Below are 114,320 nucleotides of genomic sequence, written 5' to 3'. Positions count from 1 at the left end.
GTTGGCGCAAAATTTCGTTCAATATTATGAGCCTTAGACTGAGTTGCATAGCGAAACTTTCCGGTTTATCCCATCTTCTGCTGCCTATCTTTAACGCACCAGCTTGACCGCAGATTTGGCGCTGCAGCGATTGGCTCTGAACCAGAGCTTACGAGTGATTAATTCTGCCTTGTCAGATTCTCGGTAGTGCTCGTCATTTCGGCAGGGATAGCCGAAATCCGGACCCCACGGACGGATCGAAGCGGATGCCCGCATCCCGGCGGGAATGACGGCGTTGCTTAAATCTGACAAAGTAGAATTAATGGCCGGGCTTTTTAAATCTGTTTCTATCGAGCCGTTGCGGACTATGGCTCGATCTGATTCAATGGCAACAGTCTGGCCGTTACCGGTCATTATTTCTACGCCGGATGATATACAGAAAGGAAGATCACATGCAGATCAATAAATTATCGTGCCAAAGATCATTTTTCGGTAGATATACGGAAACTATCTAATTCTTTGTTGGACGTCATGACACAGTTCATCGAGGCAACTCAGACATACAGCTATCCGCCTCTCGGCGAGTGCATGTATTGCGGCGCCAAAGAGAAGCTCAGCGATGAGCACATCATCCCGTACGCCATGTCTGGGACACTCGTTCTTCCTCAATCCAGCTGCGAACGTTGCGCAGCCATTACATCCAGAATCGAGAGGAAGGTTCTGAGGGGCTTCATGTTTGACGCGCGTGTCGTCGGAAACTTCCCTCGCGACGGAAAAGAGACAGGCCGACGAAGCTGACAGCAAAACTCCTTGCGGCGGATGACTCTGTTGTCGAGAAGGAAGTGGGCGTTTCGGAGATGCCTGCGTTTCTTACTCTGCCAACGTTTTCTCCAGCCGCAGTACTGAACGGCAAGCCGCCTACACGCGGCGTGAATCTCGTCGGCACCGAGACGTTGCACTTTGGGAAGAACGTAGAGGAATTCGTAAAAGATCATGACGCCTCCGGGCTACAGTTCGGCGGAACTGTAGAGGCCTCGCAGCTTGCCCAGTTGCTCGCAAAAATTGCGTACGGATATCTTGTTGCAACGATGGGGCTGTTCCCCCGAGAGGAAACCCCATTGCTCCGGCTGATTAGGGGAGAGGCAGATGACGCAAGCACTTGGATAGGCTCGTCGGATTACCAGCTGCAGATCGAGGCTAAAAAGCCGCGCCATGCAATGGGCATTGTTCCGATCAGCAATCAGGAAGGCCAACAAGGATTTGTCGTCAGAGTAAAGCTCTTCGCAGATTCGGGCTGCACCGGCTATGAGATAGCTGCAAGAGTTCCGGGGTGGCAGCGCTATGCCGTCCAACAAGGCGCTCAAGCCGACGGGTCCGCCTCCGGCGGACCCGTCGGCTTATCTGGTGCATTCGGTGTCACAGCCGCAGGGCCACAACTTCTCGCTACCGGAGGGAGCAAACATGAATGACGAAGTCCAGTCTAAGGAAGTCGTTTCCAGCCGTGCCTGGGGATCGAGGGCGCCCTGGCCGTTCGTACTACTCTTCATACTGACGTTTTCGTTCTTTGGCGGTGGATTGCTTCTAGATACGTTTGCCGGGCAGGTGTCGACGGAGCAGATTCGGTCTCTGTTCCCAACGTCTGAGAAGACAATTGACAAGAAGACAGGGGAAGAGAAGGAAGTGGTCCGCGACATGCTCATCAAACCCGAAGATAGGGCTTCTCTTATCCAGTTCGAGAAGGAAAAGGCTGACCGATTGGCGAACTCTGCGCGACTCCTGTACGACATGGCGAAAATTTCTCTAGGAGCCTTGCTCACCTGCCTCACCCAGATGATCAATGCTGTAGTTGTGCAGCGAGCAGGGCCTCGACCAGAATCCACCACGTCGTCCGAAGGGTGAACGGTCGGGGTGATGGGTGAGGCCTACATGTCGTTCAACCGGACGCCCTACGGCAGCCGCCCATGCCCGCGCTACGCCTTTGTCCATGATACTCCGCGCGGGCATGGCCGCCTGCCTGCGCGTGCCGGTTAACTCTACGTTAGGCTATGCATGGAGGGTATCTTGAAAATCAAGGTTGGACTGATCCTTTCGGTTCTTGCCGCCACATCAGGCGCCGTTGCTACAGGAGATGCGTCGGAGTTTTCTAAATATTCATCATGTCCTAGGCCACCTGTTGGAAGCGTTGCAGGCGCTTGCGAAGTAAGAAACAAACGTGCGGCGAAAGTTTTGATCGACGATACACAATCGCCGTACGTCATCCATAAATGGTGGTCGTGTCTTCAATCCGCTCAACATCTACCGTGCGGGTGCAGTGCAGATGCGCAATTCATTCGAGCATTCATATTCGAATGGAAGCAAGAAATAGACGCGAACCTCGCATCTTTGCGGAAGTTGCTGTCGCCGCGAAACCGCGCCGCTCTGGATGAGGAACAGAACGCTTGGGAGCGTGCAGTAGTGCGCGGGCAGAAGTCGCGAGATTCCTCTCCCTACCTTTTGGTTCCATGTATCTCATCTACTCCGTGATCGCTGATGAGGCACCATACAGTGAACGAGCAATCGAGTTGGCGTGCCGGGTAGAGAAGTTTTCCGTGCCGCATATAGCGGAGCCTAGCCAGTAAAGCGAAACATACTAGCGATTCCATCGAATGAGGAGCGTGTAGGTTGGGTTAGCGAAGCGTAACCCAACACGTCGGCTGGAATAGCCCGGTAGGGTTCGCAAAGCGTATCTTTGATCATCGGCACGATTGCTGGAAAGCGTTGGTCTGGTGTGATTACCTATCGGGATGGAAACATTAGAATTATTTCCGTGCGTCGATCGCGGCGAGAAGAGGTGGATTTATATGAAAGCTAAAGAGCTTGACCAAAAATTTGATAACGGGGAAGACATCCTGGAAGCCTTGGATTTATCCAAGGCCAAAAGAGTTATGCAGGATCAAAAAAGGGTTAATGTTGATTTTCCTGCCTGGATGCTTGAATCTTTGGACAAAGAAGCCAGCCGCGTCGGGGTAACACGCCAATCCATCATAAAAGTCTGGTTGGCGGAGCGCCTTGAACAACTGGCCGCTAACAAGGCGTTACAGCGTACAAGCCGCTGAATGCAACGTTGGACCCAAGAGTGCGTAGGTTGGGTTAGCGCAGCGTAACCCAACATGTCGGCGTTCAATGGACCGGCAACCGCGAACTTTCGCTCCTGAAACGATCCCTGGTTTTCGCCTTATGAGCCGTCAGGCGGCTATCGAATCCGTTTTTTAGGTAAGGCATTGTTTTATCCCCCTCACCCTGCCCTCTCCCGCGAGGAGAGGGTTCTGTTTCGACTTTTACGACACCCTCCGAAGCGAGGCGGTTCGATTTCGACGGATTCTCGCTCGATAACAAGCGATTGATCTTCCGACATCGGCGGGCTGCCCGGCGCTTAACAGCGCATACGGAGGCCAACGGGTTTTGGCCGTGTATCCGCCGGGAGAGTTCGCCCTTGCGGCGCCGAATATCCGCCCAAAACTCGCGGCGTCCGCGCCGCCATTTCCGCCGACCGCACGTAAAACTCATTCCACCGTACAGACTATCGTCCCGACCGCGTTCCATCGAGATTCGACCGCACCTTCGTAACCGCCGAGCGGACGGCCGAGAGTGTCGAAGGTACGTTCGGATGTCGCGGCGGTACGTTCGAAGCGTTGGAGCGTGCCTTCCGGTGATTTTTATGCGCGGTCGGCGTCTTTTAAAACGCGGCCGCGGCCGTTGGAAACGCGAGCGAAGCCGGCGGCAGGCTGAAAAAAGCCTGAGGCCATGCGGTCGGGGCGTTTTAATATCTAAAATTTGCCGGCCGGCGCGTACCGGCCGGGCGATGGCCTGAATTTGCTGTGAACGTCGGTGGGTGAGGTCTGACGCCACGGACGGGTTTAAGCCTACCATCCATGGCACTGGATGCCCGCTTCCCGACGGACATGACGGTTTTGAACAACGCTGACAAATATGAACTAGCGGAGCGAATCCAGACTCAGCAGCCGGATTTAAGCCTACCTTCCATGGCACAGGATGCTCGCTTCCCGGCGGGCATGGCGGTTTTGAACAACGCTGACAACTAAGAATTATCAGCGGATTTCAAGCGCGGCGGATTTAAGGTGTTCGAATCAGACCGATGATCTATGATTAGGGACTCTTACAACCAATCAGAGGGGGCCGGGATGTCGACCACGCCGCATCCGGAAAATGCCGCGCCTTTCCAAGCGGCCGTGTTGGCGGCACTGGCCAAACAATATTGCGTATTGGATGCCGACGGCAAGGTCGTGCACGTCAGCGAAGCTTGGCTGGCGTTCGACCAAGCGCACGCCAACGCCAAGCCGGCTCTGCGACTCGGCCAACACTATCCGGACCTGCTCGCCGCCGGCCTGACCAACGACAGAGGCGGCCAGGCGTTTTACGACGGCATCTTGGCGGTGTTGAACGGTTCGCGGCCGGAATTTTCGTTGGAGTACGCGTTTCGTACCGCCACCGGCCAACTGTGGTTTACCGGAAGAGTCGCGCGCTTCGCCGAGCCGGCCTTGGGCGCGGTTATCGTCATCCACGAAAACATTTCCGAATACCAACACCTGGAGAACCGGTTTCGGCAGGCGGTGGAAGCGGCGCCGAACGCGATCGTGATGGTTAACGAATCCGGTTGCATCGTCATGGTCAACGCCCAGACCGAGCTGTCGTTCGGTTACACCCGCGCCGAACTGATAGGCCGGGCCGTGGAAATGTTGGTGCCCGAGCGGTTTCGCGGCGGCCATGCCGACTTCCGTCGCGCCTACTTCGCCGATCCGGTGTCGCGGCCGATGGGCGCCGGCCGCGATTTATACGGGAGGCGCAAGGATGGCAGCGAATTTCCGGTCGAGATCGGCTTGGGCCTGATCGACAGTCATGACGAAACCTTGGTGTTGAGTTCCATCGTCGATATCACCGCCCGCAAACGCCTGGAACATCGATTTCGGCAGGCGGTCGAATCCGCGCCCAATGCCATCGTCATGGTCAACGAGTCCGGCACGATTTTGATGGTCAACGCGCAAACCGAGACTTCGTTCGGTTACTCGCGCACCGAGTTGCTGGGGCAGCCGGTCGAGGTATTGGTTCCGGAACGCTTTCGCGGCGGACACGTCGCCGCTCGCCAGGCTTATCTGGCCGATCCGGTGTCCCGGCCGATGGGCGAGGGCCGGGATTTGTTCGGCTTGCGCAAGGACGGCAGCGAATTTCCGGTCGAAATCGGCCTGGGGCTGATCGATGACGAGAACGGCACCATCGTCCTCAGCTCCATCGTCGATATTACCGAGCGCAAAAACGCCCACGACCGCTTGCGCCAAGCGCTGACCGAAAAAGAGGTGTTGTTGAAGGAAGTCTACCACCGGGTCAAGAACAACCTGCAGGTGGTTTCCAGCCTGATCAATCTGCAAGCCGCCAGCGTGACCAACGCGGAAACCGCCGATCTGCTCCAGCAAAGCGCCGACCGGATCAAGGCCATGGCGCTACTGCACGAGAAGCTGTACCAATCGAAGGACTTGGCGAAAATCGATTTCAACGAATACATTCGCAGTTTGGTCGATCACTTGTTATTCGGTTACGGCGCGCATGCGGGCAACATCGCGATCGAAATGGCCATCGACAATGTATTTCTCGGCGTGGATACCGCGATTCCCTGCGGCCTGATCATCAACGAATTGCTGTCCAACGCACTCAAGCACGCGTTTCCCGGCCATCGCGCCGGCCAAGTTCGCATCGCTTTCAGCCTGCGGCTGGGCGAATACTGCCTGACGATCGCCGACGACGGCGTCGGTCTTCCCGAGGCGCTGGACTTTAAAAACACCGGCTCGCTGGGCTTGCAATTGGTGGATACCTTGACCCATCAATTGCTCGGCGGGATGGACTTGAACCGGACCGCGGGCACGGCGTTCACGCTGCGTTTTCCGGAAAATCCGCAATAACCCGATAACGAGGGGGCGACGATGCAAGCCAGCAAAATCCTGATTGTCGAAGACGAAGGCATCATCGCGATGGATATCCGCAGACAGTTGGAAGGTTTCGGTTACCAAGTGGTGGCGACGGCGTTTTCCGGCGGCCAGGCGATCACGTTGGCCAACCAGCATAAGCCGGACTTGGTAATGATGGACATCGTGTTGAAGGGCGAGATGGATGGCATTAGCGCCGCGCAAGCTATTGTCGAATCGTTGCGGATTCCGGTGATTTTTCTGACGGCTTACAGCGATTCCACGACATTGGCGCGGGCGAAAGCCACCGGCGCCTACGGCTATTTGATCAAGCCGTTCCGGCCGGACGAACTGCATGCTTCCATCGAAGTGGCTTTGTACAAGCACCAATTGGAACGCAAACTTAAGGAGAGCGAGCAGTGGTTCGGTAAAACCCTACGCTGCATTAGCGATGCCGTCATCGCCACCGATACCGACAGTAGGGTCCGGTTTATGAACCCGGTGGCAGAGGACGCGACCGGCCAAAGTTTGGAGCAGGCCAAAGGGCGCCGAATCGAGGAGCTGATGACACTGGTTTCCGAAGCGGACCGGGGCGTGCTTGAAAATCCGATTATCAGCACCCTGAAAAGTCTGGAGGTCACAGCGCTGGAGCGTGCCACGATACTGGTCAATCCGCAGGGAACCGAGTTTCCGGTGGACGACGGCGCCGCGCCCATCATCGACGACGACGGCACCTTGTTCGGCGCGGTCATGGTGTTTCGCGACATCACCGCCCGCCGGGAAATGGAAAATTTACTGCGGGAAAGCGAAGAGCGCTTTCACAGCTCGTTCGAGATGGCCGCGATCGGCATGGCCTTGGTGGCGTTGGACGGCGCTTTTCTGCAAGTCAACAACGCGTTGTGCGACACCTTCGGTTACGGCCGGGCGGAGTTGTTGAGCGGCAGTCTGCGGATGTTGCTGCCGGAAGGCGAGCATCCCTTGCTCGATCAATGCTTGCATCAATTGTTGGCCGACGAACGGCCCACTTTTCAAATCGAATTGCAATGCTTGCACAAAACCGCCGGCAAGCGGGTTTGGACGCTGTTGAGCGCTTCGCTGGTGCGCGGTCCGGACGGCGTGCCGCAATATTTCATCGTGCAGGTCCAGAATATCAGCAACCGCAAATACGCCGAACAGCAACTGATTTACTTGGCCAATCACGATCCGCTGACCGGGCTGCTCAATCGCGATCAATTTCATGCCCGGCTCACTCAAGCGCTGTCGGCCGCGCGCCGGCACGGCAGCAAGCTGGCTTTGATGTTTCTGGATTTGGATCGCTTCAAATTGATTAACGACACCTTGGGCCACCGCTTGGGCGACTTGTTGCTGCAAGCGACCAGCGATCGCTTGAAAAGTACCGTGCGCGGCAACGACGTACTGGCCCGCTTGGGCGGCGACGAATTTATCGTATTGCTGAACGACATCACTCACAGCGACGACGTGGCGCGCATCGCCCAGAAGACCATCGATATCCTCACTCAACCGTTTACGTTGGAAGGCAACGATCTGGTGGTCACCGCCAGCGTCGGCATCAGCGTGTTTCCCGACGACGGTAAAGACAGCCACACCCTGCTGATGAACGCCGACACCGCGATGTATCTGGCCAAGGAGCGCGGCAAGAACAACTATCAATTTTATACGCTGGCGATGACGGAGCGCTCGCTGGAACGGATGACCGTCGAACGCGGCTTGCGGCGCGCGCTGGCCGAGCGGGAATTGCGCCTGCACTTTCAAGTGCAGATAGACAGCGTCAGCGGTCTGGCGACCGGTGCGGAAGCCTTGGTACGCTGGCAGCACCCGGAATGGGGACTGGTTTATCCGGACCGCTTTATTACCGTCGCCGAGGAAACCGGGCTGATCGTGCAAGTCGGGGCTTGGGTATTGCGCGAAGCCTGTTTGCAGGCCAAGGCTTGGATCGAAAACGGCGGACCGTTCGCCAGCGTGGCGGTCAATGTCTCGGCGCGCCAGTTTTTGGAAGCGAATTTGTTTCAAACGGTGAGGGATATTCTGAGCGAAACCGGGTTGAATCCTAACGCGCTGGAATTGGAAATCACCGAGTCGGCGGTGATGCAAAACCCGGAAAGCACGTTACAGGTACTGCGCCAGTTCCAGGCCTTGGGCGTGCGGCTGAGCATAGACGATTTCGGTACCGGTTATTCCAATCTGACCTATCTGTACCGGTTTCCGGTGCAGAGCGTCAAAATCGATCGCTCCTTCGTCATCGGTCTGGCCGACGACGGTAGCAGCAAAACCCTGGTCAGGGCGATCGTCGCGCTGGCCCACGAGCTAAGGCTGTCGGTGGTGGTCGAGGGTGTGGAGACCGCCGAGCAACTGGCCTTTTTAACGGCGCAAGGCTGCGATTCGCTACAAGGTTATCTGTTCAGCCGGCCGGTCAGCGCCGAACAATTCTCGCTGGCCTTCGTCGGCGCCGGGCTCAGGAGCCACTTGCCTTAAGCCGTAATGTCGTTAGGTTAAGGTTTGACCGTTCGCCCTGAGCCTGTCGAAGGGCGAATGGTTAAGCCGTTCATGGTTCGACAGGGCTCTCCTGAGCGCAGTCGTAGGGCTCACCACGAACGACTCGACTTAACCTAAAAAGAGCAGTTTGGCGATGAAAAATCCCGTTCGTCCTGAGCTTGTCGAAGGGCGCGCGGGACTTTTCATTCACCCGTTTGGTGAGTGTATTGCGAGCCGTCCATGCTTCGACATTGCTCAGCACGAACGGCCCGCAATACACGCCAACTGCCCTTTTTAGGCTTAACGATCATGAAACCGCTGCATCGCCCAGCAAATGAAAGGTAGTGGCGTAGGGGTGGCTTTAGCCGCGATTGAAGGCGCTCTGCCACCGAATTGGGTGGCGGCGTCCGGCGACTTTCAGAGTAACGGCATTGCCGTGAGCCGGGATAGGCGGTCGCCGTGTCCGATCCAGCCCACGACATCGATAGGCAAAGTCGAATCGATACGACAAGATTTTCCGAGCGGAAGGCGGTGTGTTAACGTGGCCGTTTTTACCGGAAACCATCACTCGTTATGACATCATCCTTAAAGCTTGCTCTCGCCGCTCTCCTGCTGCCCGCCGCCGCGCTTGCCGCGACGCCGGCCGGGCAGGACCGCTTGCATATTTTTAACGACATGCCGACCAAGGCCGGCGATGCGCTGTTTTCGTATACGGCGGAATGGCGTATCGACGACGGTGAACTTTATCGCGCCACCGGACTGAGCTTTTTGAATCCGGCCAAGTTCGAAGGCGCGGCGCCGACCGCGGTGACCAAAAAGCTGCTGACCGCGATCAAGGACGGCATGATACAGCTCGACCCCAATTGGCGCGGGATGACCGTCAACCAGCCTGAGGGTCAGCCTGAATTGGCGATTGCCAATCGAGCCGGCTACGCGCTGACCAATATCATCGTCAGGGATTACACCAACCAAAAAATGCGTTATGCCTTGGGTGACCGGGCGTTCGGCGCCGCCGGCGTCCGGGTGGCGGTCGATTTGGTATATGCGGCCGACGTTGAGTATTTGGAGGGTTTTACCTCCAAGAAGAACCAAAGCGGTTCGCACGGCGAAATCGAAATCGTAATCGACGGCCAGCGGCCGGTGACGCTCAAGACCGACGGTAAGACCACGGCCGAATTGGAACAAGAACTGGCCCGGCAATTGGCTGGCAGTCAGCTCGGAGTTACGCCGCTGTTTCCGCACATCGTCAACAAGGATACTCGCAACAACAAGCCTTTCGACGGCAGCGAGGTGCAATGGACCAATCTCGGCGCCAAGGCGATTGCGATCAACATCACCGATCCGCAACTCGGCGTGCTGGTCAAATTCAAATACCCGAACGATACCGCCGGCGGCGCGGTGGCCGATTCCGGTCTGATCCTGCCTTTGCTCGGCGCGGCGGCGGTTGGGGTGGTTGGATTTTTGGCGTACCGCCGTCGCCGCCCCGCGTGATTCGGCGGCGGATTCAGTCGGCAAACTTTAATCCGGTTTTCACCGTTTTTTAATTCTCTCTCCAGAAGGTCTTCATGCGGATTGCGTATTCTGTTTCACGTGCGTTACCGGGCCAGGCTGCGTCGCCGGCGGCTTGGGTTGGTAACGCACAAGACAGGATGTGGGTCGCACAAGGACGTGATTTTAATTTTTGGAGACAGTATGGTCAGATTCGGGACCGTTGTTTTAATCGGCTGGCTACTGGCCACCGATACCCCCCAGGCCAATAACCGGCTACCGACCGACCAAATTCATCATTTTCAGATTTCGGATAGGCTGTTCGATCAGTACGATTTCGAGCGGAGGAGTTTGTTAGCCGAAAGCGGTGCCGCCTTGCAACGGCCGGCTACTCCCAGCGCGGTTGGCGCGCGGCGCTTGGAGCTTGCCCATCCGAGCGGCGTTTCGTCCGGAGTCTATCGGTTTCGGGGCGAACGTTTGACGAATGCCGATCTTGGCGGCGAAAGCGCCGCGCAAATCTGGCTGGATAATGTGTTTTTGTTGGCGCTAACCGACGGGCCTCGCCGTAAAGTGCCGGCGGCGAATGTCGCGCCTATTCCGGATCTTGGCGGCGTTTCGGTGCCGTTGCCGGCGGCGGCGTGGACGATGTGTTCCGCCGTGATGGGGCTGCTGTACGCCGGACGGCGCAAGCCGGTTTAACGCTTTTCTTCTCTTCCGTCCCCGCTCCGGGCGGACGGCCGCGAGTCGTCCCATGCGCCCGCGTCCCCGGTTCGGTGCTTGCTTGGCAAGCACCGGCTTCGGGTGCTATTCGGTCAAACGCTGGCTGATGCGCTGATACGCCGCTTTCAATTCCTCTCCGACCACTTGTGCCTTGGCGATGTAATCTTCGGATGTTTCTATCGACTCGTCGGCGATTTCGGAGGCCTTGGACTTGAACTGCTGCCAAAGTTGTTCGGCTTCGGCGAATTCGTCCTTGGCATCCATCGACGCCAGATGCAGTTTAAGTTGTAAGCTCTCCCGTTCCGTATTGAGTTTTTCCAGCAAATGATCGAAATCTTGGCTTAATGACATGGTCTATCTCCCGTTTTGGTTGAGACCGTGCGACCGCCAATTAGCGGGAAAGTTTAACCGTTAAGCCGATTCGCTGGCTTGGAACGCACGCGCGGCCGGTAGGGCTCGGCTTGATCGAGATCAAACCGTCCGGCCCGACGTTGGGGTTCAATGTACGCGGACGGTTCACCAATGCGGCCGGCCGAGTCGTCGTCGATTCGTCCGGGTCTGGCAAGCGGCGCGCCGGTTCCGTAATCCTGGGAGACCGGGGAGGACAAATGGACAACGACCTGCTGATCGATCAAGCCCGCCGTCTGTATGCCCGATTGGCGGTATCGCAAGTTTGGCTACCTTACCCGCAAACCGGCGGCGCGTTGCGGCGTTTCGAGCAGGCGACGGAGCGCGCCTACGGGCGCTATCTGCGTCGCTTGAACCGTTGCGCCTGCTGCCATCGGCAGCGCGGCTACGAGTGCATCCGCCTCGCCGGTCACAAACGCATACCCTGTTTGCGTCGGCCTGCGGTCGCAAAGTCTCGGGCCGAGCAGAGCTGGCGGGATTACCGTTTAGCCGGCTGAGCCCGAATCCGCCGGTTATCAGGCGGGGAGCTTCACTCTAGCGTCTCCTCTGCACGGCATCCGGGCTATCCTAAAATCGCCCACACCCTGGCGGCCGTCCCGCGCTAAAATCCCCGCCCAGGTTTGGCATGGGGCCAGGCCGACTGCTATCGCCACCATCATGCTCAATTTCAAAAACATCGCGATCCGCCGCGGCAACCGCTTGTTGTTCAGCGGCGCGTCCTTCACGATACACAAGGGCCAAAAGATCGGCCTGACTGGCGCCAACGGCGCCGGCAAATCCAGCTTGTTCGCGCTGTTACGCAACGAACTTCACGCCGACGAGGGCGAATTTTCGATGCCGCCGAATCTGGAGATTGCCCACGTGGCTCAGGAGACTCCGGCGCTGTCCAGTTCGGCGATCGATTACGTGTTGGACGGCGACCGCGAACTGCGTGCCTTGCAGCAACAATTGGCGGCGGCCGAGGCCGATCACGACGGCATCAAGTTGGCCGAATTGCACGTCGCGCTGGACCACGTCGGCGGCTACACCGCCCAGGCCCGCGCCTCGCGCTTGCTGAACGGTCTGGGATTCAGCACCGAACAGGAAAGCCGGCCGGTCAGTTCGTTCTCCGGCGGTTGGCGGATGCGCTTGAATCTGGCTCAAGCCTTGATGTGCCGGTCCGACGTATTGCTGCTCGACGAACCGACCAACCACCTGGATTTGGACGCGGTGATGTATTTGCAGGACTGGCTGGTCAAATATCCCGGCACCTTGCTGTTGATTTCGCACGACCGCGATTTTCTCGACACCATTACCGACCACATCGTCCATATCGAACAAAACCAGGCTGAGATCTACACCGGCAACTATTCGGCGTTCGAACGCATGCGCGCCGAAAAGCTGGCCCAGCAGCAATCGGCCTACGAAAAACAGCAGCGCGAAATCGCGCACATGCAAAGCTTCGTCGATCGCTTCAAGGCCCAGGCGACCAAGGCCCGTCAGGCGCAGAGCCGGATCAAGGCCCTGGAACGCATGGAATTGATCGCCCAGGCCCACGTCGATTCGCCGTTCGGTTTCAGCTTTCCGCCGCCGAAAAAAATGCCCAATCCGCTGCTGCAACTGGAACACGCGGACATCGGCTACGGCGACAAAGTCATCGTCAAAAACGCCAGCCTGACCATCACGCCCGGCGATCGCATTGGCTTGCTGGGACCCAACGGCGCCGGCAAGTCCAGTCTGATCAAGGTGCTATCCGGACAAATGCCGGCCTTGAGCGGCAAGTTGCGGAACGCTCAGGACTTGAATATCGGCTACTTCGCCCAGCATCAACTGGAGTTGCTGCGGCTGGAGGAAAGCCCGCTGTGGCATCTGCAACAGCTCGACAAGCAAGCCACCGAGAAGGATTTGCGCAATTTTCTGGGCGGTTTCGATTTTCGCGGCGACAAGGTCAACGATCCGGTCGAGCCGTTTTCCGGCGGCGAAAAAGCCCGGCTGGTGTTGGCGATGCTGGTTTATCAAAACCCGAATTTGCTGTTGCTCGACGAGCCGACCAACCATCTGGATTTGGAGATGCGTCATGCCTTGAGCGTGGCCTTGCAGGAATACCAAGGCGCGTTGCTGGTGGTATCGCACGACCGGCATTTGCTGCGCTCGGTCACCGACACCTTGCTGCTGGTGGCCGGAGGGCAAGTCCAACCCTTCGACGGCGATCTGGACGATTACAAGCAATGGTTGGCCGAACAAAAAAAGGCCGGCGACGAACCGGCCGGGGTGGTGGAAGCGGCGAGCGGCGTGTCCCGTAAGGATCAACGCAAACAGGATGCCGAACGCCGGCAGCGTTTGAAACCGTTGCTGGACGCGGTCAAGAAAGCCGAGGCGGCGGTCGAGAAGTTTCACCAGCAGCAGCGCGAGCTGGAGGAACAACTGGCCGATCCGGCTATCTACAGCGACGACAACAAGGAAAGGCTCAAGCAGTTGTTGGCTCAAAAGGCGAACGTCGATAGCGCGCTGGAACAGGCCGAACTGGATTGGCTGACCGCCGAGGAAACTCTGGCGCAGGCCGAATAATCGGGGTTGGCCGATCCGGACGCGGCCGCCCACGTCCGGGCGGCGATTTGACAGACCGCCGATGTCCCGGCAGTTTAGCTTGCCAAGCCGGCGCGAGCCGGCACCTACTCATTTCAGCGGAGCCATCATGTACCAACTAGTGCTGTTGTTTTTCGAGATCTGCATGCTACGCAAGGGGCCGCAAGACGTGCCGGCGTCGCGCTGGCTAACCCGGCTGGCCTTCCTGCCTTACGCGCTGATCAATCTGTTGATTTTGCTGATCGGTAGCAGCTTCGCCGGCGCCCTGCTGCAGTTATTGCTGCAAACCGCGTTGATCGTTGGGTTTACCTATCCGTTGCTGTATTTTTCCGGCAATCCGAACCGCTTTCCACAAACCCTGACGGCGTTGCTGGGCTGCGATGCAATGATCACCTTCTTCGCGATTCCGGCGATGGCCAGTTTGGAAACCCAGGCCAACCAACTCGCCTATATCGCGATGTTGTTGCTGATGGCCTGGCACTGGCTGATCAACGGCAACATCTATCGCCACGCGCTGGACAAGCCGTTGCCGTTCGGGTTGGCGTTGGCGCTTTTGTATATACTGATTTCGTCGCAAGCGATGTCCTTGCTGTTTCCCGAACTTCCCACCGCAGAATAAGAGAGAGCCATGGCCATTTACCAACACATATTACTGGCAGTCGATTTTTTCGAGGCCAACGACCAAGTCGTTCACAAGGCTAGCCAAATTGCCGAGCAGAACAATGCCAAGCTCAGCTTGGTGCACGTCGTCGACAATTTGCCGATTTCCGATCCGGCCGCCGACGCCATCATCCCGTTCGATGTCGAATTGACCCAAGAGCTGATGGAAGCCTGCAAACAGCGCTTGATTAAACTTGGCGAGGAGCTGCGGGTGCCGGTCGAACGCCAATACCTGGAAATGGGTAGCCCGAAAATGGAAATCGTCCGGATTGCCGAGGAAAACCAGGCCGACTTGATCGTGGTCGGCTCGCATGGCCGGCACGGTTTGGCCTTGCTGCTCGGCTCTACCGCCAACGGCGTGTTGCACCACGCCAAATGCGACGTACTGGCGGTCAGGCTGGCGGATGATTGAATTGGTGCTGGGCGGGGCGCGTTCAGGCAAGAGTCGCTATGCCGAAACGCGGGCCGCCGAATCGGGCTTGCCGGTGGTCTACGTGGCTACCGCCGAAGCCGGCGACGCCGAGATGCGCGAGCGCATCGCCCGCCATCGTCTAGATCGTCCCGCCGGCTGGGTGACCGTCGAGGAGCCGCTGGATCTGGCCGGTACGCTACGGGCCGCCGCCGCCGATCGCTGCATTCTGGTCGATTGCCTGACGCTGTGGCTCAGCAATGCCTTGTTCGATAGTCGCGGCAATTTGCGGGCCGATCACTATTACCGCCACCGCGACGCGCTATGCGAAACCTTAAGCTCGGTGCGGCGACGGGTGGTGATGGTCAGCAACGAAGTCGGTTACGGCGTGGTCGCCGCCGATCCCGCCACCCGCCGTTTCGTGGACGAGGCCGGTTTTTTGCATCAACGTCTGGCCCAAATCTGCGACCGGGTGACGCTGGTGGCGGCCGGTTTGCCGCTGGTTCTGAAATCGGCGTGAGCATGGATTGGATATTTCAAGCGCCGGCCCAGCCTGACCGGCGGCTGTTCGAGATCGCCGCCGCCCGGCAAGCGCAATTGACCAAACCGCCCGGATCGCTGGGTGTGCTGGAGGAAAGCGCCGTGCGCTTGGCGGCTTTGCAGCGCCGGGAGCGGCCGAGCGTCGAACGGGTCTGGATCAGTGTGTTCGCCGCCGATCACGGCATCGCCGAGGCGGGCGTGTCGGCCTTTCCGCAAGTGGTCACCCAGGAAATGGTCAAGAATTTCGCGGCCGGCGGCGCCGCAGTCAACGTATTGGCTCGCGCCCTCGGCGCGGACTTCGAAGTCGTCGATGTCGGTCTGGTGGCGCCGGTGGACGTGCCGGGCGTCATCGATTGCCGCGCAGGCCCCGGTACGGCCAGCTTTTTGACGGCGCCGGCAATGAATGCCGAACAACTTGCTGTCGCGTTGTCCGCAGGCCGGGACGCGGTGGCGCGAGCGCTGGCTGCCGGCGCCGAATTGTTCGTCGGCGGCGAAATGGGTATCGCCAATACCGCCAGTGCCAGCGCATTGGCCGCCGCCCGGCTGGGTTTGCCGGCCGCCGATTTAACCGGCGCCGGTACCGGTCTGAGCCCTGGGCAGATCGACAGGAAGGCGGCGGTCATCGAGCAGGCCTTGGCCTTGCACCGCGAGGCCTTGAACTCGCCGCTAGCGATGTTGCAAATCCTGGGCGGTTTCGAAATCGCCGCGCTGACCGGTGCCTATTTGGCCGCCGCCCAGCTGGGTCTGCCGGTTGTCGTCGATGGCTTCATTTGCAGTGTTGCGGCCTTGCTGGCCGCCGCGGTTTGTCCGGGCTGCGCCGATTGGTTGTTCTTCGGCCACCGTTCGGCCGAAAAAGGTCACGTTCTGGTGTTGGAAGCGCTACACGCCAGGCCCTTGCTGGCGTTGGATTTGCGGCTGGGCGAAGCCAGCGGGGCGTTGATGGCGATACCGGTGTTGCAAATGGCTTGCCGCTTGCACAACGAGATGGCGACCTTCGCCCAGGCCGGAGTCAGTACCGCTTGATGGCGGCGGAACGCCAGCCGTGGCGGCCGGGCGGCGTTTCCCGTATCATGAGCGGCCGAAAACGCCAGGGCTGATCCGGCGTTTTCGGCTACCGGGTCGGACTCCGACCTGCTTCATAAGAATAAACCCGCCCGAGAGCCCGATGCGGCGTATTCGAGGCGGCGAGAACCGGGTTAACGACATGCTAGGACATATAGAGAGTTACGACGCCGATTGCCAAACCGGCGTTATCAAAGCCAAAGACCAATTTTACGAGTTTCATATCGAGCAATGGCAATCCGACGCGCCGCCCAAGTCCGGCGACGACGTGGATTTCGATTTCGAGGACGACAAAGTCACCGAAGTCAGTCTGGTCGGTGCCTATCTGATGGAATCCCAACCGGTGAAAAGCCGGATAGTGGCCGGTTTGTTGGGTATCTCGCTGGGCGCGGTCGGCTTGCACCGCATCTATTTGGGCTTTTACACGATAGGCATCGTACAGATTCTGGTGACCTTGGCAACCGGCGGTTACGGCGTGATGTGGGGCTTCATCGAGGGCGTGCTGATCCTGACCGGACACATTTTCAAAGACGCCAAGGGCAGACACCTGAAATAACCGTGCGAGCGTTCTGGCTGGCCTGGCAATTTCTGACCCGGTTTCCGGTCCCGGCGGTTGGGTTCGACGGACCGACGGCCGGCCGATCCTTGCTTTGCTATCCGTTGGTCGGTTTGCTGCTGGGCGGCTTGCTGAGCGGGTTGGCGGCCTGGTTGACCGGAACGCCGACTTACTTGCTGGCGGGCATCTTGTTGACGGCGTGGGTACTGGCGACTGGCGCGCTGCATTTGGACGGTTTGGCCGATTGCGCGGATGCCTGGGTCGGCGGCCACGGCGACCGCGAACGCAGTTTGCGCATTATGAAAGATCCGGCCGCCGGGCCGGTGGCGGTCTGTTTGCTGGTGTTAATCCTGTTGCTGAAATGGGCGGCGCTGACGGCGCTGTTGGAACGGCATGATCCGTCACCGCTATGGACCGCGCCGTTGCTGGGGCGCACGGCGATTTTGCTGCTCATGTTGACCGCCGACTACGTCAGCCCAGCCGGGTTGGCGGCGACCTGGCTGGCGCATGCCGATTTCCGGGCGATGCGCTGGACCGTCGGCGCGGCGCTGTTGTTGGCGTTGGGCCTGTCGGGCTGGCTGCCGCTGCTCGCGGCCGGTCTGGTGCTGTGGTGGCTGCGGCGCGCGGCGCTGGCCCGTTTGGGCGGCGTGACCGGCGACGTGTACGGCGCCGCCGTCGAATTGGTCGAAACGACGGTATTGCTGGCGGTGGCCTTGTGAATCGGCCCGTGCCGATTAGTGAATCCGGCGAAACCGGCGCGGCTTCGGCTTTCAGTGCGGCCGAAATTGCCGGCGTTTATCGGGTGATCGCCGAGCGTCGCGATATGCGCCATTTTCTGTCCGATCCGGTCGATCCGGCCTTACTGGCCCGCTTGCTGCAAGCCGCGCATCAAGCCGGCAGCGTCGGTCTGATGCAACCCTGGCGCTTTATTCGCATCACCGATTCCACATTGCGGAAGCGTCTTCACGACCTGGTCGAACAAGAACGCGTCGCCACCGCCGAGGCGTTGGCCGAACGCCGCGATGAATTCATGCGTTTGAAGGTGGAGGGTATCCTCGATTGCGGCGAATTGCTGGTGGTGGCCTTGCCGGATCGGCGCGAGGGGCATATCTTCGGCCGGCGCACCCTGCCGGAAATGGATGTGGCGTCGGCGGCCTGCGCGATACAAAACCTGTGGTTGGCGGCCCGCGCCGAAGGCCTCGGCATGGGCTGGGTGTCGCTGTTCGATCCGGCGGCGTTGGCGGCCTTGCTGAATATGCCGGCCGGCGCCAAGCCGATCGCGATTTTGTGTTTGGGCCACGTCGCCGAGTTTTACCCCAAGCCGATGTTGGAACTGGAAAACTGGGCGACGCCGCAAGCCTTGTCGGCGTTGGTCTGGGAAAACGCTTGGCAAGATGATCCCTAAAGCCTTGATGGTGCAAGGCACCACTTCCGATGCCGGTAAGAGCACGCTGGTGACGGCGCTGTGCCGTTACTACCGGCGCCAGGGCGTGGCGGTGGCGCCGTTCAAGCCGCAAAATATGGCCTTGAACAGCGCGGTGACGGTGGACGGCGGCGAAATCGGCCGCGCCCAGGCGGTGCAGGCCGCCGCGTGCGGCTTGCCGCCGCATAGCGACATGAATCCGGTGCTGCTGAAGCCCCATTCCGATACCGGCGCTCAGGTCATCATTCACGGCCGGGTACTGGCCAACCAGTCCGCCGCGCAATATCACGATTACAAGACGGTGGTGATGCAGGCGGTGTTGGCCTCCTGGCGGCGTTTGACCGGACAATATCAAGCGGTGATCGTCGAAGGTGCCGGCAGTCCGGCCGAAATCAATTTGCGGGCCGGCGATATCGCCAATATGGGTTTCGCCGAAGCGGTCGACTGTCCGGTCATCTTGATCGCCGACATCGATCGCGGCGGGGTGTTCGCCCACATTGTCGGTACTTTGGCGCTGTTGAGCGAAAGCGAGCGGCGGCGAGTCATCGGCTTCGTGATCAACCGGTTTCGCGGCGACATCGGGCTGCTGCAACCCGGCTTGGACTGGCTGGAAGCCGAAACCGGCAAGCCGGTACTGGCGGTGTTGCCGTATTTGTCCGATCTGTTCCTGGAGGCCGAGGACGCCTTGTCCAGCCGGCATGGCCGCAGCGACGGCGCACGACCGTTCGACATCGTCGTGCCGCATCTGCCCAGCTTCAGCAACCATACCGACTTCGATCCGTTACAACTGCATCCCGGCGTGCGGGTGCGTTTCGCCAAATCGCCCGAGCGGATCGGCGGCGCCGATTTGGTGGTGTTGCCGGGCAGTAAGGTGGTGCGCCGCGATTTGGCGCGTTTGCGGGCGATGGGCTGGGATACCTTCATCCAACGCCATTTGCGCTATGGCGGCAAACTGCTGGGTATTTGCGGCGGTTTTCAAATGCTGGGCCGGGCAATACACGACCCGCGCGGCATTGAGGGCGAGCCGGGTAGCGTGGCCGGTCTGGGCCTGTTGGACATCGAGACCGAGCTGGCGCCGGACAAATGCCTGCGCCAAACCGGCGGCCGACTGGCCGGCACAGAAACAGCCGTGGCGGGCTATGAAATTCATATGGGCGTCAGTCGCGGACCGGGCTTGGCGCGGCCGCTGTTGGAATTGGCGGCCGGCCCGGACGGTGCCGTGTCGGTCGACGGCCAGGTGGCCGGTACTTATTTGCACGGCTTGTTCGATTTGCCGGCGGCGGCCGATGCCTTACTCGCCTGGGCCGGTTACGCCGACGCCGGCGCGGTGGATTTGGCGGCCTTGCGCGAGGCGGGTATCGACAGCCTGGCCAATTGTCTGGCCGAGCATTTCGATTTCGCCAAACTGGCCGAGGGCTTGCGCGAGTTCGGCTGAGTCCGCTTAGATGTAAAGCTCCAGTTGTTCCAAGAGCTGGATGATATCCAGATTGGCGCTTAGCAAGCGCTGGTAGGTCTCGCCGGTCAGCGCGGGCCGTCCCTGTTGGTGTTCCCGCAACACTTGTTCGGCCAGCAAGGTTTGACGGGCTTGGGCTTGCGCCAGTTTGCCCAGCAAACGGCGGTCGGCGCTGGTTTCCAGTTCCAAGCGTTCCAGCCATTTGTTCATGTGCGATTTTTTCTGGATCAAGGTCGGCCAATAGCCGCCGTTGTCGGCCGGCGCGCGCAGATAGGCTTCCAGACGGCGCAACCAATATTGTTGCTGCAATTTCAGCAGCGACAACTGGACGCGGCCGGGATGCAACGGGTTCCGCGCGCTGGCGGTCCAGGCCGGGTAGTTGCGGTAATCGCGGATCCAGTCGGCCAGTGCCGCAGCCGGCATGGGGCGGGCGATGCCGAAGCCTTGGGCCAAATGGCAGCCTAGATGGATCAGAAACACGCCGTGTTCAATGTCTTCGACGCCCTCGGCGACTACGTCGCGCTTGAAGGCTCTGGCCAAGGCGATCACGCTTTCGACGATCGATAAGTCGTCCGGGTCGTCGATCATGCCGCGCACAAAGCTTTGGTCGATCTTGACCGCGCTAATGGTTAAGTGCCGCAAATGGGTCAGCGATGAATAGCCGGTGCCGAAGTCGTCCAGCACGCAGGGTATGCCCAGGTCGTGATAGCACTGCTTCAAGACTTCGCCGACCGAGATCAGGTCGTCGAGCACGCTGCTTTCCAACACTTCCAGTTCCAATTGCCGCGACGAAATACCCGGATGGGCCGCCAGCAATTGCTCCAACTCCGGCACGAATCGCGGCCATTGCAAATGGCGTGGCGAGACGTTGACACTGATCTGCAGTTTGAGACCGGTATCTTGCCAGCGCTGCAATTCGGCGAAGGCGCTTCTTATTACCCAGTTGCTGATGTCGATTTCCAACGGATGACCTTCGACGATGGGCAGGAATTCAGCCGGTGCCAGCAAGCCCCGCTCCGGATGTTGCCAGCGGATTAGCGCTTCGGCGCCGACCACTTCGCCGCTAGCCAGATTGACTTTGGGTTGGTAATACAGGCGGAACTGACCTTGTTCGAGCGCGGCGCCGATTTCCCGCAACGCCAGTTCCAGCCGGTTCGGCGGCGCCGACTTCCGCTCCGGCAACTCGGCAAGTTCGTCGTAGAGGCGGTAGCAGTTGCGGCCGGCCAGTTTAGCCTGATACATCGCGTGATCGGCGTGGCGCAGCAGAAGGTCGGGTTCTTCGCGGTCGAGCGGATAGATCGTTACGCCGCTGCTGGCGGCGATCCGGACCGGACCGGCCGCCAGCTCGAAGGGTTCGGCCACGGCTTGATGGATGCGTTTTAACGTGTCTTCGCATTGCGATACCGATTGCAGGTTTTCGAACAGCAGCGCGAATTCGTCGCCGCCCAATCGGCACACGGTGTCGCCCTCGCGCAGATTTTGACGGATGCGCTTGGCGACTTGTACCAGCAATTGGTCGCCGGCCTCGTGGCCGTAGCCGTCGTTGACCTGTTTGAAGCCGTCCAGATCCAGGTAACAGACCGCCAGCAAGCATTCCGAGCGCTTGCTGTGGGCGATGGCCTGAGCAAAGCGATCGCCGAACAGCGCCCGGTTGGGCAGCTGGGTCAGAACGTCGTAGTGAGCCAATACTTCCAATGCTTGTTGTTGGCGCTTGGTATCGGTAATGTCGGAAAACAGGCCGATGTAATGGACGATCTTGCCGGCGTCGTCGCGCAACGCCGAAATCGTCAGTAGCTCGGCGTAGCAGTCGCCGTTTTTGCGCCGGTTCCAGATTTCGCCCTGCCAATGGCCGCTGTCGGTCAACGCCTGCCACATCTCGGTGAAAAACTCGTCGGGCTGCTTGTCCGACTTCAGCAGGCGTGGGTTCAGGCCGAGCACTTCGGCGCGGTCGTAGCCGGTGATGGCGGTGAAGGCGGCGTTGACATCGATAATATTGGCTTCGGTATCGGTGATGACGATACCTTCGTGCGCGTCGGAAAACACCCGTGCCCACAGGCGCTGCTTTTCCTCGGCCGCCTTGCGTTCGCTGATGTCGTGGACGATGCCGCGCATCCGTAGCGGTTTGCCCTCGCTGTCGCGTTCGGCCTGGCCGACCGAGCGCATCCAGCGTTTTTGACCGTCGGCGTCCACGATCCGGTACTCGACATCGTATTTCGCGCCGGTTTCCAGGTGGGCGCGAGTCGCGGCCAGCACCGCCGGCCGGTCCTCGACATGCACCGCCGCCAAAAAATCGCCCCAACTGTGTTGCGCGGTTTTCGGAAAGCCCAGGCTGCCGGTGACGATCTCGGACCAAAACTGCCGGCCGGTCAGCAACTCCGCTTCCCAGATGCCGATGCCGCCGTAGATCTGGCTCATCCGGAAACGTTCCTCGCTCTGCGTCAGCGCCAGTTCGGTTTGTTTGCGCTCGGTGATGTCCTGGACCAGTACCACGAAACGGTCGGTGTCGGCCTTGTAGCTGTCGATCGCGTACCAGCGGCCGATTTCCTCGACGCGGTTTTCGAAATGACGTGGTTCGCCGCTGGTTTCCAGGTCGTCGAAGCTGGCGATCCACGGGCAGTGGGTGTCCGGCAGCAGTTGCCGGACGGTTTTGTTCAGCCATTCTTGCCGGGCGATGCCGGTCATGCGTTCGAAGGCCGGGTTGATGTCGAGATAGCGGTAATCGACGATCTTGCCGGCGGCATCGCGGATCACTTGGTGCAGCGCGAATCCGAGCGACATGTTGGTGTAGAGCAGCGCCAATTCGGCTTCGCTGCGCTTGCGAGCCTTGACCTCGCGGTTCAGCCGATACAGCCAATAACCGACCAGGGCAAAGGTCAGGATGGCCGGCAAGCCCCATTTGAACAGAGTTTCCGGGCGGATGCCTTGCTCGATTTTCAGGCCCAGCCAGCGGTTGACGATGGCGTCGTGTTCGGCGTGGCTGATGGTGGTCAAGGCTTTTTCCAGAGCCGACAGCAATTCCGGGTTGGTCTTGCTTACCGCCATTCGGCTTTCGCTCAGGTAGCCGGCTTGGCCGGCGATGCGCAAATTCAGCAGGCCGGCGCGGCCGAGAGCGTGGCTGGCCGAGGCGGCGTCGCCGATATACACGTCGGCCTTGCCTTCCGTGACCAGGTTCAGCGCTTCGCCGACCGACGCGGCTTCCAGTTGCTGCAGCGTCGGGTGGTCGCGACGCAGCAATTCCTGGACGAAATAGCCTTTTTCGACGGCGACGCGTTGGCCCGCCAGCATTTGTAACGACCCAATGTAGCCGCTGCTTTCCGGCGCGATGATGACGGTCGGCGTCGAAATATAGGCTTGGGTAAAACTCAGGTAGTGCTCGCGTTCGGGGGTTTTGACCGCGGCGGCGATCATGTCCAATTCGCCGCGTTGCGCCATTTCCAGGGTTTCGTGCCAGGTTTTGTCGCGAACCGGTACGAATTCGACATTCAGCAGGCGGCTCACCAGACGAAGGAAATCCGGCGCGATGCCGATGTATTGGCCTTGGGCGTCTATCGACTCGTAAGGGGCAAAGTTAGGGTCTATCCCCAGCCGGATCTGGCGATGGGTCTGCAACCATTGACGTTCTTCGGCGGAAAGTTGCGGCCCGCTGGATTGGTTGCCGCCGCCGTATACAAAACCGTCCAATTGGGCGTCGTTTAGCGGCTTGGCCAGATTCAGGCTGGCGTAGATTTCGGCGACGCGCCGCAGCCGGCCGGTTTCGATCTGGCCGAGCGGGATCTTGTCCGGTAGGATCAACTTGCGGGTTTCGGTGGCTTCGAAGCGCAACTGCGCTTCGCTCAAGTCGTTGCGGTATTTCGAGCGGATCAGTCGGATGATTTCGTCCGGATGATCCAAGGCGTATTGCCAACCTTTCAGGCTGGCGCGGCGAAAGCGTTCGGCACGACCGGGGTGGCGAGCCAATTCGGTTTGGCTGGTGAACAGTAGGTCGCCGTAGAAATCGACGCCGTAGTTTTGCGGATTGATGATGTTGAAGCTGATGCCGGCTTTCTGCAGGGTGTAAGGGCGATCGGTGATATAGCCGGACATCACGTCGACCCGGTCCTGGATCAAATCCGCGTCGTCGAAGCTTTCCGGGACTTTGACGTAATGGCTCTCGTTGAGATTGGCTTCCGACAGCAGCGCCCGCACCGGCGCGTTGTTTTCGCCGACCACGTCGTACATGATGCGCTTGCCGGCCATCTCGTAAGGACTGATGATGCCGGACGCTTGTTTGCTGAACAGCACCAGCGCGTCGTGCTGAAAGATGGCGGCCAGGGCGACGATGGGCTTGCCGTTGGCATAGTCGGCGACGATGCCGGAGTCGCCGATACCGTAATCGGCCGCGCCGTCGGCGACTTGCCGAATGTAATCCTGGTTTGGCGAGCGCTCGCGAACTTCGACCTGCAAGCCTTCCTCGGCGTAATAGCCTTGTTCCACCGCCGCGTAATAGCCGGCGAATTGGAACTGGTGGAACCATTTGAGTTGCAGAACGACGTTTTCCGGTGACGGGTCGGCGGCAGCGACCAAGTAAGGAAGCAGTAGAACGAAGACTGCCGCCAGCCGGGAACGGGTGATTATCATGATTGCCGCTACGCGCTTCTGAAAAACTTAGCCCATTCTACATGCTCAGGCTTTGCTTTCAGCCGGATTTAGCGGGTTTGGTTGTTGGCGTCCGCAAACAGCGACTGGTATTTGGTTTTGCCGCCGGCTTGCCGGCCTTGCTCGGCTTGGGTCAGGGCCGATTTGGCGGCGTCGCGCAAGCGCAGGTCCGCCAACGAGGGCTGCTTGCGCAGTGGTGCCTGAATCGCCTTTTGCAGAAAGCTTACTGCTTCGGCGGTACGGTCTTGGTCGAGCAGGTAATCGGCGTAAAAATAGTTGGCATCAATGCCGTTAGGGTTGATGCTCAGGCTGGTTTTCAACATTTGCTCGGCTTTCTGGTTGTCGCCGAACGATACCGGCCAGCCGGGTACCATGTAATACAAGGTGCCGAGCGTGACGTAAGCGGCGCCGTCCAGCGCGTTGGGGTTCATGCGAATCGCTTCTTCGAGTAACGCCTTCGCCGAATCCAGCGTGGACAGCGCTGTCAGCGAGGATTGAAAGGCCGCGTTGGTGACCATGATCGTGGCTTGCCAAATCTTGGGTTCGGCGGCATTCGGATAGCGCGCCGCCAATTCGGCGGCTTGCGCTAGCAACAGCGGATATTCCAGTTTCTGACGGTCTTCGTCGTGCTGGTAATACGCGTTGGCCCAATTGCTTTCCAGGGTGGCGATCACGCTGGAAAGCTCCGAAGCGGACGCGGCGGAGGAAAAAAGTATCAAAAAAACAACAACAGTAGCTTTAACCATACATTGACTATAGTGCATTTCAAACACCATTTCAATGTGTTGGTTAAATTATTGTTATTTATCCCAATCCTTGAACGGTTTTTGCGACAAATTGTTGTTGTAATAGCGCAAATCATCGGTGACTTCCTGGCCTAGCCACGCCGGTTTTTCGAAGGATTCGCCAATTTGCGACAACTCGATTTCGGCGACGATCAGCCCGTGGTTGTCGCCGATGAATTCGTCGATTTCCCACAGGTGCGGATTACGGCGCACGAAATGGCGGGTTTTCTCGACTAACGGTTTGTGGCACAACTCATCCAATAGCGTGTTGGCGTCGGCCAGCGGAATTTCGTATTCGAATTCGTGGCGATGGGTGCCTATCGTCGCGCTTTTGATGTTTAGCCAGGCTTGAGTGTCCGAGACGCGTACCCGCACCGAACTGAGCGGACTGCCGCTCAAATAGCCTTGCCGGTAGGACACCGAATGCTCGACTTCGGCTCGCCAATCGTCGTTCGCCAACAAAAATTTATGCTCAATCTCAAGCGCCATGCCTATTCCCCTGCGATTAGATGGTGATCTGTGATAATTCTTTATTATAATGCTGGGTAATTAGGCGAAGGTACTTCCGGAGCCTAATAAGTTGCTGCTGTTCAATCACTCTGGAGAAAGAAGATGGCTTTTGAATTACCTGCATTACCGTACGCAAAAGACGCTTTGGCGCCGCATATTTCCGTGGAAACCATCGAGTATCACTACGGCAAACATCACCAAACCTACGTGACCAATCTGAACAATCTGGTACCCGGTACCGAGTTCGAAGGTCTGACGCTGGAAGAAATCGTCAAAAAATCCTCCGGCGGCATCTTCAACAATGCGGCCCAAATTTGGAATCACACCTTCTATTGGAACAGCCTGTCGCCGAACGGCGGCGGCGCGCCGACCGGCGGTTTGGCCAACGCGATCGACCGCACCTTCGGCTCGTTCGACAAATTCAAGGAAGAGTTCACCAAATGCGCGGTGACCACCTTCGGTTCCGGCTGGGCTTGGTTGGTGAAAAACGCCAACGGTAGTTTGGAGCTGGTCAGCACCAGTAACGCCGGTTGCCCGTTGACCGCCGGTCAAACTCCCATTCTGACCTGCGACGTTTGGGAACACGCCTATTACATCGACTTCCGCAACCTGCGTCCTAAATACCTGGAAGCGTTCTGGGCCTTGGTCAACTGGGAATTCGCCAGCGCCAACTACGACGCATAATCGCTAAACGCGGGGCGGGCGGTGTCCTCACAGGCCGGCTCGCTCCGCTCCTTTTTTGCCCTCCGCCGCTATTGCCGCAAATAAGCCGTCGGTTCTATCCGCCACCGGCCCGGCATTTCAAAACTTAATATCCGCCGGTTACAACTCGGCTTCGCCAAATCGTAGTCGCGCGGTTTGATAAAACGCCGTTGTCTGGCATCGAATATGGTCCTGACCTTGGGATGCAGCAAGTCTTCGCGATGTTGCTCGACTACCACGGCCAACTCGTCGCTCTCCAATTTGACCAGGGTGCCCACCGGGTAGATGCCGACCGTGCGGATGAACTGGTGCACCAAACGGGTATTGAAATGGCTGCCGCCGCCCTCCAGCAAGGTTTTCAGCACGGCGGTCGGTTCGGTGCCGTTGTGGTAGACCCGGTTCGAAGTCAAAGCGTCGTATACGTCGACGATGGCCGCCATCTGACCGAAGCGGCTGATTTGCTCGCCGATCAAGCCCAGCGGGTAGCCGCTGCCGTCGTAACGCTCGTGGTGTTCGGCCGCGACGCTGATCGATATCGGCGAGATGCCGAAAGTATTTTCCAATAGACCGCGGCCGGCTTCGACATGGCCCTTGACGATTTCGAATTCGGCGCTCGTCAATTTGCCGGCTTTGTTCAGCAGCTCCTGTGGAATCCGCATCTTGCCGATGTCGTGTAACAGTCCGCCCATGCCTGCCAATTCGATTTCGGCCCGCTCGATGTTCAGCGCCCGGCAAAAACTGATGAGCAATGTGCCGACCGCGACCGAATGTTGGAACGTGTATTGATCGGCGCGCTTCAAGCGCAACAAGCTGATCAAGGCATCCGGATTGCGGAAAATCGACTCGGTAATCGCCGTGACCACTGGGCGGGCTTGTTCCAGCGCCACCTGCTTGCCCAATCGGCAATCCTGTAACATGTCGCGCACTATGGAATGGGCTTCGTGGTAGACGTGGCGGGCTTGGCGCAGTTCTTCGGCGATCGGCACCGCCGCCACGATAGGCTCGATAGCGGCGCTGCGATGGATTTCGCTGGTCTGAGCCGGCGTGAATTGGTTCAAGTCGCCACTTGGCGCCAAGTCGTCGCCTTTGTCGGTGTCGATGTAGACGTAACGCAAGCCCAAATCGGCGATTTTTTCGACATCTTGCGCCGACGCCAGCTTAAACCGGTTGCGCAAGAACGGATGCTCGGACCAGTCGCGGTTCAAATCGTGGACGTACATGCCAGGCCGCAGATCGCCGACCTCGATTTTCTTAATCACTGGGCTTAAGCTCCTGTCCGATGGGCGAAGGCCCAATCCAGGCGCCCGCGCGATCGCCTAGTTTGCGGCGTATTCGGCTTGGCCGTCAACCTGGAAAACCGGCCGAAGTGTCCGGGGACGACGGCGGGCGCCGCGTCTGCTCGCCGTCCCTTTCGGCGCTATAAAACCGTACGTTCCAACAACCAGTAAGCGCCCATCATGCACACCGCCGCCGAACAGCTTTTCAAAAATCTGTCGGCGATCGCGATTTGATTATTCAACCACCAGATGATCGGTAACACGATCGCGGCGACCGCGATCTGGCCGGTCTCGATGCCTAGGTTGAACGACAGCAGCGGCAACAAGATGCCGGTATCGCTGCTGGAAATCTCCATTTCCCGCAACACGCTGGCAAAACCGAAGCCGTGAACGAGGCCGAAGCCGAAAGTGAGCCACTCGCGGCCCTTGGGATGGTCGCCGCGTATCAGATTCTCGGCGCTGACATAAATAATCGTCGCGGCGATGAAGGGTTCGACGAAGCTGCTCGGCAGCTCGACCAAGTTCAAGCCGGCCAGCGCTAACGTGATCGAATGGGCGATCGTGAAGAAGGTGATGATTTTCAGCGCCGGCCAGAAATTGTGGGTGACCGCCAGCAATGCAAACAAAAACAGCAAGTGATCGTAACCGGTCAGAATGTGTTCGACGCCCAGCTTAAAAAAGTCGGTGAAGGCCGTCAGCCAAGCGCCACCGCCGGCTTGCGCCGCGCCGGCCGTCAACTCGACGCTCAGGCTGGCGTCGTTTTTACCCAACATTTTTTCCGCCAAGGTTTTGCCGTTGCCGTCCTTGACCGTCAGGTATTGCTGATGACCGTCCGGCAGCGAAGCCAGAAACGCGGATTGCAGCGTCAGTCGGCCCGAGCTTAGCGGTCCGAAATGGAACTCGACGTGGGCGTTGTTTTGCTCGTCGTAATCGACCCGGCCCGGTTCGCTGGGCGCCAGCACGGCATTGCCGTCCAGAAGTCGAAATTGATCGGCCAATAATTTGGCGACGGCGGGTTTGGCCGCCTCGCGCTCGGCGTCGCTGACTTCGGCGTCCAGATCGCTGTCCATCGGCGAGAAGGCCTCGATGTCTTGTAGCGCGAACGTCACCTTGGCGATGACGCCGTCGGGTTTGACCACGACGTCGACCGAACTTAAACCCGGCGGGTGGGCGGCAACCCAGGCGGATTGCGTCAACAGCCAGCAGACTAGTAGGGTGCGAACCAGCCATGCCGGCTGAAAACATAGGTTTAGCTGACGCATCGCGTTAATTCTCCTGGCCTTCGGATGGCGGGCTCGGTTTGCGCTTGCGTAGAAAAACCACACGCCAAATCCGGCCAACAATAATCCGCCAACGCTCCCGCCGATCAGCACCAGCGGCGGTTGGGCGCCGGCCGGTGCCACGCCGACTTCCAGCGGCACCCGAAATTTGTCGTCTTCCTCGATCGCATCGCCGATTAAAAAGTACAGCACGTAGTCGCCGGTTTTATCGACATCGGCCTGTGCCTCGACGGCGCCGCGCGGATAGAGTTTGGCCGGAAACTCGGCGACGGTACGGATCTCGCGGATATCGTTCGGCGGCTGTTGGCCGGTCTTTTCGACTTCAACCAGTTTCACGCCGATCGGGGTAGCGCGGATGTCGCGGTCGATCAAATCGGCGGTGAAAAACATCTTGCCGGCGCGGGGGATTTGCTGACAAAACGGCACGAAGGCGGCTTTGGCGTCGGCGGCGTTATCGGTTTTTTCCGGCTGGATGTAAGCACTGAAATGCACCGCGTAAAAGTCGTTGGCGATGATGCAATCCAGATCGGGGCGGTTGCCCAAGGCGTTGGATTGTTTGGCGCCGAAGCCGAGTTTGTCGCAGCCGCTCAATAGCGGCAGCGCGGCCAGCAGCGCGGCTGTCAAGGAAAAGGAAAAACGGGTCATGGGCTTGCCTGGGAATTAAGGTTTCACGGTGAAATCGAATTTGCCGGTGACGATGTGCGTATCTTCCGACACCACCCGATAGCGCACGGTGTACTTGCCCGGCGCCAAGTTGGCGACCGTGGCGTGAATATGGGAGCCGTCGGTCAGGCTTTGTTCGACGTCGTGATTATCGACGCGCTTGCCGGCGGCGTCGATGACCGCCAAGGCTTTGTATTCGCTACGGACCGGATCGTTGAACCACAAATCCACTTGTTTCGGCGCTTCCTTGACTTCCTCGTCCTTGGCCGGTTGCGACTTCACCAGGATGGCGTGCGCGAGCGCCGACAACGGGCTCAACAGTGCCGTCGCCACCAGGCCGGCCTTTATTATTGTTGTAATGTGCGACTTGGGCATGACTACCTCTCGAATGACAAAAATCTAATGAATCAACGCGGCCCGCCATTGTTTGGCGGAACCCGGTTGTTGCTCGTACCACAATGCCAGCCAGCCCTGGCCGGTTGCGACGATCCGCGGAAAACCGGCCGAGGCGGCCGGCGCCGACAGCAAGCTGCCCTGCGTCCAACTCGCGCCGTGGTCGGCGGACTCGGCCAGATACACTTTCGAGCCCGCCGGTCCCAGCGCGTCCCAAACCGCGAGCAAGCGCTCCGCGCCGACGGCCAGATCGGCGTGGAACGGACTCATGCCGTCGCCCAGCCGATGCGGTGCGCTCCAACTCGTGCCGCCGTCGGTCGATTGCAAATGATACAGGCCGACTTGTTGGTCCGCGCCGGTCCACACCAGCGCGTGCCGGCTGGCGTCGTCGGCGTAGGCCAGGCTGCCGCCGTTGTGCGGGCAACCGTCGAATTTCCAGCCGAAGCCGCCGACCGCGGCACTGCGTTGCCAGCTGATGCCGGCATCGGTGGATTGCGCCAGCGCCATGTCGCGCGGCTCCATGTCGCGGTACAGAATGTCGATCTTACCGTCCGGCGCCGCCGCGATCCGGTTCCAGCAACACGAACAACTGCTGTCGTCCACGCTTTGCGCGGCTTGCCAATGCAAGCCGGCGTCGTCGGAGCGGGCGTAGCGCAGGCCCTGATAACCGTTTTCGTCGCGGTCGTCCAGCCAGACCAGATGAAAACGACCGGCCGCGTCGGTCGCCAGATCGTGGTGGGATTGGTCGATGTCGCTGCCGGTCGGGTTGGCGCCGGCTTGCCAGCTTTGGCCGCCGTCGGCCGAACGTGCCACGAACAGCGGGCCCATGCCTGGAATCTCGCCGCTGACTTGCCAAACCAGAACTACATTGTCGCCGCTGGCGGCCACTTGAATATCGTTGCCGGTTTTCGATTCCACCGGCTGCTGAAATTGCCCGGCCAGCGCCACCGGCGCAGACCAATGCCGGCCGCCGTCTTCCGAATGCAGATAACCGATGTAGGGCTGGCGCGGATCGCCGCCGTCGGCGATAAACGCCGCATGCACTTTAGCGCCGTTGGCCTGCACGTCGAAACTTCGCAGCCCCTGCAAGCCTAATGCCGCGAAATCGACGATTTGCACCGGTTCCGGCGCCGCGCCTATCACGTTCGCGGCACCGCCGGCATCGCGCTCGGACGCGTTGTCGCAGGCCGTCAAGACGGCGGCGCTCAACAGGGCGGCGGTGCGGAACAATCGGCCGAGCGGCATCGGTGGTACTTCCGGAAATTGAATGGGGCGCTGATTAGACCACATTGGCGGGCAAAGCTGAATATCCGAAGAGCGGGGATGGGGTCGGGCGGCGCTTTTGCGGGTTTCGACCGAGACAATGTCCACCGAGGAAGGGATAGCCGCCCAATCGTCTTTTAGACTGTACAACCGGGGAAGTTTTCGCATGACTTCGCTGCAGCACTAGCGGGATAGATGAGGCAGGTCTGACGATGATTCGGTTTGCCGCGAAATCCAGATGCAGCAGCATATCGCGCTTCCAAGCCGCTCGACGCGGGGCAGGCTGGTCATTTTAAAAACGATCCGACCGCATGGCCGCTCACTTTTTTGAAATTTCCGACTTCCCCGCCCGCGCTTCTACTAAGGTAGAAACTATTGCCTAGGAGCCTGTCGGACTTAAAAGCCAATAGTCCATTCGGTAACTTGGTTAGATAAAATAGGTGGTATAGAAAGAACCAGCAACCGGGAGAGCCCTTGATGAGTCGATTCATTCCTGTTAACCGCCATCAAGTCTATCTATTACCCCCTCGGTGGACGAATGGTTGCCGGAGGATCACTTGGCGCGTTTTGTCGTCGAAGTCATCGAGCAGTTGGATTTAAGCCGGTTGACGAGCCGCTATCAAGGTCGGGGTTCGGCGGCGCACCATCCGGCGATATTATTGGCACTGCTGGTCTATGGGTACGCCACCGGCGTGTTTTCCAGCCGGAAGATCGAACGGGCCACCTACGATTCGGTGGCGTTTCGTTTCTTGTCTGGTGATACCCATCCCGATCACGATACCCTGGCTCACTTCCGCAAGACGTTCCTGGTCGAGTTGGAAGACCTGTTCGTCCAAGTGCTGAGTCTGGCGCAAGCGATGAAGTTGGTGAAGCTGGGGCAAATCGCGTTGGACGGCACCAAGCTCAAAGCGAATGCCTCCAAGCACAAGGCCTTGTCCCACAGCCATATCGAAAAGCTCGAAGCACAGCTACGAGACGAAGTTCAGGCCTTACTGCAAAAGGCCGACGAAACCGACGCGGTGGACGACCGGGACGGCCTTGATCTGCCGGACGAATTGGCGCGGCGGGAAGACCGGCTGAAAGCCTTGCGTGAAGCGAAAGCCAAGATCGCCGAGCGGGCCAAACCGCGCGACGCGCAAGCCGAACAGGCATACGAGGACAAGGTGTCCCGCCGGGAAGCCCAGCGGCAAGCTGGCCAAAAGCCGCGAGGCCCGGAACCCAAGGCGCCGGTAGCCGGCCCCAAGCCCGACGATCAAATCAACCTGACCGACGAGGAATCGCGCATCCTGCCGAGTCACGAAGGCTTTGTGCAAGGCTACAACAGTCAGGCCGCCGTCGATGTCGATACGATGCTGATCGTGGCCACCACGGTCACGCAGCAGACCAACGACAAACAACAAGTTGAGCCGATGCTGGCCGAACTGAAAAAACTGCCCGACGCCTTGGGCCAAGCCGAAGCCCTACTGGCGGACACCGGCTACTTCAGTGCCGCCAACGTCCAGGCTTGCGAACGAAACCGGATCGAACCTTTAATCGCCATGGGCCGTGACAGTCATCATCGGCCGTTGGCGGAACGTTTAGCCCCGGATGCGCCGGAACCGACTGGCGACGATCCGCTGGAAAAGATGGCTTGGTACTTGAAAACCCGCGAAGGCAAAGCCCGTTATGCCAAGCGCAAATGCACGGTGGAACCCGTGTTCGGGATCATCAAACAGGTACTCGGCTTTCGCCAATTCTCCTTACGCGGTCTGGATGCGGTCACCGGTGAGTGGAAACTGGTGGCCATGGCCTTCAACTTGAAACGGATGCATATCTTGGCGAGGGTCGTCTAATGGTCGAAACGATTGGCCAGCAAAAGGCTCGATTGGCGTTATCGGAATCCAACGCCAAAACGCTCGCCTAACCAGTGGCAAATCCTTCCTTCGACCGCCGTCTTCGCTGAGCTGGATGACAACAGAAGTGCTGGTAAGTTAAGTCCGACAGGCTCCTAGAATCACGCCTACCGATCTCGCCGTTTCGGTAAGCGACATCCATACAAAACGAATCGCGATATGCGGTGTCGACAATTTGTTAGAAATGTTTTAATAACCTAATTTTTAGAAGAAAAAATAGGCCTATGACCACCGCCAACATCAACACGACCATGCTGACCTGGGCGCGCGAGCGCTCCGGCATTGCCGTGCCTGAATTTGCGCGGAAATGCGGTGTCAGCCCAGACAGGCTCAGCGAATGGGAATCCGGCCATCGGCCTTTGACTTTCAAGCAGGCTATGACTTACGCTGAAAAAGCACATATCCCGTTCGGCTATTTGTTTCTGGTCCAACCGCCAATCGACGAATTGCCGATTCCCGATTTAAGAACCGTCGAAGGCCAAGCAAACCGCAAATTCAGCGCCGAATTGCTCGACCTTATCAAGCTGATGCAACAGCGCCAGGAATGGTACAAAGATTACCTGCAACAACATTTTGTCGGTCCAAATCCTATCGTTGGCCGCTTTGCCGTCAAAGATGGGGTAACCACCATCGTCCACGACATGCGCACCGCACTTGGTGTCGGCATTCATCCGCAACGCGGCAGTTGGGAAGACTATTACCGCGATTTGGTTAACCGTATCGAGTCTGTTGGGGTTTTAGTGATGCGCCAAAGCGATGTAGGCCACTACACGCGGCCGTTACGTGTCGAAGAGTTTCGCGGTTTTGCAATCGCTGACGGCTATGCGCCGATCATATTCGTCAACCAAGCCGATGCCTTGGGTGCACGGCTGTTTACCCTGGTCCACGAACTGTGCCATATCTGGATCGGCCAGTCCGGCATTTCCGACGCTAGCACGCAAACCCACCGAGAAGAAGAGGTTCTTTGTAACGCCGTCGCCGCCGAGTTTTTAGTCCCGGCTACTGAATTTCAACCCCTATGGCAGCAGGGTCAGAAAAATTGGCAGTCTAATTTACCGACTTTGGAAACGCATTTTCACGTCAGCACCTGGGCATTGGCGCGTCGCGCGCTGACGCTAAATTTCATCACGCCGGACGAATACCAGCGTTACATCAACGCTCAGCAAGCGGCGTATCAAGATCGGAACGACGAAGGTGGTGGCCCCGGTTATTACCGCACCAAAAAAGCCCAAATTAGCCAGCGTTTTTCCCGTGCGGTCGTTAGCGAGGCTCTCAGCGGCCAATTGTTACTCCGTGAAGCCAGCCAGTTGTTGGGCGGCATCAAACCCGACAAAATCGCCACTTTTGCCAAGGAGTTGGGCGTTTGAAATATCTTCTGGACTCAAACACCTACATTCAAGCCAAGAATTTCTATTACGGCATGGACATCTGCCCGGCTTATTGGGATTGGTTGGATCATAAGTTTCAATTGGGTTTGGTCGCCAGTGTTCAGATGATAGGCAAGGAACTCAAAGACGGTGACGACGAACTGGCTGCTTGGGCCAAGGCCCGCCCAGAACATTTCATCGACAACGACGACACCGAAACCCAGGCGGTGTTTTCCGAAATTGTCCAAAGTGTCGCAGCCGGCGACTATAATTCGGGTAACCGCGACAACTTCTTAGCCAAAGCCGATCCCTGGCTCATCGCTAAAGCCAAAACCCTCGGCGCGACAGTAGTCACCCACGAAGCGTTGCTGGCACCCAATACCAAGAAAGTCAAAGTTCCCAACATTTGCCGCCAATTCGGTGTGCCGTGCCTGGACACGTTTCAGTTTCTGCGGGAACTGAATGCTCGGTTCGTTTTGGAACGCTAAATTCCAGCCAAGGGTACGCACCGCGTACCTTTTTGGCTCAAACGATAGCCATTAACGATCACTCCCCGTCAATCACCACTATCGCTACAAACCGGAAAGCACGGCGATTGCCGGTTAGTCGTTCGCGGTGTTCGATCCGGCCCGCCCAGGATTGAGGTCAACGAATAGCCTAGTTGTCCGGAATACCTTAAACGATCCGATTCAGTATTAACCGCGCCTGCAAGCCGCCCAGCGGCGAGCGGCCGAAGTCGATGTCGGCGCTGTGCAGCGCGACGATGCGTTGGGCGATGGACAGGCCCAGGCCGCTGCCTTCGGCGGATTGGGCGGTTTCGACGCAGCGGTAGAAACGCTGGGTCAGGCGCGCCAGTTCGGCGTCGGCGACGCCGGGGCCGGTGTCGTCGACGCAGACCGCGACTCGGCCGGCTTCGAGCCGGCAGGACGCCAGCACCGCGCCGCCGGCCGGGGTGTATTTGATGGCGTTGTCCAGCAGATTGCGCAGCAGGATTTGCAACAATTGCGGATTGGCCGCGACCGCCAATTTGGCGTCGCCGCGCAATTCCAGATCGATTTGCTTGGCGCGGGCCAACGGTTCCAGATCGGCCAGCGTGTCGGCCAGCACTTGATGAATGTCCACGCTTTGCAAATCGATCCCGGCGTTATGGTGTTGCACCCGCGCCAGCGTCAACAATTGCTGAACCAAATGCGTCATCCGCAGCACGGCCTGTTGCGCCTTGGCGATGGCTTGGTCGCGCATGGCCGGATCGACAGCTTTTTGCGCCACTTGCAGTTGGGTTTGCAGGCCGGCCAACGGCGTGCGCAGTTCGTGCGAAGCATCGGAGGTGAAATTGCGTTCGTTGACGAAGGCCTGTTCCAGCATCGCCAGCAAGGCGTTGAGCTGATTGACCACCGGCAGCATTTCCTCGGGCAAGGCGTCCAAGGCCAGCGGTTGCAGGAAGTCGGCCTCGCGGCTGGCCAGTTCGTCCTTCAGCCGGTTGATCGGCCGCAAGGTGCGGCTGACGATCAGCCAAATCACCAAGCCCAGTACCGGCAGAGCAATCAGCACGCCGATGATTTGCTGGCCGGCGATGCTTTCGACCAGTTGCCGGCGGATGTCGTCGCGCTGGCCGACGTGGATCACGTAATCGCCGTTCTCGCTGCTCAAACTGAACACGTGCCAGAGCTGGCCGTCCAGTACCGTTTCGCTGTAGCCGTTGCGGGTCAGCGACAGCGCGAATTCCGGCGCGCTTTCCGAGCGCAATACCAGACCGTCCTTGATCGAACGCAGTTGGAAGGCAATCTTGCGTTCGTATTTGTGGCCGAGGATAGGGGTGTCGAACAATTCCGGGGTTTTCTCGCGCTCCCACAGTTTGGTCAACGCGCGCAGCCGCAGCATGTTGTCGACAAAGGCCTGCACCACCCGCGCCGATTGCGCCAGCTCGGCGTTGAACAATTCGGCGATTTCGTCGCGGGTGCGTTGGTAATTCAGATAGGCGCTGACGCTCCAACCCAGCAACAGGGCCGACAGCAGCGAGAACAGCAGTTGCTTTTTCAGCGAGCGCGGCGCCAGCCGCCAGGGTTTGGTCATCAGTCGTGATCGACGATGTAACCGACGCCGCGTATCGTGCGGATCAGGCCAGCGTCCAGCTTTTTACGCAGATGGTGAATGTGAACTTCGACCGCGTTGCTCTCGACTTCCGAGCCCCAGGCGTACAGCGCTTCTTCCAGGCGGGCGCGGGAAATCACCTGGCCGAGATGACCGAGTAAATAGCTGAGCACTTCGAATTCCTTTTGCGACAAGTCCACCGGCTTGTCCAGGTAATACACCTGATGGGCGGCCGGGTCTATCGTCACGCCCTTGTGCTCGATCAGCGGTTGGGCGTGGCCTTCGTGGCGGCGGGCGAGGGCGCGCAACCGGGCGCAGATTTCGGCCAGATCGAAGGGCTTGGCGACGTAGTCGTCCGCGCCGTTGTCCAGTCCGGCCACCCGCTCGGCCACGCCGTCGCGGGCGGTCAACAGCAGCACCGGCGTGCTGTCCTTGCGCCGGCGCAGATTCTTCAGCACGGTCATGCCGTCCATACGCGGCAGGTTCAGGTCGAGGACCACCAAGTCGTAGCGGTTCAATTTCAAGGCTTCGTCGGCCTGGGCACCGTCGGTCAGCCAATCGACGGCGTAGCCTTCCAGCGTCAGCCCGGCTTTGATACCGTCGCCCAAAATTGCATCGTCTTCCACCAATAATAAGCGCATGATGTTCCCAACCGGTTGCACAATTCGGCCGGCATTGTAGCAAGGAATTGCAACGGCGGATTTGCCGGTCTCAAGCTTGGATTTGCCGTTAGACCGAATCGTTGCTACATTTCGAACGTTTAGATCAATTCCGGCCGGAGGCTAATATGCGGCACATTTCTAGGTTCAAAGGCCGGCGCCGCTGGGGGACGCCATGGCTAGCGCTGGCGTTTGCCGCCGCCGCGCAAGCCACGCCCAGCGACGATTCCGACATTCTGGCCCGGCGCGGCCAGCAACGGCCCTTGCCGACCGATGCCAGCCAGCCGCCGACGCTGACGTTGAGCCAACCGGCCGGCGGTTGGACCAGCGGCTTGCAGATTAAGGTGGAAGGCACTTGTTCCGATCCGGCCGCCGACCCGGTGGTGGTCAACATCAACGGCGTGCGCTACTACGTGCGCAACGTCAACGGCGGTTTCGCCCGTGCCTTCCCGGCCGCCAAGGGCAAGAACACCGTGATCGCCGAATGCGCCAACGCCGCCGGCGTTGCTAAAGCCTCGACGACGGTGGACGCGGTGATCGCGCCGATTCCGTTGAAAGTGGTGCTGACCAGCGACAGCGACGGCGTTTACACCGATTTGCATATTTACGAGCCCGACAATACCCACGTTTACTGGGCTGATACCAACTCGACCAGTGGCGGCATCTTCTTTCTGAATCAAAACGGCGACAATTTCGACCAGGCCGGTTACGGGCCTTATCTGTATGTGCATCCGGCCCCGCCGGTCGGGGTGTTCCGCATCGACACCAATTACTGGCCGGGCGGTGCGGTGCAGCATACCCTGGCGAATTTGGACATTATTCTCGACGAAGGCCTGCCCAGCGAAAGCCGGCGCCGGGTGCAAAAACCGCTGGCCCGGCCCGGCGAAACCCAAACCCTGGCCTACGTGGTGATTCAGGGCAATCGCCGGCCGGCGAAAATCTACGTGCCCGGCCAGGATGCCGAACGCGACATGCCCGCCGAGGTGCGCGACTACATCAAGCATGACCCCAAACGCGAAGGCGAGGACAGTGGCGGCGCGGAGCTGGGTTTCCTGCCGCCGCAAGACGAACAGGCGCTGCGCCAGGTCGTTACCGACGTGGCCCTGCTGCAAGCCCGCAAACTCAGTCCGCTGTGGGAAACCAAGCAACGCGATTGCGCCGGCCTGGTGCGCTTTGCCTACCGCACCGCGCTGGAACCGCGCGACGCCGCTCGCACCGCCAAATTGGGCGTGCCGGCCAAGCTGAATTTACCGCCGGTATCGGAGCAGGCCAGGCAGGCGCTGCCGGCTTATCCGCAAATCTGGCAAACCGGCATCGGGAACGGTTTGCCGCGCTACGGCCATTTCGCCGACGCCGAGACGTTGATCGGCTACAACTTCCGGCTGAAATCCCGCGACCTGGCGGCGGCGCGAAACGGCGATTTACTGGTCTATCAAAAGCCCTTGATTAACGACGAGCCCTATCATTTGATGCTGTTTGCCGCCGGCCGCGCCGAGAATCTGGCCGTCTACCATAACGGTGCCCTGGGTGCCGACGGGCAGGTGCGGGTGGTCAGAATCGCCGAATTGTTGGAATCGCCCGATCCGGTCTGGATACCCCGGCCGGAGAATCCGTATTTTCTAGGAGTGTACGAATGGAACCGCTTACGCCCGCAAAACGCCTGACCGCGATGGCCGCCGCCGCGCCCTGGTCGTGACGGCCGGCGTCGTCGCTTATCGGCAGTTGACCGAGAAACCGCTGGGGCAATTGACCAGGGCCGGACTGCCGATGCTGGATTTGGCCGTGCAATTGACCGACGCCGAAGGCAACGTGTTGGCGGCCGAGGGCTCGCGGGTGGCCAACGGCGAGCCGGCGCCGGAAGGCGACGAACGCTGTCCGGCCTTGAGCGGCGGCGATATCGCCTCGGCGACCGCCGTCGATGCCAGCGTGCCGCGCGCCGGCGATTGTCCGCGTCGGGCCGCTTGGTACGTCAAGAAACATCCGGTGGCGCTAAGCCTGCATTTCAACAACGGCGCGGCCTTCTTGAATTGGTGGGACCGCCAGCCGCGACTGCAAGCCTTGGCCGACGACCGCTTCGTGCACGGCTTGTTTTTCGGATTGCTGCAAAGCTTGAAGGTGCGGGCCGAGCAACTCAATCTGGATGGCTTGCAAGGCGAGTTTCTGCAACAACTGCTACGCGACGCGCTCGGCGCCGACGCCGAATTGCATTACGACATGGCTCACGCCAGCCAGGGCTGGGTGCTGAGTTATCGGCGTAGCGCCAGCCGTTACAGCGACCGGGCCATGCCGGCGCTGGCCGGCTTGTTGGCGGCCAGCGGCTATCGGGTCGGCAAGTTGCCCCAGCCTATCTTGGAAACCCGGATTGGCCCACAAAAGCTGTTTTTTACCGAATATCAGGGCAGGGTGTATCTCGCGCAAGGCTTGGAAGCTCTTCTGAACGTGATCGATAGCGTCGCGCCGCAAACCCAAGCCGGCGCCGCGCCGTTGAGCCTAACCCTGCGCGCCGAAGCCTTCGTCGGGCATTTGCTGCCGGTGTTCGTCGGCGCGGCCGAATATCCGTTGCGTTGGGATTTCGCGCTGACCGAAGGCGAACTCGGCGTGCTGCAATTGCCGCCGGCGCTTTGGCAAACCCGCTTGCACGGCCAATTGTTCGAAGGCGTGCTGGCCAGCATGCCGCACGACGCTTTTGCTGGTGTCGCCGCCAGCTTGGCGCTGCCGCCGACCTGGACGCTGGACGACTGGCGCGGCTTGGCGACCGACGGGCCGGCAACGGCGCCGCCAAGTCCCGAGCCGGCCGGCATCGCGCTGATCTGGGACTTCAATGCCGATAGTCCGGCCGGCGCGGTCGGCGTGATTGTCGCCAATCCGGGCCAACCGCAAGCCAGCGCCGCCTACGTCCAATATCTGAAAAATCCCGATCTCGGCGCCGAATGCGCCGGCGGTAGTCTGTTTTTGGCCGCCAGCTCGGAAAGCCTGTTGACGCGGATGAAGGACGCTTGCGCCCGGCAATCGCTCAGTCCGTTGGATTGGCAGCGCGGCGCCGAAAAGTCGCGCTGGCAAGCCGCGCAACTGGCGGCCTTCGTCAATCCCGGCGCCGGCCTTCGCGAACTGTTTCTGGCCGGCGGTGCCGGCGAGACCGCCCAGGACAGCAACGAATTCGCGCCGCGCTGGCAGCAGGATTACACCAACGCCAAGGCCGCGATGCGCCGCGACGGCGAAAAACTGTTCGCCGGGTTGCCCATTTTCAGCTACGCCGGGCGCGCCGATACCACCGGCGCCCGCCTGGCCGGGCGTTTGCTGGCCCAATGAGCCGCCAGCTCGGCTGATCGGTCTCGGCGCTGGGCAAATAGCTGGTGCCGAGGTAGGCTAGACGGCTATTTCCCAGCGGTTCTTAAACATGAAATACAAAATTCCGATCGCCGCGACCTTGCTGGCCGTGGCTGGCGCGATTTGGCTGGCCAACCGCAAGCCGGCGCCGATCGATGTCGAAGTCTATACATTGGCCGAGGGCGAGGTGCGCGCCACGGTCGCCAACACTCGGGTCGGCACGGTCAAGGCCTGCCGGCGCGCCTATCTGGCGCCGGCCACCGGCGGTCAGGTCGCCAAGCTGCACGTGCGGGAAGGCGATAAGGTTCGGCAAGGCCAGGTATTGCTGGAAGTCTGGAACCAGGATTTGCACGCCCAGGCCGCGTTGCAGCAGGCCCAAATCGCTGCCAACCTTGCCGCCGCCGAGCAAGCCTGCCAACTGGCCGGCGGCGCCGAGCGCGAAGCGGCCCGGATCAGCCGCTTGGGGCGGCGCGACCAAATTGTTTCCGAGGAACAAGTCGACAAATCGGTGACCGGCGGCAAAGCCCAGCGGGCCGGCTGCAAGGCCGCGCAACGGGCGGTCGATGTGGCGCAAGCCCAGCTCGGCGTCGCCGAGGCCGCCATCCAACGCACCTTGGTCAAAGCGCCGTTCGACGGCACCGTCGCCGAAGTCAACGCCGAACTCGGCGAGTTCGTCACGCCGTCGCCGCCGGGCATTCCAACCTTGCCGCCGATCGATTTGCTGGACTTGAGTTGTTTGATCGTGTCGGCGCCGATCGACGAGGTCGATGCCGCCGCGCTGAAGACCGGCATGACCGCCTGCGTGTCGTTGGACGCTTTTCCGGACAAGCGCTGCTCGGGCGTGGTCAGCCGCATCGCGCCCTATGTGTTGGAAAAGGAAAAGCAGGCCCGCACCGTCGAAGTCGAAGTCACCATGAAAGACCCGAAAGATCTGGCCGAACTGATGCCCGGTTACAGCGCCGATATCGAGGTGTTGCTGAACCGTAAGGAAAGCGCGCTACGCCTGCCGGCCGAAGCCATTCTGGAAAATAACCGGGTGTTGACGATAGATGCCGACGGCATCTTGCGCGAGCGCGGCTTCAAACCCGGTTTGTCCAACTGGAGCTATACCGAAGTGCTGGATGGCCTGCAAGCCGGCGAGCGAGTAGTCGTGTCGCTCGGCAAGGAAGGCGTTAAGGCCGGCGCGCGGGTCAAGGTCGTCGAGTGATACGGCTGAGCGGCATTGGCCGGCAATTTCAGGTCGGCGAACAAACCGTGCAAGCCTTGCGCGGCATCGATTTGCACGTGGCGCGCGGCGATTACTTGTCGGTGATGGGGCCGTCCGGCTCTGGCAAATCGACCTTGCTGAACATTATTGCCCTGCTGGATCAGCCCAGCGCCGGCCGCTACTGGCTGAACGGCCGGGATGTCACCCAACTCAGCGATGACGAACTGGCGCGAACCCGGCGCGATAACATCGGCTTCGTATTTCAGTTTTTTCATCTGATCCCGCGCCTGACCGCCGCCGAAAATGTCGAAATGCCGATGATCCTGGCAGGCATTCCGGCCAAGCAGCGCCGGGAACGGGTCGGCGAGGCGCTGGCCTCGGTGAGCTTGGCCGACCGCGCCGAACATCGCCCCAACCAACTGTCCGGCGGCCAGTTGCAGCGCATCGCCATCGCCAGGGCCATGATCATGCGCCCGGCCATCCTGTTGGCCGACGAGCCGACCGGCAACCTGGACAGCCAGTCCGGCCTGGAAATAGTCGAACTGCTGGAAAACCTGAACCGGCAGGGTGTCACGCTGGTCGTCATCACCCACGATCCCAATCTGGGCGCGCGGGCCGGAAGGCAAGTCAGGATAGTGGATGGGGCGTTGGTTTGAGTTCGATGGCGCGTGGCAAATTTCCAATACATCAGGCCTTGTCCGGACTGGCGGCACTTCCGGTTCACCGCCGGATGAATCAGGCTGCTAACAGTGTTCTAATGCATTGACAACGTTCCGATTTCTCGTTTAAAAGTCGTCTAACAATAATCACAACGTTTTACAGGGGGGGCAGGCGCATGCAAATCAGCGTGAATTCATTAGAGATCAGGGCAATCCTATTCGTGTGCGTGCTGTTCCACCAACCCACCTCGTTGGCCGACGCCGACCTTGGCTACCAAAAGCGCGGCCACTATGCCGAAGGTCGGCGCGACAAACCGGTGACCAGTGTCGGCATCGAGCTGATTTCAGTGCTAGGAGCCTGTCGGACTTAAAAGCCAATAGTCCATTCGGTAACTTGGTTAGATAAAATAGGTGGTATAGAAAGAACCAGCAACCGGGAGAGCCCTTGATGAGTCGATTCATTCCTGTCAACCGCCATCAAATCTATCTATTACCCCCTCGGTGGACGAATGGTTGCCGGAGGATCACTTGGCGCGTTTTGTCGTCGAAGTCATCGAGCAGTTGGATTTAAGCCGGTTGACGAGCCGCTATCAAGGTCGGGGTTCGGCGGCGCACCATCCGGCGATATTATTGGCACTGCTGGTCTATGGGTACGCCACCGGCGTGTTTTCCAGCCGGAAGATCGAACGAGCCACCTACGATTCGGTGGCGTTTCGTTTCTTGTCTGGTGATACCCATCCCGATCACGATACCCTGGCTCACTTCCGCAAGACGTTCCTGGTCGAGTTGGAAGACCTGTTCGTCCAAGTGCTGAGTCTGGCGCAAGCGATGAAGTTGGTGAAGCTGGGGCAAATCGCGTTGGACGGCACCAAGCTCAAAGCGAATGCCTCCAAGCACAAGGCCTTGTCCCACAGCCATATCGAAAAGCTCGAAGCACAGCTACGAGACGAAGTTCAGGCCTTACTGCAAAAGGCCGACGAAACCGACGCGGTGGACGACCGGGACGGCCTTGATCTGCCGGACGAATTGGCGCGGCGGGAAGACCGGCTGAAAGCCTTGCGTGAAGCGAAAGCCAAGATCGCCGAGCGGGCCAAACCGCGCGACGCGCAAGCCGAACAGGCATACGAGGACAAGGTGTCCCGCCGGGAAGCCCAGCGGCAAGCTGGCCAAAAGCCGCGAGGCCCGGAACCCAAGGCGCCGGTAGCCGGCCCCAAGCCCGACGATCAAATCAACCTGACCGACGAGGAATCGCGCATCCTGCCGAGTCACGAAGGCTTTGTGCAAGGCTACAACAGTCAGGCCGCCGTCGATGTCGATACGATGCTGATCGTGGCCACCACGGTCACGCAGCAGACCAACGACAAACAACAAGTTGAGCCGATGCTGGCCGAACTGAAAAAACTGCCCGACGCCTTGGGCCAAGCCGAAGCCCTACTGGCGGACACCGGCTACTTCAGTGCCGCCAACGTCCAGGCTTGCGAACGAAACCGGATCGAACCTTTAATCGCCATGGGCCGTGACAGTCATCATCGGCCGTTGGCGGAACGTTTAGCCCCGGATGCGCCGGAACCGACTGGCGACGATCCGCTGGAAAAGATGGCTTGGTACTTGAAAACCCGCGAAGGCAAAGCCCGTTATGCCAAGCGCAAATGCACGGTGGAACCCGTGTTCGGGATCATCAAACAGGTACTCGGCTTTCGCCAATTCTCCTTACGCGGTCTGGATGCGGTCACCGGTGAGTGGAAACTGGTGGCCATGGCCTTCAACTTGAAACGGATGCATATCTTGGCGAGGGTCGTCTAATGGTCGAAACGATTGGCCAGCAAAAGGCTCGATTGGCGTTATCGGAATCCAACGCCAAAACGCTCGCCTAACCAGTGGCAAATCCTTCCTTCGACCGCCGTCTTCGCTGAGCTGGATGACAACAGAAGTGCCGGTAAGTTAAGTCCGACAGGCTCCTAGCCGATTACCAAGAACCCGCCGGCAGCCTTGCCGACCACATGCAGGCGCGCTTTTATTTGCAGGAAAATACCCCGGTCTGTTTGGTCGCCAGGGAAAAGGACAACCGCAAGTTTTATTGGCTGGACCAAGTTCAACAATCCTGGCAACCCGGTGAATTCAATACCTTCTCCTGGCCGACCGCGACTGTCATCAAACCCTTGCAACTCAAAGTAACCGATTTAGGTGTGTTGGTGCGGCTGCAAGACTGCCCAAGCGTCGATAGTGCGGCGCCGGACCGCATTGCCCCGGCGATTTTGTATCAAAATCAGCCGCCAAACGAATTGTCCGCTTACGTTTTTACCTACAAATTACGCGCCAATGCCAAAGTCAAGCTAAAGGTCAAGTCGCTGGCTGACGGCCAAACGGTATTCCCCAAGGAACTGGGTAATAAAACCGGCGTTTTCGAGGTGGTGGTGCCTGCCAATAAACTGGCCTCGGGCGATTATCAAGTTGAATTGACCGGTTACGACCTTGCCAGTAATTCTCCCGTCTATCAGTCGGTTAGGTTTTTCCACCCAGCCAAACCACTCTGATCGCCGATGCCTAAAAACGCTTTGGTCGGCTGGCTTTCCAGGAAAAACCGGATTGTCTTAGCCTGGATTGTAGTACCCAGTGTTGTCTTTGGCTCAATCGCGTTGGTCTTGGCATTTTGGCCCATTTCCACTCAGGTAGCGATTCAGGCGCAAGCTCAGTCAGTCCAGTTCAGCCCGGCAGCCGACGCGACGAGTATGTTATGGAATGGCGCGTTAAAGTTTGCCGCGTTAGATATTCAGGGCTTGCAGAAACTGGGTGTGCCGGGTGATTGGTCGCTTAGCGAAAACAGTCAGCCAGTTAGCGCCACCAGTGAAATGCGGAATTGGCTGGGAGCCGAATCGCCACTCGCCGAACTGCATATCACCACGGCCGGATGGCTTAGTGAAGTTAAACTAGCCCCAGAAACCGAACTACGCTTGGAAGCCATCGGGAATCGGCAATTTACGCTACGCTGGCTGGATAAGCCGCAAACCCTGTTGATCGTGCCAATCGGCCAAAGCCAAATCCAAGGACACCATCTGCACCGAACTGCCCTGGATAAACCCCGGCTGGACGACTTGAATTTACAACTCAACTCGCCTCCCAGCCAGCCTTTCGAGCTGGGCGTTAAAGCCGGCGGAACCCTAACCGTTCGTGCGGAAACGGTCTTATTGCTGCCGCACGCATTGCCGGTCGGTCAGTTGGCTTTTAAAGAACAAACTCGCGACGGCGCGGCCGTGTGTAGCTTGCGCGGCGAGCTGAAACTGCGTTATCCGGATTTTCCGGAACGTAAGGAACTAACCTTACCCGCACCCAGTAACTGTGAAATACAATCAGACCGTGACAATCCGCTGCAACTGAGCGGACTGCATTTGAACGAAAAAGGCGATGGCTGGATGCTGACGATCACGGGCAGCGCCGCCGAACTAAAGCTAGGCCGGGACGATTATCGCATCAACGCTTTGGAAGCCTTATGGGCCAACGATTTGGCGAAGATTATTTTCGCCATCGTAGTCTGGGTAGCCAGCCTGGCGCTGGGTGCCTACAAATTACACAAAGAGGAGAGTAAATCGTGATGCGCTGGGTTTGGCTGGTGTGGGTCGGTTGGTTAATCGCAGGTTCAGCGTGGGCGGAAAACTACGATGCCTTAAGGGCCGGCATCGTTAAAGTGACCACCACGGACGGCCGGATTGGTACCGGATTTGTCGTGCAAATCGACGGTAACAACGCTTACGTCGTGACGGCCTCCCATGTAGTGGAAGGCGAACAAAATCCTGCCTTGACTTTATATCAACGCCAAAACGATCCGCTGCGAGGGCAAGTGATCCACTTGGAAGGCGGCGACCCACGCGGCTTGGCCTTGGTCAAAATCAACGGGAACCTGCCTTCCGGACTGGTTGCGCTGCCGTTAGCAGCCGATAACGTCCGCCCCGACGAGTCTATTGTGTTGATCGGTTTTCCGCTGGGCGGCGGCGCTTGGATGCCGGTAGTAGGTCAAGTCGGCACGCCTAATAACAAGGATATGACAATGTCGGCGATTATCGAGGAGGGCAACTCCGGCGGTCCAGTGCTGTATAACCGCCAAGTGGCAGGCGTCGTGATGAAACAGTCCGGTGAAAAGACTTTCGGCAAAGCCGTGCCGATCAGCATCGTCAAAACCACTTTGGAAAATTGGGGTGTCGTCGTTGGCAGTAGTGCGCATTTGCCAGTTACTATGCCGGCCACCAGCCCCGAACCCTGCCGCCTCTGCCCCGATATGGTCAATATCCCGGCCGGGGATTTCTGGATGGGCTCCGCCGACAACGAGCCGAATGCTGATAAAGACGAAAAACCTAGACACAAGGTTCATGTTGACGCTTTCCGATTGGCGAAATACGAAGTCAGCCGGGCTGAGTTCGAGGCGTTTGTCGAGGCGACGGGCCATGTAAGCGGCGAGTGCGGTATCTGGGACGGCAAGCAATTGGTGATTAAAGCCGGCAGCAGTTGGCGCAATCCTCCGAGTTTCGAGCAAAGCGGCGATCATCCGGTGGTGTGCGTCAGCCATGACGACGCTCAGGCTTACATCCGCTGGTTAAATCAGCAAACCGGATTCACTTACCGTTTGCCGACCGAGGCCGAGTGGGAATATGCGGCGCGTGCCGGCGCCAGCACGACTTATCCGTGGGGCAACGCCGTGGACGATGCCTGCCGGTTTGGCAACGTGGCCGACCAGGCCGCGCGGCAGACTTTTAAAGATTGGACGATAGCCAACTGTCGAGATGGTTATGTCTACACCGCACCGCGCGGCCAATTTCTCCCCAACGGTTTCGGGCTATACGACATCAGTGGCAACGTCTGGGAATGGACTTGCAGCGCCTACAACACCAAGAACGGCTATGATGGCAGCGAGAAACGTTGCTCCAGCGCAGGCCTGCGGGCGATCCGCGGCGGTTCCTGGGATAACGGACCGGTGGACCTCCGCTCGGCCTACCGCGGCGGGTACAATCCGGTCAACCGGGACTTCAACCTCGGCTTCCGTCTTGCCCAGGACTAACCCTTGGCCCTTTGTGCTTTTACCCTTTGCTCTCGCGCGATTTTTTCCGGCGTCCTTATCCCAGAAAATCCTCAATCGACCGGGCAATCCCCGGAAACGCCTGCAGTACTTTGCGGTCGGCGGTAATCAGCGGAATATGCCGCAATTTGGCCAGCGCCACGAATTCGCAATCGTAAGCCGAGCAATCGCTGCCGGCCACTAATTGCAAAACCTGGGCGGATGAGACTTCGTATTCGTTTTGCTGCAGCAAGGTTTCAGCCTGGCGAACGATGCGCAAGGCGTCGTCCAAGGTCAGCAGGTTTTTGCGCAGATACAGGGCCAGGACGTTGCGAAATTCGCTTTTCCACAGAGTGGGCGCCAGCCAATGCGGTTCGTGCTGTAACAGGCGTTCGGCTTGCGCGGATTTTTCACTGTTCAGATACAGGTAGGCAATCGTGTTGGTATCGACAACGATCATGGCCGGCCGGCGGATTTAGCCTGATCGATGTCCTGGTCGGTTAACAGGTAGTGTGTGGTTTTCTCTCGCAATTGCCGGGCTTGAGCGAGATGCTGATCGACACTGAGCCGATGCGGATCGATGACTCGCTCCACGCAGTAAATGACTTCGCTGTTAATGCTGCGATGGTGCAATTTGGCGGCGGTTTTGAGCTGTTCGTATAAATCGTCGGGGATGTTTTTTAGGGTCAAGGTTGCCATGATGCTCACCTGGAAAATCAAATGGGTTCCATTATGGAACCTCATCAACACCTGTCAAGCACCCGGTCAATAAAACACCCTGAACAACCTCTGTATCTGTTCGAATTCGAACAAATACGGTTGGGCTACGTCGCGGTTGGCGGCGACCACCAGCAGGTCGTGGGAGAACACCGAGGTGTTGTACCAGTTGAAGCTGCCGTCGATGACGATGTAGTCGTCGATGACGCAGTATTTGCTGTGTATCGGCGAGTAGGGCACCGGTAGATCGTCCTGGCCGTACACCAAGCCGACCCGGATGCCGGCGTCCTTCAGGCGTTGCACGGCCGGCAACAGCGGGCGGGCCAGTTCGTCGCGCATTGGCCGCTCGACGCCGATCTTGCCTTGGCGGGCCAGATGACCGTTCAGCAACAGTTGCACGTCCACGCCGCGATCGCGGGCCTGGATCAGCGCCGACACCACGCTGTCGTGGTGGTCGCCGAGCAGGTCGCCGATCAGAAACAGACAGACTTTGATCGAGCGGCGGGCGCGGTGGATTTCGGCGAGTATCGCGTGATGCGGCCGGTAGACCTTGCCGTTGGCCATGGTTTGCCGGCCGAAGGTGTACAGCAGATTGAACGGGCTGAGCGGGTCGATGCCGTATTTTTGGATGACGCCGCCGCGCTGGCTTTGGAAGATGTTGTCCAGCAGCCGGCACACGCCCTGCGAATGAAAGCTCATCCCCGATTCCCAGTTGGCCCACCAGCGGTCGAAGGTGATGTTGAACGAGCCAAGGATGCAGTCCTCGTCGTTGAAGATCACGAACTTGGTGTGCATGTCCGGCTCGACTTCGATCAGATGATGCTTGGGGGTGCAGAACACCCCGACCAATTCGATGCCGGCCCGTTTCAGGCGCGCGTAGTTGTCGCTGTTGGTCAGCGTCATCTTGCGCCAATCGACGACGCATTGCACCAGCACGCCCTGGCGGCTGGCGTGGATCAGGTGATTGATGAAGTCGTGGTCGTCGATGCAATCGACGCTGACCTTGATCGTGCAAAGCCGCCGCGGCTGATGATGCTTGGCGGCGATGGTCTTGTCGATGTGGTCGTGGATGTAGCGCTTGGGATGGTAGGGGTGGTGCTGTTGCCCCTTGGTGAATTTCGGCGTCAGATTGAGTGTGTCGAAACGTTGGGCGTACCAGTCGGCGTCGCTTTGTAACTGTTTGGGATCGAGTTCGTGGGCACGATAATGGTTGGGCGTCGCCCAATGGTCGCCGATGTGGCGATGCTGCGGTTCGGGATCGCTGGGTTGCTGGCCGTCCATGAAGATGTATTCCTGGCGGGAGGCGATTGAATGTTCGCCGAGATGGACGATGAACGCAAACTTGATGCAGTGAATCTTGCCGAACTGGCGCGAGTAGGGCAGCACGTAGAAGTCGCGGGTGCTGCGTTTATGGCGGTTCCATTCGATGTCGTAGGCGTCGGTATCGACGATATAAGTCTCGCAAATCTCGGCCCGGTACACGCGCAAAATCACTTTCAAATTGGCCGCGACGCCGTGATTCATCTCGAAATCGAGCTTGCCCCAGCGGATGTCGAAGCTTTCCCGAAAATCGTTGCCGCGCGGAAAGTAACCGCCCAGTTTGCCGAACACCGGCCTAGCGTAATGTTCTGCTGCTTGCATCTGTGATTGCCTACCTCGAACTAGCGATGAAACGGGTTAACGGGGCTCGAACTCGAAAAGATAACCGCAATGATCGGAAACCCTGCCGTAGTCCTGTTCGGTAAAGACCGCCCTGGCGGCGACGGCCTTAAGCGCGCCGCTCTTGTTCATGAAAATGTAATCGATTCGATAGTCTTCCGCCAAGTAGTTATGCCAGTGCGGATCGTTGACCCGGTAGATTTGTTGGTACAAATTGGGCGCGCTGGCCGCCAAATATTGATCGCGGTATTGGTTGCCTTCGACGATCAAGCGGTAGCCGATCGAGCCGGCCGCGACGTTGAAGTCGCCGCACAGCAGAGTGCCGCAGACCTCGCTGTCGCGGCGGGCGTCGGCCCAGGCCGCCAAACGGCGGAATTGGCTTTCGAACCCGTCTTCCCACCAGCTCAGATGCGCCGAGAATACGTCGATGCGGCCGAAGCGCGGCAGCGTGACGTTGGCGGCGACTACTTTGCGAGAGTGTATGCTGTAGACATCGCTGCTGTCGGACACGTAGCGCGATTCCTGGCGTTCCAGCGGATAGCGGCTGAGGATGGCGACCCCTTCCCGGTAGCGGTCGAAACCCAGATGCGACCAATCGCAATGCAAGTGAAACGGTCGCGATAGCCGCGCGTTAATGATGTTGGCGGCGTTGGACGGCCAGTCGCCGTAGCCGTTGTTCCAATGCTCGGCGACTTCCTGCAAGCACACCAAATCGGCCCGCCAGTCGTCGATGGCGCGGGCGATTTGGCTGAATTTGCGGTCCTGATCGTCTTCCTGATAACAATGCAGATTCAACACCAGCACCCGTAGCGGCGGCCGGCTGAGCCGGTAGTTTTGGCCGGCGCGATTGTCCCAGTAGCTGCGGGACCGGGTGTGGGCGGCGATGCAATATTCGATGCGAAAGGCTTCGCCGATCCGCAAGCGCGTGTGCCAAAGCCGGGCCGGCTTCAGGCCGGTCGCGGGTCCCGCCGCCGGTTTGCGGCGGCGGCCGGCCGCCTTGCACGGCGCTTGCCGGGTGCGCCGCCAACCGTCGCCGCTCCAATGCACGCTGACATGATCGATGTCCAGCGTCGCGTCGGTCGCGACCACGACAGGCCATTCGACGGTTTCCAGATCCAAGGCCGTCGGCAAGGTCAAGGTTTGCAAGACCAAATCGTCGGCCAGATGATGGCCGCTGCCGGCGCGGGTTTGATAGTCGCGGCCTAGATTATTATCCCAGGCTTCGCCGTCCGGCCAACGGTAGTGCAGCGCGAACCGGATCCCGCCCGGTAAGGCCGGTCCGGTCTCGGCGCCGAACTCCGCCACCGCTTGCCAAACTTCGCCGCCTTCCGGCGTCTTGGCCAGGTAGCTCGCGGGCAGGCGTTGCCAGACGCCGTCGCGGCCGCACCAGACCACATCGACGGTTTTGCGGTAGTCCAGATCGGCGACCAGGATCAGGAAGGTTAAGGTTTGACGGCGCGCGCCGGCCCGGCCGCCTGCGGTATTGCTGGTGTAAAGCAAGCGTATCGGGTCCATGCCGGGCTCCTGGTGCGATGGGCTGGCGAAATCCGGCGCGGCGGTCCGGGACGCGATGCCGGCTTAGCCGGCGTAATCGCGAAAGTCTATGTCGGGGAAAATATCGTCCATGATCTCCAGTGCTGTCAAATATCGCTCGTCGATGCGATTCTTGCGGATCGCGTCGTGCAAATAATTGAAGCGGGCCAGATGGTCGGCGATCCGCTTTCTGGCGTAATCGACGGTGGTGCCGGCCTTCATGATGAAGGGCCAGTCCGAGGCCTGCGCCAGCAGCAACGAGCGGGCGGCCTGATTCAGCGCGCGTTCTTGCGCCGGCGTGATCTTGAGGCCGTTCAGATCGTTGGCGAGCTTTTCCATTTCGGCGGCGGCCCGGTGCAGCAGCGGATAAATCCAGTCGTTGCTTTCGTTCAGCCAATAGCTCGAATAGCCGTGTTCGCCCCAGCTCGACGCGGCCGGTCGGCCGATACCGTGGCGCAGCGGTTGCTGAAGGTAGTCGGAGCAGGCGGCCGTCGTCAAGCCGCTATCCGATTCGGCCGCCAACCGTAACACCTGTTCCAGCCAAAGCGGACCCTCGTACCACCAATGGCCGAACAGCTCGGCGTCGTAGGGGGCGACAATGATGGGCGCTTGCGACAGTTCGCCATCCAGAGCGGCGATTTGCTCGCGGCGGCGGCGCACGAAGTCGGCGGCGTGCTGTCTGGCCTTGGCTTGGGCCTGAGCGGGTTGATAGGCTTGCTTGGGTTGGTTCTGTCCGGTGATCCGGTAATACTTGATACCGGTGTTGACGCGGGTTTCGCGGTCCAGGATGTAGGGCGCGACGTACTCCAGCGGCAGGTCGAAGCCGATGTCCCGGTAATACTCGCGGTAATCCGGGTCGCCGGGATAACCCTGCTCCGCGCTCCACACTTGGCGCGACGAGGCCGGATCGCGACCGAAGGCGGCGACGCCGTTTCCGCAATCCAGCGGCGCGTAGACGCCCAGGCCCGCCGTATTGGCGGCGGTCATCAGCGCATGGCTGTCGACGAAGAAATGGTCGATGCCGGCGGCGGCCAATTCGTCTTCCAGGCCCGGATAATAGCCGCATTCCGGCAGCCAGAAGCCGCGCGGCCGAAAGCCGAAGCGCGACTCGAAACAGCGCAGGCCGACGCCGATTTGATTGCGGACAGCGGTCGGACTGACGTTGAGCAAGGGCAGAAAGCCGTGAGTGGCGGCCGTGGTCGTCAATTCCAGATTGCCGGTGGCGTGATGAAACTGAAATGCCGGCAACAATTCGCAACGATAGCGTTCGCGGTAGCGGTACAAAGCGTCTTGATATTGCCGCAGATAAAACTCGGCCAAGGCCTGAAACTGGGGCAGGCCGCGGGTGCGGGCCACCTCGCGCTCGGCCAGTTCCACCCGGTCTTGCAAATAGTGCAAGTAGCGGTTTTGCAGCAAGGCGTCGCCCAGCATCGTGATCAAGGTCGGCGATAGCGACAGGGTCAAGCGGTAGGCGATCCGGTCGTAATGCAGCCGCTCCAATACCCCCAGCAAGGGCAGATAGCATTCGGTGATTGCCTCGAACAGCCAGTTTTCCTCGAAGAAACTGGCGTGTTCGGGGTGATGCACATAGGGCAGATGGGCGTGCAAAACGATGGCGAGATAGCCTTTAGTCATCGGCGTCTGAAGTCGGAGCCGCGGATCGGCGGCCAGGGTTGAGGAAGCCGCGAGCTGCAGCGGCAACATGAATTGCGCGACGCTCGGCGTCAGATCGTGATTGCCGTCGGGTAACGCGGCGGTCGCGGCATCGTTGGAAATCGCCAGCGGACTGAATTGCCGGTCGCCGGTCAAGCGGCCGAGTACGGCCCGGTAGTGGGCGGCGGCGGCGCCGAGGTATTCGGGCAGGACGATGCGTTGCCGCGAGGCGTCGGCGGCTACCGGCACGTCGAACCAGACCGGCGCGCTGGCCGGGGGGACGGCGAGTCGGCGGCCGGGTTTGTTGCTGGGGCTTGCCGGAAGATGCGCAGCGTCAGCGGGCTGGATTCCGGCTGGTTCGGCAAAGTCGCGGGCGGAGGAGCGTCCAATTGCCAAAATGCGTGCAGGTGGCGGGGGTCTATCGGCAACAGCAGCAGACTGGCTTGACTGCCGCGCGCGCGCGGCGCGTATTCGCGGCTGATTTGTTGACTGATTTCCAGCAATTCGCTGGGCGAGAATCCGCCGGTCGGCGCGCGCCGAACCCCGGATTCGTAGCGGCGCGGCGCGAATTGGCGGCTGATGGATAGACTGATTTCGCGTAATTCTTCGGCCGATAGCGGGGCGCGACTAGGAGTTGGTGACTGCGAAAAAGCCATCGGCGACGATAAGGAATCGGATTGTTGATTTCGACACGCTGTCAACTGCGTGAATTGTGCGGTATTTGGCAAAATCGGCAAATTGCGAAGACTCTACTCGTTGTCGCCTATTTACGCAAGGCATAGGCCGGATCGCCCGAATTGCAGTAGAATCGGGGCTTTCGGACTTTTTCGGTCAAGGAAATGCATAAACAATACCACTTGAAGTCGGGTAGTCCTTATCCCCACGGCGCCAAAGTCGGCGAGGGGGGCGTCAATTTTTCGATTTCCAGCCGTCATGCCACTTACGTGGAGCTGTTGCTGTTCGCTCAGTCGGACAGCGAAAAGCCGTTCCAAATTATTCCGTTAACCACCGATAAGCACCACACCTTTTTTCCTGGCACGTGTTCGTCGTCGAATTACCGGTCGGCACCTGGTACGCCTGGCGCTTGGACGGCCCGTCGCAAACGCGGGAAACGGGATTGCGCTTCGACCGCGACAAGTTGTTGCTCGATCCCTGGGCGCGAGCGGTCAGCGACAAGTTGTGGGTGCGCGGCGCGGCCTGCGTGCCCGGCGACAATAGCTATCACGCGATGCGCGGTGTCGTCGTCGACGACCATTACGATTGGGAAGGGGATACGCCGCTGTCGATACGCAGCGAGAAAGTCATCGTCTACGAATTGCACGTCGGCGGTTTTACCCGGCATCCGTCGGCCAAGGTTAAGCATCCGGGGACCTTTCTGGGGCTGATCGAAAAAATTCCCTACCTGAAAAAACTGGGCATCACCCATGTCGAATTGTTACCGGCGATGGCCTTCGACGAACAGGACGTGCCGCCGCATACCGCCGAGCGCGGTTTGACCAACTATTGGGGTTACAGTACCCACAGCTTTTTCAGCCCGCATCCGGGCTATTGCGTGACGCCGGAACAGGGTACTCACATTAGGGAGTTTCGCGATCTGGTCAGGGCGCTGCACAAAGCCGGTATCGGCGTGATCATGGACGTGGTGTTCAACCATACCTCTGAGGCCGGCAGCGATGGGCCGGTCATCAATTTCAAGGGGATTACCGGCAACAGCTTTTATCTGACCGACAAATACGACAAAAGGCTATTTCTGGATTACACCGGTTGCGGCAATACCGTCAACGCCAACCATCCGTTGGTGACTAACTTCATCATCACTTGCCTGGAATATTGGGTGCGGGAGATGCACGTCGACGGTTTCCGCTTCGATTTGGCTAGCGCCTTGGCGCGCGGCGAGGACGGCAGCGTGTTGCAGGACCCGCCGTTGGTGTGGGGCATCGAGCTGTCCCAGCAGTTGGCCAAGACCAAACTGATTGCCGAGGCTTGGGACGCGGCGGGTCTGTATCAAGTCGGCAATTTCCCCGGCTACCGTTGGGCCGAGTGGAACGGCCGCTACCGCGACGCGATACGCCGCTTCGTGCGCGGCGACGGCGGCATGATCAACGAAGTGGCCACCCGCATCTGCGGCAGCAGCGATCTCTACGAGCATCAGCATCGCTTGCCGATCAGTGGCATCAACTTCGTGACCTGTCATGACGGCTTTACGCTGCACGATCTGTTTAGTTACAACGACAAACACAACGAAGCCAATGGCGAGGAAAACCGCGACGGCTGCAACAACAATCTCAGTTACAACTGCGGCGTCGAAGGGCCGACCGACGATCCCGAGATTTTGGCCGTGCGGCGGCGGCGCGCCAAGAACGCGTTGGCGATTCTGCTGCTCAGCCACGGTGTGCCGATGTTGCTGGCCGGCGACGAATTTTTGAATAGCCAGGGCGGCAACAACAACGGCTATTGCCAGGATAACGAGCTGAGCTGGTTGAACTGGGAGGATGCCAAGAAGAATGCCGACGTGCTGCGCTTCGTGCAGACTCTGATTAAACTGCGCAAGCGCCACACCGCGCTGATGCGCCGCCGCTTCCTGACCGGAAGGCCGCTGGAAGGTAAGACGCTGCCGGATATTCACTGGTACGATGTCGATCAGATGCATCCGCCGGCCTGGACCGATCCCGAGGCGCGCTTTTTGTCGTACACGCTGTCCGCGTTGGCCAAGGAGGAACCGGATTTGCACGTGGTGATGAATATGTCGAGCGAGGATGTGCTGATCGATTTGCCCAAAATCGAAGGCAAGGCTTGGTGTTTGTCTATCGATACCGCGCTGAGTTCGCCGGCCGACGCCGTCGAACTCGCCAATCAGTCGCCGCTGTCGCTACAGCAATACCGGGTGCGCGGCAATTCGGTGGTGGTATTGGAGAATACCCGTTTTTCCAACGAAGGCGGCGGCGAGTCCGTGTCGCATAAAGCATCCGCCTTTCTGACCAAATTGACCGGCATCCGTTTGATCGATTAGGCCCATGCCTCGGGGCTCGTTCTCGAGCCCCGGTTTCGGCGGCGAACGCCCCAAATTAGAGCGCTGGTTCGAGTTTCGGTATCATGCGGTTTTGCCGTCGATACAGGAAACCGCCCATGCCCATTTTTGCCGCGTTGTCCCGCCATGCCGCTCCGCTGCCCGAGGATTTGCAATCCGTCGCCGCCGGTTTTTGCGAGCGGTTGGCGGCGGTTCTGGACGCCGAACAGGCGGCGGTGCTGGAGCACGAGGCGATCGCGGCGAGTGCCTTAAAGGTTTGCGTTTGCAGTCAATTCGTCGCCGACAGCCGGCTGCGCGAACCGGGCTTGATTGCGGAATTGGCGGCCGCCGGCGATTTGTTCGCGCCGACGCGCCGGGATCAATACGCCGCCGCGTTACGGACGGCCGTTGCCGAGATCGACGGCGAACCGGCGCTGGCCAAGGTCTTGCGCCGGTTTCGGCGTCGGGAAATGGTGCGTATCGCCTGGCGCGATTTGGCCGGCTGGGCCGATTTGGACGAAACGCTGGCCGATCTGACCGCGTTAGCGGAAGCCTGCATAGCCGCCGCGTTGGATTATTTGTACGCTCGGGCCTGCGATCGCTGGGGAACGCCGACGCTGGCCGACGGTAGGCCCTTCAATATCGTGGTGCTGGGCATGGGCAAGCTCGGCGCCTGGGAATTGAATTATTCGTCCGATATCGACTTGATTTTCGCGTTTGCCGAAGACGGCATGTTGACCGGCAAAAAAGAAATCAGTTACGGGGAGTTTTTTACCCGCTTGTGCCGGTCCTTGGTCAAGATGTTGGACGAAATCACCGTCGATGGCTTTGTGTTTCGTACCGACGTCAGGTTGCGGCCGTTCGGCGACAGCGGCCCGTTGATCATGGATTTCGACGGCATGGAAAAGTACTACCTGACCCAGGCGCGGGAATGGGAACGCTACGCGATGATCAAGGCCCGCCAGGTGGCCGGCGACTTCGAAACCGGCCGGCAATTGGCCGCGCTGATCAAGCCCTTCGTCTACCGCCGCTATCTGGATTACGGCGCCTTCGAGGAGTTGCGCTCGTTGAAGTTTCAGATCGCTCAGGAGCTGAAGCGCCGCGACCGCTTGGACAACGTCAAACTCGGTCCGGGCGGCATCCGCGAGGTCGAGTTCATCGGCCAGGCCTTCCAGTTGATTCGCGGCGGCCAGGAGCCGGTGCTGCAGCAGCGCGAGATTCAAGTCATCCTCGCCGCGCTGGCCGACCTGAAGCTGATGAGCGGCGATGACGTGGCGGCGCTGAAGTTCGCGTACCGCTTCCTGCGCCGCACCGAAAATCACATCCAGGAATACCAGGACAAACAAACCCACGATTTGCCGACCCAGCCGGTGGTCCGGCAAATTTTGGCTTACTCGCTGGATTTCGAGGATTGGGAAAGCTTCAAGCGCGAGCTGGACGCGGTGCGCGAGCGGGTGCAGGATACCTTCGAGCAAGTGTTTTCGCTGAGCGAACAGGACACCAAGCAACGCAGTGCCCGGTTGATCTGGACTTGCGCCGCCGACGACGATTTAGCGTTGGAAGCGCTGGCGGACTACGGGTTCTCCGAACCGCGCAATGTGCTGCAAGCCATCGTCGATTTCAAGCACAGCCACGCGGTCAAGCGCATGACCGCTAAGGGCGCGACCATACTGGAGCGCTTGGTGCCGCAGACAATAGAACGCGTTGCCGAGACCGAACACCCCGAAACCACGTTGCCGCGGGTGTTGAAGCTGTTCGAGGCGGTGACCGGCCGGGCCGTCTATCTGTCCTTGTTGGCCGAGAATCCGCAGGCGTTGGCGCAATTGATCAAATTGACCGCCGCCAGCCCTTGGATCGCCGACTATCTGGCGTTGTATCCGATACTGTTCGACGAATTGCTGGATACCGGCGCCCTTTACGCGCCGCTGCAAAAACAGGCGTTGCGCGAGGACTTAGGCTTGGCCCTGAGCCGGGTCGAAGCCCAGGACAGCGAACAATTGATGATCGCGTTGCGCCTGTTCAAACATCAGCATGTGTTGCGGGTGGCGGCGGCCGACATCATGGGCTTTATTCCGGTGATGGTGGTCAGCGATTACTTGACCTGGATCGCTGAAGCAATCTTGGAGCAAGTGCTGACGCGAGCCTGGGGCATGCTGGGCGCCAAGCACGGTTATCCGCCCGCGACCGGACCGGAACCCAAGCATTTCGCGATCCTCGGTTTCGGCAAATTCGGCGGCATCGAACTCGGTTACGGCTCCGACCTGGATTTGGTATTTCTGTACGACGCCGCCGATGGCGATGCGCTCACCGATGGCGATAAGCCGATCGGCACCGCGCAGTTTTATATCAGGCTCGGCCAGAAGATCCGCCATATCCTCGATACCCGGATGCTGTCCGGGGTGTTGTACGAAGTCGATCTGCGGCTGCGGCCCAATGGCGATTCGGGTTTGTTGGTCACGCATATCGGTCATTACGAAGCGTATTTGCGCGATCAGGCTTGGACTTGGGAGCACCAGGCCCTGGTCCGAGCCCGCTTCGTCGCGGGCGACACCGAGTTGCAAACCATGTATGAGGCGATTCGGGAGCGGATTCTGGCCCTGCCCCGCGATTACCGGGAGTTGCAGACCCAAGTGCGCGAGATGCGCCAAAAGATGCGCGACAATCTGGCGGCCAAGGATCCGGCGGTATTCGACTTAAAACAAAGCGCCGGCGGTATCGCCGATATCGAATTCATCGTGCAGTTTTGTATTCTGGCGCATGCGGCACGGCATTCCGATTTGGCCAAGTACACCGACAACGTCCGGCTGTTGGACGGCTTGCAGGCCCACGGCTTGATGCCGGCCGCCGAAACGGCGCTGTTGAAACAGGCTTACTGCGCCTATCGCGATTACGGCCACCACCAAGTATTGCAAGATCTGAGCGCAACGGCGGCGGCCGGCGATTTCACGGCGCTGCGCGCCGAGGTCGAGCGACTCTGGCAACAATACATGTGTTAGATCCTCGATACGCTTGGCTTGAAACAGGCGTTTGGCGGCGGCAACCACTGCTCGAGCGAGGAAGGAGCGCTTTTTCAAGGCGCGTTAGCTTACGTGGAGAAGGCCGGCTGGAAGCGGGTTTATTGGCGTATGGCGTAAAAATATTCGGAGGTGCGTACGCGCGCAGGCGCGTTGGAAATAACCGCAGAAACCGGGCGTTAATTTTTCGCGATGGAGTCCGCTACACTTGTGCTTCGGGTTCGTAGCCGCGTTCTTCCGGAACCCCGCGTCGATGGGCGTGCTAGTTCGGTACGGGGGAAGTTACCGGGGAAGGTGTGGACGAACGCAGAAACTTCAGCACAGAGAATAACATGTTCGATTTCTTCAATCGGCGCTTAAAAACCGACTTGGCCGAGGCTCGGCGCCGCTTGGCCGATGCGACCGATTTTGCCGACGCGATCGAGGCCAATATTGCCACGATCCAGTTTCAGCCGAATGGCACGATCATTGGCGCCAACCGTTTGTTCCTGGATGTCGTAGGCTATTCGGCCGCCGAATTGCAGGGTCAGCAGCACCGAGTTTTGTGCGATCCGGGGCATGTCAATAGCGCCGAGTACGGCGCGTTTTGGAATGCCTTGAAAGCTGGGCGTCAGCAACACGGTACCTTTCAACGCCGCCATAAAAACGGGACGACGCTTTGGCTGGAAGCCACGTATTTTCCGGTTGTCAATCGTCAGGGCGATGTCACGCGCGTGTTCAAGATCGCCGCGGACGTCACCGAGATGCAGGATCGCTTGCGCGACCAATTGGCGATACAAAAGGCCATCGACCGGTCGATGGCGGTCATCGAATTTACGCCCGATGGACAAATCGTCACCGCGAACACCAATTTTCTGAGCGTAATGGGCTACCAGCTCGCCGATTTGGTCGGCAAGCACCATCGGGTGCTGTGCTTCGATCAGTTTTATCGGGATCAACCGAACTTTTGGGAAAAAATCCAGCGTGGCCAGTTCCAATCGGGACAATTTCAGCGCCGCAGTGCGCGTGGTGACAGCGTTTGGCTGGAGGCTTCCTACAATCCGGTGTTCGACGCCGACGGGCACGTGGTTAAAGTGATCAAGTTCGCCACCGACGTGACCGAGAGCGTCAATCGCAATACCACGGTGATCCAAGCCGCCGAGATGTCGTTTTCCACGGCGGAGGAAACCAGCCAGATTGCGCAGAAGGGCGCCGAATTGCTGGCGACATCGGTGACGATGTCCAACGAAATTACCGAGCAGATCAATCAGACCGGCGAGGTGATCAACCAGTTGAACGAACAATCCCGCAATATCGCGGCCATCGTGTCGACGATACGCGAGATCGCCGATCAAACCAATTTGCTGGCTCTGAATGCGGCGATCGAAGCGGCAAGGGCCGGCGATCAGGGACGGGGCTTCGCGGTGGTCGCCGACGAGGTGCGGCAATTGGCGGCCCGCACCAGCAAATCCACCGCCGAAATCGATCAAGTGGTTTACGCCAACCGCAACTTGACCGCGACCGTGACCGAACGGATGGACATCGTCAGAAGCAGCGGCCAATCCAGCAACGAGCAAATCGCACAGGTGTCGAAGGTTATGGATGAAATCTATCTCGGCGCGGTGAACGTTTCCAAAACCGTCGCTTCGTTGCTGACCAACCGCAAGTAAGACCTAGCCGTGCTCGTCGGGGCCGCGATCGGCACGGCATCGAAAGCGTAGCGCGCGCGACTTCGGAGTGCGGGAACAAAGTCGCCGCGCCTATGCCGGTGAATAGCAGGAGACGGCAGCGAACGGCCTCCGCGCAGGGGGCAACAGGCGGGACATCCACCAGGCGTCGCCTTCCTTCAAATCGACCACCGCAACCTCGCACTGGGTGGCCAGTGCCAGCGTATCGAGTATTTCCATCGGAGCGGCGTCGGTGACGACGGTACCCGATATGCCGATGTTGTCCGCCAGTCTGAACGCCGGGTTGCTCGGCGCGGGGCCCGAAATCGATCTTGACGCCCTGGATGTCCAGCAGCGCTCGCCGCCGCGCCAAAAACTCAACCACCACCAAATACCAGTGGCGCAAAGCCGGCCAAAATAACCGTCGGGACCAAATAGTTTCCGGCGTCGGCGTTTGGCCAATCCCGGTATCGATGGGTAACGGCCGGCAGAATGCCGCATGTCAGCCAGATCAATGGCGCGACCAATAGCGCGAGTGTTTGCCGTAAGGCCACGGCGAGAACGTTGAATCGGTCATGGAGATACTCTCGGCGCGTGAGCTTGGGAACGAAATCGGCGCCGGCCGAGCTGTTCCGGTTTAACCTCGTTTCAACGTTATATATAGCATCGGTCGAAAAGCCGAAAGCCGGATAAAACGGTATTGGCGACACCTATCGAGACCGTGGCGCCAAAGGTTTGAAGCCATTCGAAGGGCATCGTTGCAATAACCACACGTAGGCTGTGAGTAAAACGACAGTGGCCAATACAAAATGTTGGGTATACGACTACATTGTTAGGCGTTTTTTGATTAAAAAATCCTTTATAAATCAGTATTATGAGTAACTCAGGCAAACTGGCACGCCCATTGCTGTAGTAGGGTTGTTATTAACAAAGCCCACAAGAGGAGAAAGTCATGGCGAAATTACGTCAATGTGCTATTTACGGTAAAGGTGGTATTGGTAAATCCACCACAACCCAAAACCTGGTTGCCGCTCTGGCGGAAGCCGGTAAAAAAGTGATGATCGTCGGTTGCGATCCTAAAGCCGATTCTACTCGCTTGATCCTGCACTCAAAAGCGCAAACCACCATCATGCATTTGGCTGCCGAAGCTGGTAGCGTCGAAGACTTGGAACTGGAAGACGTATTGAAAGTCGGCTACGGCGACGTGAAATGCGTTGAATCAGGCGGTCCAGAGCCAGGAGTTGGTTGCGCTGGCCGTGGTGTTATCACCGCGATCAACTTCCTGGAAGAGGAAGGCGCATACGACGACGAACTCGACTTCGTTTTCTACGACGTATTGGGTGACGTTGTTTGCGGCGGTTTCGCGATGCCTATCCGCGAAAACAAAGCGCAAGAAATTTACATCGTTTGCTCTGGCGAGATGATGGCTATGTACGCTGCCAACAACATCGCTAAAGGTATCGTCAAATACGCCAACTCAGGCGGCGTTCGTTTGGCCGGTTTGATCTGCAACTCTCGTCAAACAGCTCGTGAAGACGAACTGATCGAAGAATTGGCAAGACAAATGGGCACTCAAATGATCCATTTCGTACCACGCGACAACGTTGTACAACGTGCTGAAATCCGTCGTATGACGGTTATCGAGTACGAACCAACCGCGAAACAAGCCGACGAATACCGCGCTTTGGCTCAAAAAGTTCTGCACAACAAAAACTTGGTGATCCCTACTCCGATCACGATGGACGAGTTGGAAGAGTTGTTGATGAACTTCGGTTTGATGGAAGAAGAAGACGCAACTTTGATCGGTAAAACCGCTGCCGAAGAATAAGTCTTGCTAGAAACCGGCGGGCGGCTTGCCGTCCGCCACCCTATCTGTTCCCAAAAACTGTCTGTTGGGGGATTGCCCACGACATTAGGAGGATAACATCATGGCAGCCATGACAAGAGAAGAGACCGAAGCGCTGATCGCAGAAGTGCTGGAAGTCTATCCCGAGAAAGCCAAAAAAGACCGCGCGAAACACTTGGCGGTCAACGACCACGAGTTGGAAAAATCCAACAAATGTATCACTTCAAACCGCAAATCGTTGCCGGGCGTAATGACCATTCGTGGTTGCGCGTATGCCGGTTCGAAAGGTGTGGTTTGGGGTCCGATCAAGGATATGATCCATATTTCCCACGGTCCAGTCGGTTGCGGTCAATATTCCCGCGCCGGCCGCCGTAACTATTATGTCGGTACCACTGGTGTCAACACCTTCGGTACGATGAACTTTACCTCCGATTTCCAAGAGAAAGACATCGTATTCGGCGGCGACAAAAAACTGGCCAAATGTATCGATGAAATCGAAGCCTTGTTCCCATTGCACAAAGGCGTTTCGATTCAATCCGAGTGCCCGATCGGTCTGATCGGCGACGACATTGAAGCGGTTTCCAAAGTGAAATCCAAAGACATCGGCAAAACCGTTGTACCGGTGCGTTGCGAAGGCTTCCGCGGTGTTTCCCAATCTTTGGGTCACCACATCGCCAACGACGCCATCCGCGACTGGGTTTTGGATAAAAGCGACGGCAAACAACCCGCTTACGAGGTCGGTCCATACGACGTAGCCGTGATTGGCGACTACAACATCGGTGGCGACGCTTGGGCTTCGCGTACCTTGTTGGAAGAAATGGGCCTGAAAGTGGTCGCGCAATGGTCCGGCGACGGTACCATCGCCGAGATCGAAAACACCCCGAAAGTGAAATTGAACTTGATCCACTGCTACCGTTCGATGAACTACATCGCTCGGCATATGGAAGAAAAATATTCCATTCCCTGGATCGAGTACAACTTCTTCGGCCCGACCAAAATCGCCGAATCGTTGCGTAAAATCGCCGCTCACTTCGACGACAACATCAAACAAGGCGCGGAGCGCGTGATCGCTCGCTACAGCGCGGAATACGAAGCCGTTATCGCTAAATACAAACCGCGTCTGCAAGGCAAACGCGTGATGTTGTACATCGGCGGTTTGCGTCCTCGTCACGTGATTGGCGCCTACGAAGACTTGGGTATGGAAGTGGTTGGTACCGGTTACGAGTTCGGTCACAACGACGACTACGATCGTACCATCAAGGAAATCGGCAACGCCACGCTGTTGTATGACGATGTCACCGGCTACGAATTCGAAGAGTTCGTCAAAAAAGTTCAACCTGACCTAATTGGCTCCGGTATTAAAGAAAAGTACATTTTCCAAAAAATGGGTATCCCATTCCGGCAAATGCACTCTTGGGATTACTCAGGCCCATACCACGGCTACGACGGCTTCGCCATCTTCGCCCGCGATATGGACATGACGCTGAATAACCCATGCTGGAAACAAATCAAGGCGCCTTGGAAAACCGAAGCGTCTGAGAGCGAAGCGGTAAAAGCGGTCGCTTAATAGCGAATGCGATGATGCCGTAGGGCACGCGCCATCGCTCCTCGGGGCAATGGGCGTACCCTGCCTTTCGAAGATCGGGCTGCCTGGACAAAGCAGCCCGACTAAATCCAATCAACGCCGGACCACAGATTAGTGGCGCGTTTAGGAGATTATCATGAGCCAAAATGTCGACAAAATAGCCCCTAGTTATCCCTTGTTTCGAACCGACGAATACAAGGAAAATCTTGCCAACAAACGCGCGATGTACGAAGAGCGTCACCCGCAAGATACCATTGACGAAGTATTCGAATGGACGACGACTAAGGAATATCAAGAATTGAACTTCAGCCGCGAAGCGATCACGATCAATCCGGCTAAAGCTTGCCAACCGCTGGGTGCCGTGTTGTGCGCTCTGGGTTTCGAAAAAACCATGCCGTATGTCCACGGTTCGCAAGGTTGCGTGGCTTACTTCCGTACCTACTTCAACCGCCATTTCAAAGAGCCGGTTTCCTGCGTTTCCGACTCCATGACCGAAGACGCGGCGGTATTCGGTGGTCAGAAAAACATGTTCGCGGGTTTGGAAAACGCCAAAGCCCTGTATCAGCCGGACATCATCGCGGTATCCACCACTTGCATGGCGGAAGTTATCGGCGACGATTTGAACGCGTTTATCAACAACGCCAAGAAAGAAGGCCATGTTGACCAAGATTTCCCGGTGCCATTCGCTCATACCCCAAGCTTCGTCGGTAGCCACACCACCGGTTGGGACAACATGTTCGAAGGCATGGCGCGCTACTTCACGCTGAAAACGATGGAAGGCAAGGAGCCCGGCAAAAACGGCAAGATCAACTTCGTACCCGGCTTCGAAACCTATTTGGGTAACTACCGCGTCATCCACCGGATGATGAAAGAAATGGGTGTCGATTACACGATGCTGAGCGATCCGACCGAAGTATTGGATACCCCGGCGGACGGTACTTTCCGGATGTACTCTGGCGGTACCACGATGGACGAAATCAAGGATGCGCCGAACGCGATCACCACCGTGTTGCTGCAACCTTGGCAGTTGGAAAAAACCAAGAAATTCGCCGAAACAACTTGGAACCACGACGTGCCGAAACTGAACATTCCGATGGGCTTGGAATGGACCGACGCGTTGCTGATGAAAGTTTCCGAACTGAGCGGCAAACCCATTTCGAAATCACTGGAAGTCGAACGCGGTCGTTTGGTGGATATGATGACCGACTCGCACGCTTGGTTGCACGGCAAAAAATTCGCATTGTACGGCGATGCGGACTTCGCGTTGGGTATGACCAAAATGCTGCTGGAGTTTGGCGCGGAAGTCACCGACGTGTTGGTTAACCACGCCAACAAACGCTGGAAAAAAGCTTGCGAAGAAATCTTGAAAGCGTCGCCTTACGGTCAAACCGCTACCGTGCACATCGGTCGCGACTTGTGGCACTTCCGTTCGTTGATGTTTACCAATAAACCGGACTTCATGATCGGCAATTCCTACGGTAAATTCATCCAACGGGATACCATGTACAAAGGCGAGGAGTTCGAAGTGCCGCTGATTCGGATCGGCTTCCCGATTTTCGACCGTCACCACTTGCACCGTATGACCACCTTGGGCTACGAAGGCGCGATGTACGTGCTGACTACGCTGGTTAACGCGGTACTGGAGCAGTTGGATAAGGAAACCCGCGGTATGGGAACGACCGACTACAATTACGATTTGATCCGTTAACAAATCGTTTATCCGCGGGGGCAAATGCGAGTTTGCCCCCGCTTTCGTTTGGAGAAATCTATGCCCAGCGTCATGCTCAGAAAACGCGAAGATGGTAAACTGCTGTTCTATGTTGCCAAAAAAGACTTGGAAGAAACCATAGAATCGTTAGAATTCGATGGCGAGGACAAATGGGGCGGCGAAGTCACGTTGGGTGATGGCTCAAAATATTACTTCGAACCGATGAGTCCTCCACCGAAGATCCCAACCACATTGCAAGCCAAGCGATTAGCGGAGGAATAAAGCATGACTCTCTACATTGTTGCCGAGGAATGTATTTCCTGTGGTGATTGCAAACCTGTGTGCCCAACCGACTCGATCAAGGAAGGCGCGGTGGTGTTCGAAATCAACAAAAAAACCTGCACCGAGTGCAATGGTGACTTCGACGAACCGCAATGCGTTAAGGTTTGCCCGATTGACAATTGCATATTGCCGTTAGTGGCATAGTGCCATGCGCCAGTCCGCCTTGACGAGGGAACTGGCTTTGCGTATCGGGTTGGCGTCTCGAGCCCTGCCCGATACCGCTCCCAAATTATTTGTGTCGATTTTGCATGCTTGCGTGGGGCCGGTATTGGACGGCAACACGCTGGCGGAGCTTGGCGAGGACCGCTTCCGTCAGGCGCTGAGCAATTTTGGGATCTCGGCGGACCTGCAAACCGTGCGTTTAACGCTGGGGATATTGCAAAGCATCGCCTTTCCCGATCCGCCCAAGCCGCAAACCTTGCCGGCCGATGCCGCCGGCTCGATATTGGTGGCCGTGGTCAGCGACGATCCGACTCGGATCGCCGGCCATTTCGGCTCTTGCCGCCAGTTTTTGATCTATCAGGTGTCCGCGGACGAAGCTCGGTTAATCGACATCCGCAGTGTGGACATGGATGCTCAGCGGCGTCATGCCGACAAGAATACTTACCGCGCGGAGTTAATCGCCGATTGCCGGGTGCTCTACACCGCGTCCATCGGTGGTCCGGCGGCGGCTAAAGTCGTTAAATTCGGCATACACCCGATCAAGACCGAACTGGGCGCCGTCGTCTCCGAATTACTCAATCAATTGCAAACCGTCCTCGCCGATGCGCCGCCGCCTTGGTTGGCCAAATCGATGGGCATCCGCGCGGGCCGCCGTATCAGTCTCGAACAGGAATCCACTTCATGATCAAACCCGAACAACTGCAAGAAATCGCCGGTAAAATTGGCAGCGAAGTCCTTAACGAAACGGTCGTCGGTATGCTACGCGAAGCCTACACCGACATCCATTTCACCTATTGCATGGACGACGACATTCCCAATAACGAACCTGTGCTCGAGGGGCGGGGTTTTAATTTGTATCTGGTGGATGGCCGTGAACACTGTTTATGCCTGACCCGCGACTACGATCATGCCACCGGCATCGTGATTGCCGAAGTCATCGAGGATTGAGTGCGGCATGGCGGAATCAGACGCTCCCGACTCTACACCGATAGGTGACTGCAGTATCTGTCCCTTCCGCGGCAAAACGCTATTGATGGGGCGTTGCATGCCTGGCGACACTTGTGTGTTCGTCGATAGCGGCCGCCAAATCGACCGGTTTTTCCGGGTCAATCCGGCCTACGCCACGCACTATTTGAACGATAAATTCTGGGAGCGGCGAGCAATCGCGGTACGCTATGCCCCGCAGAAAGCCTTGCAGGCGTTGATACACGACGAGGATGAGGTCGTGCGGCGGGCGGTCGCCTTCCGCTTGCCGGCTCAGCAGTTGCAGAGCTGGATAGACGACCCGGATCGGGAGGTGCGGATGACGGTTGCCGACCGCATCGACCTCGAACATCTCGAGTTATTGGCGAACGATCCGGATTATATCGTTCGCTTGACCGTCGCGAAGCGTTTGCCGCCCGGCCGCTTGTTCCGCTTTATCAAGGATGAGGATTTGCAGGTGCGCAAGCGGGTCGCCGAACGTTTGCCGGAAGTTAGCTTGGGACTGATGGCCGAGGATCCCGCGTCCGATGTGCGGCGCATCGTCGTCGAGCGCATGCCGGCCGACGATGCCGCGACGATGTTGCAAGACCCGGACTGGGTGGTGCGCTATACTGCGGCTGCCAAGGTCGATCCCGCCCGTTTGACGGTACTCGCGGACGACCCGGAACCCGATGTGCGAGAATTGGTACATCAACGCTTGAATTCCACTAACAGCCCCAAAGCCGAACATGACTGAAGCCCGACTCGCGATTGCCGGACAAGACATTGCCGAATGCTGTAAAAAAATCATCCCTGGTCAAACCGACGAACTGTTGCAAAACAAGCTGCAACAACTGATTTCAGATTTCCCGCTCCGCTTGGCCATGATAGGGGACGAGTGGTACAAGCTTGGCGGTGTCGTCGACATGAACGGCACCCGGATCGCCAACGACATCACCGAATGGGTGGAGAGATCCTATATCGAGTGCGGGCAGAATCTGCAGACACTGATCGAATATGCGCTTGAACAAAAGCTGATCGCCACCAAACAGACCGGTAAAACGCTGTATTTTGTGGTGCAGACCGGCGATAGGGCAGAAGACTTTACACTGATCGAAATCGATAAGACTCACGAAGTTTCGGATAGGATGTTGGTTGACGAAGCCAATCCGCCGGACGATTTGGAAGAGTTTATCGATCCGATTCATCCGTTTTGCATCGAGAGCTTCGGTTTCGGCCATTCGCGCTACGCTTATCGGCGCAAAACCGACGTGGCGTTGTTCATGGGCGTGATAGACGAGCGCCATCCCGGAGAGCACTCGGTGCGCCGCTTCATGGACGATTGGAATCGCAGCAGCGCCGGGCAGGTGGCTCGAATGTCGGAAGACTGGATCATTCGACCCTATTCCCATACCGGGCGTTTCGGGGAGCAAATCGTTAACGTCGAGTTGGTCAATACCCACAAACATCATCTGCCGCATCTGGAAGATTTCGCCGGTAAGAAAGGTAGCGCTCTCAGCAATGTGCTGACCCGCTTCGACCGGCAGGCCGGCCATCCGTTCGCCTGGTTTTTCTACATGTTGAAAGGCCGCTTGGTATCAACCCATATAGCCGAATCGGTATTTCGCGATATTTCCGGCGATTTTGCCTACCTACCCAAACGCGACGAAGCGGTGTTGCGCGATTGGATTGCCACGCCCTATAACGTTTAACGCAAGCGCCGTCGTCTCCGGGCTACGCGGTTAACTTGGGCCGTGCAGCCCTGCGGGAAGGGTGTTGCAGGTATTTGAGATGAGGACTTGGCCGGCGACATCGGTCATGGGATCGAGGTCGGGCAGAGTATGGCTAACAAGAAAATCTCCCGCCTGCGCCGTCTGATACTTTCGTCCTTGAACCGGAGGTTCAAGTGGAAACCAAATCCAGTCAATCAGGCTTCCTGAGTGAACAGGCGTGCACACCATGACGGGTAAAAAGCTTCCGGGGCAAATGCAGGTTCAGGAAACACCCAGTACTGCTCGAACGCCGCAGGAGATAGGGTCACTATTCTAAACGAATTAAGGGGTTTCCAAAACGTTTTCTATTTTGCGGCGTAAATCCGCCAATCGGCCGGCCATATCCGGGCTGGAGCTTGCGGCCTTATTGCCGGATGCCAAGTCGTGGGCAAGATTCAATGCCGCCAAGACCGCGATTCGATCAGCGCCGGTGACTTTGCCGGTATCGCGGATTTTGCGCATTTGCCGATCCAGTTCGCGGGCGGAATCGATCAGCGTGTCTTTTTCCTCGGCGGCGCAAGCGATTTTGTATTCCTTGCCCAAGATGTTTAACGATACGGCTTGCATCGTTTTACTCATGAATCGTGCTCCATCGCCTTCAAGCGGGCGATCATTGCCTCGACGCGGGCTTTGGCCAACGTGGTTTTTTCGAGTAGTCTGGCTTTTTCCTTGACCAGGGCATCCTGTTTGATTTTCAAAGACTTATTTTCGTTTTTGACTTGGTTGTATTGTGCTATCAGCGCATCCAGCTTGGCTTCCAACGCTTCGAGCTCGGTAGTTGGGTCTTTTTCGCTTTGAGACATAGCACGGAGAGGAGTTGAACCGATAAGGCGGTATAATCGTCGGGATTTCTTAACAATGTTAGCATAAGCCTCGTGATTAAACAGCCTATCCAGGCGCCAAGAGCCAGATGACTTATCAAACCTTAAATGCCATTTTGGAGCAACACGACGCCGATATGGGCGGCGCCGAAGCGCACGGTATCGCTACCGGTATGTTGTGTGTCGAAACCCGCGCGGACTTTGGCAATTGGTTGCACGAGCTCTTCGACGAAGACCTCGAATTGATCGACGAAGACCGCGAGTTTTTGGCGGGTTTGTTCGAAAAGACCCGGCAACTCCTGGAAAATCAGGATCAGAGTTTCGAGTTCGACTTGCTGATGCCCGACGAAGCCGAGCCGCTCGACGAACAAGTCGAGGCATTGCGTTGCTGGTGCCAGGGCTTTTTGTTCGGGGTTGGCTATGCCAAAACCGACGCGGACTGGCCCGGCGATACCGCCGAAGTGATGCGCGACATGATAGAACTGACCAAAATCGACAGCGATGTCGGTGGCGAAGACGACGAAAGCGCATTGACCGAAATCCGCGAATACGTGCGTGCCTCGGTGTTTACGGTTCGCGACCAATTCGCCGGCGACGGCGATCAACAAAGGCATTGATCTTTTTCTCATGAAACAAAGCGAATTCAAGAAGCGCCGGTCGGCGTTAATGAAACAAATCGGCAAGGGCAACATCGCCATTATCGCCAGTGCGCCGCAGCGCACCCGTAACCGCGACGTGCACTATCCGTTCCGCCAGGATAGCGATTTCTACTACCTGACCGGTTTCAACGAAGCCGAATCGATGGCGGTGTTCATCCCCGGCCGAGAGAAGGGCGAATACATTCTGTTTTGCCGCGAATTCGACGAGAAAAAGGCGTTGTGGGAAGGCGCGCACGCCGGCCTGGAAGGTGCCACCCAGCATTACGAGGCCGACGACTCCTTCCCGATAGCCGATTTGGACGACATCCTGCCCGGTATGCTGGAGAACAAGGGCAAGGTGTACTATCCGATGGGCAAGGACAGCGATCTCGATCACAAGCTGATGGAATGGATCAACAACATCCGCAAGCAATCGCGTACCGGCGTCAGCGCGCCTGGCGAATTGGTCGCGTTGGAGCACATCCTGCACGAAATGCGTTTGTTCAAAAGCCCGGAAGAGCTGAAATTGATGCGCCGCGCCGCCGAAGTTTCCGCCAAGGCCCACGTTCGGGCAATGCAAGCTTGCCAACCGGGCTTGTACGAGTATCAGATCGAAGCGGAACTGATTCATGAATTCATTCAGGACGGATTGCGGGCGGTAGCCTATCCGTCCATCGTCGCCGGCGGTAAAAATGCCTGTGTGCTGCATTACGTCGAGAATAAGGACAAGCTGAATAAGGGCGATCTGTTGTTGATCGATGCCGGCGTCGAATGCGACCACTACGCCGCCGACATTACCCGCACCTTTCCGGTTTCGGGCAAGTTCAGCGAACCACAGCGGCTACTCTATCAATTGGTGCTGGATGCCCAAACCGCGGCATTGGCCGAAATCAAACCCGGCAATCCGTGGAACAAGGCCCACGACGCCTCGGTGGAAACGTTGACCAGGGGTTTGGTCGAGCTTGGCTTGTTAAAAGGCCGGGTCAAGAAATTGATCAAGGACGAAAAATACAAACAGTTTTACATGCACCGCATCGGTCATTGGCTAGGCATGGACGTGCACGATGTCGGCGATTACAAAATCAAGGACGAATGGCGCTTGCTGGAGCCCGGTATGGTATTGACCGTCGAACCCGGCTTGTACGTGCCGGCCCAGTGCGAAACTGTGGACAAACAGTGGCGCGGCATCGGCATTCGGATCGAGGACGACGTGCTGGTGACCAAGGACGGTCACGAGATTTTGACCGGTGGCGTGCCGAAACGCATTGCCGATATCGAAGCGTTGATGAATGCCTAAATGGCCCACGACTACGACCTGATCATCGTCGGCGCCGGCTTGGCGGGCAACTGCCTGGCGTTGGCGCTGAGGAACAGCGGCTTGAAAATCGCGCTGGTCGAAGCCAATAGCCGCGAGCAACTACGCCACTCGCCGGCCGGCGACCGGGCATTGGCCTTGGCGAAGGGTTCCGTCGAGTTGCTGGAGCAGTTGGGCGCGTGGCGCGGCGTGGCCGCCAAGGCCACCGCGATCGCGGACATCCATATCTCCGACCGCGGTCATTTCGGCAAAACCCGGCTGTCGGCGGCGGAACAGGGCGTCGATGCCTTGGGTTACGTGATTGTCGCCCGCGACATCGAACAGCATGCGGCCGACCTGGTCGAAAAACCGACACTGATTGCCTATATCAAACGCGGGTTGCCGGCTTGATGGCGGGATACGATGCCGTCAACGTCAGCTTGAAACAAGTCGACGGTAGCTCGTTGAATTTGAGTGCCCAAGTGCTGGTCGGTGCCGACGGCGGCAACTCCACGGTGCGCAAGTTACTGGAAATCCCCCAGCAAGTCAGCGAATACGGTCAAACCGCGCTGGTGACCACGGTGCAATCGGCCTTGCCCAATCGCCATGTCGCTTTCGAGCGTTTCACCGAATTCGGCCCACTGGCCTTGCTGCCGGTGGCGGCCAAGCAGTCCGCGGTGGTGTGGACCCGCAGTCATGAGCAGGCCGAAGCTTTGTTGGCCGTCAACGATCGCGAATTCCTCGCCGAACTGCAAAACTGTTTCGGTTACCGTTTGGGCGAACTGAAACTGGTCGCGCCGCGCCGCGCATTTCCGCTGAGTTTGATCCGCGCCGACAGCATGGTGGCCGACCGGACCGTGATCATCGGCAACGCCGTCCACCAATTGCATCCGGTGGCGGGTCAGGGCTTCAATCTGGGTATTCGCGATGTCGCCTTGTTGGCGGAGTTGTTGATGGACCAGCACGATCGCGGCGGCGATCTCGGCGCGGCCAGTCTATTGCGCGACTACAGCCGGCAACGCCGCCAGGATCACGACCGTACGATCGGTTTTACCGATACCGTGGTCCGACTGTTCTCGAACAACCGCTTGCCGGTTGCCGCGTTGCGTAACGCCGGTCTGGCGGTACTGGATCACCTGCCGTTCGCCAAATCGGCGCTGGCCAAGCATGCGATGGGCTTGGCCGGTAAATTGCCGAAATTGGGTAAGGACGAATAATCGCGGCCGCCGCTTCGGCGAGGCGGCCGGTTGGCGTGGCTCAGGCTCTGGACGAAAATTCGCCGGTTTCGGTGTTCACCTTGATGATCTCGCCGGTTTCGATGTATTCCGGGATCTGCACTTCCAGGCCGGTCGTCAATTTCGCGGTTTTGGTGCGCTTGGTGGCGCTGGAGCCTTTCATCGCTGGCGGCGTTTCGACAATCTGCAACGTGACCGTCGTCGGCAATTGAATGCCCAGCGGCGCGTCGTCCATCAGCAACATGATGATGCCTTCCAGGCCGTCGCTCAAATACAGCGTCTGGCCTTCCAAATCCTCCGCCGCCAGCGCGTATTGCTCGTAAGTCTCGCTGTTCATGAAGTAATAGGTTTCGCCGTCCTGGTAGGAATACTGCACGTTGCAGCGCGAGCAATCCGCGGCCTTCAGCATGTCGTCGCTCTTGAAGGTTTCGTCCAGCTTTTGGCGGGTTTTCATGTGGGTGAAGCGGACTTTGTACAAGGTCGTCGCGCCGCGCGACGTCGGATTGCGCACATCGATGCTTTTGACGACATAGGGTTCGCCGTTGATTTCGATAGCGGTTCCTTGCTTGAGTTCGTTGGCTTTAGGCACTGCTTATTCCTCGTGTATTGAAGGGGGTAAAAGGGATTGCCATTGGCCGGCGATCAGGCCGGACAGCGGTTGATAGTCGATTTTGTAGCGCATTTTACGGCATTCGGCGATCCAAAAACCCAGATAAACGTAGGGTAGCTCCAATTGTTTGGCGTATTCGATCTGCCACAGCACCGCATACACGCCGGGACTGTAGGTCGCCAGGGTCGGGTCGAAAAAGGTATATACCGCCGACAGGCCGTGATCGACGACGTCGACGACCGCGACGGCCGCCAGCCGGCCTTCGATCAAGAATTCGACGAAATGGGTATCGCACCAACGGCTGCCGAGAAAACGCAAATAATCTTCCTCGCTCGGCGGCGCTTCGTCCGGTTTGTCGTGGCGAGCCCGCAGATAGGTTTGATAAAGCCGGAAATGGCGAGGATCGAATTCGGCGCCGCGTATGACGGTCCGGGTGGATGCGTTCCGCGTCAGGCAACGGCGTTGTTTGCGGTTCGGTTGGAATTCTCGCACCGGAACGCGGGTGGGTATGCAGGCTTGGCAGTGGTCGCAATGCGGCCGGTACACGTGATCGCCGCTGCGCCGGAAGCCCAGTTCGATCAGGCGCGAATAAACGGCGGGATCCAGTTCGGTATCGGGATGGACGAAGGCCGAGCGAGCGCGCCGATCGTCCAGATAGGCGCAATCCTGTTCGCCGCTCAGCCAAAGAGAAATCGATTTTAGATTTGCCACGCTTGCGGATGCGGTGCCTGTTTGCACAAGACGGCCAGTGCCGCCGCGAATTCGCGGCGCGGGATGTCCTCTGCGCCTAAACTGAGTAAATGATCGCTACTGACTTGGCAGTCGATCAACTGGTAACCCCAGCTATCCAAATGACGCACCAAATCCACGAACGCGACTTTCGACGCATCGGTGGCGCGATGGAACATCGATTCGCCGAAGAACACTCGGCCGATCGCCAGACCGTACAAGCCGCCGACCAGTTCACCGTTTTGCCAGGTCTCCCAGGAATGCGCGACGCCGAGTTGATGTAGCGTTTGGTAAGCGGCGCGCATATCGTCGGTGATCCAGGTGCCGCCATCCTCCCGGCGCGGCGCGGCGCAGGCCTCGATGACCTCGGCGAAAGCCGTGTCGCGGCGGGTTTCGAAATGCCCTCTACGCAGAGTTTTCGCCAGGCTGCGCGATACGTTCAAACTCTGCGGAAACAATACCAGGCGTGGATCGGGCGACCACCACAAGATCGGTTCGCCGGGGTTAAACCACGGAAACGCGCCGTGCCGGTAAGCGTTAACCAGACGCCGAGGCGATAGACAACCGCCTATCGCCAGCAGGCCGTTAGGCTCGGTCAGCGCGCGTTCCAACGGCGGGAACGCTTGACCGGGGCGCAGGGGGTCGAGAACGCTGAGTTGCATGCTGGCCGGACGTGAATGAATGGAGTTGCCAACATTGTAAAGCAAACCGGCTTACGGCGGATTGCTGGCGGGCGGCGGCCGTTAAGACTTCGCGGGGGGCGGGTATCGGTCGGGCTGAAAACGGACTTACGTATTCAGCGACAGTCCCAACACGAAATCGACCAGATTGAACGTCAAGCCAAAAATCGCTAGTTCCAGTTTGGCGGGAGATTTAAACAGCGAGGTCGCGGCCAGCATCATGCCGCAAGCATTGGCGGCCAGGAAACCGTATTGCATCAAGCGTAATACCAACAGCGAATTGTGGACCGGACCGTCGCTGGCTTGCACCGCGAACGACAACGGTAGCAAGAACGTCAGCCAGACTATCAGCGCGATGCCGCCAATAATCAATGCCGATCTGGCATAGCCGTACGAGCGATAGCGTCGCTTGCGGAGATTGGTCTGGCGGGAGATTTTGTTGTGGGTCAAGATGGACGCGGGCGGGTTTGTAACGGATATTTAGTTCTAAACGCTTGGGTGGGCAAAGTCACGGATGATGGCTGAAAACTGTCGCGCGGTGCAAATAATATTTTTCGCTCCAAACGGCGCGGACTAATACTGTTAAGTTGCCGCGCCGCGAATGCACGCAAAACATGCCCGATGCCGATTAGGCACTGTTTAGAACCAAATCAATACGGCGTTCGGAGGTAATGAAGAGCGGGGGATTCGGCAACGATGTCGTCGACAAACCCCAGAACGGCAAGCCCGGTTTAAACCGGCGCGGCCAACATGCCTTGGGTGACGATGAATTGAGCGACGGCGTCCAGGCCAACGCCGGCCTTGATATTGGTAAACACGAACGGCCGCTCGCCGCGCATTTTCTTGGCGTCGCGGTCCATCACCTCCAACGACGCACCGACGTAAGGCGCCAGATCGATTTTATTGATCACCAATAAATCCGATTTGGTAATGCCGGGGCCGCCCTTGCGCGGAATCTTGTCGCCGGCCGAGACGTCGATTACGTAAATCGTCAGATCGGCCAGTTCCGGGCTGAAAGTGGCGCTGAGATTGTCGCCGCCGCTTTCCACCAACACGAAATCCAGTTCCGGAAAGCGCTCGCACAACTCGTCCACCGCCGCCAAGTTCATAGACGCATCTTCGCGGATCGCGGTATGCGGACAGCCGCCGGTTTCCACACCCAGGATGCGTTCTTCCGGCAGCGCCTGGCTACGGATCAGAAATTGCTGATCCTCGCGGGTGTAAATGTCGTTGGTGACCACGCCGATTTGAAATTCTTCGCGCATGCGTTTGCACAGCGCATCCACCAAAGCGGTTTTGCCGGAACCGACCGGGCCGCCGACGCCGATTCTTAAGACTTGTTTGTCGTTCATGTTGTCTCCAGTTGCCCGGATGCAATCCGGGAATTTAAGTTGATCCAACCTCGATTCCGCTGTGCGGCAGCGAGGATGCGTCTCTCGGTAGCGGCGAATTATTCACCCGGCCCGCTTTATCACCGGTATTCCGTTCGGGCCGAGCTTGTCGAAGCCTGGGGTGGCAAGCTTTTCGACAGGGCGAACAGAGCGTAGGGCAATGCCGTTAAGTTAAGCCGTTCGTGGTGAGTCTGTCGAACCATGAACGGCTTAACTTAACGGCATCGAAGCGCAAGCTGGGCACAGTAGGTGCCCACCTGTAACCTCAGGACCTAAACAACCGCGAATATTGCATTTCATGGCGACTGCTGGCCAAGGCCAGACCGAAACAACTGCCGCCGATCTGGTTGTCATTCAATTGCAACGCCCGCTCGACCAAAGCCGGCAACTCGCCGGCCAAGCTTTGCAGCAACTGCTGCCCGGCCACCTGGCCCAGCGGCACCAGCTTGATCGCACCCAGCACCTGATTTTCCAGCCAGCCCCACAAATAACCGGCAACCGCATCGGCTTTATCGATTTGCCAGCGGGTTGCCGCCAGCGCAAACAAGGCCGCCAAGGTCGCATCGGGCCGTTTTTGCCAAGTCTGGGCTTCCGGCATCTCCAACTTGATCAGCAAGCGCGCCAGGGCCTGGCCGGTCTGTTTGTCCTCGGCGCGCAATTCGGCGGTTTCCCGGCAGGCGCTCAGGGTTTGGCTCCAATGCGTGACAGCCGTAAGGTCATTAGTCCGCCAGGCATCGTACAACCTTGCCAACAACGGCGCATCGACCTTGCCCAAGCCGTTGTGCAACAAGCCGCGCAGCCAGTCGCCGGTTTGTTTGGCATTGGTTACCCAGCCGTCATGCACCGCCGTTTCCAGCCCCTGGGAATAGCTGTACATGCCGATCGGCAAACTGGGGCTGACCAGTTGCAGCAGCCGCAACAAGCTTAAATTAGTGACCATGGCTATGATAAGCGCCGGCTTCCGGTTCGAACGGCAGGGTTTGATGCTCGACGGTCAAACCCAATCCGACCAGCATTTGATCCAGCACATGATCGGTCAAAAAGCGCAGTTCGCCGGGTAAAATTTGCAAGGCCACGTGACGGTTGCCCAAATGGTAACAGGCGCGGGCGAACAACATCGGATCGGCGCATTTCACCACCGATAAGGCTTCCGGCGCGGCGTTGACCCGCACTTTAAAGCCTTGTTCGTTGGTCAGCACCGCGCCGTGCTTCAAGGTTTGCCCCCTGGGCAAAAACACCCCGACTTGAACGCCGCCTTGGGTAATGGCCGGTTGCCGGGACTTTTGCCGGGCCTCGAAGGGCAGGGTTAGGGTGTCGTCGGGAGATTCTTGGGATTCTGTGGTTTCGGTGAGTTTTAGCATTTGGTTTTTTTGTGTAGGTCGGGTTAGCGAAGCGTAACCCGACACGTCGGCTTCCAGATTACTTGATGTCTTTTGGTCTTGTTGTGTCGCTGTCGCGACGGGTTTTTTACATGTCGGTTCGCGGACCGACAACCGCGTTACTTTCGCTACGAAAATCGTCCCTGGTTTTCGCCCTTTGGCCAACCTGTCGGTTGTTCAAATTCATTCCAAACGAATTTGTGCTTGGCCTCGGCAATTGCTCCATGCCTTGCTATACCTCCGGCATCCATATGGAAAAAGCCCCTCTCCCTTTGGGATAAGGTTGGGATGACGGAAACAAAATAAAGCTTTCTTGCCTATTTATCGCTCTCACCCTAGCTCTTCCTGAGGCAGAGGGGAGCATCCGTTCTTAACTAAATGGCAGTGGCGCAGCGCGTGGGGAAGCATAAAATTATCAGCAGCCACCGCCGCCTTCGTTTGAATGATTACTGGGGCCAATTTTCCGCCATTCACTATACCCGCAGCGTTTGCAACGATAGAAATATTCCAATTCATATACGGCTTGTTTCAATTGCCGGCTCTGGCCGGTTTTATTAAACGACCTGTATTCCTGGCAATGCGGGCATTGGTCAATGAAACACAAACCGATACAAACCACAAACAACAAAATCAGTATGAAAAATGCCATTTAATGACGCTTATTTATTTGATGTCGCTGTCGGGGCGGGTGGTTGAAATGTCGGGTCTCGGCCCGACAGCCACGATACTTTCGCTACGAAAATCATTCCTGGTTTTCTCTCTACTGGCCTTGATGTCTTTTGGTTTTGTTGTGTCGCTGTCGCGACGAGTTTTTTACATGTCGGTTCGCGGACCGACAACCGCGATACTTTCTTTTGCTTGGCCAAAAGAAAGTATCCAAAGAAAAGGCCATCCCATGCCGCTTGAATCACTCGGTACATTCATATACCTTGCCCTTCGAGTGCTATCGCATGCAAATCGGCTATCCTGTCGATTTGCCCTGTGCTCCGAAGGGTTTGAGCGGGGTTTTCGGAAGGGCTATCCTTAGCCCTCCGAAAACGCGCGGCATCCCTGCCGCGCCCCTTCGGGCTGATCCGCCCAAACCCTCCGGTGCTCGGCGCGGCACCAGGGGAGAAAAACCCTCCCAAAATGAAAAGACGTCAATGGAGGATAGTAGGTCCGATTAGCGAAGCGTAATCGGACGGATGTTAATCATCCCCGTCAACAACCGCCTTGGCATCACCGCCCCAATTTGTCGGATACAACATAACGACGAAAACTGGAATTCGGCCAATCAATAACGTGTTCAACTAAGCCATGCTTAACCGGTTTAACGTCCAAGTAATCCTCATGTTCGAACGGATAGCGATTTCTTACTGCCCGCACCGTTGCACGCAACAAATCGATTTCGCGAACCAATAAATCGTTGTTTTTACGCTCCAGCAAATTCCCCGTAAAAAACTATGTGCCAGCGGGAATAAATGCACGTCGGTAATTGGGCATGGTTTATTGCGACTTCTAAATATCGGTTGGTTTAACATTCGTCCGATTACGCTGTGCTAATCGGACCTACGTGGGCTACAAAAATCTCGTTCGTAGATACCGTTATCCAAGTCAAGCCAAATATATAGCGGAATCGAGGACGCCAGCTGTCTTGCGGGGTGAGGCTAGTTGCTTGAGAAAAATAAGCGGATTTAAAAATCAGCGAGTCAGTTTATATTCGCCAGTTAATAATCGAATAAAGCGGATTATATGTGCATCATCTACTTTTACCTCGTATTCGTTGGCTTTGCTACTTGAAATCTCTAGCACGTCAAAGGATATGAGAAGATCAAATAGGCCTCGGAAATCTTCATCCCATTTACATGCATCAAAAAAGGCAGTTCTTTCAATAAACCTCTTGCCATTAACATCTCGTTCATGTTTTAGAATTATATTTAGACCGTCAACTAATTGTTGTTTGAATGGAAAACTTGTATAGATATTGACAATCCTTGGTCTATCAACCTCCGCCCATTCGAAACTTTCTTCCGGCATTTGCAGAGGAAGAAATAAACGCCCATGCTCAGCTATTTTAATTGCCTCATCGTTGTCAACGTTTGCTATCGCACAAAGATAAAGCGTAAACATATACTTTGCCCGATTGCGCAAATCATCTGAAAGCTGCCTATAATTCTTTAATGCCATTAACTCTCCATCCTGAAGCTTCTTTATCCTATCCTTAAGAGCATTTAGTTCGTCATCGAATTTCTTAAAATAATCATGCTGCATCTCTTTGTCGACAAATTCCTTTCTTTGTGCTTTAAGAACAGCCCATTCTTTAAATATTGCGATCCATTCCCTAGTCCAGGAAATGATAATATCTAGAACTGGATAGCCAATTGCATAAATCAAAGCAATTTCAAAGGCAAGCCATACAGAATGGTAATCTAATAGCTCTGGATGCGCGTCGATATATTTTAGTTTTTCCTCAAATTTTCCTTGACTAATTAGAATAAGAATTAATCTAAAGTGGGCGCCTGCTAGTGCAAGTAAAAAAGACCCCATAAATGGACTGCTAAACCGACTAATAATCTCAGAATTAATTGCTTCAACTATTCTTTTCATAAACCTGAATCTGTGGCTTAAAAATCCATTCGCAACTGCAACTCAATGATTTAAAAGGCCCGTGTAGGGCGTATTAGCGGTAGCGTAATGCGCCGAATGATTAAAGACCAACATGCGGCGCAATACGGCTACGCCTATTGGCGCCCTACGATTTTGCACCTTCAGCAACCTAGGGTGAGCACGATTTAGTGCCCACGCGGAATTAACGTCAAATGGTGGGCAAAATTGCCCACCCTACGCCTCAAATTTAGCTTTCAAATTCATACAATACCTTATCCACCGCGGAGGTTAATCCCCTGATGCCGCGCCGAGCACCGGAGGGTTTGAGAGGATTCGCCCGTTAGGGGCGCGGCAGGGATGCCGCGCGTTTTCGGAGGGCTAGGAAAGCCCTTCCGAAAACCCCGCTCAAACCCGCAGGAGCGCAGGACAAATCGGCAGGATAGCCGATTTGCATGCGATAGCACCCGAAGGGCGAGGCACAAGGATGTGCCGAGTGAGCCAAGCGGCATGGGGCCGCCTTTCTTTTGGATACTTTTCTTTGGCGGAGCAAAGAAAAGTATCGCGGTTGTCGGTCCGCGAACCGACATTAAAACCACCGTCGCTCCAGCGATACAAAAAATCAACACCCAACCCGTTTACACAAAATTCAGGACACCCTCTTCGTTTAATGCTCTGAGCTTCACGCGCAAGGCTTTTTGCCTTTCGTTTAATGCTCGGAGCTCCATGAGCAAGGCTTTTTGCCTTTTGTTTAACGCTCGGAGCTCCACGAGCAAGGCTTTTTGCCTTTTGTTTAATGCTCGGAGCTCCACGAGCAAGGCTTTTTGCCTTTTGTTTAACGCTCGGAGCTCCACGAGCAAGTCTTTTTGCTTTTTGTTTAATGCTCCGAGCTTCACGCGCAAGGCTTTTTGCCTTTCGTTTATTGCTCGGAGTCTCGCGCGCAAATCTTTTTGTGTTGCGTTTATCGCTCGGAGCCTTGCGCCCAAGTCTTTTTGTGTTGCGTTTATCGCTCGGAGCCTTGCGCCCAAGTCTTTTTGTTTTGCGTTTATTGCTCGGAGCCTTGCGCCCAAGTCTTTTTGTTTTGCGTTTATTGCTCGGAGCCTTGCGCACAAGGCTTTTTGGCTTGCGTTTATCGCTCGGAGCCTTGCGCGCAAGGCTTTTTGCGTTGCGTTTGCCGCCGGAGACAGCATCGACAAGACAATTGGCGTTGTTGGCCCGGTTTCGAATCGCACCGCACCGGTTAAACGCTTTGAGTAGCGCAAGCCGCGCCTTGGATTTACCACCGCAAACTAGGCATGTCCGGCTGGGCGCCGCAGTGCCGATGCTGTCTCAAACCCCAGATGCCCGCCGCATATCGCGAGATACCGAGAGAGTCATCCGCGTTTGCGCCAATGGCCGCCCGAAATAAAGCGTGGAAACTGTCACACTTTTCCAGTCTAAAACTTAACAGAGCGCCAAGGATAGTTTCCCTAAATTAACACCGTCCCAAACAGTTTCGCGGAGATTAAAAAAATGATCGCGAAGACCTACGGACACACTGCCCTTGCATTTGGATATTACCCATTTCCGAGTAAGTGATATTCCAGATTCAAACGCAGTGTTGGTTAATTAGTCCTTGTGTTTACTATCTTTAAGGTGAGTCTCATGAAAACTATCAAAAATCTGTTGTTAATGCTGTCTGTAATTGCTGCTTCCATGTTTGGCGCCAGTGCCGCCAATGCCGCGAGTTGTGGCGGAGGTTGGACCACTGTCACCGGCGTCTACGAATATAATGTAAACGGTACGACCTACGGTTATATTTACACGGTGCCCGAGCACAGCGTATTGCCGGGCTATACCAACTATTTCTTGACTTATAATCAAACCGCCTTGATCCAGGCAAAAATGGCGCTGCAAAACCATCAAAGCTTGTATTTGTACGGTGATACCGGCACTGCAGCCTGCCCAACTTCCGGATCTTTCCGCTACCTGGGTACTTTAACCTATCTGTACGAGTATTAATCGCTAAACCGGATCATGCGGAATCTTTGGCCTGATTCGTCCGACCGAGATTCCGCTCCGAGCAAACTCAAACTAGGTCAAGATCATGAACAAATTTGTCTCAATACTGGGTGTGGCTAGCATTTTTGCGAGCGGATATTTTGCCGGTCAGCAATTTCCGGATCGCGGCGAGAGCCATCCGGCGGCACCGGAACATGCCGCTTCAGCTTCCGCGCCGGTTATCGCGGTCGGCGCGAACAGAAGGCTGGATATTCCGCCGGCAAATACCGCAATGTCTCAGGACACTCAATTACCCCCGCACGAGCGCCAACGGCTGGCGCCAGCCAATAGCTTGTCGCCCGAGGATGAGGCTGCGCGTAACGAAGCCAATGCCGAGATGATTGCGTCGATGCGAGCTAACCATTTACCGGATGAGCATATTGCTCAAATGGAACAGACTTTGAAAGAACAGGAATCTGCTGGTCCCGTTCAGCCCGAAGAACCGGTCGCGGAACGAACCGGCGCGGAATTGAGCGCAGAGTTACGGGCAAGCCTCAAGCAATCCGGTGTTCCGCCGGAAATCATCGAAGCGATGGCTCAGCAAGTGGAAGCCGACACCGTCAGCATCGACGAACCGGTTCCGCCCCATAAAGCCCCCAGACCGGGTTCCTGAGCCAACGGCTGGCGAGTTTTCTTCCGCCATCCCTTTCTTGTCGTGGCTGGCCGATACCGGGCCGGACACGGGATAGGGATGGCTAAATCGTCCTCAAAACAAAAAATACCGCTGCGCCATCGGCAACACCACCGCCGGTTCGCAAATCAACAACTCTCCATCCGCCCGCACCTGATAAGTCTGCGGACAAACCTCCATCACCGGCTGATAGTTGTTCAACTTCAAATCCGCCTTGCCAATGTGCCGGGTATTCTTCACCGTACCCACCCGTTTTTGCAGTCCCAATTGCTCGGCCAAACCCGATGCCACTGCCGCTTGCGGCAAAAAGATCATCGAATTGTTGGCGGCGGTGCGGCCAAAACTGCCGAACATCGGCCGGTAATGCACCGGTTGCGGAGTCGGGATGGAGGCGTTGGCATCGCCCATCGGCGCGGCGGCGATCAAGCCGCCTTTGATCACCAAGCTGGGTTTGACGCCGAAGAAGGCCGGTTGCCAGAGCACCAAGTCAGCCAGCTTGCCGGCTTCGATGGAGCCCACTTCGTGGCTGATACCGTGGCTGATGGCAGGATTGATGGTGTATTTGGCGATGTAACGTTTGATGCGGAAATTGTCGGCCCCCTCACCCTTAGGGAGAGGGGTTAGGGGTGTGGGTAAATGCCCACGCTGCACCTTCATCTTATGCGCGGTCTGCCAAGTGCGGATCACCACTTCACCGACTCGGCCCATGGCTTGCGAGTCCGAGGAAATCATCGAAAACGCGCCCAGGTCGTGCAGGATGTCCTCGGCGGCGATGGTTTCGCGGCGGATGCGGGATTCGGCGAAGGCCACGTCTTCCGGGATGCTGGGATCAAGATGATGGCAGACCATCAGCATGTCCAAGTGCTCATCGACGGTGTTGACCGTGTAGGGCCGGGTCGGGTTAGTCGACGACGGCAGCACATTGTTCAGACCGCAAGCCTTGATGATGTCCGGCGCATGGCCGCCGCCGGCGCCTTCGGTGTGGTAGGTGTGAATGGTACGGCCCTTAAAGGCGGCGAAGGTGTCTTCGACAAAGCCCGATTCGTTCAAGGTGTCGGTGTGGATCGCCACCTGCACGTCGTAATCGTCGGCCACGCCCAGGCAGCAGTCAATCGCCGCCGGCGTGGTGCCCCAATCTTCGTGCAGTTTCAAGCCCATCGCCCCGGCTTTGATTTGTTCCTCCAACGCACCCGGTAGACTGGCGTTGCCCTTGCCCAGCAAACCGAAATTCATCGGCAAGCCGTCCAGCGCGGTCAGCATTTGTTGCAGATGCCACGGCCCCGGTGTGCAGGTGGTGGCGTTGGTGCCGGTGGCCGGTCCCGTGCCGCCGCCGATCATCGTTGTTACGCCGGAGCACAGCGCTTCTTCGATTTGCTGCGGGCAGATGAAATGGATGTGGGCGTCGATACCACCGGCGGTCAGAATCTGGCCTTCGCCGGCGATGACTTCCGTGCCAGGGCCGACGATGATGTCCACACCCGGTTGAATGTCGGGATTACCGGCCTTGCCGATTTTGAAAATTCGTCCCTGCTTGATGCCAACATCGGCTTTGACGATGCCCCAATAATCGATGATCAAGGCGTTGGTAATCACCAAATCCACCGCGTGGTCGTTGCCGAGCTGGCTTTGGCCCATGCCGTCGCGGATCACCTTGCCGCCGCCGAATTTCACCTCGTCGCCGTAAACGGTGTAATCGGCTTCCACTTCCAAAATCAAATCGGTGTCGGCCAGCCGCAGGCGGTCGCCGGTGGTGGGGCCGAACATGTCGGCGTAAGCGGTTCTGCTGATTCTGCTCATGCGGTTTTCTCCAATGCGCCCATCACCTCGCCGCGAAAGCCGTAGACTTTGCGCTCGCCGGCAAAAGCCACCAACTGCACCTCGCGTTGCTGGCCCGGCTCGAAACGCACCGCGGTGCCGGCCGGAATATCCAATCTAAAACCCAAGGCCACACTGCGGTCGAAGTGCAAAGCCGGGTTGGTTTCGTAAAAATGATAGTGCGAGCCGACCTGAATTGGCCGGTCGCCGCTGTTGGCAACCAAGACTTTAACGGTGGCGCGGCCGGCGTTGAGTTCGATGTCGCCAGCGGCTGGGAAGATTTCTCCGGGGATCATATTGGGCTCCTTTTATTCATTTTTTCCGCGTGGGCACGATAAATCGTGTCCACCCTACATGTTGGATTTTCTTTGCTTTCTGACGAATTGTCGTAGGGTGGGCACGTGCTTTTTGTGCCCACGCGATGATTAAACAATCGGCTCATGCACCGTCACCAATTTGGTGCCGTCGGGAAACGTCGCTTCCACCTGCACCTCGGTCAGCATCTCGGCGATGCCGTCCATCACGTCGTCGATGCTCAACAGCGTGCGACCATAAGCCATCAACTCGGCCACGGTCTGGCCGTCTCGGGCGCCTTCCATGATCGCGGCGGAGATATAAGCCACGGCTTCCGGGTAGTTAAGTTTCAAGCCTCTGGCCTTGCGGCGCTCGGCGAGGAGGGCGGCAGTGAAGAGGAGGAGTTTGTCTTTTTCTCTTGGGGTTAATTGCATGGCGTTATCGTCAGCTAAATAGTAGTGTTTGGAATGTTGGTAAGTTGTATCGCGGTTAAATGTTTCCCAACTTGCATAGGCCTACCTTCCGAGTTATTGTGTCGTACAGTTTTTCGTACAACAGGAGCATTAATGGACGCCATCAGTTACAGCGCCGCTCGCGCCAATTTAGCCAAAACCATGGACAAGGTTTGCGCCGACCATGCCCCCATCATCATCACCCGCAAAAGCGAATCCCCGGTGGTGATGCTGTCTTTGGAAGACTACCAAGCCATGGAGGAAACCGCCTATTTATTGCGCTCGCCAGCCAACGCCCGCCGCTTGCTGGAATCCATCGCCGAGCTGGAGTCTGGCCAAGGCACGGAGCATGAGTTAGTCGAGTGAAAATCACTTTTTCCGCCGATGCCTGGGATAGCTATCTTTACTGGCAAACCACCGACAAGGCCATTCTTAAACGCATCAACCAACTCATCAAGGAAATCCAGCGCCAGCCGTTCGAGGGCATCGGTAAGCCAGAACCTCTCAAACACGGTTTGTCCGGCTATTGGTCGCGGCGGATAAACGACGAGCATCGAATCGTTTATAAGGTTACCGGGGATACATTGTTGATTGCGCAGTTGCGGTATCACTATGAGTATTGACCTAGAGTTGTGTCGCTAACGCGACGGCTTTATTTTAATGTCGGGTCTCGGCCCGACAGCCGAGGTACTTTTCTTTGGACGGCCAAAGAAAAGTACCCAAAAAAAGGCCGCCCCATGCCGCTTATATCCTCCGCTCCGAAGGGTTTGAACGGGGTTTTCGGAAGGGCTATCCCTAGCCCTCCGAAAACGAGCGGCATCCCTGCCGCTCCCCTGCGGGCTGATCCGTCCAAACCCTCCGGTGCTCGGCGCGGCATCAGGGGAGAAAACCGTCCCGAAATCTCAAGTACAAAAATCTGGATCGGTAGGGCAGATTAGCGCAGCCTAATCGGACGTATGTTAATCATCCCATTGCACCACGAATTCCAAATCGCCACCCCAATTCGCAGAATGCACGCCTTTTTCAACATACCGATGAAAACTGCAATATGGCCAATCAATGACGCGATCAACCAAGCCATGTTTAACCGGATTGATATGTACATAATCAACATGGCGTTCAAAGTCTGTTTCGTCACGTCTGGAATGTTCCCAAAAAGGTCGCTGCCACTTATGCCCTTGGGTGAATTCCACGTTCCCCAGCGGTCTTTCGAACATTGGACCGATACTCCGTTTTCGGCAACGCCCGAGAAAATCCGCTTTTGATCAACCGCCAACGCTTGCTGAAATCCGCATCACCCGGCGGCAAGGTCCAAACCGCGTGCATGTGATCAGGCAATACCACCCAGGCGTCGATTTGAAAAGGGTAACGCTTACGCACCCCTCGCACCGTGTCTCGCAATAAATCGATTTCCCGAATCAGTAGGTCGTTATTTTTCTCTCCAGCAAATTCACCGTAAAAAACCATGTGCCACCCGGAATAAAGGCTCGTCGGTAATTGGGCATGGTTTTTAATGTCGGCTTTCGTTAGTTTTAAACATGCGTCCGATTACGCTTCGCTAATCGGACCTACGGCTCTAAATTAAGCTAGCTTGAAAAAGGCGCATTTTTAAAAATCATTATTTACGAAAGATGCACCACTAACATCCGAGCATCCTAAATTTACTATTTTATTGAACAAGCAAGATATATTACGCCAATGATAAATAATATATGTTGTAGAAATGCTGCCACATACAGAGGTGCCGGAAACCATTCAAACAGAATCATTTGATGTATATTTGAGTCATCTTCAGACCTTTGTAATATGGAAGGTAAAGCGCCTAATATAAAAGTTGCAATAACTATAGAAATAATAAAACAGGTTAATGTCAAATCATTTAGGGTTTTACCTTGCAACCCAAATAGACCAAGAACTCCAGTCTGTACTGTCACTAACCAAGTACTCCAGTCTTTTAAAAGTTTTATCGCTTCAAGTTGATTCTTCATTACTTTTGTCCCATAAAAAGTTAATATATTGGAGCCGTAGGATGCGCCGAACGGAGTGAGGCGCATCGGTCGCGATCAATGCGCTTCCTATTTTCGGTAGCATCCTACAATAGACCTTGAAACCTAAATTACAAATTTATCCAACAACCATTTTTCACGAGAGGGGGTTAATCCCCTGATGCCGCGCCGAGCACCGGAGGGTTTGAACGGATCAGCCCGCAGGGGAGCGGCAGGGATGCCGCTCGTTTTCGGAGGGCTAGGGATAGCCCTTCCGAAAACCCCGTTCAAACCCTTCGGCGCGCAGGATACAAGCGGCATGGGGTGGCTTTTCTTTGGATACTTTCTTTTGGCCAAGCAAAAGAAAGTATCTCGGCTGTCGGGCCGAGACCCGACATTAAAAACAACCGTCGCGCTAGCGACACCAAATCCCAACTCGAAGCCATCCATGGCTTCTGGATTCCGGCAATCCATGCCGGAATGACGCGTTCAGTAAGACCGCTGTAAACCGATACGACGACACCAGACAAAACAAACATGCTTACGTCGCCCAAATCCTCGGCGCACAAACTTCCTTCCCAACCACATCTACCCTTACCACCCCCCAAACCCTCTCAAAAAACCCCTTCAACAAATCCGCCCTAAGATCCAAGCCCCGACAAATCAACAAACCCTCAATCAAAGTCACTCCGCGATTTGCCTCATCGCCAATCAATTCCTGCACCGCGGCCAAATGCGAAGATGTAGCCGGATAAACAAACAGCGTCCCACAGGCTGAATGCCCAAACAAACCCCAGCGGGCCTTAAAGGCTTCCGCATCCAGATGCAAGCGTTCCATGTAAACCATGCGCCCGGCACGACTGATGCGCCAGCTTAAAGTGGCTGCCCCGTTATCGAAGCCTTCACCAGCAGCCGGGCGGCCCAAGGCTAATATTTCCCAGCCGATGAAGCGGGCGTGTTCGGCCAAATCGATATTCATGCTGGAATTTAAGCGCGCACCTTCGTAAACGATGGTTTCCTGCGGCAGCCATTCCAGGCTGGCGCCGTCGGCGACGCTGAGATTGACATTTTGCCGCGCTTCGCCGCCGCCGCTACGATAAAACTTGCCGGCGGCCGGGGTGGTGATCAGCGCTTGGGCATCGGGTTCGACAGTGGCTGTAATACTTAGCTGATCGCCGGCCACAACGCCGCCGGGCGGATGCAGCAAATAGACATGGCAGACGCCGCCTTCAGGGTAGAAGGGCCGCTGCACGGTCAAGGGGCCACGGTGGGTGCGGTTGACCAAGGCGGTTTTGGATCCACGTGGGGCGAAACCTAAAGTGAGTTCGGCTTCCCAGTGGCTGAACGATTGACTACAAAACTGTTTCTCCGCGAGCTCGTTACTCATTTGAACCTGTTAGTTGTTCAGGGTTCGAAACCTTATTTTGCGTGCCCTTCGACAAGCTCAGGACGACCGGTAATTAGAGGTGGGTAACAAAGTCAATCCGTTCGTCCTGAGCTTGTCGAAGGATGAACGGATTGACTTTTCGCAAGCCGGCTAACTTCAGCCCAATCACCTCTCATCATGGCTTCTTTCTTTTTCCGACTCCAGTCCTTGATTTGCCGTTCCGCCGATAGCGCTTCTTCTCGCGTGCTGGTTGCCTGAGACCAAATGCACTCTACCGGAAGACGCGATAAAGTGTAGCCGCCGCATTCGCCAGCTTGATGTTGGGCTATTCGTTTTTCGAGATTATCGGTATGGCCGGTGTAATAGCTGCCGTCGGCGCAGCGAAGGATATAAACCCAGAACATTCTGCTTCCTTATCCTTGTTTGAGGTGTTGTAGGTCGCTGTTACGCCAATCAATTCCGCCGGGAAATAATCGCTACTCGCCAAACCGTTCGTGCTGAGTCCTTCGGCGGCGCTCAGGAGAGCCTTGTCGAAGCATGAATGGTTTGGCGCAGAGATGCACGGATTTTCCCGCCCATCCTTCGACGGGGCTCAGGACGAACGGGAAAATCCTAGCATGCAAACGGAAAAGTCGATTTTCGCCCCTAGAAAATCAAAATACTACACCGTCAAATACCGCTTCACCATGTCGTCCGCCAATTCGTTCATCTCCCCCACCGCCACATGCCGGCCGCGATCCATGATGCAGAACTGATTGGCTACCTTGCGGGCGAACGGCAGTTTTTGTTCGACCAGCAATACCGTTACGCCCAGTTCTTTATGGATACGGTCGATGGCTTGATGGATTTCGCCGGTTTCCGGCTCGGGCATCGGTGTCGCCACGCCGCGCGATTTATTCAGACGAATAATCACGTCGCCGATCTCGCTGACGATATTGGGTTGGATGCCTTCGGTGGGTTCGTCCAAGATCAGTAGGCGCGGATTCAGTACCAGCGCCCGGCCGATGGCCAATTGCTGCTGCTGACCGCCGGACAGGTCGCCGCCGCGGCGTTTCAGCATTTGTTTCAGTACCGGAAAAATCTCGAAAATGCTGTCCGGGACTTTCTTGATGCCGTGTTTATTGGCGGCGCGCAGGCCGGTTTTCAGGTTTTCTTCCACGGTTAATAAGGGAAAGATTTCTCGGCCTTGCGGCACGTAACCGATGCCTAGTTCGGCGCGGGATTCGGCCTTGGCTTTGGCCAATTCCACACCGTCGAATTGAATGCTGCCCTCGGCCACTGGGAGCAGGCCCATGATGGCTTTCAGGAGCGTGGTTTTGCCGACGCCGTTGCGGCCCATCAGGCAGACGCAGGCCCCGGCGGGTACGCGCAAATCCAGGTCCCACAGAGTGTGGCTGGCGCCGTAGTATTGTTGCAATGCGCTGATATTTAACATCATCCCCCCAGGTAAACTTGGATCACGCGAGTATCGTTTTGGACTTCGTCCATCGTGCCTTCGGTGAGCACCGAGCCTTCGTGCAGCACCGTGACCTTATGGGCGATGCTGCGAACGAATTCCATGTCGTGCTCGACGACGACGATGGAATGCTGGCCTTGCAAGGACAGCAGCAACTCGGCGGTGCGTTCGACTTCCTGGTGAGTCATGCCGGCGATGGGTTCGTCCACCAGCATTACTTTTGGGTCCTGCATCAGCAACATGCCGATTTCCAGCCACTGCTTCTGACCGTGCGACAGCGCGCCGGCCAGTTGCCGCTGTTGGGCGGGCAGGGCGATGGTTTGCAACACATCCTGAATGCGGTCGCGCTGCTCGCTGTTGAGTTTATGAAACAGGGTCGGCCAGGTGCGTTTGTCGGTTTTTAAGGCCAGTTCCAGATTTTCGAACACGGTCAAGGCGTCGAATACGCTGGGTTTTTGGAACTTGCGGCAGATGCCGGCCTGGGCAATGGCCGGTTCGTCGAGTTCCAGCAAATCGATGGTCTGGCCGAAAAACACCGAGCCGCTGTCGGGCTTGGTTTTGCCGGTAATCACGTCCATCAGGGTGGTCTTGCCGGCGCCGTTGGGGCCGATCAGGCAGCGCAATTCGCCGTCGTCTATGTACAGGGATAAATGGTTTAGCGCCCGGAAGCCGTCGAAACTGACGCTGACGTCTTCCATGTACAGAATTGGGCCGTGGCGGGCGTCGACCTCGCCGTCCAGCGGTAGGCTGGCGCCGCCTTCAGTGGTAGTTGCAGCCGAGATCATCATGCCGGTTGTCCTCCGGTAGCATTAAGAGTGGGTTTGGGTTTGCTGCGACGACGCAGCAGGCCGACGATGCCGTCGGGCATTAATAAGGTGACCAGGATGAAGGCACCGCCCAGGCAAAACAGCCAGGCGTCCGGCATCAGGCCGGTCAATACGGTTTTGGCATAGTTGACCAGCACCGCGCCGATGATCGCGCCGTACAAGGTGCCGCGCCCACCGACCGCGACCCAGATGACGATTTCCAATGAGTTTAATGGTGAGAACTCGCTAGGGTTGATAATGCCGACTTGCGGCACGTACAGCGCGCCGGCCAGTCCAGCCAACATCGCTGCAAACACAAACACCCACAGTTTGAACAATTCCACGCGGTAGCCCAGGAAGCGCACCCGCGATTCCTGATCGCGAACCGCCGTGACCACCCGGCCCAGTTTGCTATTCACGATCCAGCGGCACAGCAGTAAAGCGCCGATCAAACTCAGGCCGGTCATCAGTAATAGAACCGAACGGACCGCCTCCGATTGGATGTTAAAACCGAGGATGTCTTTGAAATCGGTGAGACCGTTATTGCCGCCGAAGCCCATTTCGTTGCGGAAAAAGGCCAACAACAAGGCGTAAGTCAAAGCCTGGGTGATGATGGACAGATAAACCCCTGTCACCCGCGAACGAAACGCCAGCCAGCCGAATACGAAGGCCAGCAGGCCCGGCGCCAGTAACACCATCAACATCGCAAAGCCGAAGTTGCCGAAGCCGTACCAGTACCAGGGCAGTTCGGTCCAGTTCAGGAACACCATAAAATCGGGTAATTCGGCGTTGCCGTAAACGCCGCGAGTGCCGATCTGCCGCATCAGATACATGCCCATCGCATAGCCGCCCAACGCAAAGAACGCGCCTTGGCCGAGGACCAGAATCCCGGCGTAGCCCCAGACCATATCGAGTGATAGGCCGAGTAGGGCGAAGGTGAGGTATTTGCCGATCAGGGAGACTGAGTAAGCAGAGAAGTGCAAGGCCGAGTCTTCGGGGAAGATTAGGTTGCACAGGGGGATCAAGAGGGTGACGCTTGCTAGGGCGATTAGCACTGAAGAGTAGGTTTTGTCTTGGGTCAGTTTAGCGATATTCATTTTTGACTTCCGTCTGTTTTAAAGTGTCGCTGTTGCGACGGCTTTTTTGAAGTCGGGTCTCGGCCCGACGGCCGAGGTACTTTCTTTTGCTTGGCCTCGGCAATTGCTCCTGCATTGCTCTACCTCCTGCATCCATGCAGTCGAAAAGAAAGTACCCAAAGAAAAAGGCACCCCATGCCGCTTTGATCCTGCGCGCCGAAGGCTTTGGCGAGGGTTTTCGGAAGGGCTGTCCTAGCCCTCCGAAAACGAGCGGCATCCCTGCCGCTCCCCTGCGGGCAACTTCTCGCCAAACCCTCCGGTGCTCGGCGCGGCATCAGGGGAGAAAATCGTCCCGGAATTTAACGTTGCGTAGGGTAGGCAACTTTGCCAACCTTTGGCGGTTGGTTCCGCGTGGGCACTCAATCGTGCCAGCCTTTCTACTACCTTTTCCGTAACCAGTGGTACAGTAACCCAAGAGATTGAATTGCTAGCCTGACTAATAAACAGAAAATCAAGACAGCAGACGGAAAATACACCACCAAGATTACAAACCCATCCCCTACACTAGTGTTGTAATCAGGCTGACGCATCAAATAATCTTGATACCAAGCCAAAAACTGTTGAACTACAACAAACGTGGCAAATGTGATGCCGAAATTTTTCCAGCTAACTGAGAATGCTGAAATTACTGCCAGTAGCATCGCGACGATTAATAGCGTGCCCTCAATCATAAATTTGCTCTGTTTTAAATTGTCTGGTTTGATTGCTCATAATTATTAGCAGTCTATGAGTTTTCTAGACTCAACATTTAACAGAACACAATTTTGAATTTATGAAGCCCCTAGGATGTGCTGAGCAAATGCGAAGCGCATCGGTCGCAAGCGATGCGTCTCTTATCGTCGGCACATCCTACAAATTCTTACCATCGTCAAGCTATCCATCCCCTCTAAATCTCGCGACGGGTTTCGTCCCCTGATGCCGCGCCGAGCACCGGAGGGTTTGAGCGGAGTTGCCCGTTAGGGGCGATGCAGGGATGCATCGCGTTTTTGGAGGGCTATGGATAGCCCTTCCAAAAACCCCGTTCAAACCCGCTGGAGCGCAGGATATAAGCGGCATGGGGCGGCCTTTTTTTGGGTACTTTTCTTTGGACAAGCAAAGAAAAGTACCTCGGCTGTCGGGCCGAGACCCGACTTCCAAACAACCCGTCGCGATAGCGACGCAAAATCTCAACCCCCTCAACCACATCGAAAGCCGTCGTGTTGGGTTACGGCTGGCGCCTAACCCAACCTACATTTTTCTCTCGTTCCCACGCGCTGCGTGGGAATGCGGAAGTTTCGCGCCTGCGGGTAACATGCCGCAGCGCGGCAGGTCAGGGTTCCCACGCAGCGCGTGGGAACCAGTAAGCTAAAACCTCAAGATTCCGCTGCCCTTCCTTTCTGCGGAAACAAGCCTCTCGGCTTCTTCTGAATAAACAAAATAATGAACACCAGCACCAAAATCTTCGCCAACACCGCCCCGGCATAAGGCTCCAACACCTTATTGGCGATGCCCAACGAGAACCCGGCCACTAACGTTCCGAACAAATTCCCAACCCCGCCAAACACCACCACCATGAACGAATCGACGATGTAGGCCTGACCCAGATTCGGCCCGACGTTGGTGATTTGGCTCAAGGCCACCCCGGCCACCCCGGCAATTCCGGAACCTAAACCAAACGTCATCGCATCGACCCGAGAGGTGGGAATACCCATCGCTCTGGCCATGCCGCGATTTTGCGCGACGGCGCGGACTTCCAGGCCCAGCTTGGTACGCTTCAGGATTTGCAGCAGCGCGGTAAACACCAGCAGGCAGAAAATCAGGATGTAAAAGCGGTTCCAGGTCAGCGACAGAAAGTCGTTGATCTGCCAGGAGCCGCTCATCCATTCCGGCGTCGAGACGCTGCGGTTCAGCGGCGAGAAGATCGAGCGTACGGCTTGTTGCAGGAACAGGCTGACGCCGAAGGTGGCCAGCAGGGTTTCCAGCGGCCGGCCGTACAGGAAGCGGATGATGCCGCGTTCAATCGCTATACCTACTAGCGCGGCCACCAAAAAGGCCATCGGTATCGACAAAATCAACGCGGTACCCAGATTGTTCGGCAGCAGTTGCTGCATCACGTAAGTGGTGTAAGCGCCCAGCATCATCAGTTCGCCGTGGGCCATGTTGATCACGCCCATCACGCCAAAGGTAATCGCCAGGCCGATCGCGGCCAACACCAGCACCGCGCCCAGGCTCAGGCCGAAGAACACGGTTTCGACGACCGCATAGGTTTGCAAGCGGTTGTGGATGCTGACCAGCGCAGCTTCGGCCAGATTGCGAATGTCGCTGTCGGGTTCGATGAAATTGCCGTCCGCGTCTTTCTCGGTCAGGGCTTGCAGGCGATTGGCGGCGTCCTGGCTGGTACGGTCCTTCAAGGTGCCGATGGCGGCGATGCGCTTGGTCTTGTCGTCGCTGTCGATGTCTCGGAGCAGCAGAATTTCTTCGATCGCGGCGCGGACCTTGGGCGCGCTTTCTTGTTCCAAGCGGCCGCGCAGCAAGTCCAGGCCCTTGTCGTCGATCTCTTTTGCCATCGCCTTGACCGCCGCCAAGCGGGCGTCGGCGTCGGCCACGTTCAACTGCAACTGACCGATGGCCTTGCGCAAGCTGCCGCGCAGTTTGTTGGTGACGTTGATTTTGCCGACCGCCGCGCGGTCTACTTCCGCGAGTGCCGCGCCGCTGGCGGCGTCGGTCAGGTGATAGCCGGCCGCCGATTCCACGCCGATCACCAGTTTGCTCTCGGCTTTCAAATCGAACAATTTGCCGTCCAGCAAGGCTTGCAGCGCCGGCAAGGCGCGGCCGTCGGCGGCCAGGGTTTCGATCGCGGCTTCGCGCTCGGCCATGCTGCCGACGCGCAATTGCTCAAGATTTTGGCTAAAGGCGTCCGGTTCTTGCGCCTGTACGGAAACCGCGAACATAAAAAGTAGGGTACGCACCGCGTACCAGGCGGTCACTCGAAAACCGGAACGCAAGCTACGCAATGCGTAACCCACGCACGAAAAAATCGCTTTGATAACGCCGCTCGGTTTGGCCCCGGCCCACAGAGGAGTACGAACTGAACACAGGGATAGGAAAAGAGCAACGGCAGAGGCGCGGCCGAGCGGCGTTATTAAAGCGGTTTGCGAACAATGAACAGACATGGCGATTCCTTCGAGGTGGGTTGCGCCGGCTTCCGTGCCGGCGCAACCCTTGGCTAAGCGTGAGGCGGATCTGATCGAGGACCCGCCGGGTTCATCCGATCAGTATTTTTGACCTGAACATTTCTTGGTTTTGGTGTTGTAGTTGCCGCAGCTGATCGGCGCGGTCCAGTCGGCGATGATCGGTTTGCTGTCCGGCAAGAAGTCGGACCAAGCGTCGCCGTCGACGACTTTATTGGTTTGCCAGACCGTGACGAACTGGCCGTCTTCCTGAATCTCGCCGATCAGCACCGGTTTGCTGATGTGGTGGTTGGGCAGCATTTTCGCCACGCCGCCGCTCAGGTTGGGGAACTCGACGCCGATCAGGGCTTTTTGTACCGCTTCGGGATCGGTGGTGCCGGCTTTCTCAACCGCTTTCACCCACATGTTGAAACCGATGTAATGGGCTTCCATTGGATCGTTGGTGACCCGTTTCGGGTTTTTGATGTAGTCCTTCCATTGTTGGATGAAGGCCGCGTTTTTGGTGGTATCGACGCTCATGAAGTAGTTCCAGGCCGCCAAATGGCCGACCAATGGTTTGGTATCCATGCCGGACAATTCTTCCTCTCCGACCGAGAACGCGACGACCGGGATGTCCTCGGCTTTGATGCCTTGGTTGCCCAGCTCTTTATAGAACGGCACGTTGGCGTCGCCGTTGATCGTGGAAACCACTGCGGTTTTCTTACCGGCCGAGCCGAATTTTTTGATGTCGGCGACGATGCTTTGCCAGTCGGAATGGCCGAAAGGCGTGTAGTTGATCATGATGTCCTTATCCTTGACGCCCTTGGCTTTCAGATAGGCTTCCAGGATTTTGTTGGTAGTACGCGGATAAACGTAGTCGGTACCGGCCAGTACCCAGCGCTGCACTTTCAGGTCGTTCATCAGGTAGTCGACCGCCGGAATCGCTTGTTGGTTGGGCGCGGCGCCGGTGTAGAACACGTTTTTCGAGGATTCTTCGCCTTCGTATTGCACCGGATAGAACAAAATGCCATTCAATTCTTCAATGACCGGCAACACCGATTTCCGCGACACCGAAGTCCAGCAACCGAAGATTGCCGCCACTTTGTCCTTGGTCAGCAATTCGCGGGCTTTTTCGGCGAACAGCGGCCAGTTGGACGCCGGGTCTACGACGACCGCTTCCAGTTTCTTGCCGAGCAAACCGCCTTTCTTGTTTTGCTCGTCGATCAGCATCAGCATGGTGTCTTTCAGCGTGGTTTCGGAAATGGCCATCGTGCCGGACAGCGAATGCAGCACGCCGACCTTGATAGTGTCTTCGGCGCGGGCCGGCGAGGCGCCCAGCAGCGCGGCGGACAGAGCCGCGACGGTCGCCAGTTTGTGGAAGGAATTGCTCAGTAGTTTCATCGTTTAAGTCCTATGTCGGGAAGAAATCGTGGGCGAATCAATAGCCCGTTTTTGTAGGAATGGGCATGCAATGCCCACGCCTGGCGTTCGTTCCGCGTGGGCACACAAACCGTGCCCACCCTACTTTTAAATTTGCCATTGGAAGCCGACCATGACTTGGCTGGCGTTTGTACCCGAGTCGGTTGATTTAAAGTCGCTGGCGACGCCTTTGGTCAACAGATCGCCGTATTGGTAGGCGGCAAAAATTTTGGCGTTGTGGCCGTCGATGATGTAGTTGACGCCGCCTTCGTAGACTTCGCGGGTGCTGCTGGTGCTGGGAGCGACATTGACGTAGCGCAGATAAGGTTGGAACTGGCCGATGCCGATTTTTTGCGGGAACAGATACATGCCGCTGACATCGTAGGCATTGCCCTCAAACATGCCGAAGGTATTGCTGGAAAAAGGCACGTCGGCATCACGGCTCGCCTGGCTGAAGCCATTGGAAATGCCGTAGTTTTTGTATTCGCCGTTCAGAGTAACGACGCCGCCGCCGGGTAAGACTTTTTCCATCAACACGTCGGCGGTGGTGCCGCGAAAGTTGCCCGGATCAGCCGCCGTGCCGGCGCCGCCTTCTTGATATTGATTGGAGACGCCGACCGTCAAGATATCGCCGCCTTTACCGTAATAAGTGCCCGAGGTGTAGTAGCCGGGGTTTTTTTCGACGTCCCAGAAGTTGTAGGCGAAGCGCTGTGCGTAGAGAATGTTGTGGTTTACGTTGGCGCCGCCGCGCAAGCCTCGGAAAAAGCCGGCCGCGTATTGGAAACGGCCGTCGAGTACCGCACCCCAGAAGGTGACACCGTCGTCGCGGCCGAATGAGCCGGCCGAGTTGCCGTTGGAACCGATGGTCAGGTTGTAGTCTGCCGGCTCGAACGGCGTGCCGGCGGAGAAGATGTTATACACCGCACTGTAGAACGGACCGTTCATCTCGCGGCGTTCGGCCGGGACCAGCATCCGGCCTACCCACAAGTTGGCGTAAGGGGTGACCTCGAACTTGCCGATGGCGTCCAGCACCCGGACTTCACCGCCGTTGCCGCAGGTTTGGCAGTCGGTGTTGAATTCCACTTTCAGGTACTTATGGATCTGACCGTTGATGTACAAACGGATATTGTCCAGGTTGAAATCGTTGTTCCATTTTTCGCCATTGGCCCCGGCGCCGCTTTCCTGGGCGCGGAAACTGGTTCTTAAACCGGCGCCGACGCTGACCCATTTGGTGTCGTCGATTTTAAACGTCGCTCCGGCCAGCGCTTCCGGCGCTTGGCTCAGGCCGAGGGCGCTTAGCGCCACGCTACCGAGCATCTTGGCGGCCCGGCGATTGTGCTTGGGTGGATTGATGCCTGTCATTACATTCCCCTGGTTTGGATTGAAAACTGCCGGGATTGGCGGTCCGGCGTTCGAAGACTTCGGGGAGATTTTTGAATTTTGTCGCTACCCGCCACAATCGGGTAAATGACTCATCAGTTATTTGACGTATGGCTGTAAAAGAACGGCTTCCCGTAGAGTAAGCCCCCAAGAACCGAGGGAAATTTATGAATTCGACACTAGAAATTGGGCCTGAACGGCCGGCCGGTAATTCGTTGGTCATGAAATATACGAGCGGCTTCAGCCGCGATCGATATATGGATTCGGCTCGAAAACCGCTAATGTACCGGATGGCCGGTTTGGCGTTGGCCGCCGCCGCATGGTTGGCTCCGCCGACGCCCGCGCTCGCAGCCGACGCCGTCAAACCCTTGCAAGCCGTGGCGTTTAGCGTGGCCGACGACAATCTGCGCCAGTTTGGCTTTGCATTGGAATCGGCGGCATTGGCCGATCGGGTCAGGGCCAATCTGGCCGAATGGGAATTTCCGTTGCCGGGGCAAGGGCCGTTCAGCCATGCGTTACAAGCCAAATTGGGTAAGGTCGCCCGCCGGGAAACACCGGTCGGCTTCTCGTTTTCGTCCGGCAATTCCGACCCGCGCGCCGCCGAGTTTCAAAAAGCCGACGTGTTGCCGATCACCTGCACGCTACGCGATGCCGGCAATCAGGCGGTGTTGATCGAACGCGAGTCCACCTTCAGCGCTCATGCCTTCGGCAAGGACGTCGCGCAAAGTTACGTGACCGACAAATTGGTCGATCAAATCAGCACCGCGTGTCTGGACGTGCTGGAACACGCGCCGTTGCCGAAAACCGAAGGCCGAGTGAAGACCGCGTTGTTCAAACCCAAGTGGATGCCGGACGTGCGGGTGGAGGTTCGGGAGATTCCGGCGGCCGCCAGTGGTGGCGAAGGTTCCGGCACGCCGGCGGCAATCGGCGACGAGCCGAAGAAGGAGGTGATTATTCACAACCAAGGCAATCCGGTGATCTTTACGTTTGGGCATGAAAGGAAGTAACGCTTGTCTTGCTCGCAGGGATGCGGGACGTCCAAAACACCGTCGAGCGTTAGACTCGGTCGTTGCCGGCTGAAGCGTTCGCTAAGAGGGGAACATTTACTGAGTGGAGTCGGTCGCTGAGCGGAGCTGAATCGTTCGCCGAGCCGAGCCGAGCCGGTCGCTGAGCGGAGTCGAAGCGTTAAGCCCGAGGCGCGAACGGCCGCCGCCGACGATCAGTTATAATCCGGGCCATCAGATAGGATGAGGATTAGCCATGAGTACCTACGAAACCGACTTCTACCGTTGGACCCACGAACAGGCCGCGGCAATCCGAGCGGGGCGTTTCAACGAATTGGATCTACAAAACATCGCCGAGGAGTTGGAAAGCATGGGCCGAAGCGAAAAACGGGCATTGGATAGCCGCTTGACGGTTTTATTGGCGCATTTGCTGAAGTGGCGGCATCAACCGGCACGGCGCGGTAAAAGCTGGCAACTGACGATTAAGGGGCAACGTCTCGCGGTGGTCGATGTGCTCGACGATAATTCGGGGCTTGCCGCTAAATTGCCGGAAATCCTAGCCCATGCCTATCGGCGAGCCGTCATCGACGCGTCCAGCGAAACCGGACTTGACGAGGAATTGTTTGCCGGCGATTGTCCGTGGACCTTCGATCAAATCGTCGATGCCGGGTTTTTTCCGGAGTGAATTGTCGTGGTGCGGCGTTGGTTTTGTTGTAAGGGTTTTGATGGTTTTGATGATTTGTGTCGCTGGCGCGACGGGTTTTTAAATGCCGGTTCGCGGACCGGCAACCGCGATACTTTTCTTTGCTTGGCCTCGGCAATCGCTCCTGCATTGCTCTACCTCCTGCATCCATGCAGTCGAAAGAAAAGTATCCAAAAGAAAGGCGGCCCCATGCCGCTTATATCCTGCGCTCCTACGGGTTTGAGCGGGGTTTTTGGAAGGGCTATCCATAGCCCTCCAAAAACGCGCGGCATCCCTGCCGCGCCCCTGTCGGGCACCACCGCTCAAACCCTCCGGTGCTCGGCGCGGCATCAGGGGATTAACCCCGTCGCGAGATGAAAGGTCGGCGGGTAGTTTTGCAAATTTGGATAAATGGTTCTGATGTAGGATGTCACAGAAATGGGAGGCGAAAGAATCCCAAACAACGCCCGTCTCGCTCAGTTTATTCTCTGGACCTAACAAATTATATTTTTTATGAAAAAACCGGCCGCTATTAATTGGGTTGTATCGCTTTTGTATCGGGTGGCTTTATTGCTTTGGGGGCCCACTATAAAAAGCTACATCAATTGTCAGTTTAAGCATTTTTTGTCGGAATATTATAGGCACTCGCAGAAAGAATGTTTATCTGATTATATTCAAACAATTATAAGTTCCTATAAAGAAGGCATCATTGTTCTAGGTTGGAGTGATGTTTGTGCCTTAAGAGTCGCTATTATTGATAAATTAAATGTTAGTGAACTAAAAATTGAGGAGAAACATTTAAAGCTGAGATTTAAGTCAATAGCTGATGATGATCAATATCATGCGTACGAGGAGTTTGTTAATAGCTCTGATGCCTCGGATGAAGTCTTTTTGCGCAGTCAAGTTGTTTATTTAGCAAATCGCTTGTATTGGGCCTATGCGCTTGCCACTAAAGGTCATGAGATTCGATCTTGCGTTAGCGTTGTAGTGTCAATCATATTTATTTTGTTGCTTTTTTTTATGTTTGCATATTCTCATGTTTATGCGGCACCTGAAAAACATGATCTTCTAGTTTCTGTTGCGTGCTTTGGCGCGTTTGGCGCATTTATTAGTTTCCATAGAAGGATGTCTCGTCTAAAAATCCATAGTGAAACTTTTTTATCATTTCTTCAGCTAAGAAGTGGCTATTTTGATGGGGTATCTGCACTTTTTTCAGGAGCTTTATTTGCATTATTGGTATTGATATTGTGGGAGTCCGGTGTTTTAAGTTATATTTTGCATGGTGTTTTTAGTAAGGAGCTATTAGGGGTTATTTTGCCTGAAAAAACGCCATATGAATTAGGTTGTCCCACGAATATACCAAGTTTGTTTCTATGTATGAGCACCAATAGTTCACAAGATTTTGCAAAGCTACTCGCTATTTCTTTTTTGGCTGGGTTTGCTGAGAAATTGATTCCTGATGCTATTGATGGAATTGTTGACAGAGCAAAGCCTAAACAATAGTTCTAGTAACGTAGGGTGGGCACACGCTTTTTGTGCCCACGCGGAAACGCCAAAACCCTGATTTAAGCGCCGAAAATTAACAATCGAAATGTCCCGCTACCGCCGCTCGAAAAATCCGGGTGCAACGTATTTTTTCACGGTGGTGACGTATCGGCGGCAGGCGATTTTATGTGATGAACCGATACGGGAGGCTTTGCGCAAGGCGATTGCAAGCGCTCGCGTGAAACGACCGTTTTTCATCGACGCCTGGGTTTTATTGCCGGATCATTTGCATTGTATTTGGACATTGCCGGCGGACGACGGAGATTTTGCAACCTGCTGGAGCGTGATCAAGCGGCAGGTGAGCTTGGCATGTGTCGAAGCGTACCGGCGGGCCGAATGGATTAGCGTATCCAAACAAAAACACCGAGAATCGAACTTATGGCAACGCCGGTATTGGGAGCATCAAATTCGCGATGACACCGTTTTTGCCCGACATATGGATTATGTTCACTACAACCCGGTGAAACACGGCTATTGCCGGCGAGTCAACGAATGGCCTTATTCGACGTTTCATCGGTATGTTAAGGAAGGCGTTTATCCGATGGATTGGGGAGATGGCGTTGATGTTGCGGTTGCGGGGGAATGAAAGGTTTGTCCGCGTGGGCACATAAACCGTGCCCACCCTACGAAATCGGGATGGTTTTTATCCCCTGATGCCGCGTCTTTAAAGTATCGCGGCTGCCGGTCCGCGAATCGACATATCAAATAGCCGTCGCGATAGCGACACCAAACCATGAAAGCCATCCACCAAAACATCACCAAAATCCGCCGCGACTACAACCTGCTGGTCGCAAACGAAACCCTGGAAGATTACGCGCTCCGCTACGCCCCGCGCAGCTTCCGCAAGTGGTCGGAGTTCGAAGTCGCCAATACCGCCTTCGGCTCGACCTCGTTTCTGGTGCTGGAAGCGATCGGCGGGTTTTTGTCGATCAACTACGGCTTCACCAATGCCTTTTGGGCGATCATCGCGGTCGGCGTGGTGATCTTCATCACCTCGCTGCCGATCAGCTATTACGCGGCCCGCTTTCATATCGACATCGACTTGCTGACCCGCGCCGCCGGCTTTGGCTACATCGGTTCGACGGTGACCTCGCTGATTTACGCTTCGTTCACCTTCACGCTGTTTGCGTTGGAGGCCTCGATCATGTCGCTGGCGCTGGAGTTGTATTTTCAAATACCACTGGCCTATGCTCACGTGATCAGCGCGCTGATCGTGATTCCGCTGGTGACCTTCGGGATTACCACGATCAGCCGGATGCAGTTGTGGACCCAACCGGTGTGGCTGGCCTTGCTGATCGCGCCGTATATCGCGGTGGCGCGGACCGAGCCGGAAGCGTTGATGACGTTGGAGACCTATTTTTGGATCGCCGGCAGCGGCCAGGGCTTCGATTGGCTGCTGTTCGGCAGCGCGGCGACGGTGGCCTGTTCGATGGTGGCGCAGATCGGCGAACAGGTGGATTTTCTGCGCTTCTTGCCGGACAAGACTCCCGAGAACAAGTGGCGCTGGTGGGCGGCGATGCTGAGCGCCGGGCCGGGCTGGGTGGTATTTGGCGTGCTCAGGCAGTTGTTGGGCGCCTTGTTGGCCCATTTGGCGATACGCCACGGCATCGCCCCGGAACATGCCCACGAGCCGACCCAGATGTATCTGGTGGCCTACAACGAACTGTTCGAAGATCCGCGCTGGGCCTTGGCCGCGACCGCCTTGTTCGTGGTGTTGAGCCAAATCAAGATCAACGTCACCAATGCCTACGCCGGTTCGCTGGCCTGGTCCAATTTCTTCTCGCGGCTGACTCATAGCCACCCCGGCCGGGTGGTGTGGTTGCTGTTTAACGTGATGATCGCGTTGCTGTTGATGGAGTTTGGCGTGTTTGGCGCGCTGGAAAAGGTGCTGGGACTGTTTTCGAATATGTCGATCGCCTGGATCAGCACGGTCGCGGCCGAGTTAATGATCAACAAGCCGCTGGGCTTAAGTCCCAAGGAAGTCGAGTTCAAGCGGGCGTATTTGTCCGATCTGAATCCGGTCGGCATGGTGGCGACCTTCGTCGCGTCGGTGGTGTCGATACTGGCTTACGTCGGTTTGTTCGGCGAATGGCCCAAAGCCTTTTCGGCGTTCATCGCGCTGGGCCTCGCGTTCGCGCTGGCGCCGTTGCTGGCGTGGTGGAGCAAGGGCCAACATTATCTGGCGCGCGACCGCGACGAACACAACCGCTACGCCCGCAACACTTGTTCGATTTGCGAGAACGAGTTCGAACACGACGACGTGGCCTATTGTCCGGCCTACGCCGGCAGCATTTGTTCGTTGTGCTGCACGTTGGACGCGCGCTGTTTGGACGCCTGCAAGGTGGGGTATCGCTTCGACGATTATCTGGAACGTCTCGCCAAGCGCGGCTTGCCGAATTTTCTGAGTCTGTACGTGCGCCTGCGGCTGTTGCGCTTCGGTTTGTTGTTTGTGTTTCTGTCAGTGTTGACCGGGATTTTCGTCAGCATCATTTACTACCAGGATTTGTTGAGCATTCGCCAGGATTGGCCGGCCTTCCAGTTATTGCTGAACAATTTCCTGAAAATATACGCCTCGTTGCTGGTGTTCATCGGCCTATGCACTTGGTGGCTGATCTTGAATGCCGAAAGCCGCAAGGTGGCGCAAGAGGAAACCGCCAAGCAGACCCAGCTGTTGTTGCAGGAAATCGAGGAGCATCAGAAAACCGACTTGAAATTGCAACAAGCGCTGAAAATGGCCGACGCCGCCAATCAGGCCAAGAGCCGTTTTCTGAGCAGCATGAGTCATGAAATCCGCTCGCCGCTGAACAGCATTATCGGCTACGCCCATATTTTGAACCAAGACCCCAGCATTCCGGAGCACCGGCGCCAGGCCGTCGATACCGTCAAGCGGAGCGGCGAGCATTTATGCGCATTGATCGAGGACATTCTGGATATCGCCCGGATCGAGGCGCGCAAATTCGATCTGAAGCAGGAACCGTTTAACTTTCCGTTGTTCATCGAGCACTTGGTGCATACCTACCAGGCACAGGCCGAGGACAAGGGCTTGCGCTTCGTTTGCCAGATCGGCAACACCCTGCCGCAGCGAGTGCGCGGCGACGAAAAGCGGGTGGGGCAGATATTGATCAACTTGCTCGGCAACGCGGTCAAGTTTACCGACAGCGGCGAAATCGTGCTGCGGATAGGCTATAGCGGCGGCGTCGTCAATTTTCAGGTGATCGATACCGGCGCCGGCATAGCGGATGAGCAAATGCAAAATATCTTCCAGCCCTTTACCCGGCTCAATCAGCCGACCGGCAACGCGGTGGCCGGCAGCGGCTTGGGTTTGACGATCAGCAAGATCTTGACCGAAGTGATGGGCGGCGAAATAACGGTGAAAAGCCGACTCGGCGAGGGCTCGACCTTCAGCGTGCGCCTGCTGTTGCCGAGTTTGAACGTCGATGCCGAGCCGGAACCGCGCGCGGACATCGTCGGCTATCACGGCGTCCGCCGCAAGATTTTGGCGGTGGACGATCAGCGCGAGCATCGCGATTTGCTGCGGGCTTTGTTGGAGCCCTTGGGCTTCGAGGTTTGCGAAGCGGATTCGGGCGAGGAATGCCTGGTTCGGGTAGCCGAGCAATGTCCCGATCTGGTGATGTTGGACATTTCGATGACCGGTATCGACGGCATCGAAACCGCGATCCGGCTGCGCGAGCAGGGTTGGGCGATGCCGATCATCGTGCTGAGTGCCAATGCCTATCCCAGCGATCGTTTGGCGGCGCTGAATGCCGGTTGTAACGACTTTCTGGCCAAGCCGGTCCGGGTGGGCGATTTGATGGACAAATTGAAACTGTATCTGGCGCTGAGTTGGCTGTACCGCGATGAGGTCGCGGCGGTCGAACCGGGCGTTCGGGCGGCGTTGGCGGTGCCGCCGGAACCTCTGTTGCAGGGCTGTGTCGATTGCGTAAGGATCGGCGATCTGCTGGCCCTAAAAAAACAATTGGACGAACTGGCCGCGGCGCATCCGGACTATGCCGGCTATTTTGCCAAACTGAAAACACTGGCCGGCGAGTTCCGGGTCGGCGAACTACGCAAATTGTTGAATATGAACCCGAAAACGCAGGAGGCACGATGAACGGCACCTATGGCAGTAGTGGCACGGTCTTGATCGTCGACGATACGCCGGGCAATCTGGCTCTGTTGTCCGATACCTTGTCGGAAGCCAATTACCGGGTCTTGGTCGCCACCGACGGTTGCTCGGCGATCGAACAAATTCAATACGTCAAACCCGACATCATTTTGTTGGATGTGATGATGCCCGGCATCGACGGCTTCGAAACCTGTAGCCGGCTGAAAGCCGATCCGGCCACCGCCGCGATTCCGGTGTTGTTCATGACCGGCCTTAGCGAGCTGGACCATTTGTTGCGCGGTTTCGGCGAAGGCGCGCTGGATTACATCGTCAAACCGATCCGGCCGGCCGAAGTGCTGGCGCGCATCGAAGTGCATCTGACTCAAACCCGCAATCTGCTGCGGGCCGAAGGAGTGCTGGACGACGGCGAATTCGCCGCGCTGGCGGTCGATGCCGGCGGCCGGATCGTCTGGTTGACGACGGCCGCCGCCGCCTGGCTGGCGGATTTTAAGCGCGGGCAGGGCGAGGCGGGGGCGTGCGGACTCGGCGATGCGTTGCCGGGCCGTTTATTGGCCTGGTTCGCTAACTGGCGCGGCGACGGCGGCAAGGTGCCGGACGAGGAAAGCTTTGGCGCGGCGGTTGGCTTCAGCGTTGAGATCGGCGTTTGCCACCACCCGGACGAATATTTGTTGCTGCTCAGGCGCGAGGACGACGGCGCCTGGAATCCGGAACAATTGCGCGAGCGCTTGAAATTGACCTTCCGCGAAGCCGAAATTCTGATGTGGATTGCTCGCGGCAAAACCAACAAGGAAATCGGCATTATCCTCGGCAGCAGCCCGCGCACAATCAACAAGCATCTGGAACACATCTTCGAAAAGCTCGGCGTCTCGACCCGCGCGGCGGCGGTTGCGGCGGCATTGCAGAGCGGTTGAGCCATAAAAAAGCCCGCGGCCGGATCGGCGGCGGGCTCTTCGGCGCGGGCGATCGCCGGCTTAGGGCATGTACATGCCGCCGTTGACGTGCAGGGTTTCGCCGGTGATATAGGAGGCTTGCTCCGAGGCCAGGAAGGATACCGCGTGGGCGATTTCTTCCGGCTGACCGAGGCGGCCCAGCGCGATCGCGCCCAACAGGCTGTTTTTGATGTCGGCACCCAATTCCTTGGTCATGTCGGTATCGATGAAACCCGGCGCGACGGTGTTGACGGTGATGCCGCGCGAGCCGACTTCCTTGGCCATCGACTTGGCGAAACCGACCATGCCGGCCTTGGCGGCGGCGTAGTTGGTTTGGCCGGCGTTGCCGGTCGAGCCGACCACCGACGAGATATTGATGATGCGGCCGTACCGGGCCTTCATCATGCCGCGCGAGACGGCTTTACACATTCTGAACACCGAGGTCAGATTGGTGGCGATGATGTCGTCCCATTCCTCGTCTTTCATCCGCATCAGCAAGTTGTCGCGGGTAATGCCGGCGTTGTTGACCAGCACGGCCGGCGTGCCGAATTCGTCGCCGCTGATTTTGACGAAGTGCTCGATATCGGCGGCGTCGGCCACGTTCAGCTTGTAGCCCTTGCCGTTGTCGCCCAAATACGCGGAAATGGCGTCGGCGCCGGCGGCGGAGGTGGCGGTGCCCAGCACGTGGAAGCCGTCGGCGGCCAGTCTTTCGGCAATGGCCCGGCCGATACCCCGGCTGGCGCCGGTGACGATGGCGATTTTTTTATCCATTCAATTGCTCCACAACGTTGGCTAGGGTGTCCGGATCGTAGACCGCCAAGTGGGCGGCGTCCGGGGCGATGCGTTTGTTCAGGCCCAGCAGCACTTTGCCGGGGCCGCATTCGACAAAGGCGGTCACGCCTTGTTCGTGCATGAATTTGACGCTCTCGACCCAGCGCACCGGTTTGAATAGTTGTTCTTTCAGCGCATAGCGGATGACTTCCGGCGAGCCGTGCGATTTGACGTCCGCGTTGTGGATCAACGTCATCGCCGGCATGTCCAGCGCGGTGTTTTCCAGCAACGCCGCCAGTTGGCCGGACGCGGCTTCCATTAAACCGCAGTGCGAGGGCACGCTGACCGGCAGTTTTAACGCGCGCTTGGCGCCCAGTCCTTTCAGAGCGTCGATGGCTCTATCGACCGCGGCGGCGGCGCCGGCAATCACGACTTGGCCGGGGGCGTTGAAATTGGCGGCCGCGACGATTTCACCGTTGGCTACTTCGGCGCAGGTGTTAACTACTTGGTGGTCTTCCAGGCCGAGGATGGCCGCCATCGCGCCCTCGCCGGCCGGCACGGCTTCCTGCATCAGCCGGCCGCGTTCGGCGACCAGTTTGATCGCGTCTTGGAAATTCAGCGCGCCGGAGCAAACCAAGGCGGTGTATTCGCCCAAGCTATGGCCGGCCATCCAGGCTGGACGGATCGTGGTGGTTTCGCACCAGACCCGCCAAGCCGCGACGCCCGCCGCCAGCATGGCCGGCTGGGTGTTGCGGGTTTGATTCAGGTCGGTTTCCGGACCGTTGGCGACCAGATTCCACAGATCGAATCCCAGTGCTTCGGAGGCTTGGGCGAAGGTGTGTTCGACGGTCGGGTGGGTTTCGGCCAGCGCGGCCAGCATGCCGATGCTTTGCGAGCCTTGGCCGGGGAAAACGAAGGCCAGATTGTAGCTTTGTGCGTTTGGATTCATTTCAGTACCGAATTAAAGCGGAACCCCAGGTAAAACCGGCGCCGAAGGCTTCCATCAGCACGGTTTGGCCGCGTTGAATGCGGCCGTCGCGCACGCCTTCGTTGAAGGCCAGCAGCACGGAGGCGGAGGAGGTGTTGCCTTGGTTTTCCAACGTGAGGATGACTTGGTCCATCGACATGCCCAGCTTTTTGGCGGTGGCGGCGATGATGCGGGTATTGGCCTGATGCGGTACCAGCCAGTCGATGTCGCTTTGGGCCAAACCGCTGGCTTCCAGGGTTTCGTCGACGATACGGCCCAATGTGTTGACCGCGACCTTGAAGACTTCGTTGCCGCGCATGCTGATATAGGGCGCTTCGTCCTGCTTGGCGGTCGCCGCGACTTGCGGGTTGGGGCAATACAACAGGTCTTCGTAGCCGCCGTCGGAATGAATATGGGTGGACAGGATGCCGGGCCGGTCGCCGGCGCTCAGCAACACCGCGCCGGCGCCGTCGCCGAACAGGATGCAGGTACCGCGGTCGCTCCAATCGACGATACGCGAGCAGATTTCGCTGCCGACCACCAATACGGTTTTGGCGAAGCCGCTTTTGATGTATTGGTCGGCGATGCTGAGTGCATAGACGGTGCCGGAACAGGCGGCCTGAATGTCGAAACCCACGCCGCGCTTGATGCCCAGGCGTTCCTGCAATAGGCAGGCGGTGCTGGGGTAGACTCGCTCCGGCGTGCCGGTGGCGACGATGATCATGTCGATGGCGTCGGCCGGCAGATTGGCCATCTCCAGCGCCTGACGGGCGGCGATCTCGGCCATGCTGGAGGCGGTTTCGTCCGGCCCGGCGATCCGCCGGCTTTTGATGCCGGTGCGCTCCTGAATCCAGCTATCCGACGTATCGACCATCGTCGAAATTTCGTCGTTGGTTCGGACGGTTTCGGGCAAGTAGCCGCCGGTGCCGATCACTTGAGACCAGATTGTCATGCCACAACCTTTTGGGCTAGCGCGATTTCCAATTTTTCGCTGATTTTACGGATGACGCCTTGCGCCACTTCGACTTCGGCCAGATGGATCGCGGTTTCGAAGGCCAACGCGTCGGCGCCGCCGTGACTTTTGATGACCAAGCCGCGCAAACCGATGAAACTGGCGCCGTTGTAAAGGCGCGGGTCGATGCTGTCCTTGAAGCGTTTCAGCACCGGATAGGCCACCAGGCCGGCCAGCTTGGTCAGCCAGTTTTGCGAAAAGCTGTCCTTGAGTTTGGAACTGATCATTTTCGCGGCACCTTCGATCGATTTTAACGCCACGTTACCGACAAAGCCATCGGTGACGATTAGATCGACCTTGGTATGGCCGGCGTTGATCGAATTGCCTTCGACGTAACCGATGTAGTTGAGCTCGGAATTTTCCAGCAATTTCGCGGCCGCCTTGACCTGCTCGTTGCCTTTCATGTCTTCTTCGCCGATGTTCAACAGGCCGACGCGGGGGCGTTCGATGTTTTCGACCGCCTTGACCACTTCCTCGCCCATCACCGCGAATTGGTACAGGTGCTCGGCGCTGGAATCGACGTTCGCGCCCAGGTCCAGCACATGGGTGTGGCCGAAGGTGGAGGGCAGCGTGGAAATGATGGCCGGCCGGTCGATGCCGGGGATCATTTTCAACACGAAACGGGCGGTCGCCATCAACGCGCCGGTATTGCCGGCGCTGACGCAGGCGTCGGCCCGGCCTTCCTGAACCAGGTTGATCGCGACCCGCATCGACGAATCTTTCTTGTTTTTCAGAGCCTTTTGCGGCGGTTCGTCCATTTCCACCACCTGCGATGCATGTTCAATGCTAAGCCGGCCGGCGAATTCGGTCAGGGCCGAGCCGAGTTTGTCCTTCAGCAAGGTTTCGTCGCCGACCAGGATCAAATTCAGTTTCGGGTTTTTCTTAGACAAACCAGCGATGCGGGTATCGTGACTTGCGGTCCGAAATCCCCGCCCATGGCATCGATAGAGAGAGTTACGCTCACGCTTGGGATTAACTCCTGTGGTCGGAAGAAGCCGACAACAGCAGAAATACCCGTCGGCTTTACGTGATGGTGAATTTGCGAAGATTAATCTTCGTCTCTGCCGGCAACGATCTGGCGGCCTTTGTAAAAACCGTCCGGGGTCATGTGGTGACGCAGATGGGTTTCGCCGGTCAGGGTGTCCTGAGACAGAGTTTTGCCGACCAATGCATCGTGTGAACGACGTTGACCGCGTCTGGAACGCGATACTTTGCTCTTTTGTACTGCCATTTCAATCTCCAGTTTTTTTAAGTTTTGCTAACACGGAAAAAGGATTGTCTGCCTTAGTCCGGCTATCGGTGTAGTCGTTGTCCGAGGAGCTGTTGCGCTCGAGACAGCGGTGCTCGTGTCTGGGAAAATCCGGAATCGCCAGCAGGATTTCGTCCTCGACGACCGCGTGTAGCGAGATTTTGTCGTCGTCCAGCACTATCGGTTCGTAATCTTCCAATCGTTCGGCCTCGGTCGGCGTGGCGACGACGGCCAATTTGAAGCGAATGTCCAGCGGCCAGGCCACGCCTTGCAGGCAGGACTGGCATTCCAGTTGCACCGTGCCGACGATTTGGCCGCTCAACACGACGCGCTTGCCTTCCTTGTCGAATTCCAGCCTGACGTCCACCGCGCCGTCGCGCTCGACAAGGTAATCCGACAAGCGTTCGAATTGGGCTAGCGCGAGCTGGCCCGCCACGGTGCCGCGCCTTTCGGCGAACACCAGAGGATCGATGCGGTCGGGAAACTTGTCTGACATAACTGTACAATGATACAGACTACTCGCGGCCGCGTCAAACAAACACTCGATTAAACAATCACCTAGCCATGTCCGCTCTCGTTCTCGCTTCCGGCTCGTCTTACCGTCGGCAACTGCTGGCGCGCTTGCAGCTCGCATTTACCGCCGCCGCCAGCGATGTCGACGAGGCGCCGCTGGTCGGCGAAACACCGGCCGACCTGACGGCTCGCTTGGCGCTGGCCAAGGCTCAGGCTTTGCGCGCCGTGTATCCAGAGCACTTGATTATCGGCTCGGATCAAGCGGCGGCAATAGACGGTGCTACCCTGGGCAAACCCGGTGGTCGGGAGGGGGCGATTCGGCAGCTCGCCCTTCAAGCCGGTCGGGTCGTGACATTTTACACTGCGGTTTGTTTGCTCGACGCCGGTTCCGGCCGCTGCTGGTGCGATCTCGATGTCTGCCAAGTGCATTTCCGGCCACTGACGCCGGCGCAAATCGAGCGTTACGTCGATCGCGAACAGCCGTTCGATTGCGCGGGTAGTTTCAAGTCCGAGGGATTGGGAATCGCGCTGTTCGAAAAAATCGTCGGCGACGATCCGAATGCCTTGATCGGCTTGCCGCTGATCAAACTGACCAGGTTACTGGAACAGGCCGGCGTTTCGGTTTTGTAGGGTAGCGCGAACTTTAGTGAAAGCGCTTGCCCGGCGACAGCAATTCGAACATGTGCATGAATTCGCCTTCCACCTGTCCCATCAAGGCGATGATTTGTTCGCGGCTCAGCCGGGTCAGCGACAGCGATTGTTCCGACAGCATCGCCGCCGTGGCCTCGACGCCGTCCGCGTAGCGACCGCTATCGGCCAGCAGGGCCGAGATGTGTAGCAAGTGAGCGTCCAGCTTGTGGACCAAGGCGCGATTCGGTTCCAGGTAGCAGCCGACGGTTTCGTATAGGGATTCCGGTAGGCCCCAGCTTTTCAGCAGTTCCTGACCGACGTCGGCGTGGGTAAAGCCGATAATCTGGTATTCGAAGCCGGGCACTAAGCCGCGGTCGTGGTTGGCCGCCAGCAATACGGTCCGTGCCGCGTCGGGCATCCGTATATATAAGACCAGCGAGCCGATGTCGTGCAGTAGGCCGGCCAGAAACAGCCGCTCGGCGTGTAACACGCCGCTGCGTTTGGCGAGCAGCCGAGCGATGACGCCGCAGTGCACGCTGCGCATCCAGTAGGCGGTCATATCCACCAGCTCGCAGGGAATCCGGCTGAATTCGTCGACGACCGACGTTGCCAGGATTAGATTGTTCAGATCGTCGACGCCGATAATGGTGATGGCGCGCGAAATTGTGTCTACCTTGGACTGAAAACCGTAAAACGGGCTGTTGACGATGCGCAGCAGCCGGGCGCTCAGTGCCGGGTCCTTGGAAATCACCTTGCCGAAATCCGTCATCGTGTAACGCGGATCGCGCACCATTTCGTTGAGTTGGAAATAGATGTCCGGCAGCGAGAACAGCTTGGTCGTGTCGTTGACCAGACTTTGTAGCGAGGACACGGGCACTAGCCTTTTCCGTAGAGCGACATCACATGTTGGACATAATTTTGAGTCTCGGGGTAGGGCGGAATCGTGTAGTTATACTTCATCACCGCACCTTCGCCGGCGTTGTAACCGGCCACGGCCAATTTCAGGTTGGAATTGAACATCGCTAATAGATCCTTCAGGTAGCGGGTGCCGCCGTCCACGTTTTGTTCGGCGTCGCGCCGGTCGCTGACGCCGTAACGCCGCGCGGTGTCCGGCATCAGCTGCATCAAGCCGACGGCTCCGGCGGACGACACGGCATTGGGGTTGTAGGCCGATTCGGCCTGAATCACCGCATGCAACAATTTGGGGTCCATCTGATGCTTGGCGGCGGCTTTGGCGATCAAGTCGTTGAACTTGCTTTTGTTCGCCGACAGATATTTTAGATCGTGATTGTAAGTTTTGGGGCGGGTGCGGATGATCAGCCGGTAATCGAAACCTTTTTTCGGCTCGTCGGTGTAATACACCCGGCCGTCAGGCGCGACGTATTTGTAGATATCGGCCTGAACCGACCCGACGGCGAACAGCAGAAACCAAGCGGCGGGCAAGCGTTTCATCGCCATATTCGGCTAATCCGCCGCTAAGATCCTGATCGCGGCGGCGGCCCGGACCGCGTTGGCGGTGGCTTCCTCGACATCGGCGGCGGTTGCCAGCGCGACCCCCATCCGCCGGGCCGCGAAGGCTTCCGGTTTGCCGAACAGTCGCACTTCGCTGTCCGGCACCGCCAATGCTTGCGCCAAGCCGTGATAGACCACGTTTTTCGCATCGATGCCGCCCAAAATGACCGCGCTGGCCGCGACCTTGTCCAAGCCGGTGTCGACCGGCAGACCTAAAATCGCTCTGGCGTGCAAATCGAATTCGCTCTGACGTTGGCTTACCATCGTTACCATGCCGGTATCGTGCGGGCGCGGGCTGACTTCGCTGAACCAGACCCGGTCGCCGCTGACGAATAACTCGACGCCGAACAAGCCCAAGCCGCCCAAGGCTTCGGTGACTTTGCCGGCGATCTGTCGGGCCAGTGCCAGCGCCGCGTCGCTCATGGCCTGCGGTTGCCAGCTTTCCCGGTAGTCGCCGTTTTCCTGGCGGTGGCCGATCGGCGCGCAAAAATGGGTTTGGACGGTGCCGTCGGCGTCCAACGCGCGCACCGTCAGCAGGGTAATCTCGAAATCGAAATCGATTTTGGCCTCGACGATGACCTTGCCGGTATCGGTTCGGCCGCCGGCCTTGGCGTAATCCCAGGCGGCCTGGAGTTGATCGACGGATTTAACCATCGATTGGCCCTTGCCGGACGACGACATGGTCGGTTTGATGAAGCAGGGATAGCCGATACCGTTTTCGACCGCGGATTTTAACTGTTCGAAGGTTTCGGCGAAGGCGTATCGGGACGTGGGCAAGCCCAGTTGCTCGGCGGCCAGTTGGCGGATGCCTTCGCGGTTCATCGTTAGTTGGATCGCCCTGGCGTTGGGTACCACGGTTGCCGAGCCTTGCGCTTCGATGTCGGCCAGGGCGCCGGTGGCGATGGCTTCCAGTTCCGGAATGATGTAGCGCGGCTGCTCCCTGGCGATCAGGGCCGTTACCGCCGCCGCGTCGGTCATGTCGATGACGTGGCTGCGATG

General features: G+C 57.5%; 110 protein-coding genes, 1 other RNA gene and 4 pseudogenes (1 of these 115 running past the window's edge). 60 read left to right on the top strand and 55 right to left on the bottom strand.

From position 1 onward, the window contains the following. Positions 1-90: 90 nt before the first annotated feature. The gene (locus tag ACP4CD_RS12955; protein WP_426991217.1) at positions 91-393 is read right to left on the bottom strand and encodes a hypothetical protein; all 303 of its coding nucleotides are present in this window, start codon (positions 391-393) and stop codon (positions 91-93) included. A 117-nt stretch (positions 394-510) separates the two neighbouring features. On the opposite strand from ACP4CD_RS12955, the gene ACP4CD_RS12950 reads away from it, so the two are divergent. The 9 genes from ACP4CD_RS12950 (at position 511) to ACP4CD_RS12910 (ending at position 10,613) form a co-directional block, all read left to right on the top strand. Then, complete coding sequence (locus ACP4CD_RS12950; RefSeq protein WP_426991216.1) at positions 511-777, top strand: HNH endonuclease; 267 nt, start codon at positions 511-513, stop codon at positions 775-777. A 59-nt stretch (positions 778-836) separates the two neighbouring features. After that, positions 837-1,448: a hypothetical protein gene (locus tag ACP4CD_RS12945; RefSeq protein ID WP_426991215.1), complete on the top strand. Its 612-nt coding sequence runs from the start codon at positions 837-839 to the stop codon at positions 1,446-1,448. Beyond that, positions 1,441-1,878 (top strand): hypothetical protein, encoded by a 438-nt coding sequence (locus ACP4CD_RS12940; protein WP_426991214.1) that lies wholly within the window; start codon positions 1,441-1,443, stop codon positions 1,876-1,878. Before ACP4CD_RS12945 ends, ACP4CD_RS12940 begins: the two co-directional genes overlap by 8 nt. A 941-nt stretch (positions 1,879-2,819) precedes the next feature. Beyond that, positions 2,820-3,074: a type II toxin-antitoxin system BrnA family antitoxin gene (brnA, locus tag ACP4CD_RS12935; RefSeq protein ID WP_426991213.1), complete on the top strand. Its 255-nt coding sequence runs from the start codon at positions 2,820-2,822 to the stop codon at positions 3,072-3,074. 816 nt (positions 3,075-3,890) lie between these two features. Then, on the top strand, positions 3,891-4,061 hold the full coding sequence (locus ACP4CD_RS12930; RefSeq protein ID WP_426991212.1) for a hypothetical protein: 171 nt from the start codon (positions 3,891-3,893) through the stop codon (positions 4,059-4,061). A gap of 99 nt (positions 4,062-4,160) precedes the next feature. Continuing rightward, on the top strand, positions 4,161-5,930 hold the full coding sequence (locus ACP4CD_RS12925) for a PAS domain S-box protein (RefSeq protein WP_426991211.1): 1,770 nt from the start codon (positions 4,161-4,163) through the stop codon (positions 5,928-5,930). 21 nt (positions 5,931-5,951) lie between these two features. Then, complete coding sequence (locus tag ACP4CD_RS12920; protein WP_426991210.1) at positions 5,952-8,426, top strand: two-component system response regulator; 2,475 nt, start codon at positions 5,952-5,954, stop codon at positions 8,424-8,426. Between the two features lie 573 nt (positions 8,427-8,999). After that, a complete protein-coding gene (locus ACP4CD_RS12915; RefSeq protein WP_426991209.1) occupies positions 9,000-9,917 on the top strand; it encodes a hypothetical protein in 918 nt (305 codons plus the stop codon). A gap of 201 nt (positions 9,918-10,118) precedes the next feature. Beyond that, positions 10,119-10,613, top strand: a complete 495-nt coding sequence (locus ACP4CD_RS12910) for a hypothetical protein (RefSeq protein WP_426991208.1) — start codon at positions 10,119-10,121, stop codon at positions 10,611-10,613. A gap of 105 nt (positions 10,614-10,718) precedes the next feature. Here ACP4CD_RS12910 and ACP4CD_RS12905 read toward each other — a convergent pair whose 3' ends face one another. After that, positions 10,719-10,985: a hypothetical protein gene (locus ACP4CD_RS12905; protein ID WP_064025542.1), complete on the bottom strand. Its 267-nt coding sequence runs from the start codon at positions 10,983-10,985 to the stop codon at positions 10,719-10,721. Positions 10,986-11,242: 257 nt separating this feature from the next. Between ACP4CD_RS12905 and ACP4CD_RS12900 the strand changes: the two genes are divergently transcribed. The 10 genes from ACP4CD_RS12900 (at position 11,243) to ACP4CD_RS12855 (ending at position 19,692) form a co-directional block, all read left to right on the top strand. Next, complete coding sequence (locus ACP4CD_RS12900; protein ID WP_064025540.1) at positions 11,243-11,539, top strand: hypothetical protein; 297 nt, start codon at positions 11,243-11,245, stop codon at positions 11,537-11,539. A gap of 160 nt (positions 11,540-11,699) precedes the next feature. After that, the gene (locus ACP4CD_RS12895) at positions 11,700-13,589 is read left to right on the top strand and encodes an ATP-binding cassette domain-containing protein (protein ID WP_313729001.1); all 1,890 of its coding nucleotides are present in this window, start codon (positions 11,700-11,702) and stop codon (positions 13,587-13,589) included. A gap of 127 nt (positions 13,590-13,716) precedes the next feature. Continuing rightward, positions 13,717-14,226, top strand: coding sequence for a hypothetical protein (locus ACP4CD_RS12890; RefSeq protein ID WP_064025557.1), 510 nt, complete (start codon positions 13,717-13,719; stop codon positions 14,224-14,226). A gap of 9 nt (positions 14,227-14,235) precedes the next feature. Next, the gene (locus ACP4CD_RS12885) at positions 14,236-14,679 is read left to right on the top strand and encodes a universal stress protein (RefSeq protein ID WP_426991207.1); all 444 of its coding nucleotides are present in this window, start codon (positions 14,236-14,238) and stop codon (positions 14,677-14,679) included. Continuing rightward, positions 14,672-15,196: a bifunctional adenosylcobinamide kinase/adenosylcobinamide-phosphate guanylyltransferase gene (cobU, locus tag ACP4CD_RS12880; RefSeq protein WP_426991206.1), complete on the top strand. Its 525-nt coding sequence runs from the start codon at positions 14,672-14,674 to the stop codon at positions 15,194-15,196. The genes ACP4CD_RS12885 and cobU overlap by 8 nt, the downstream gene beginning before the upstream one ends. 2 nt (positions 15,197-15,198) lie before the next feature. Next, entirely contained in the window at positions 15,199-16,239 is a 1,041-nt protein-coding gene (gene cobT / locus ACP4CD_RS12875; protein ID WP_426991205.1) for a nicotinate-nucleotide--dimethylbenzimidazole phosphoribosyltransferase, read from the top strand. Positions 16,240-16,381: 142 nt separating this feature from the next. After that, positions 16,382-16,834 carry a TM2 domain-containing protein gene (locus tag ACP4CD_RS12870; RefSeq protein ID WP_231883562.1) on the top strand — a complete coding sequence of 151 codons (453 nt, stop codon included), beginning with the start codon at positions 16,382-16,384 and terminating at the stop codon, positions 16,832-16,834. A 2-nt stretch (positions 16,835-16,836) separates the two neighbouring features. Beyond that, positions 16,837-17,553, top strand: coding sequence for an adenosylcobinamide-GDP ribazoletransferase (locus ACP4CD_RS12865; RefSeq protein WP_426991204.1), 717 nt, complete (start codon positions 16,837-16,839; stop codon positions 17,551-17,553). Positions 17,554-17,561: 8 nt separating this feature from the next. Then, a complete protein-coding gene (gene bluB, locus ACP4CD_RS12860) occupies positions 17,562-18,239 on the top strand; it encodes a 5,6-dimethylbenzimidazole synthase (protein ID WP_426991203.1) in 678 nt (225 codons plus the stop codon). Next, positions 18,229-19,692, top strand: a complete 1,464-nt coding sequence (locus ACP4CD_RS12855) for a cobyric acid synthase (RefSeq protein WP_426991202.1) — start codon at positions 18,229-18,231, stop codon at positions 19,690-19,692. The genes bluB and ACP4CD_RS12855 overlap by 11 nt, the downstream gene beginning before the upstream one ends. A 6-nt stretch (positions 19,693-19,698) precedes the next feature. On the opposite strand, the gene ACP4CD_RS12850 is transcribed toward ACP4CD_RS12855, so the two are convergent. The 3 genes from ACP4CD_RS12850 to ACP4CD_RS12840 form a co-directional block, all read right to left on the bottom strand. Next, positions 19,699-24,327, bottom strand: coding sequence for an EAL domain-containing protein (locus tag ACP4CD_RS12850; protein WP_426991201.1), 4,629 nt, complete (start codon positions 24,325-24,327; stop codon positions 19,699-19,701). Positions 24,328-24,395: 68 nt separating this feature from the next. After that, positions 24,396-25,064, bottom strand: a complete 669-nt coding sequence (locus ACP4CD_RS12845) for a tetratricopeptide repeat protein (protein ID WP_426991200.1) — start codon at positions 25,062-25,064, stop codon at positions 24,396-24,398. Between the two features lie 81 nt (positions 25,065-25,145). Beyond that, a complete protein-coding gene (locus ACP4CD_RS12840) occupies positions 25,146-25,619 on the bottom strand; it encodes a CYTH domain-containing protein (RefSeq protein WP_064025526.1) in 474 nt (157 codons plus the stop codon). A gap of 123 nt (positions 25,620-25,742) precedes the next feature. Here ACP4CD_RS12840 and sodB point away from each other — a divergent pair, with 123 nt between their 5' ends. After that, positions 25,743-26,324, top strand: a complete 582-nt coding sequence (gene sodB / locus ACP4CD_RS12835) for a superoxide dismutase [Fe] (protein ID WP_064025524.1) — start codon at positions 25,743-25,745, stop codon at positions 26,322-26,324. Positions 26,325-26,392: 68 nt separating this feature from the next. On the opposite strand, the gene ACP4CD_RS12830 is transcribed toward sodB, so the two are convergent. From ACP4CD_RS12830 to ACP4CD_RS12815, 4 genes are all read right to left on the bottom strand, one after another. Beyond that, positions 26,393-27,601, bottom strand: a complete 1,209-nt coding sequence (locus ACP4CD_RS12830; protein ID WP_426991198.1) for an HD-GYP domain-containing protein — start codon at positions 27,599-27,601, stop codon at positions 26,393-26,395. 158 nt (positions 27,602-27,759) lie between these two features. Beyond that, positions 27,760-29,544 (bottom strand): HupE/UreJ family protein, encoded by a 1,785-nt coding sequence (locus ACP4CD_RS12825; RefSeq protein ID WP_426991197.1) that lies wholly within the window; start codon positions 29,542-29,544, stop codon positions 27,760-27,762. 15 nt (positions 29,545-29,559) lie between these two features. Then, the gene (locus ACP4CD_RS12820; RefSeq protein WP_168031311.1) at positions 29,560-29,937 is read right to left on the bottom strand and encodes a copper resistance CopC family protein; all 378 of its coding nucleotides are present in this window, start codon (positions 29,935-29,937) and stop codon (positions 29,560-29,562) included. Between the two features lie 24 nt (positions 29,938-29,961). Next, complete coding sequence (locus tag ACP4CD_RS12815; RefSeq protein ID WP_426991195.1) at positions 29,962-31,386, bottom strand: sialidase family protein; 1,425 nt, start codon at positions 31,384-31,386, stop codon at positions 29,962-29,964. Positions 31,387-31,695: 309 nt separating this feature from the next. On the opposite strand from ACP4CD_RS12815, the pseudogene ACP4CD_RS12810 reads away from it, so the two are divergent. The 3 genes and pseudogenes from ACP4CD_RS12810 (at position 31,696) to ACP4CD_RS12800 (ending at position 34,965) form a co-directional block, all read left to right on the top strand. After that, positions 31,696-33,050, top strand: a pseudogene (locus tag ACP4CD_RS12810) (IS1182 family transposase). Between the two features lie 284 nt (positions 33,051-33,334). Next, positions 33,335-34,477, top strand: coding sequence for a helix-turn-helix domain-containing protein (locus tag ACP4CD_RS12805; RefSeq protein ID WP_064031176.1), 1,143 nt, complete (start codon positions 33,335-33,337; stop codon positions 34,475-34,477). Then, positions 34,474-34,965, top strand: coding sequence for a DUF4411 family protein (locus ACP4CD_RS12800; protein WP_426991194.1), 492 nt, complete (start codon positions 34,474-34,476; stop codon positions 34,963-34,965). Before ACP4CD_RS12805 ends, ACP4CD_RS12800 begins: the two co-directional genes overlap by 4 nt. 187 nt (positions 34,966-35,152) lie before the next feature. Here ACP4CD_RS12800 and ACP4CD_RS12795 read toward each other — a convergent pair whose 3' ends face one another. Continuing rightward, the gene (locus tag ACP4CD_RS12795) at positions 35,153-36,550 is read right to left on the bottom strand and encodes an ATP-binding protein (RefSeq protein WP_426991193.1); all 1,398 of its coding nucleotides are present in this window, start codon (positions 36,548-36,550) and stop codon (positions 35,153-35,155) included. After that, the gene (locus ACP4CD_RS12790) at positions 36,550-37,209 is read right to left on the bottom strand and encodes a response regulator (protein WP_064031174.1); all 660 of its coding nucleotides are present in this window, start codon (positions 37,207-37,209) and stop codon (positions 36,550-36,552) included. Before ACP4CD_RS12790 ends, ACP4CD_RS12795 begins: the two co-directional genes overlap by 1 nt. Positions 37,210-37,355: 146 nt before the next feature. On the opposite strand from ACP4CD_RS12790, the gene ACP4CD_RS12785 reads away from it, so the two are divergent. The 9 genes and pseudogenes from ACP4CD_RS12785 (at position 37,356) to ACP4CD_RS12745 (ending at position 47,467) form a co-directional block, all read left to right on the top strand. Then, positions 37,356-38,891, top strand: coding sequence for a DUF1175 family protein (locus tag ACP4CD_RS12785; RefSeq protein WP_064031177.1), 1,536 nt, complete (start codon positions 37,356-37,358; stop codon positions 38,889-38,891). A 28-nt stretch (positions 38,892-38,919) separates the two neighbouring features. Next, positions 38,920-40,536 (top strand): hypothetical protein, encoded by a 1,617-nt coding sequence (locus ACP4CD_RS12780; protein WP_426991192.1) that lies wholly within the window; start codon positions 38,920-38,922, stop codon positions 40,534-40,536. Positions 40,537-40,624: 88 nt separating this feature from the next. After that, positions 40,625-41,761 (top strand): efflux RND transporter periplasmic adaptor subunit, encoded by a 1,137-nt coding sequence (locus tag ACP4CD_RS12775; protein WP_313728985.1) that lies wholly within the window; start codon positions 40,625-40,627, stop codon positions 41,759-41,761. Next, positions 41,758-42,417 carry an ABC transporter ATP-binding protein gene (locus ACP4CD_RS12770; protein ID WP_426991191.1) on the top strand — a complete coding sequence of 220 codons (660 nt, stop codon included), beginning with the start codon at positions 41,758-41,760 and terminating at the stop codon, positions 42,415-42,417. The genes ACP4CD_RS12775 and ACP4CD_RS12770 overlap by 4 nt, the downstream gene beginning before the upstream one ends. Before the next feature lie 179 nt (positions 42,418-42,596). Further along, positions 42,597-42,791, top strand: a complete 195-nt coding sequence (locus ACP4CD_RS12765; RefSeq protein ID WP_426991190.1) for a hypothetical protein — start codon at positions 42,597-42,599, stop codon at positions 42,789-42,791. A gap of 77 nt (positions 42,792-42,868) precedes the next feature. Beyond that, positions 42,869-44,223 (top strand): annotated as a pseudogene (locus ACP4CD_RS12760) (IS1182 family transposase). 197 nt (positions 44,224-44,420) lie between these two features. Further along, positions 44,421-44,954 (top strand): hypothetical protein, encoded by a 534-nt coding sequence (locus tag ACP4CD_RS12755; protein ID WP_426991189.1) that lies wholly within the window; start codon positions 44,421-44,423, stop codon positions 44,952-44,954. A gap of 108 nt (positions 44,955-45,062) precedes the next feature. Beyond that, positions 45,063-46,010, top strand: a complete 948-nt coding sequence (locus ACP4CD_RS12750; RefSeq protein WP_139306100.1) for a hypothetical protein — start codon at positions 45,063-45,065, stop codon at positions 46,008-46,010. Then, entirely contained in the window at positions 46,010-47,467 is a 1,458-nt protein-coding gene (locus ACP4CD_RS12745) for an SUMF1/EgtB/PvdO family nonheme iron enzyme (RefSeq protein WP_426994681.1), read from the top strand. Before ACP4CD_RS12750 ends, ACP4CD_RS12745 begins: the two co-directional genes overlap by 1 nt. Positions 47,468-47,522: 55 nt before the next feature. Here the strand turns inward: ACP4CD_RS12745 and ACP4CD_RS12740 are convergent, their stop codons facing one another. The 6 genes from ACP4CD_RS12740 to ACP4CD_RS12715 all read right to left on the bottom strand — a co-directional run bounded on the left by ACP4CD_RS12740 (position 47,523) and on the right by ACP4CD_RS12715 (position 53,682). Continuing rightward, complete coding sequence (locus ACP4CD_RS12740) at positions 47,523-47,924, bottom strand: type II toxin-antitoxin system VapC family toxin (RefSeq protein ID WP_071155280.1); 402 nt, start codon at positions 47,922-47,924, stop codon at positions 47,523-47,525. Beyond that, the gene (locus ACP4CD_RS12735; protein WP_064031166.1) at positions 47,921-48,163 is read right to left on the bottom strand and encodes a FitA-like ribbon-helix-helix domain-containing protein; all 243 of its coding nucleotides are present in this window, start codon (positions 48,161-48,163) and stop codon (positions 47,921-47,923) included. The genes ACP4CD_RS12740 and ACP4CD_RS12735 overlap by 4 nt, the downstream gene beginning before the upstream one ends. 66 nt (positions 48,164-48,229) lie before the next feature. Beyond that, a complete protein-coding gene (locus ACP4CD_RS12730; protein WP_071155278.1) occupies positions 48,230-49,822 on the bottom strand; it encodes a phospholipase D-like domain-containing protein in 1,593 nt (530 codons plus the stop codon). A gap of 36 nt (positions 49,823-49,858) precedes the next feature. Continuing rightward, entirely contained in the window at positions 49,859-51,355 is a 1,497-nt protein-coding gene (locus ACP4CD_RS12725) for an endonuclease/exonuclease/phosphatase family protein (RefSeq protein WP_426991188.1), read from the bottom strand. A 63-nt stretch (positions 51,356-51,418) separates the two neighbouring features. Further along, positions 51,419-53,275 (bottom strand): glycoside hydrolase family 57 protein, encoded by a 1,857-nt coding sequence (locus tag ACP4CD_RS12720; RefSeq protein ID WP_426991187.1) that lies wholly within the window; start codon positions 53,273-53,275, stop codon positions 51,419-51,421. Then, positions 53,266-53,682, bottom strand: a complete 417-nt coding sequence (locus ACP4CD_RS12715; protein ID WP_426991185.1) for a hypothetical protein — start codon at positions 53,680-53,682, stop codon at positions 53,266-53,268. Before ACP4CD_RS12715 ends, ACP4CD_RS12720 begins: the two co-directional genes overlap by 10 nt. Before the next feature lie 383 nt (positions 53,683-54,065). Between ACP4CD_RS12715 and glgX the strand changes: the two genes are divergently transcribed. The 3 genes from glgX to ACP4CD_RS12700 all read left to right on the top strand — a co-directional run bounded on the left by glgX (position 54,066) and on the right by ACP4CD_RS12700 (position 60,696). Continuing rightward, on the top strand, positions 54,066-56,036 hold the full coding sequence (gene glgX / locus ACP4CD_RS12710) for a glycogen debranching protein GlgX (protein ID WP_426991183.1): 1,971 nt from the start codon (positions 54,066-54,068) through the stop codon (positions 56,034-56,036). Between the two features lie 116 nt (positions 56,037-56,152). Further along, entirely contained in the window at positions 56,153-59,029 is a 2,877-nt protein-coding gene (gene glnE, locus ACP4CD_RS12705; RefSeq protein WP_426991182.1) for a bifunctional [glutamate--ammonia ligase]-adenylyl-L-tyrosine phosphorylase/[glutamate--ammonia-ligase] adenylyltransferase, read from the top strand. Between the two features lie 350 nt (positions 59,030-59,379). Beyond that, on the top strand, positions 59,380-60,696 hold the full coding sequence (locus tag ACP4CD_RS12700) for a methyl-accepting chemotaxis protein (protein WP_064031159.1): 1,317 nt from the start codon (positions 59,380-59,382) through the stop codon (positions 60,694-60,696). Positions 60,697-60,786: 90 nt separating this feature from the next. Here ACP4CD_RS12700 and ACP4CD_RS12695 read toward each other — a convergent pair whose 3' ends face one another. After that, the gene (locus tag ACP4CD_RS12695; protein WP_426991181.1) at positions 60,787-61,074 is read right to left on the bottom strand and encodes a hypothetical protein; all 288 of its coding nucleotides are present in this window, start codon (positions 61,072-61,074) and stop codon (positions 60,787-60,789) included. Between the two features lie 571 nt (positions 61,075-61,645). On the opposite strand from ACP4CD_RS12695, the gene nifH reads away from it, so the two are divergent. From nifH to ACP4CD_RS12650, 9 genes are all read left to right on the top strand, one after another. Continuing rightward, a complete protein-coding gene (gene nifH, locus ACP4CD_RS12690) occupies positions 61,646-62,521 on the top strand; it encodes a nitrogenase iron protein (RefSeq protein ID WP_064027244.1) in 876 nt (291 codons plus the stop codon). Positions 62,522-62,621: 100 nt separating this feature from the next. Next, positions 62,622-64,106 (top strand): nitrogenase molybdenum-iron protein alpha chain, encoded by a 1,485-nt coding sequence (gene nifD / locus ACP4CD_RS12685; RefSeq protein WP_064027246.1) that lies wholly within the window; start codon positions 62,622-62,624, stop codon positions 64,104-64,106. A gap of 154 nt (positions 64,107-64,260) precedes the next feature. Beyond that, positions 64,261-65,832, top strand: a complete 1,572-nt coding sequence (gene nifK, locus ACP4CD_RS12680; RefSeq protein ID WP_064027248.1) for a nitrogenase molybdenum-iron protein subunit beta — start codon at positions 64,261-64,263, stop codon at positions 65,830-65,832. A gap of 60 nt (positions 65,833-65,892) precedes the next feature. Further along, positions 65,893-66,114 (top strand): putative nitrogen fixation protein NifT, encoded by a 222-nt coding sequence (nifT, locus tag ACP4CD_RS12675; RefSeq protein WP_064027250.1) that lies wholly within the window; start codon positions 65,893-65,895, stop codon positions 66,112-66,114. A gap of 3 nt (positions 66,115-66,117) precedes the next feature. Then, on the top strand, positions 66,118-66,318 hold the full coding sequence (locus tag ACP4CD_RS12670) for a 4Fe-4S binding protein (protein WP_064027252.1): 201 nt from the start codon (positions 66,118-66,120) through the stop codon (positions 66,316-66,318). A gap of 4 nt (positions 66,319-66,322) precedes the next feature. Further along, the gene (locus tag ACP4CD_RS12665) at positions 66,323-67,021 is read left to right on the top strand and encodes a NifB/NifX family molybdenum-iron cluster-binding protein (protein WP_426991180.1); all 699 of its coding nucleotides are present in this window, start codon (positions 66,323-66,325) and stop codon (positions 67,019-67,021) included. After that, positions 67,018-67,284, top strand: a complete 267-nt coding sequence (locus ACP4CD_RS12660) for a DUF6129 family protein (RefSeq protein ID WP_064027256.1) — start codon at positions 67,018-67,020, stop codon at positions 67,282-67,284. The genes ACP4CD_RS12665 and ACP4CD_RS12660 overlap by 4 nt, the downstream gene beginning before the upstream one ends. 7 nt (positions 67,285-67,291) lie before the next feature. Then, positions 67,292-68,056, top strand: a complete 765-nt coding sequence (locus tag ACP4CD_RS12655) for a 4Fe4S-binding leucine-rich repeat protein (RefSeq protein ID WP_064027258.1) — start codon at positions 67,292-67,294, stop codon at positions 68,054-68,056. After that, positions 68,049-69,011: a hypothetical protein gene (locus tag ACP4CD_RS12650; RefSeq protein WP_064027260.1), complete on the top strand. Its 963-nt coding sequence runs from the start codon at positions 68,049-68,051 to the stop codon at positions 69,009-69,011. Before ACP4CD_RS12655 ends, ACP4CD_RS12650 begins: the two co-directional genes overlap by 8 nt. A gap of 142 nt (positions 69,012-69,153) precedes the next feature. Here the strand turns inward: ACP4CD_RS12650 and ssrS are convergent. From ssrS to ACP4CD_RS12635, 3 genes are all read right to left on the bottom strand, one after another. Further along, positions 69,154-69,333: non-coding RNA, 6S RNA (gene ssrS, locus ACP4CD_RS12645), on the bottom strand. 20 nt (positions 69,334-69,353) lie between these two features. Beyond that, positions 69,354-69,650, bottom strand: coding sequence for a cell division protein ZapA (locus tag ACP4CD_RS12640; RefSeq protein WP_064027262.1), 297 nt, complete (start codon positions 69,648-69,650; stop codon positions 69,354-69,356). Then, positions 69,647-69,874: a TIGR02449 family protein gene (locus ACP4CD_RS12635; RefSeq protein WP_064027264.1), complete on the bottom strand. Its 228-nt coding sequence runs from the start codon at positions 69,872-69,874 to the stop codon at positions 69,647-69,649. The genes ACP4CD_RS12640 and ACP4CD_RS12635 overlap by 4 nt, the downstream gene beginning before the upstream one ends. Positions 69,875-69,981: 107 nt before the next feature. Here ACP4CD_RS12635 and ACP4CD_RS12630 point away from each other — a divergent pair, with 107 nt between their 5' ends. From ACP4CD_RS12630 to ACP4CD_RS12615, 4 genes are read left to right on the top strand one after another with little or no spacing between them, the layout of a single operon-like run. Continuing rightward, a complete protein-coding gene (locus ACP4CD_RS12630; RefSeq protein WP_071155264.1) occupies positions 69,982-70,509 on the top strand; it encodes a UPF0149 family protein in 528 nt (175 codons plus the stop codon). Between the two features lie 10 nt (positions 70,510-70,519). Further along, complete coding sequence (gene pepP / locus ACP4CD_RS12625; RefSeq protein ID WP_071155262.1) at positions 70,520-71,827, top strand: Xaa-Pro aminopeptidase; 1,308 nt, start codon at positions 70,520-70,522, stop codon at positions 71,825-71,827. Then, entirely contained in the window at positions 71,828-72,235 is a 408-nt protein-coding gene (locus ACP4CD_RS12620; protein ID WP_426991179.1) for an FAD-dependent monooxygenase, read from the top strand. After that, complete coding sequence (locus ACP4CD_RS12615; protein WP_426994680.1) at positions 72,235-73,041, top strand: FAD-dependent monooxygenase; 807 nt, start codon at positions 72,235-72,237, stop codon at positions 73,039-73,041. Before ACP4CD_RS12620 ends, ACP4CD_RS12615 begins: the two co-directional genes overlap by 1 nt. Before the next feature lie 40 nt (positions 73,042-73,081). Here the strand turns inward: ACP4CD_RS12615 and efpL are convergent, their stop codons facing one another. The 7 genes from efpL to ureE all read right to left on the bottom strand — a co-directional run bounded on the left by efpL (position 73,082) and on the right by ureE (position 77,830). Continuing rightward, positions 73,082-73,648, bottom strand: a complete 567-nt coding sequence (gene efpL / locus ACP4CD_RS12610; protein ID WP_064026840.1) for an elongation factor P-like protein EfpL — start codon at positions 73,646-73,648, stop codon at positions 73,082-73,084. 3 nt (positions 73,649-73,651) lie between these two features. Next, positions 73,652-74,380 (bottom strand): arginyltransferase, encoded by a 729-nt coding sequence (locus ACP4CD_RS12605; protein ID WP_426991178.1) that lies wholly within the window; start codon positions 74,378-74,380, stop codon positions 73,652-73,654. Next, positions 74,368-75,060 (bottom strand): leucyl/phenylalanyl-tRNA--protein transferase, encoded by a 693-nt coding sequence (gene aat, locus ACP4CD_RS12600; protein WP_168032031.1) that lies wholly within the window; start codon positions 75,058-75,060, stop codon positions 74,368-74,370. The genes ACP4CD_RS12605 and aat overlap by 13 nt, the downstream gene beginning before the upstream one ends. Positions 75,061-75,186: 126 nt before the next feature. Then, the gene (locus ACP4CD_RS12595) at positions 75,187-75,528 is read right to left on the bottom strand and encodes a hypothetical protein (RefSeq protein WP_064026847.1); all 342 of its coding nucleotides are present in this window, start codon (positions 75,526-75,528) and stop codon (positions 75,187-75,189) included. Positions 75,529-75,809: 281 nt separating this feature from the next. Continuing rightward, on the bottom strand, positions 75,810-76,430 hold the full coding sequence (gene ureG / locus ACP4CD_RS12590) for an urease accessory protein UreG (protein WP_064026849.1): 621 nt from the start codon (positions 76,428-76,430) through the stop codon (positions 75,810-75,812). Between the two features lie 304 nt (positions 76,431-76,734). Continuing rightward, positions 76,735-77,409, bottom strand: a complete 675-nt coding sequence (locus ACP4CD_RS12585; protein WP_426991177.1) for an urease accessory protein UreF — start codon at positions 77,407-77,409, stop codon at positions 76,735-76,737. Next, entirely contained in the window at positions 77,399-77,830 is a 432-nt protein-coding gene (ureE, locus tag ACP4CD_RS12580) for an urease accessory protein UreE (protein WP_426991176.1), read from the bottom strand. Before ureE ends, ACP4CD_RS12585 begins: the two co-directional genes overlap by 11 nt. Before the next feature lie 460 nt (positions 77,831-78,290). Between ureE and ACP4CD_RS12575 the strand changes: the two genes are divergently transcribed. Beyond that, positions 78,291-78,875: a hypothetical protein gene (locus ACP4CD_RS12575; RefSeq protein WP_426991175.1), complete on the top strand. Its 585-nt coding sequence runs from the start codon at positions 78,291-78,293 to the stop codon at positions 78,873-78,875. Between the two features lie 191 nt (positions 78,876-79,066). On the opposite strand, the gene ACP4CD_RS12570 is transcribed toward ACP4CD_RS12575, so the two are convergent. The 3 genes from ACP4CD_RS12570 to ACP4CD_RS12560 all read right to left on the bottom strand — a co-directional run bounded on the left by ACP4CD_RS12570 (position 79,067) and on the right by ACP4CD_RS12560 (position 81,541). Next, positions 79,067-79,273, bottom strand: a complete 207-nt coding sequence (locus ACP4CD_RS12570) for a hypothetical protein (protein WP_426991174.1) — start codon at positions 79,271-79,273, stop codon at positions 79,067-79,069. Positions 79,274-79,528: 255 nt separating this feature from the next. Next, positions 79,529-80,434: a hypothetical protein gene (locus ACP4CD_RS12565; protein WP_426991173.1), complete on the bottom strand. Its 906-nt coding sequence runs from the start codon at positions 80,432-80,434 to the stop codon at positions 79,529-79,531. A gap of 405 nt (positions 80,435-80,839) precedes the next feature. Continuing rightward, the gene (locus tag ACP4CD_RS12560; RefSeq protein ID WP_426991172.1) at positions 80,840-81,541 is read right to left on the bottom strand and encodes a hypothetical protein; all 702 of its coding nucleotides are present in this window, start codon (positions 81,539-81,541) and stop codon (positions 80,840-80,842) included. 534 nt (positions 81,542-82,075) lie between these two features. Between ACP4CD_RS12560 and ACP4CD_RS12555 the strand changes: the two genes are divergently transcribed. Beyond that, a complete protein-coding gene (locus ACP4CD_RS12555; RefSeq protein WP_168032017.1) occupies positions 82,076-82,432 on the top strand; it encodes a hypothetical protein in 357 nt (118 codons plus the stop codon). Positions 82,433-82,517: 85 nt separating this feature from the next. After that, positions 82,518-83,084 (top strand): hypothetical protein, encoded by a 567-nt coding sequence (locus ACP4CD_RS12550; RefSeq protein WP_313728966.1) that lies wholly within the window; start codon positions 82,518-82,520, stop codon positions 83,082-83,084. Between the two features lie 93 nt (positions 83,085-83,177). On the opposite strand, the gene ureC is transcribed toward ACP4CD_RS12550, so the two are convergent. The 3 genes from ureC to ureA form a co-directional block, all read right to left on the bottom strand. After that, positions 83,178-84,899: an urease subunit alpha gene (ureC, locus tag ACP4CD_RS12545; RefSeq protein ID WP_426991171.1), complete on the bottom strand. Its 1,722-nt coding sequence runs from the start codon at positions 84,897-84,899 to the stop codon at positions 83,178-83,180. After that, positions 84,896-85,213: an urease subunit beta gene (locus tag ACP4CD_RS12540; RefSeq protein ID WP_071155242.1), complete on the bottom strand. Its 318-nt coding sequence runs from the start codon at positions 85,211-85,213 to the stop codon at positions 84,896-84,898. The genes ureC and ACP4CD_RS12540 overlap by 4 nt, the downstream gene beginning before the upstream one ends. A 129-nt stretch (positions 85,214-85,342) precedes the next feature. Then, positions 85,343-85,645, bottom strand: a complete 303-nt coding sequence (gene ureA / locus ACP4CD_RS12535; RefSeq protein WP_020482653.1) for an urease subunit gamma — start codon at positions 85,643-85,645, stop codon at positions 85,343-85,345. A gap of 132 nt (positions 85,646-85,777) precedes the next feature. On the opposite strand from ureA, the gene ACP4CD_RS12530 reads away from it, so the two are divergent. Further along, positions 85,778-86,029, top strand: a complete 252-nt coding sequence (locus tag ACP4CD_RS12530) for a type II toxin-antitoxin system Phd/YefM family antitoxin (RefSeq protein ID WP_426991169.1) — start codon at positions 85,778-85,780, stop codon at positions 86,027-86,029. Next, the gene (locus ACP4CD_RS12525; protein ID WP_426991168.1) at positions 86,026-86,286 is read left to right on the top strand and encodes a Txe/YoeB family addiction module toxin; all 261 of its coding nucleotides are present in this window, start codon (positions 86,026-86,028) and stop codon (positions 86,284-86,286) included. Before ACP4CD_RS12530 ends, ACP4CD_RS12525 begins: the two co-directional genes overlap by 4 nt. 336 nt (positions 86,287-86,622) lie before the next feature. Here ACP4CD_RS12525 and ACP4CD_RS12520 read toward each other — a convergent pair. The 12 genes and pseudogenes from ACP4CD_RS12520 to ACP4CD_RS12465 form a co-directional block, all read right to left on the bottom strand. Beyond that, positions 86,623-87,168 (bottom strand): annotated as a pseudogene (locus ACP4CD_RS12520) (REP-associated tyrosine transposase). Between the two features lie 159 nt (positions 87,169-87,327). Continuing rightward, positions 87,328-87,651 (bottom strand): hypothetical protein, encoded by a 324-nt coding sequence (locus tag ACP4CD_RS12515; protein ID WP_426991167.1) that lies wholly within the window; start codon positions 87,649-87,651, stop codon positions 87,328-87,330. A 538-nt stretch (positions 87,652-88,189) separates the two neighbouring features. Then, on the bottom strand, positions 88,190-89,035 hold the full coding sequence (locus ACP4CD_RS12510) for an urease accessory protein UreD (RefSeq protein WP_426991165.1): 846 nt from the start codon (positions 89,033-89,035) through the stop codon (positions 88,190-88,192). Positions 89,036-89,127: 92 nt separating this feature from the next. Beyond that, the gene (locus ACP4CD_RS12505; protein ID WP_426991164.1) at positions 89,128-89,439 is read right to left on the bottom strand and encodes a GIY-YIG nuclease family protein; all 312 of its coding nucleotides are present in this window, start codon (positions 89,437-89,439) and stop codon (positions 89,128-89,130) included. A 257-nt stretch (positions 89,440-89,696) separates the two neighbouring features. Continuing rightward, positions 89,697-90,470 carry an ABC transporter ATP-binding protein gene (locus ACP4CD_RS12500; RefSeq protein ID WP_426994679.1) on the bottom strand — a complete coding sequence of 258 codons (774 nt, stop codon included), beginning with the start codon at positions 90,468-90,470 and terminating at the stop codon, positions 89,697-89,699. Continuing rightward, entirely contained in the window at positions 90,470-91,279 is an 810-nt protein-coding gene (gene urtD, locus ACP4CD_RS12495; RefSeq protein WP_426991163.1) for an urea ABC transporter ATP-binding protein UrtD, read from the bottom strand. Before urtD ends, ACP4CD_RS12500 begins: the two co-directional genes overlap by 1 nt. Next, positions 91,276-92,394 (bottom strand): urea ABC transporter permease subunit UrtC, encoded by a 1,119-nt coding sequence (urtC, locus tag ACP4CD_RS12490; RefSeq protein WP_426991162.1) that lies wholly within the window; start codon positions 92,392-92,394, stop codon positions 91,276-91,278. The genes urtD and urtC overlap by 4 nt, the downstream gene beginning before the upstream one ends. Then, entirely contained in the window at positions 92,381-92,509 is a 129-nt protein-coding gene (locus ACP4CD_RS12485) for a hypothetical protein (RefSeq protein WP_426991161.1), read from the bottom strand. The genes urtC and ACP4CD_RS12485 overlap by 14 nt, the downstream gene beginning before the upstream one ends. Positions 92,510-92,813: 304 nt before the next feature. Then, on the bottom strand, positions 92,814-93,104 hold the full coding sequence (locus tag ACP4CD_RS12480) for a hypothetical protein (protein ID WP_426991159.1): 291 nt from the start codon (positions 93,102-93,104) through the stop codon (positions 92,814-92,816). Positions 93,105-93,785: 681 nt separating this feature from the next. Continuing rightward, positions 93,786-95,363 carry an urea ABC transporter permease subunit UrtB gene (urtB, locus tag ACP4CD_RS12475; RefSeq protein WP_426994678.1) on the bottom strand — a complete coding sequence of 526 codons (1,578 nt, stop codon included), beginning with the start codon at positions 95,361-95,363 and terminating at the stop codon, positions 93,786-93,788. 321 nt (positions 95,364-95,684) lie between these two features. Then, positions 95,685-96,983: an urea ABC transporter substrate-binding protein gene (urtA, locus tag ACP4CD_RS12470; protein WP_064026572.1), complete on the bottom strand. Its 1,299-nt coding sequence runs from the start codon at positions 96,981-96,983 to the stop codon at positions 95,685-95,687. A 126-nt stretch (positions 96,984-97,109) separates the two neighbouring features. Then, positions 97,110-98,363, bottom strand: coding sequence for a hypothetical protein (locus ACP4CD_RS12465; RefSeq protein ID WP_426991158.1), 1,254 nt, complete (start codon positions 98,361-98,363; stop codon positions 97,110-97,112). A gap of 185 nt (positions 98,364-98,548) precedes the next feature. Here ACP4CD_RS12465 and ACP4CD_RS12460 point away from each other — a divergent pair, with 185 nt between their 5' ends. The 6 genes from ACP4CD_RS12460 (at position 98,549) to ACP4CD_RS12435 (ending at position 106,649) form a co-directional block, all read left to right on the top strand. Beyond that, positions 98,549-99,388 carry a hypothetical protein gene (locus ACP4CD_RS12460; protein ID WP_426991156.1) on the top strand — a complete coding sequence of 280 codons (840 nt, stop codon included), beginning with the start codon at positions 98,549-98,551 and terminating at the stop codon, positions 99,386-99,388. A gap of 253 nt (positions 99,389-99,641) precedes the next feature. Beyond that, complete coding sequence (locus ACP4CD_RS12455) at positions 99,642-100,070, top strand: DUF29 domain-containing protein (RefSeq protein ID WP_071155222.1); 429 nt, start codon at positions 99,642-99,644, stop codon at positions 100,068-100,070. A 510-nt stretch (positions 100,071-100,580) separates the two neighbouring features. After that, entirely contained in the window at positions 100,581-101,570 is a 990-nt protein-coding gene (locus tag ACP4CD_RS12450) for a hypothetical protein (RefSeq protein WP_071155220.1), read from the top strand. Between the two features lie 88 nt (positions 101,571-101,658). Next, entirely contained in the window at positions 101,659-102,198 is a 540-nt protein-coding gene (locus tag ACP4CD_RS12445; protein ID WP_426991154.1) for an REP-associated tyrosine transposase, read from the top strand. 147 nt (positions 102,199-102,345) lie between these two features. After that, positions 102,346-105,723, top strand: coding sequence for a hybrid sensor histidine kinase/response regulator (locus tag ACP4CD_RS12440; protein ID WP_426991152.1), 3,378 nt, complete (start codon positions 102,346-102,348; stop codon positions 105,721-105,723). Further along, positions 105,720-106,649, top strand: a complete 930-nt coding sequence (locus ACP4CD_RS12435) for a response regulator transcription factor (protein WP_313728950.1) — start codon at positions 105,720-105,722, stop codon at positions 106,647-106,649. Before ACP4CD_RS12440 ends, ACP4CD_RS12435 begins: the two co-directional genes overlap by 4 nt. A gap of 60 nt (positions 106,650-106,709) precedes the next feature. Here ACP4CD_RS12435 and fabG read toward each other — a convergent pair whose 3' ends face one another. The 6 genes and pseudogenes from fabG to ACP4CD_RS12405 all read right to left on the bottom strand — a co-directional run bounded on the left by fabG (position 106,710) and on the right by ACP4CD_RS12405 (position 111,162). Then, entirely contained in the window at positions 106,710-107,438 is a 729-nt protein-coding gene (gene fabG / locus ACP4CD_RS12430) for a 3-oxoacyl-ACP reductase FabG (protein WP_071155215.1), read from the bottom strand. After that, a complete protein-coding gene (fabD, locus tag ACP4CD_RS12425) occupies positions 107,431-108,387 on the bottom strand; it encodes an ACP S-malonyltransferase (RefSeq protein ID WP_064026090.1) in 957 nt (318 codons plus the stop codon). The genes fabG and fabD overlap by 8 nt, the downstream gene beginning before the upstream one ends. A gap of 1 nt (position 108,388) precedes the next feature. Further along, complete coding sequence (locus ACP4CD_RS12420; RefSeq protein ID WP_426991149.1) at positions 108,389-109,357, bottom strand: beta-ketoacyl-ACP synthase III; 969 nt, start codon at positions 109,355-109,357, stop codon at positions 108,389-108,391. Further along, positions 109,354-110,354 (bottom strand): annotated as a pseudogene (gene plsX, locus ACP4CD_RS12415) (phosphate acyltransferase PlsX). Before plsX ends, ACP4CD_RS12420 begins: the two are co-directional and overlap by 4 nt. 111 nt (positions 110,355-110,465) lie before the next feature. Next, the gene (rpmF, locus tag ACP4CD_RS12410) at positions 110,466-110,648 is read right to left on the bottom strand and encodes a 50S ribosomal protein L32 (protein ID WP_064026096.1); all 183 of its coding nucleotides are present in this window, start codon (positions 110,646-110,648) and stop codon (positions 110,466-110,468) included. Position 110,649: 1 nt separating this feature from the next. Next, positions 110,650-111,162: a YceD family protein gene (locus ACP4CD_RS12405; protein WP_064026098.1), complete on the bottom strand. Its 513-nt coding sequence runs from the start codon at positions 111,160-111,162 to the stop codon at positions 110,650-110,652. A 68-nt stretch (positions 111,163-111,230) separates the two neighbouring features. Between ACP4CD_RS12405 and ACP4CD_RS12400 the strand changes: the two genes are divergently transcribed. Beyond that, a complete protein-coding gene (locus ACP4CD_RS12400) occupies positions 111,231-111,809 on the top strand; it encodes a Maf family protein (protein ID WP_426991147.1) in 579 nt (192 codons plus the stop codon). Between the two features lie 13 nt (positions 111,810-111,822). On the opposite strand, the gene ACP4CD_RS12395 is transcribed toward ACP4CD_RS12400, so the two are convergent. The 3 genes in view from ACP4CD_RS12395 to purT are tightly spaced (at most 6 nt apart) and all read right to left on the bottom strand, a layout consistent with a single transcriptional unit that may run on beyond the window. Further along, positions 111,823-112,680, bottom strand: a complete 858-nt coding sequence (locus ACP4CD_RS12395) for an HDOD domain-containing protein (protein WP_064026102.1) — start codon at positions 112,678-112,680, stop codon at positions 111,823-111,825. Between the two features lie 5 nt (positions 112,681-112,685). Beyond that, a complete protein-coding gene (locus ACP4CD_RS12390) occupies positions 112,686-113,267 on the bottom strand; it encodes a lytic transglycosylase domain-containing protein (protein ID WP_064026105.1) in 582 nt (193 codons plus the stop codon). Positions 113,268-113,273: 6 nt separating this feature from the next. Then, positions 113,274-114,320, bottom strand: partial view of a formate-dependent phosphoribosylglycinamide formyltransferase gene (purT, locus tag ACP4CD_RS12385; protein WP_426991146.1) — the 3' portion only. Its footprint extends 156 nt past the window's final position; the window shows 1,047 of its 1,203 coding nt (coding positions 157-1,203); its start codon lies beyond the right edge, outside the window — the gene reads right to left on this strand; its stop codon occupies positions 113,274-113,276.

The sequence above is a fragment of the Methylomonas stagni genome, from assembly GCF_050154735.1.
Classification (GTDB): Bacteria; Pseudomonadota; Gammaproteobacteria; order Methylococcales; family Methylomonadaceae; genus Methylomonas; species Methylomonas koyamae_A.
Note: the sequence above shows the minus strand (reverse complement) of the source record. Positions and strands in the feature narration are given on the sequence as shown.

Coding starts and splice junctions, on each gene's coding strand:
- ACP4CD_RS12955 (WP_426991217.1), bottom strand. CDS start 393: ATGACCGGTAACGGCCAGACTGTTGCCATTGAATCAGATCGAGCCATA.
- ACP4CD_RS12950 (WP_426991216.1), top strand. CDS start 511: ATGACACAGTTCATCGAGGCAACTCAGACATACAGCTATCCGCCTCTC.
- ACP4CD_RS12945 (WP_426991215.1), top strand. CDS start 837: ATGCCTGCGTTTCTTACTCTGCCAACGTTTTCTCCAGCCGCAGTACTG.
- ACP4CD_RS12940 (WP_426991214.1), top strand. CDS start 1,441: ATGAATGACGAAGTCCAGTCTAAGGAAGTCGTTTCCAGCCGTGCCTGG.
- brnA (WP_426991213.1), top strand. CDS start 2,820: ATGAAAGCTAAAGAGCTTGACCAAAAATTTGATAACGGGGAAGACATC.
- ACP4CD_RS12930 (WP_426991212.1), top strand. CDS start 3,891: ATGGCACTGGATGCCCGCTTCCCGACGGACATGACGGTTTTGAACAAC.
- ACP4CD_RS12925 (WP_426991211.1), top strand. CDS start 4,161: ATGTCGACCACGCCGCATCCGGAAAATGCCGCGCCTTTCCAAGCGGCC.
- ACP4CD_RS12920 (WP_426991210.1), top strand. CDS start 5,952: ATGCAAGCCAGCAAAATCCTGATTGTCGAAGACGAAGGCATCATCGCG.
- ACP4CD_RS12915 (WP_426991209.1), top strand. CDS start 9,000: ATGACATCATCCTTAAAGCTTGCTCTCGCCGCTCTCCTGCTGCCCGCC.
- ACP4CD_RS12910 (WP_426991208.1), top strand. CDS start 10,119: ATGGTCAGATTCGGGACCGTTGTTTTAATCGGCTGGCTACTGGCCACC.
- ACP4CD_RS12905 (WP_064025542.1), bottom strand. CDS start 10,985: ATGTCATTAAGCCAAGATTTCGATCATTTGCTGGAAAAACTCAATACG.
- ACP4CD_RS12900 (WP_064025540.1), top strand. CDS start 11,243: ATGGACAACGACCTGCTGATCGATCAAGCCCGCCGTCTGTATGCCCGA.
- ACP4CD_RS12895 (WP_313729001.1), top strand. CDS start 11,700: ATGCTCAATTTCAAAAACATCGCGATCCGCCGCGGCAACCGCTTGTTG.
- ACP4CD_RS12890 (WP_064025557.1), top strand. CDS start 13,717: ATGTACCAACTAGTGCTGTTGTTTTTCGAGATCTGCATGCTACGCAAG.
- ACP4CD_RS12885 (WP_426991207.1), top strand. CDS start 14,236: ATGGCCATTTACCAACACATATTACTGGCAGTCGATTTTTTCGAGGCC.
- cobU (WP_426991206.1), top strand. CDS start 14,672: ATGATTGAATTGGTGCTGGGCGGGGCGCGTTCAGGCAAGAGTCGCTAT.
- cobT (WP_426991205.1), top strand. CDS start 15,199: ATGGATTGGATATTTCAAGCGCCGGCCCAGCCTGACCGGCGGCTGTTC.
- ACP4CD_RS12870 (WP_231883562.1), top strand. CDS start 16,382: ATGCGGCGTATTCGAGGCGGCGAGAACCGGGTTAACGACATGCTAGGA.
- ACP4CD_RS12855 (WP_426991202.1), top strand. CDS start 18,229: ATGATCCCTAAAGCCTTGATGGTGCAAGGCACCACTTCCGATGCCGGT.
- ACP4CD_RS12850 (WP_426991201.1), bottom strand. CDS start 24,327: ATGATAATCACCCGTTCCCGGCTGGCGGCAGTCTTCGTTCTACTGCTT.
- ACP4CD_RS12840 (WP_064025526.1), bottom strand. CDS start 25,619: ATGGCGCTTGAGATTGAGCATAAATTTTTGTTGGCGAACGACGATTGG.
- sodB (WP_064025524.1), top strand. CDS start 25,743: ATGGCTTTTGAATTACCTGCATTACCGTACGCAAAAGACGCTTTGGCG.
- ACP4CD_RS12825 (WP_426991197.1), bottom strand. CDS start 29,544: ATGACCCGTTTTTCCTTTTCCTTGACAGCCGCGCTGCTGGCCGCGCTG.
- ACP4CD_RS12820 (WP_168031311.1), bottom strand. CDS start 29,937: ATGCCCAAGTCGCACATTACAACAATAATAAAGGCCGGCCTGGTGGCG.
- ACP4CD_RS12815 (WP_426991195.1), bottom strand. CDS start 31,386: ATGCGAAAACTTCCCCGGTTGTACAGTCTAAAAGACGATTGGGCGGCT.
- ACP4CD_RS12805 (WP_064031176.1), top strand. CDS start 33,335: ATGACCACCGCCAACATCAACACGACCATGCTGACCTGGGCGCGCGAG.
- ACP4CD_RS12795 (WP_426991193.1), bottom strand. CDS start 36,550: ATGACCAAACCCTGGCGGCTGGCGCCGCGCTCGCTGAAAAAGCAACTG.
- ACP4CD_RS12790 (WP_064031174.1), bottom strand. CDS start 37,209: ATGCGCTTATTATTGGTGGAAGACGATGCAATTTTGGGCGACGGTATC.
- ACP4CD_RS12785 (WP_064031177.1), top strand. CDS start 37,356: ATGCGGCACATTTCTAGGTTCAAAGGCCGGCGCCGCTGGGGGACGCCA.
- ACP4CD_RS12775 (WP_313728985.1), top strand. CDS start 40,625: ATGAAATACAAAATTCCGATCGCCGCGACCTTGCTGGCCGTGGCTGGC.
- ACP4CD_RS12765 (WP_426991190.1), top strand. CDS start 42,597: ATGCAAATCAGCGTGAATTCATTAGAGATCAGGGCAATCCTATTCGTG.
- ACP4CD_RS12755 (WP_426991189.1), top strand. CDS start 44,421: ATGCAGGCGCGCTTTTATTTGCAGGAAAATACCCCGGTCTGTTTGGTC.
- ACP4CD_RS12745 (WP_426994681.1), top strand. CDS start 46,010: ATGCGCTGGGTTTGGCTGGTGTGGGTCGGTTGGTTAATCGCAGGTTCA.
- ACP4CD_RS12740 (WP_071155280.1), bottom strand. CDS start 47,924: ATGATCGTTGTCGATACCAACACGATTGCCTACCTGTATCTGAACAGT.
- ACP4CD_RS12735 (WP_064031166.1), bottom strand. CDS start 48,163: ATGGCAACCTTGACCCTAAAAAACATCCCCGACGATTTATACGAACAG.
- ACP4CD_RS12730 (WP_071155278.1), bottom strand. CDS start 49,822: ATGCAAGCAGCAGAACATTACGCTAGGCCGGTGTTCGGCAAACTGGGC.
- ACP4CD_RS12725 (WP_426991188.1), bottom strand. CDS start 51,355: ATGGACCCGATACGCTTGCTTTACACCAGCAATACCGCAGGCGGCCGG.
- ACP4CD_RS12715 (WP_426991185.1), bottom strand. CDS start 53,682: ATGGCTTTTTCGCAGTCACCAACTCCTAGTCGCGCCCCGCTATCGGCC.
- glnE (WP_426991182.1), top strand. CDS start 56,153: ATGCCCATTTTTGCCGCGTTGTCCCGCCATGCCGCTCCGCTGCCCGAG.
- ACP4CD_RS12700 (WP_064031159.1), top strand. CDS start 59,380: ATGTTCGATTTCTTCAATCGGCGCTTAAAAACCGACTTGGCCGAGGCT.
- nifH (WP_064027244.1), top strand. CDS start 61,646: ATGGCGAAATTACGTCAATGTGCTATTTACGGTAAAGGTGGTATTGGT.
- nifD (WP_064027246.1), top strand. CDS start 62,622: ATGGCAGCCATGACAAGAGAAGAGACCGAAGCGCTGATCGCAGAAGTG.
- nifK (WP_064027248.1), top strand. CDS start 64,261: ATGAGCCAAAATGTCGACAAAATAGCCCCTAGTTATCCCTTGTTTCGA.
- nifT (WP_064027250.1), top strand. CDS start 65,893: ATGCCCAGCGTCATGCTCAGAAAACGCGAAGATGGTAAACTGCTGTTC.
- ACP4CD_RS12670 (WP_064027252.1), top strand. CDS start 66,118: ATGACTCTCTACATTGTTGCCGAGGAATGTATTTCCTGTGGTGATTGC.
- ACP4CD_RS12665 (WP_426991180.1), top strand. CDS start 66,323: ATGCGCCAGTCCGCCTTGACGAGGGAACTGGCTTTGCGTATCGGGTTG.
- ACP4CD_RS12660 (WP_064027256.1), top strand. CDS start 67,018: ATGATCAAACCCGAACAACTGCAAGAAATCGCCGGTAAAATTGGCAGC.
- ACP4CD_RS12655 (WP_064027258.1), top strand. CDS start 67,292: ATGGCGGAATCAGACGCTCCCGACTCTACACCGATAGGTGACTGCAGT.
- ACP4CD_RS12650 (WP_064027260.1), top strand. CDS start 68,049: ATGACTGAAGCCCGACTCGCGATTGCCGGACAAGACATTGCCGAATGC.
- ACP4CD_RS12640 (WP_064027262.1), bottom strand. CDS start 69,650: ATGAGTAAAACGATGCAAGCCGTATCGTTAAACATCTTGGGCAAGGAA.
- ACP4CD_RS12635 (WP_064027264.1), bottom strand. CDS start 69,874: ATGTCTCAAAGCGAAAAAGACCCAACTACCGAGCTCGAAGCGTTGGAA.
- ACP4CD_RS12630 (WP_071155264.1), top strand. CDS start 69,982: ATGACTTATCAAACCTTAAATGCCATTTTGGAGCAACACGACGCCGAT.
- pepP (WP_071155262.1), top strand. CDS start 70,520: ATGAAACAAAGCGAATTCAAGAAGCGCCGGTCGGCGTTAATGAAACAA.
- ACP4CD_RS12620 (WP_426991179.1), top strand. CDS start 71,828: ATGGCCCACGACTACGACCTGATCATCGTCGGCGCCGGCTTGGCGGGC.
- ACP4CD_RS12615 (WP_426994680.1), top strand. CDS start 72,235: ATGGCGGGATACGATGCCGTCAACGTCAGCTTGAAACAAGTCGACGGT.
- aat (WP_168032031.1), bottom strand. CDS start 75,060: ATGCAACTCAGCGTTCTCGACCCCCTGCGCCCCGGTCAAGCGTTCCCG.
- ureG (WP_064026849.1), bottom strand. CDS start 76,430: ATGAACGACAAACAAGTCTTAAGAATCGGCGTCGGCGGCCCGGTCGGT.
- ACP4CD_RS12585 (WP_426991177.1), bottom strand. CDS start 77,409: ATGGTCACTAATTTAAGCTTGTTGCGGCTGCTGCAACTGGTCAGCCCC.
- ureE (WP_426991176.1), bottom strand. CDS start 77,830: ATGCTAAAACTCACCGAAACCACAGAATCCCAAGAATCTCCCGACGAC.
- ACP4CD_RS12575 (WP_426991175.1), top strand. CDS start 78,291: ATGATTACTGGGGCCAATTTTCCGCCATTCACTATACCCGCAGCGTTT.
- ACP4CD_RS12565 (WP_426991173.1), bottom strand. CDS start 80,434: ATGAAAAGAATAGTTGAAGCAATTAATTCTGAGATTATTAGTCGGTTT.
- ACP4CD_RS12555 (WP_168032017.1), top strand. CDS start 82,076: ATGAAAACTATCAAAAATCTGTTGTTAATGCTGTCTGTAATTGCTGCT.
- ACP4CD_RS12550 (WP_313728966.1), top strand. CDS start 82,518: ATGAACAAATTTGTCTCAATACTGGGTGTGGCTAGCATTTTTGCGAGC.
- ureC (WP_426991171.1), bottom strand. CDS start 84,899: ATGAGCAGAATCAGCAGAACCGCTTACGCCGACATGTTCGGCCCCACC.
- ACP4CD_RS12540 (WP_071155242.1), bottom strand. CDS start 85,213: ATGATCCCCGGAGAAATCTTCCCAGCCGCTGGCGACATCGAACTCAAC.
- ureA (WP_020482653.1), bottom strand. CDS start 85,645: ATGCAATTAACCCCAAGAGAAAAAGACAAACTCCTCCTCTTCACTGCC.
- ACP4CD_RS12530 (WP_426991169.1), top strand. CDS start 85,778: ATGGACGCCATCAGTTACAGCGCCGCTCGCGCCAATTTAGCCAAAACC.
- ACP4CD_RS12515 (WP_426991167.1), bottom strand. CDS start 87,651: ATGAAGAATCAACTTGAAGCGATAAAACTTTTAAAAGACTGGAGTACT.
- ACP4CD_RS12510 (WP_426991165.1), bottom strand. CDS start 89,035: ATGAGTAACGAGCTCGCGGAGAAACAGTTTTGTAGTCAATCGTTCAGC.
- ACP4CD_RS12505 (WP_426991164.1), bottom strand. CDS start 89,439: ATGTTCTGGGTTTATATCCTTCGCTGCGCCGACGGCAGCTATTACACC.
- ACP4CD_RS12500 (WP_426994679.1), bottom strand. CDS start 90,470: ATGTTAAATATCAGCGCATTGCAACAATACTACGGCGCCAGCCACACT.
- urtD (WP_426991163.1), bottom strand. CDS start 91,279: ATGATGATCTCGGCTGCAACTACCACTGAAGGCGGCGCCAGCCTACCG.
- urtC (WP_426991162.1), bottom strand. CDS start 92,394: ATGAATATCGCTAAACTGACCCAAGACAAAACCTACTCTTCAGTGCTA.
- ACP4CD_RS12485 (WP_426991161.1), bottom strand. CDS start 92,509: ATGCAGGAGCAATTGCCGAGGCCAAGCAAAAGAAAGTACCTCGGCCGT.
- ACP4CD_RS12480 (WP_426991159.1), bottom strand. CDS start 93,104: ATGATTGAGGGCACGCTATTAATCGTCGCGATGCTACTGGCAGTAATT.
- urtB (WP_426994678.1), bottom strand. CDS start 95,363: ATGTTCGCGGTTTCCGTACAGGCGCAAGAACCGGACGCCTTTAGCCAA.
- urtA (WP_064026572.1), bottom strand. CDS start 96,983: ATGAAACTACTGAGCAATTCCTTCCACAAACTGGCGACCGTCGCGGCT.
- ACP4CD_RS12465 (WP_426991158.1), bottom strand. CDS start 98,363: ATGACAGGCATCAATCCACCCAAGCACAATCGCCGGGCCGCCAAGATG.
- ACP4CD_RS12460 (WP_426991156.1), top strand. CDS start 98,549: ATGAATTCGACACTAGAAATTGGGCCTGAACGGCCGGCCGGTAATTCG.
- ACP4CD_RS12455 (WP_071155222.1), top strand. CDS start 99,642: ATGAGTACCTACGAAACCGACTTCTACCGTTGGACCCACGAACAGGCC.
- ACP4CD_RS12450 (WP_071155220.1), top strand. CDS start 100,581: ATGAAAAAACCGGCCGCTATTAATTGGGTTGTATCGCTTTTGTATCGG.
- ACP4CD_RS12445 (WP_426991154.1), top strand. CDS start 101,659: ATGTCCCGCTACCGCCGCTCGAAAAATCCGGGTGCAACGTATTTTTTC.
- ACP4CD_RS12440 (WP_426991152.1), top strand. CDS start 102,346: ATGAAAGCCATCCACCAAAACATCACCAAAATCCGCCGCGACTACAAC.
- ACP4CD_RS12435 (WP_313728950.1), top strand. CDS start 105,720: ATGAACGGCACCTATGGCAGTAGTGGCACGGTCTTGATCGTCGACGAT.
- fabG (WP_071155215.1), bottom strand. CDS start 107,438: ATGGATAAAAAAATCGCCATCGTCACCGGCGCCAGCCGGGGTATCGGC.
- fabD (WP_064026090.1), bottom strand. CDS start 108,387: ATGAATCCAAACGCACAAAGCTACAATCTGGCCTTCGTTTTCCCCGGC.
- ACP4CD_RS12420 (WP_426991149.1), bottom strand. CDS start 109,357: ATGACAATCTGGTCTCAAGTGATCGGCACCGGCGGCTACTTGCCCGAA.
- rpmF (WP_064026096.1), bottom strand. CDS start 110,648: ATGGCAGTACAAAAGAGCAAAGTATCGCGTTCCAGACGCGGTCAACGT.
- ACP4CD_RS12405 (WP_064026098.1), bottom strand. CDS start 111,162: ATGTCAGACAAGTTTCCCGACCGCATCGATCCTCTGGTGTTCGCCGAA.
- ACP4CD_RS12400 (WP_426991147.1), top strand. CDS start 111,231: ATGTCCGCTCTCGTTCTCGCTTCCGGCTCGTCTTACCGTCGGCAACTG.
- ACP4CD_RS12390 (WP_064026105.1), bottom strand. CDS start 113,267: ATGGCGATGAAACGCTTGCCCGCCGCTTGGTTTCTGCTGTTCGCCGTC.